We start from the raw sequence: 113,441 nt of genomic DNA on the forward strand, positions 1-113,441 counted from the left end.
GACTGGCAGTCCCGCGGTGTCCGCGTCGTCGGTCTCGATGCCGGTGGCGACACCAGCCTCGACGATTTCGACGGTACCGATCCCGTCGTCGTAGTCGTGGGGTCGGAGGGCAAGGGGCTCTCACGCCTGGTGCGGGAGACCTGCGACGCTGTTCTCTCCATTCCGATGGCCGGAGACGTCGAGTCGCTCAACGCCTCCGTCGCGGCGGGCGTGGTGCTCGCCGACATCGCGCGGCAGCGCCGCGTTTGACAAGACTGCACCGCAGTCGGGTCTGACAAGACTGCACCGCAGTCGGGCCTGATCGAGTCGGTCCGATTCGCGGTCGCGAGGGCCTAGTCTGTCCTCGTGGTCGCATCCCTGCCGTTCCGTACGAAGGTGTTCGCCTTCCTCGAACGCTTCGCCAACAAGTCCATCGCCGACGCCTCCGTCGACGAGATCCCGGCACGTCGTGCTGCACGCGCGAAGCTGCTGTCGTCCCCGGTCGGCCGGTTGATCTCGGGCCGGACGCATCCCGGCGTGCGGATCGAGGACCGATGGGTCGATCTCGAGCACGAGGTGATCGACGATCTCGCCACCGAGGGCTCCCCGGTCCGGACCCGTCTGCGGATCTACCGGCCCTCGGCGCGGACGAACGGTCCGCTGCCGATCGTGCTTCTGTTCCACGGCGGCGGGTGGGTGCTCGGCAATCCGGAGCAGAACGAGTGGTGGGCGAGCCACACCGCGGCGCGGACCCCGAGCGTCGTGGTGTCGGTGGACTACCGGCTCGCCCCCGAACACCCCTATCCGGCAGCGGTCCTGGACTGCTGGGCGGCGTTCCGGTGGGTCCTCGCACACGCTGCGGAACTCGGCGGTGATCCGTCGCGCGTCGTGGTCGCCGGCGACAGTGCCGGAGGTAACCTCGCTGCGGTCGTCGCCGATGTGGCCGGACGCTCGGGTGGTCCGTTGCCGGTCGGCCAGGTGCTGATCTATCCGGCGACGGAGATGGAGGAGGAGTTCCCGTCGGAGCGGCAGTTCGCGAACGCTCCCGTGCTCACCTCCCGCGGTATGCGGGCGTTCGTGCGTCTGTATCTGGCCGGCGCCGATCCGTATGCGCCGACCGCGGCTCCGCTGCGCGGCACGCTCGCCGGTGCCGCAGTACCGGCCCTCGTCCAGATCGCGGGGCACGACCCGTTGCGCGACAACGCCGTTCGATACGCCGAAGCATTGCGGGCCAAGGGCGGCGACGTCACGGAGATCGATTATCCCGACACCGTGCACGGCTATCTCAGCCTGCCCGGCATCTCGCCACCCGCGCCACGGGCACTCGACGAGGCGATCACCTTCGTACGGCGGGTGACGGCCGCCGACCCGACCGACGAGGACGACGCATCCGTGCGGTCGCGCGCTTGACGGTCACCCGGCTGCGGTCACCTCGCAACGATCAGCGCACCGGCACGAACCGCACCCGCTGTCCGGGACGCAGTTGCGCCGCGACCGGCTGATCGGCGGCGACCGCCACCGCGGCCACCGGATAGCCGCCCGTGACGGGATGGTCGACGAGGAACAGCACCGGATGCCCGTCCGGCGGTATCTGCAGCGAGCCGGGAACCATGCCCTCGCTGGGCATCTCCTCGTGCCGTGCCCGGTGCAGTCGGCCGGGACCGTGGAACCTGATGCCCACCCGGTCGAGTTCCGGTGTCACCGTCCATGTCTCGTGGAACAGCGCCCGCAGTGATCCGGGCGTGAACCAGTCGTCGCGCGGACCGGGTCGTACCCGGATCTCCACGGGGTCGTCCATCGGCGGCGGCGGTGGGAACTGCTCCTCGTCGGGCAGGTGACCCGACATCGCCCCGACGAGCAGACTGTCGCGGGCGCGAACGGGTGACGGTCCGGTGTGCGACAGGGTGTCGGTGGATCTGCTGCCGAGCACCTCCGGCACGTCGATGCCGCCGCGTACCGCGAGGTAGGTCCGCAGGCCTTCGTTCGGGATGCCGATCCGCAGCACGTCGTCGTTGCGGAGGGTGATGCGCGCCCAGTCGCCGACCGGCCGGTCGCACACGGTCACGTCGGCGCGGGCGCCGGTCACGGCCACGATCGTCTCGCCGACGCTGCGGACGGCGAGACCACCGCCGGTCACCTCGAGTGTCGCCGCGTCCGGTTGGTTCCCCACGAGCCGGTTCGCGGCGTCGTGTGCGCGCCGGTCGGCGGCACCGGACCGGGTGAGGCCCGAGGAGCCGTAACCGGGACGTCCGCGATCCTGGACCGTCGTGAGCATTCCGCCGGAGAGCACCTCGAACCACGCCACGATGTTCATTCTCACTCACCGGCTTCGATCGCACGGCCGGACTCCGGCCGAACGATCGCGTTAGGTTGAAGATCATCGAGGACGGAGGTGACGATCATGGATGAAGCAGACGTCCGGGCGGCGACGACGCGGCTGGTCGAGAAGGCCGTGGAGGCCGACGACCTTCCGGCAGCGCACGACGCCGTCGCGGAGCTGAGCGTCGAACAGGTCGTCGACGTGCTCGAACGGCTCGGCCGGACGGACCGCGCGGTGCTCTACCGGCTGCTGCCCAAGGACCGGGCGATCGACGTCTTCGAACAGCTCGACCCGAGCATGCAGAGCGAACTGCTCTGCGGGCTGCGCGACGACCAGGTGGCCGCGATCTTCGCCGACCTCGAACCCGACGACCGGGTGGAGCTGCTCGACGAACTGCCCGCCACGGTCGCATCGACCCTCATGCGCGGCCTGCCGCCCGCCGACCGCGAGGCGACCGCCGCGATCCTCGGCTATCCGCAGCGGGCGATCGGCCGGCGGATGAGCCCGGCCTTCGTGTCGTTGCGGCAGGACATGACCGTGGAGCAGGCGATGGACGTCGTGCGTCGTCGGCTCGACGACGCGGAGACGGTGTACACGCTGCCGGTGGTGGACGACGGTCGTGTGCTCGTCGGAGTGGTCGGTCTGCGCGAGCTGATGAGTGCGGCGCCGGGAACAGCGCTCGCCGACATCATGAGCGAGCCCTACTGGGCGCGCGTGACCGACGACGCCGAGGAGTCCGCGCGCCGCTGCGCCGAACTCAAACTGCTGGCGTTGATCGTCGTCGACAGCGAGACCAGGTTGGTGGGCATCCTGACCGTCGACGACGCCCTGCGGATCCTCGAGGCCGCCGACAGCGAGGACCAGGCGCGCATCGGCGGTACCGAGCCGCTGCGCCGCCCCTATCTCGCGACACCCGTCGGGCAGTTGGTGCGCTCGCGGGTGGTGTGGTTGCTGGTCCTGGCCCTCGGCGCGACCCTCACGGTTCAGGTCCTCGAAGTGTTCGAGTCGACCCTCGATCAGGTGGTCACCCTGGCCCTGTTCGTGCCGCTGATCATCGGCACCGGGGGCAACACCGGAAACCAGGCCGCCACCACGGTCACCCGTGCATTGGCGCTCGATGACGTGACGCCACGCGACATCGGCGGGGTGATCGCCCGCGAGCTCCGGGTGGGGCTGTCCCTCGGTGTCCTGCTGGGCTCGGTCGCGTTCGTCCTGACGTCCCTGGTCTACGACTCGTCGGTGGGTGCGGTGATCGGGCTGACGCTGGTGAGCATCTGCACTCTCGCCGCCACGGTCGGTGGTGCGATGCCGTTGGTGGCCAAATCGATTCGCGCCGACCCTGCAGTCTTCTCCAATCCGTTCATCACGACCTTCGTGGACGCGACCGGCCTGGTGATCTACTTCCTCGTCGCGAAGGCCGTGCTCGGTATCTGAGCGCAACGGCGCAGTGGATCCGAGGACGGATCAGATCGCGACGAAGCGCACCGTACACCCCGGCCGCAGCAGCGCCGCAGGGGTCCGATCCGGTTGCCACAGCGGGGCATCGGAGGTTCCGATGAGCTGCCATCCTCCGGGCGACTTCCGCGGGTAGACGCCCGAAAATTCGCCCGCCAGTCCCACGGCGCCGGACGGGACGGAGGTGCGCGGCGAACTACGGCGCGGCACGTGCAATCGCGAATCCCCGCCGGTGAGATACGCGAAGCCGGGCGCGAACCCGCCGAAGGCGACCGTCCAGAGGGTTCCGGTGTGGGCGGCGATCACGCCGTCCGCACCGAGGCCCGTCAACTCGCCGACCTCCTCGAGATCGGCCCCGTCGTACCGGACTTCGAGCGTCACCTCCTCGACGTCGACCTCGTCCCCGGACGCCGGTGGGGTGGTGGTGACCCATTTGTGCACGACCTGCAGGCCGGTCTCCGACGGATCGAAGCGCACCAGCAGTGTCCGCGCCGCCGGCACGAGATCGACGACGCCACGCGGCCGCTCGCGGTCGAGTGCCCGGAAGTGGGCGAGAACCTCGTCGAGGGAATCGAATTCGGCGAGCAGTGCGCTGTCTCCGGCACAAAGGATTCTCATCGGTGGACCCCGCGGTGTCGGGCGTTCACACGAACGCCCGGATGTCGATCTTCTCGGCGTCGAGGCGACGGCGCACGGCGACGGCCATAGTTGTGGCGTCGGGGGAGTCGCCGTGGATGCACACCGACTGCGCGTTAACGCGTACGTCGCTGCCGTCGACCGCGGTGACCACCCCCTCGGTGACCATGCGCAGGACCCGCTCGGCGACCTCGTCCGGATCGTGCAGTACCGCACCGGCTTCGCGCCGGGAGACGAGCGTGCCCTCGGGGGTGTAGGCGCGGTCGGCGAACGCCTCGGTGACCACCCTCAGCCCGGCCCGTTCGGCCTCCTCGAGGAAGACGGAGTCGGGTAGTCCGAGGACGGGCAGCGAGGCGTCGTAGGCGCGCACCGCATCCACGACCGCGCGGGCCTGTTCGCGGTGATGGGCGATCGCGTTGTACAGCGCGCCGTGGGGTTTGACGTAGCTCACCGACGAACCGGCCGCCCGGGCGAGACCGTCGAGCGCGCCGATCTGGTAGATGATCTCGGCGGTGAGATCCGCCGACGGCACCTCGATGAACCGGCGGCCGAAACCGCCGATGTCGTTGTAGCCGACCTGGGCGCCGATTCGTACCGCGCGCTTCGCTGCGCCGTGGCAGGTGCTCAGCAGTGTCGCCGGGTCGCCGGCGTGGAATCCGCACGCCACGTTGGCGCTGGTGACGATGTCGAGCATGGTCTCGTCGTCGCCGAGGCGCCACCGGCCGTAGCTCTCACCGAGGTCGCTGTTGAGGTCGATGCGGGTCACGACCCGAGTCTATGCCCGCTCAGAAGACCGTTCCGACGTCACGGACGACGATGTCGTCGAGGGCGCGTTCGACGACCGCGGCGATCGTCATCGACGGGTTGCACGCGGCGGTGTTGCCCGGCATGAGGGCGCCGTCGAGCACGTACAGCCCGCGCTGGCCGAAGACCCGGCCCTCGAGATCGCACACCGTGCCCATGCTCGCGCCGCCGAGCGGGTGCCAGGTCGACGGGACGATCGAGTTGGTGTCGGTCAGGATGCTGCGTTCGCCGGCGATGCGGCGCACTGTGGGGTCGATGTGGCCCGTCTGCAACACCGAGTCTCCTTCGTGTGGCCAGCGCAGGACGGCGTCGTCGCGAGCGGCGTCGTAGACGAAGTGCCCGCGACCCTCACTGACGCCGTAGCCCACCAGTACGGTGCTGCGCATGTCGATCCCGTAGAAGCCGGGAATGGAGGCCTGGATGACGGTGTACGCGGAGTCCGGGTCGTCCCAGTTCTTGCTGCCGTAGACGACCGGACCGCCCTGCACCGCGCCGAACTCCTCCTCGAGGTTCGTCCAGAGGTAGATGCGGTCGGCGTTCGAACCCCAGCCCTGTCCGACGCCGTCGGGCAGGTCGGAGATCAGATCCTTCGCGGCGGCCTTCATCAGCAGCCGGGTGGTGTTCATGGTGCCCGCGGACAGCACCAGCGCGTCGGTGGTGAGGATCTTGTTCTCGACGACGGCACCGGAGGTGTCGATGTGATTCACGTGCACCGTCCACCGGCCGTCCTCGGCACGTTCGATGTCGGTGACCTCGTGCTGCGTCGCGACGGTGACCAGACCGGTGGCCTCGGCCTCCGCGATGTAGGTGACGTCGACGGAGTGCTTGCCGCCGTTGTTGACACCCATCGCGCCCGAACCGTCGGTGTAGGCCGGGGCCATCTCGCCGCGGAGTTCGGCGAGCGCGTAGCCCCAGTCGATCGGCATCGGGATCTTGTCGATCGGGAAACCCGCCTTCCGCGCACGGTCGGCGAAGATGCGCGAGGTCGCGTAGTTGGGGCTGGCGACGAGTTCGTCCGGTGCCACGGCCAGGCGCAGCATCTGCGCGACGCGCGGGTAGTGGACGCGGTCCATGCGTGCCCAGTCGAGTTCGTTCGGGAAGTGGGCGTTGAACACCGCTTCGTCGGGTTGCAGCGTCATGCCCTGGTAGACGAGCGACCCGCCGCCGACACCGGCGGCGCACAGGGCCGTCATGTTCTCTCCCACGCACGCCTCGACCAGACCGGTGTAGGGCTCGAAGGCGAGGTGGCGACCGAACACCTCGGGGTTCGACCGGTGCCACAGGAACCGCTTGTCGGGGTTGTCGACGCGGGGGAAGGTGTTCGCGTTCGGCCCGGTGGGCCACCGGATGCCGCGCTCGAGCATGTGCACGCGCACGCCGGCCTGGGCCAGGCGCAGGGCGGTCACACCACCGCCGAAACCGGTGCCGATGACGACCACCCGGTGTTCCTCGTGGGTGAGCGGCACGTTGTTCACGCGGGCGGGGATGCCGGGCACCGCGTGGGCACCGGCGGTGCCGGTGAGGGCGAGTCCGGCGGCCGCGGCCGCTCCGGTCAGGAAGGAACGACGCGTGACGTGCTGCACTCTCTACCCCCGATGTCTGTGACGTCCCGTTACCGGAACAACCTCGGGAAACTAGGCGGACATCGAGGAGCGCGTCAAGATCACGTCCCGATGGGCCGTGGGTCAGGCAGTTGCGGCGACCCGCCCGGAACCACGCCGGTTGCGGGCGGTGCCGATCGCGCGGCAGATCATGTAGATGGCGAACGCGATCGTCGTGATGAACGCCGAAACCGGCACGCCCGGCGCCAGTGCGAGCAGGATGCCGCCGACCGCCGAGATCTCCGCGAAGACCACAGACAGCACTGTGGCGGCGAGCGGCCCGCTGACCACCCGGGCCGCCGCGGCGGCCGGGGTGATGAGCAGTGCCATCACCAGCAGCGCGCCGACGATCTGCACACCGAGTGCGGCGGTGACACCGACGAGCACCGCGAACACGATCGACAATGCGCGCACCGGGACGCCGCGTGCAGCCGCGACCTCCGGGTCGGTGCTGGCGAACAGCAGCGGACGGTAGATCACCAGCAGCGTGAGGATCACGACGGCAGCGCACGCGGCGAGCAGGACGATGCCGGTACCGCCGGGTGCCACGATCTGACCGGTGAGCAGCGAGAAGGCGGCACCGGTGCGTCCGTCGTAGGCCCACAGCAGCAGGACGGCGAGGCCGAGACCGAAGGCCATCACCACGCCGATGACGGAGTCGCGTTCGCGGGCACGTGTCCCCAGGACCCCGAAGAGGATCGCGGCGATCACGGCGCCCGCGACCGCACCGATTCCGACGGAGACCCCGATGATGAGCGCCGCCGCGGCACCGGTGAGCGACAGTTCGGAGGTGCCGTGGACGGAGAACGCCATCTGACGGCTGATGATCAGCGGGCCGATCACGCCGGCGAGCAGACCGAGGATCGCACCGGCGACGAGCGCCTGCTGCACGAAGTCGTACTGCAGGAGTTCGACGGTGGTCTCCACGTCGAACATCCGCCCGAGGGCGTCGGTGAACTTGCTGCTCATTCGTGATCCTCGTGATCGTGGTGGACGCCTTCCCCGGGGCGCAGTCCGCCGGCGCTGCCGAGTGCGTCGATGGCGTCGCCGGTGCCGACGACCACCAGGCGGCCGCGCATCTCGAGCACCTCGACGTCGGTGCGGTAGAGCTCGGAGAGCACCTGCGAGGTCATCACCTCGGCGGGGGTGCCGATGCGGAACTGGCCGTCGACGAGGTACAGCACGCGATCCACCAGCGGCAGGATCGGATTGATCTCGTGGGTGACGAACAGGACGGAGGTGTCGTGGTCGCGGCGGCGCCGGTCGATGAGCGCCGACACCAGGTGCTGGTTGGCGAGATCGAGACTGAGCAGAGGCTCGTCGCACAGGAGTACGCGCGGATCTCCCACGAGCGCCTGCGCGATGCGCAGCCGCTGCTGCTCACCACCGGAGAGCGTGCCGATCGGGGCTCCGGCATAGGTCTCTGCGCCGACCTGGGTGATCGCGTCGTCGACCGCGACGCGGCGCTTCCGGCGCGTGCGCAGGCCGGTGCCCCAGCGATGTCCGTCCATGCCGAGGCCCACGAGATCGCGTCCCCGCAGCGGGACGCCCTCGTCGAGGGACTTCTGCTGCGGCACGTATCCGACGTGCGAGTTCCCGGTCCGGACGGGCTGCCCGGCGATCGTCGCGGTTCCGGAGGTGAGCGGGAGTTGACCGAGCAGCACCTTGAGCAGCGACGTCTTTCCGGCACCGTTCGGTCCGAGCACCGCCAGGAACTCGCCGGGTTCGACGACGAGGTCGAGTGCGTCCCAGAGGACCCGATCGCCGAATGCCAGCCGGGCATCGCGGAGTTCGACGGTGGGCGTGCGGTCGGATGGAGGAGGTGTCACCGGGGTCCGTGTTCTCGATCGGATGGTCAGGAGGCGGTCTCGAGCGCGGCGGCGAGGGTCTCGGCGGTCCGGGCCTGCCACTGAATGTAGTCGACACCTTCGGGCAGGGTTTCGAAAACCTCGACCACGGGGACGCCCGACGACTCTGCTGCCGTGCGCATCTCGCGGCTGATCCGGTCCTCGGTCTGCGGGTTGTAGAGCAGGACGCGAACCTGCTTGTCGACCAACAACTGCCGTGTGGCTGCGATCGCCGCCGGGGACGGATCGGTGCCGTTCTCGATGGCGTCGGTGAAGTCCGGGGGAGTGACGTCGTCGAGCGTCGCGGCCGAGACGAGGTAGTGGCCGATGGTCTCGGTCTGGGCGACGGGTGCGTCGCCGTGCGTGTCGGCGAGCTTGTCGACGACATCCGCGACGTAGTGCAGGTTCTCGTGGAAGGCCGCGGCGTTGGCTTCGTAGACGGCGGCACCGTCCGGGTCGAGTTCGGCGAGCTGTTCGGCGACGGCGTGCGCGACGGCGTCGGCGGTCGCGAGGTCGTACCAGACGTGCTCGTTGATGCCGCCGTGGTCGTGACCCTCGTGCGAGTGCCCGTCGCCGGCGACATCGGCGTCGGACACCTCACCGCTCTCGTGTGAGTGGTCCTCGGAAACGGTTGTCTCCGAGCCGCTCTCGATGGCGTCGTCGGTGCCGTCCTCGTCGCCGTGATCGTGTCCGGCGTGCAGGTCCGAGTACGCGCCGGATTCGAACAGGGCGAAGGCCTCCACGACCGCAGGCTTGTCCCCGGTGGCGCCGAGGATGTCGTCGACGAAGTGGTCGTAGCCACCGCCGTTGTAGACGACGAGCGAGGCGTCGGAGATCGCCGCGGCGTCGAGGGGGCTGGCCTCGTAGGAGTGCGGGTCGGCGCTCGGTTCGGTGATGAGCGAGCGGACCTCGATGCGATCTCCGGCCACGGCCTGCGCGATCGACCCCCACACGTTCGTGGAGGCGACGACGCTGATCTCGTCGTCGTCGGCGCCGGAGGTATCGGTGCCGCACGCGGCGAGGGCGGTCGCGCAGGCTACGGCGGCGGCTGCGAGGGCCGTGCGGGAGGACAGTCGCACAGTTCTTCTCCTGAGGATCGGCGGTCTTCGACGAACGGGGTCCGGAACGACCGAGCGACCGACCCAAACGTTATTGGTAACCGTTACCGTTCCACTTTAGCGGACGACGCGGAGCCCTCCTACCATCCCTGGGTGGTCGTGACTACGGACACAGGACTACGGTCCTCTCATGTCCAGGTCTCGTCAGCCGCGCCGACAGGCGACCCTGGCGTCGATTGCCGCCGAGTTGAAGATCTCCCGCACCACGGTCTCGAACGCGTACAACCGCCCCGACCAGTTGTCCGCCGAGCTACGCGAACGTGTCCTCGAAGTCGCCAAACGACGCGGATATGCCGGCCCGGATCCGATGGCGCGGTCGCTGCGCACCCGCAAGGCAGGAGCCGTGGGGGTCCTGCTCACCGAAGCGTTGAGCTATTCCTTCCGGGATCCCGCCGCCATGAGTTTCCTGTCGGGACTGTCCGAGGCCTGCGAAGCGGCCGGACAGGGACTGCTGCTCATCCCCGCCGGACCGGGCCGGACCGACGACGAGGCCGCACAGGTCGTGCACCGCTCGTCCGTCGACGGGTTCGTCGTCTACTCGGTCCCCGCCGAGGACCCCTACCTCGCGGCCGTGCTCGAACGGCACCTCCCGGTCGTCGCGTGCGACCAGCCGCGCGGTCTCGAGAACACCCCGGTGGTGGGCATCGACGACCGGCGGGCGATGCGCGATCTCGCCGCCCACCTCATCGAACTCGGCCACCGACAGATCGGCATGTTGTCGATGCGCCTCGGCCGCGAACGGCACGACGGGGTCGTCGACCTGTCGACCCTCGAATCCGGCGCCTTCCACGTGCAGCGCGAACGCATCCGCGGCGTCCAGGACGCCATGAGCGCCGCAGGTCTGGCCCCCGGATCGCTCACCGTCGTCGAGCGCTACACCCACACCGCGGAGGACGGCCTGTCCGCCGCGGCGCAGATCATGCGCGTCAACCCGCGGATCACCGCGCTCGTGTGCACCACCGACGTGCTCGCGCTCGGCGCTCTCGCCTGGGCCAATCAGATGGGCCTCGACGTGCCCGGGCACCTGTCGATCACCGGTTTCGACGGCATCGACGAAGCGATCCGCGAAGGTCTCACGACCGTGCGGCAACCGCAGAAGGACAAGGGGCGGCGCGCCGGCGAACTGCTCCTCGCCGCCCCCTCGCACTCCGGTGTGCCCGCGCTCGAGACCCTGGGGACCCAGCTGTGGTTCGGTGCCAGCTCGGGTCGGGTCGAGAGCGAGTGGTACGCCGAGTGACCGAGCGGTCCCGGCTGGGACCGTAGCTCAGCGGTCCCGGTCGCCCATGGCCTTCGCGCCCGACAGCAGCTGCGCACAGCGCAGCAGACCGATGTGGCTGTACGCCTGCGGGTGGTTGCCCAGCGCACGCTCCGCGACAGGGTCGTACTCCTCGCTGAGCAGGCCGGTCGGTCCGGCCGCCGCGACCAGCTGCGCGAACAGTGCTTCGGCGTCGTTGCGCTGCCCGACCAGCAGGTAGGCCGCGACCAGCCACGCCGCGCACAGGTGGAAGCCACCTTCGGCGCCCGGCAGGCCGTCGTCGCTGTGGTAGCGGTAGACGGTCGCGCCGCTGCGCAACTCCCGTTCGGTGGCCTGCACGGTCGCCCGGAACCGCTCGTCCTGCGGGTCGACGAGTCCGGTGAGGCCGATGAACAGGGTGGCCGCGTCGAGATCGGTGCCGTCGTAGGCCGAGGTGAACGACTGGACCTCGTCGTTCCAGCCCTTCTCGGTGACCTCCTCGGCGATCTCGTCGCGCAGCGCCGCCCAGCCCTCGCCGGCGGTCCGGCCGAACTTCTCGGCGAGCGTCAGCGCGCGGTCGACGGTCAGCCACCCCATGACCTTCGAGTACACGTGGTGACGGGGCGCGTGGCGGATTTCCCAGATGCCGTGGTCCGGCTCGAACCAGCGCCGTTCGACCGCGGTGACCATCGAGCAGACGAGTTCCCAGTCGCGGTCCGTGAGAGCCCGGTCGTGGGGCACGCCGAGTGCCTCGCGGCTGTGCGCGAGATCGGAGATCAGGTCGACGATCGGGCCGAAGACGTCGAGCTGCACCTGCTGGTTCGCCGCGTTGCCGACCCGCACGGGCCGCGAACCGGCGTATCCGGGAAGAGAGTCGATCACGGCCTCGGGCGGGAGCGGTCCGCCGGCGAGCGTGTACAGCGGGTGCAGGCGTTCGGGGCCGGGCACCGTCTCGAGGACGCGGTGGACCCAGTCGAGATAGTTCTCGGCCTCCTCGAGCGATCCGACCCGCACGAGCGCCTGCGCCGTGAGCGCGGCGTCGCGCAGCCAGCAGTAGCGGTAGTCCCAGTTGCGGACACCGCCGATCTCCTCGGGGAGCGAGGTGGTCGCTGCGGCGAGGATCGATCCCGTCGGTCCGTGGACCAGTCCGCGCAGGGTGAGCGCCGAACGCTTCATGAGATCGGGCTTGAGCGGCGGCAGCTCGAGGCGGGACGCCCACGTGTGCCAGTAGGCCTCGGACTGTGCCCGGCGCTCGACCTCCGGCGCAGGGTGCTCGTCGAGATCATCAGTACCACAACGGAGTTCGAGGACGATGTCGTTCTCGGTGGGATCGACCACGGCGTGGGCCGTCTGGTGCACCCCGTCGGTCGTGATGTCCCACCGCACACCGGGGGAGCGAAGGACGTAGGGCTCGTTGAAGCCCATCACGCGGATGCCGTCGTCCTCGACCTCGAGGGTGACCTGGCCCTGCCCGAACTCCGGTCGCGGCGCGAAGGTCACCACCGCGCTCGCGCGCCCGGTGATCACGCGGGTCAGGTCGGTGCGACCGGCCTCGACATCGTGCGGGAGGTAGTCGATCACCGCGAGCGACGCCCACCGGGTCACCACCGTCATCGTCGAGTCGACGTAGCGCTGGCTGAGAGGCAGTGCCTGGCGGGTCGGACCGATGGTGAAATGACCCGCGGCGTCGCCGCCGAGGAGATGGGCGAACACCGCCGCGGAATCGGGTTCGGGGTGGCACAGCCAGGTGATCGTGCCGTCGGGGGTCACGAGCGCCTTCGAGCGGGGACTCGCGAGCATCGTCAGACGTTCGATCGGCGCGACATGGGCACCGGACAGCCACGTGCGACGTTCCTCGAGCAGGAACGCGAGCGCGGCGATGACCTCTTCGCTGGTGCGGACGCGGTACTCGGCGGCGGTGTCGCCGTCGCCGATCTTCACGCCGACGTCCGGGCCCTGCAGTGAGCGGAAGGCCTTCTCGTCGGTCACGTCGTCGCCGAAGAAGACCGCTGCGGTGGCAGCTTCCTGGTGCCGGATGACATCGAGTGCCTTGCCCTTGTCGGTGGGCACCACGGACAACTCGATCACGGCCTTGCCCTCGGTGACCTGCACGCCCGGCCGGAGTGCGAGGTCGTTCCGTACGAGGTCGAGGGCCTGCTCGGCATCGGCGGGAGCGGCGTTGCGCACGTGCAGCGCGGCGCTCGCGGGCTTGGCCTCCACCCGCACGCCGTCGAACCGGGATGCCACCGAGTGCAGTCCCTCGACGATCGTGGCGAGGAGGTCCCTGGCGTCGGGATCGATCTCGTGCACGAATCCGATGTCGAACTCGGAGCCGTGGCTGCCGACGAGTTTGACCTCGACCGGCAAACGCGACAGAGCGGCGAGATCCTTGAGAGCGCGTCCCGAGATGACGGCAGCGGCCGTCGACGGCAGAGCGGCGAGGCCCCGCAGCGCCCGCACCGCATCGTCGTGCGGGTAGGCCTTCTCGGGGTCGCTCACGATAGGGGAGATGGTGCCGTCGTAGTCGGTCGTCACGAGCAGACGGGGCGTCCGCGCGACAGCCACCAGAGCACGTCGAAGGTCAATCGGAAGATCGTGGGCACTCACCTGATCCACGTTAGGTCAGAGTGGGGCACGAATCCGACCCGGTGTGCATTCCGACCACGTGTTTCCGGTTACAGGACGCGGCGGATCGGACGTCAGGCTTGCGGCGCGAGCGCCGTCATGCTTGCGGCGCGAGCGCCGTCATGCTTCCGACGCGACCGTCTTCGGTGCTCGTGAGCCGTCGCCGAGCAGCAGATCCACGGTCAGTTCGAGCCGGCGGGCGACATCCGTGGCCGACGAACGGCGCGTGAGCCAGGCGACGAGATTCGACAGCCACACGTCGCTGATGACGCGCGCGATGGCGAGCTCTTCCTCGGTGGGTTCGCCGTCGTTCATGGCCCGCGCGAACAACCGGTCCATGAGGGTGCCCACCTGGTCGACCTCGGCGGCGGCGGAGGCGTCGGCAAACATGAACGCCCGCGTCATGGCCTCGGTGAGCAGGGGATCGCGCTGCATGGCCTTGGTGATCAGACTCAGGATGAGGTGCATGCGCTCGAGGGGGCTGTGGCCGGGTGGGATCCGGCCCTTGCCCTCGATGCGGGCGAATTCACGGCCGAGGGCGGAGACCAGCAGGTGGACCTTGGACGGGAAGTACCGGTAGAGGGTGCCGACCGCGACGTCCGCGCGTTCTGCCACCGCCCGCATCTGCACGGCCTCGTAACCACCCTTGGACGCGAGCGCCAGGGTGGCGTCGAGAATCCGCTTGCGCCGTTCCTTCTGGGCATTGGAACTGAGATCGTCCTCGGTGAGGGCGGTCAGAGTTCCGTGTCCGTTGGCACGGGAGCGGGACGGGGTGGCCATAGATTCGTTTCCTCACGCCTTGACTCTGAATCGGTGTCATATTAGAACACGTTCTAGCAATGATGTCATTCGGAAGGGCGGAAACCGCTGTGAGTATCGCCACGACCGAGGAGCAGCGGGCCGTCCAGGCGTCTGTCCAGGCCTGGTCACGTGCCGTAGATCCCATGTCGACGATACGTCGCGCAGGCGACGCGACGTGGCGCGACGGCTGGTCCTCCCTCGCAGAACTCGGAATCTTCGGCGTCGCCGCCCCGGAGGAGGCGGGCGGTCTCGGCGCGACCACCGTGGACCTGGCCGTCATGCTCGAGCAGGCCGCCTGCGAACTCGCGCCGGGCCCGGTCCTGACGACCGCCGTGGCGGCCCTCGTGTTCGGCCGTGCCGGTGAGACCGTCGCCAAGACGACGGAGCGGCTCGCCGAGGGCGAGGTCCCCACCGCGCTCGCTCTCGACTCGGCCGTGACCGCGGAGTCGGCGGGTGACGGATTCCTGCTGCGCGGTGAGGCCGGACCGGCCGTGGGTGCCGAAGCCGGAATCGCCGTGCTCGTGCGTGTCGACGGCGAGGGTGATCCGGCCGTCGAGAGCTGGGCGCTCGTCGAGGCCGACGATCCGGGTCTGCACATCGAACCGCTCGAGACCATCGACGCCTCCCGTGCGGTGGCCCGCGTCCGCATCGACGGCGCGACGGTCTCGACCGATCGGATCGCGACCGTCCCGGCCGGCTTCGTGCGCGACCTCACTGCCGGCCTCGCCGCCGCGGAGCTGGCCGGTCTCGCCGGTTGGGCGCTGAACACCGCCGTCGAGTATGCGAAGATCCGCGAGCAGTTCGGGAAACCGATCGGTTCGTTCCAGGCCGTCAAGCACATCTGCGCCGAAATGCTCTGCCGCACCGAGAAGATCCGGGCGGTGGCCTGGGATGCGGCGGTCACCGTCGACGCGCAGCCCGACGAACTGCCGATCGCGGCGGCCGCCGCCGCGGCGGTCGCACTCGACGCAGCGGTGCAGACCGCGAAGGATGCGATCCAGGTGCTCGGTGGCATCGGGTTCACGTGGGAACACGACGCGCACTTCTATCTTCGCCGCGCGGTCGCCACCCGCCAGGTGCTCGGCGGTTCCACCGCGTGGCGGTCGCGGCTGACGACCCTGGTCCGCGACGGCGCGCGCCGTCACCTCGGTATCGACCTGTCCGATCGCGAGGAGGAGCGCGTACGGATCCGTGCGGAGGTCGAGAAGATCACCGCTGCACCCGAATCCGAGCGCCGTGTCGCTCTCGCCGAGTCGGGTCTGCTCGCGCCGCACTGGCCGCCGCCCTACGGTCGCGGAGCCGGTGCCGCCGAACAGCTCGTCGTCCAGGAGGAGCTCGCCGCCGTCGGTATCGAACGTCCCGACCTCGTGATCGGCTGGTGGGCGGTTCCGACCGTCCTCGAACACGGAACACCCGAGCAGATCGAGCGTTTCGTCATGCCCACCCTGCGCGGCGACGTGGTCTGGTGTCAGCTGTTCTCCGAACCCGGTGCCGGCTCGGACCTGGCGGCACTGCGCACGAGTGCCGAGAAGGTCGACGGCGGATGGGTGTTGCGCGGGCAGAAGGTGTGGACCTCGCTCGCGCAGCAGGCGGACTGGGCGATCTGCCTGGCCCGCACCGACCGCGACGTCCCCAAGCACAAGGGCATCACGTACTTCCTCGTCGACATGAAGTCGGCGGGCATCACGATCTCGCCGCTGCGTGAGATCACCGGCGACGCGCTGTTCAACGAGGTCTTCCTCGATTCGGTCTTCGTGCCGGACGACTGCGTGGTCGGCAATCTCGGCGACGGCTGGAAGCTGGCCCGCACGACCCTCGCCAACGAACGCGTCGCGATGGGCGGCAAGTCGTCGCTGGGGCCGCGCATCGAGGAACTGCTGGAGCTGTCGACCCCCGGTGATCCTGTCGCCGAGGACCGCATCGCGACGCAGATCGGGGAGGCGACGGTCGGTTCGCTCCTGGATCTGCGGGCAACCCTCGCGCAGCTCGAAGGTCAGGATCCGGGCGCCGCGTCCAGCGTTCGCAAGCTCATCGGTGTGCGGCAGCGGCAGGACACCGCCGAGCTCGCCATGGATCTCGCGGGCGAGGCCGGCTGGGTGGAAGGTCCGCTCACCCGGGAGTTCCTCAACACCCGCTGTCTGACGATCGCCGGCGGAACCGAGCAGATCCTGCTCACCGTGGCGGCCGAGCGGCTCCTGGGCTTGCCGCGCGACTGAGCGGTCCTTCCGCGTGGCGCCCCGTAGTGCTACAACTAGAACACGTTCTATTCGAAGGTGGGTGACGGTGGACTTCGCACGTGACGAGACACAGGAGGAGATCGCCGGTGTGGCGGCCGGTCTCCTGAAACGCGGCCTCACCGACGACGCGTTGTGGGCCGCGCTGGCCGACGCCGACCTGCTCTCGCTCGCCCTGCCGGAGCGTCTCGGCGGATCGGGCCTCGGATTCGGAGAAGTCGCCACCGTGCTCACCGAGATCGGACGCGGAGCCGCGCAGACTCCGGCGCTCGCCACCCTCGGCCTGGGCGTCCTGCCGATCCTCGCGCTCGCCTCCGAACAGCAGCAGGACGACCTGCTCGCCGGCGTCGCCGAAGGGGCCGTGCTCACCGCCGCGCTCGGCGAACCGGGGCGTGCCTTCCCGGAGCGGCCGGCCGCCACGGCGGTCGCCACCGACGGGGGCCACGCGGTCACCGGTTCGTTCGTCGCCGTGCCCTACGCCGATCGGGCACGCGTGGTGCTGCTGCCCACCGACGCGGGGGTGGTCGCGGTGGCTCCCGACGCCGCGGGTGTGAGCCTGCGTCCGAGCCCCACCTCGACCGGCTCTCCCGAGTTCTCGGTGCGCGCCGACGGCGCCGTGGGTGTCCTGCTCGCCGGATCCGGCGCCGACGCCGTGGTGACGCTCCACCGGATCGCGCTCGCCGCCGTGGCGGCCTTCGCCGACGGACTGCTCTCCGGGGCGACCGAACTCACCGCGAAGCACGTCAGCGAGCGGCATCAGTTCGGCAAGCCGCTCGCGACCTTCCAGGCCGTCGCGCAGCAGATCGCCGACGTCTACGTCACCGCCCGCACCCTGCACGTCGCGGCGCTGTCGTCGGTCTGGCGCCTGGCCGAAGGTCTCGACGCCGCGGACGATCTCGACGTCACCGCCTACTGGATCGCCGCCGAACTGCCACCGGCGATGCGGGTGCTGCACCATCTGCACGGCGGCGTCGGGGTGGACGAGACCTATCCGCTGCACAAGTACTCGTCGACCGCCAAGGACCTCGCCCGGTTGCTCGGCGGCGCTTCGTACCGACTCGACCTCGTGGGGGCCCGGTGTTCATCGATCTGACCGACGACCAGCGCGCCCTGCAGGCCGAACTGCGGCGCTACTTCGGCAGCCTCGTCTCACCCGAGGAGGCCGCGATCATGCGCACGGAGCGGCACGGCCCCACCTACCGCGAGGTCGTGCGTCGCATGGGCAAAGACGGTTGGCTCGGCGTCGGCTGGCCCGTCGAGTTCGGCGGCCGCGGCTTCGGCGACGTGGAACAGCAGATCTTCGCCAACGAGGCCGTCCGCGCCGACGTGCCGTTGCCGAGCGTCACCCTGCAGACCGTCGGCCCGACCCTGCAGGTCTACGGCACCGACGAGCAGAAGCGGAAGTTCCTGCCTGCCATCCTCGCCGGTGAGGTGCACTTCGCGATCGGCTACTCCGAACCCGAGGCCGGTACCGACCTCGCGGCTCTGCGCACCACGGCGGTCCGCGACGGCGACCACTACATCGTCAACGGGCAGAAGATCTTCACCACCGGGGGACACGACGCCGACTACATCTGGCTCGCCGTCCGCACCGGCCCCGCCGAGTCGCGTCACCGCGGCATCTCCGTGCTCATCGTCGACACCAAGGATCCCGGCTTCAGCTGGACCCCGATCATCACGTGCGACGGTGCCCACCACGTCAACGCCACCTACTACAGCGACGTGCGCGTTCCCGTCGAGATGCTCGTCGGCGAGGAGAACAAGGGGTGGAAGCTCATCACCACCCAGCTCAACCACGAACGCGTCATGCTCGGCCCGGCCGGTCGCGTCGCCGGCATCTACGACCGGCTCGTCGAGTGGGTCCGCGCCCACGAACTCCAGGACCGTCCCGAGGTGCGACGCGCACTCGGCGAGATCCACGCGACCTGGCGACTCAACGAACTGCTCAACTGGCAGGTCGCGGCGAGCAGCAACGACGCCGTGGACATCGCCGACGCCTCGGCGACCAAGGTGTTCGCCACCGAGCGGATCCAGCGCGTCGGTCGCCTAGCCGAGGAAATCGTCGGTGCCTTCGGTGATCCGGCCGACGACGACACCGCCGATCTGCTCCGCTGGCTCGACATGATGGCCAAACGCAATGTCGTCATCACCTTCGGTGGTGGCGTCAACGAGGTGATGCGCGAACTGATCGCCACCGCCGGTCTGGGCATGCCGCGGGTACCTCGGTGACACAGGAGAATTCGGTGATGCAGGAGAATGCGGTGACACGACATTCGGGGACACGAGATGTTCCGGGGAAGACCCCCGAGGAGATCCTGCAGGCTGCCGAGAAGGTACGCGGCGACGGCCCGTCCGCGCCGCGACCCGGGCGCGATCCGGTGAACATGCCGATGATCCGCAACTGGCTCGAGGCGATCGGCGACGACAACCCGATCTACACCGACGAAACCGCGGCGATCGCGGCCGGTCACGGCGGTCTCGTGGCCCCGCCCGCGATGGCGCAGGTGTGGACGATGCGCGGCCTCGGCGCCGAACGCGAGAAGGACGACCCGCTCGGCCGGATGACGCAGATCCTCGACGACGCCGGCTACACCTCGGTGGTCGCCACCAACTGCGACCAGATCTACCACCGCTACCTGCGCCACGGCGAGCAGGTGACGATCGAATCCACCCTCGAGGACGTCGTCGGCCCGAAGCGGACCGGGCTCGGGGAGGGCTGGTTCTTCACCACCCGCAACCTGTGGAAGGTCGGCGACGAAGTCGTCGCCGAGATGCTCTTCCGCATCCTGAAGTTCGCGCCGCCGTCGAAGGACGAGAGCGCAGAGACGCCGCAGGACCGGCCCGCCTCCACGGTTCCCGACGATCTCGACCCCACCCGGATGCTCCGCCCGTCCGTCTCCCGCGACACGCAGTTCTTCTGGGACGGTGTGGCCGCCCACGAACTGCGCATCCAGCGACGCCCCGACGGCACCCTGCAGCACCCACCCGTCCCGGCGCTCTGGCTCGACAAGTCGGAGACCACCGACTACGTCGTATCCTCCGGTCGCGGAACGGTGTTCAGCTTCGTCGTCCACCACGCACCCGAGGTGCCGGGGCGGCAGGTGCCCTTCGTCGTCGCACTCGTCGAACTCGACGAGGGTGTCCGGATGCTCGGTGAACTCCGCGACGTCGAACCCGGGCAGGTACGCATCGGGATGCCGGTCGAGGTCGCCTTCCTCGATTTCCCCGGCGACGACGAGACCGGCGGGCAGCCGTGGACCCTGTACGCCTGGAAGCCGATCGAGGAGGACGTGTGAGCACCCCGACCGTCACGACGGGCGAGAGCCTGCCCTCCCTCGAGATCCACGCCGATCCCACCTTCATCGTGTCGACGGCCTTGGCCACACGCGACTTCCAGGACGTGCACCACGACCGCGACAAGGCGCAGCAGCGCGGATCGAAGGACATCTTCGTCAACATCCTCACCGACACCGGACTCGTGCAGCGCTACGTCACCGACTGGGCCGGCCCCCGCGCGGTGGTGAAGTCGATCTCGCTGAGACTGGGTGTGCCCTGGTACGCCTACGACACCCTGACCCTCTCGGGCACCGTTGCGTCCGTCGAGGGCGGACTGGTCACCGTCGACATCACCGGTACCAACAGTCTGGGCAAGCACATCACGGCCACAGCCACTTTCGTGATCGGAGGCACCGCATGAGCGGCCTGTCGGGTGCAGCGGCGATCGTCGGCATCGGCGCGACCGACTTCTCGAAGGACTCCGGCCGCAGCGAACTCCGTCTCGCGGCCGAGGCGGTGCGCGCCGCCCTCGACGACGCGGGACTGACCCCGGCCGACGTCGACGGTCTGGTCTCGTTCACGATGGACACCAACACCGAAGTGGCCGTGGCCCGTTCGATGGGGATACCTCATCTGAAGTTCTTCTCCCGCATCCACTACGGCGGCGGTGCGGCGTGCGCGACGGTGCAGCAGGCGGCGATGGCCGTCGCGACCGGCGTGGCCGACGTGGTGGTCGCGTACCGGGCATTCAACGAGCGGTCCGGCGCGCGGTACGGACAGGTCAACACCGCCCTTGCCGCGCAGGTGAATTCGTCGGGCACCGACAACGCGTTCTCCTACCCGCACGGGCTGAGCACACCGGCCTCGTTCGTCGCGATGGTCGCGCAACGCTACATGCACGTCTCCGGGGCGACGAGCGCCGACTTCGGCGCCGTGGCGGTCGCCGATCGGGCCCACGCCGCGACCAACCCGAAGGCGTTCTTCCACGGTAAGCCGATCACGCTCGAGGACCACCAGAACTCGCGATGGATCGCCGAGCCGCTGCACCTGCTCGACTGTTGCCAGGAATCGGACGGCGGCGTCGCCATCGTCGTCACCAGCGCCGAGCGGGCGAAGGACCTGAAGCAGACCCCGGCGGTGATCGCGGCCGCGGCGCAGGGGAGCGGCCCCGACCAGTACATCATGACCAGCTACTACCGCGACGGGCTCACGGGCCTGCCGGAGATGGGGATCGTCGGCGACCAACTGTGGGAGCAGGCGGGCATCGGACCGCAGGACATCGCCACGGCGGTGCTCTACGACCACTTCACCCCGTACGTGCTCATGCAGCTCGAAGAACTCGGATTCTGCGAACGCGGAGAGGCCAAGGACTTCGTCGCCGACGGCATCCAGGTGGGTGGGCGGCTGCCGATCAACACCCACGGCGGTCAGCTCGGCGAGGCCTACATCCACGGCATGAACGGCATCGCCGAGGGCGTCCGGCAGATCCGCGGCACGGCCGTCAACCAGGTCGACGACGTCGGCCACGTCCTGGTCACGGCAGGAACAGGAGTTCCGACCTCGGGTCTGGTGCTGTCGCGGTCCTGACGCCGTTTCCCTCCCACCGACGGGCGGGCGTGCCTACGATGAGGGCTCACATTCCGGTGGGACCTTGTGGGAGGACCCGTGTCGGTCACGGACGGGCATGTCGTGCATCCGACCCGCGAACAGCGGGTCCAGAACGGTCTCGCCGCTCGGAGGGTCACTCCCGTCGAGTCGCTCGCCGAACTCGGGAAGTCGTCCCGGGATCCGATCGTCCTGCTCGAGAGTCAGGCGCAGACCCGCGTTCCGCAGCTCGTCCCGGTGCGTTACGGCCGCATGGCGACATCGGCGTTCGCGTTCTACCGCGGCGCCGCGCTCGTGATGGCCGACGACCTGTCGCGCACACCGAACAGCGGTCTGCACACGCAACTGTGCGGCGACGCCCACGCGAGCAATTTCGGTCTGTTCGCTACCCCGGAACGCAGAACGGCCTTCGACGTCAACGACTTCGACGAGACCTATCCGGGACCGTTCGAATGGGACGTCAAGCGTCTGGTCGCGAGCCTCGAGATCGCCGGTCGCGACAACGGGTTCACCGCGAAGGAACGCCGGAAGATCACCCGCGCATGTGCGTCGGAGTACCGCGAGACCATCTGCAGACAGGCGCAACTCGGGAACATGGCGGTGCGCTACGCGCATCTCGATCCCACCACCGAGATGGCGGAGCTCGGCGACAAGCTGACCACCCGGATGGAGAAGCGCACCCGCAAGGCGCTCGAAAAGGCCTCACGGCGCGACAGTCTCCAGGCGCTGGAGAAACTCACCACCGTCGTCGACGGCCGCCGCCGGATCATCAGCGACCCGCCGCTCATCGTGCCCGTCGAAGAGGTCTTCGCCGACCTCGACGCCGAAGCGATCTACGACGAACTGCACGACCGTGTCCGCTCGTACCGGGCGACGCTGCAGTGGGACCGCCGGGTCCTCCTCGAACAGTTCGAACTGGTCCAGGCCGCGCGGAAGGTCGTCGGAGTGGGCAGCGTCGGCACGCGGGCGTGGATCCTCCTGCTGCGGGGTGCGGACGACGACGATCCGCTGTTCCTCCAGGCGAAGGAGGCCCAGCGGTCGGTGCTGTCGTACTACGTCGACGGTCCGACCTTCCGGAACGAGGGCGAACGCGTCGTCAACGGTCAGCGGCTGATGCAGTCCGCGAGCGACATCTTCCTCGGCTGGCAGCAGGGTGCCGGAGCCGACGGCGTGAACCGGGACTTCTACATACGCCAACTCCGCGACGGCAAGGGTTCGGCGGTGATCGAGGAGATGGTGCCCAAGGGCATGAAACTCTACGGCCGACTCTGCGGCCGGGTCCTCGCCTGTGCCCACGCCCGGGCCGGCGACCGGATCGCGCTGGCTGCCTATCTCGGTACGGACGAGGAGTTCGACGAGGCGCTCTCGTCGTTCGCGGTGTCCTACGCCGACCGCAACGAACGCGACCTGCAGGCGCTGCACGAGGCCGTCGAACAGGGACGAGTGAAGGTCCGGACCGGACTCTGATCCCCCTTCGTGTCCCGGACACGTCCGCTGTCCGGGACTCACTCACCTGTCCTCTCTCCCGGCGCGGTACAAGGGAGGCGATCACGCGCCGACGGAAGGACGTCATGATGGGTTTCGAGGGCAGGGTCGCATTCGTGACGGGAGCGGCGCGAGGCCAAGGACGCTCGCACGCCGTCGCATTCGCCGAAGCGGGGGCCGACGTGGTCGTCTGCGACCGGTGCTCCGACTCACCGGTGGTGGGATATCCGCTGGCGACCGAGGAGGACCTGGCGGAGACGGTGCGACTCGTCGAGGCGACCGGTCGCCGGGTCGTCTCGGCGACACTCGACACCGCCGACCGTCCGGCGATGGACGCTCTGGTCGCCCGTGCCCACGCCGAACTCGGGCGGATCGACATCGCGGTCGCCAATGCCGGGGTGTCGGTGGCGGCACCGGTGCACCGGATGCCGCAACAGATGTGGGACGAAGCGATCTCGTCCAATCTCACCGGGGTGTTCAACACCGTCGCCGCGGTCGCGCCCGGGATGATCGAGCGCGGCTACGGACGCATCGTCACGGTGTCGTCGATGCTCGGCCGAGCGGGCAACACCAACATGGCCGCATATGCGGCGTCGAAATGGGGCGTCATCGGCCTGACGAAGAGCGCGGCCCTGGACCTCGCGCAGAACGGCATCACCGTCAACGCCGTCGCCCCGGGCAACATCTCCACGCCGATGATCCACAACGACGCGCTCTACGGGATGTTGCGGCCCGACCTCGAAGAGCCGACCGCCGACGATGTGGCCCCGGTGTTCGCCTCCCTGCACGCACAACCGGTGCCGTGGCTCGACCCGGCCGAGATCACCCGTGCGGTCCTGTTCTTCGCCGACGAGGCGTCCGCACACATCTCCGGCACCGTGTTGCCGATCGATGCCGGCAACGCCGCCCGGGTGACGGGCTGAGCGATCCGCCTGACGGAGCGATGAGAAAACCTGTCGAACCGTGTCGGTCTCTTCGTGCACACTGTGCTCACCACCACAGTCAGGGAGAAACTCATGGCCGACGCCATAGTTGCAGAAGGACTGATCAAGACATACGGGCAGGTCAGAGCGCTCGACGGGGTCGATCTGCGGGTGCCGGAGGGGACGGTCACCGCGCTGCTCGGTCCCAACGGCGCCGGTAAGACCACCACGGTGCGGGTGCTGACGACACTGCTCGTCCCCGACGCCGGTCGCGCCGAAGTGGCGGGATACGACGTCCTCACCGAGGCGCGGGAGCTCCGTTCCCGGATCGGAGCGTCGGGGCAGTACGCGGCGGTCGACGAATATCTCACGGGGTTCGAGAACCTCGAGATGGTCGGCCGGCTGTACCACCTCGGCGTCAAACGGAGTCGCCTCCGCGCCCGCGAGCTCCTCGAACAGTTCGACCTCGAGGAAGCGGGCGATCGCCCGGTGAAGGGTTATTCGGGCGGTATGCGACGCCGCCTCGACCTCGCCGGTGCGCTCGTCGCCGATCCTCCGGTGTTGTTCCTCGACGAACCCACGACGGGTCTCGATCCGCGGGCGCGCCTCGGGTTGTGGGACGTCATCGACACCCTCGTACAGCGCGGCACGACGCTGTTGCTGACGACGCAGTACATGGACGAGGCCGAACGCCTCGCCGACGACATCGTCGTGATCGATCGGGGCGCGGTCATCGCCCGCGGCACGGCCGACGAGCTCAAGAGCCGCGTCGGTGGCGAACGTATCGAACTCGCCGTGACCGACGCCGACCAGCGAGACCGAGCGGTCCGTGAGCTCGAATCGGTGGCGGCTGGGGAGATCAGGGTCGAGCGCAGCACCGGTCGTATCACCGTGCCGGTCAGCGGCGACTCGGGCGGCGGAACCGACGGGCTCGTGGCGGCGCTGGGGAAGCTGTCGGCCGCGGGCATCCGGGTCTCCGACGTTGCTCTGCGGAAACCGACCCTCGACGACGTGTTCCTCACGCTCACCGGTCGCGGGACGGACGAGAAGGTCGAGGAGGCGGTGTCGTGAACACACTCGAGATGGTCGCATCCGACGGCCTGACCATCGCCAAGCGCAACATGATCAAGATCAAGCGTGTGCCGGATCTGTTGGTCTTCACGACGTTGTCGCCGATCATGTTCGTGCTGTTGTTCGCCTACGTCTTCGGCAGTGCGATCGACGTCCCCGGCATCTCGTACCGGGAGTTCCTCATCGCAGGTATCTTCACCCAGACGGTCATCTTCGGGTCCACCTGGACGGGCCTCGGGATGGTCGAAGATCTGCAGAAGGGCATCATCGACCGGTTCCGATCGCTGCCGATGGCCCCGTCCGCGGTACTCATCGGCCGTACCAGCACCGACGTGCTGATCAACGTGCTCAGCCTCGTGGTGATGTCGTTGACCGGTCTCCTCGTGGGGTGGCGGATCAACACCTCGCTGGGCGAGGCGCTCGCCGGCTACCTGTTGCTGCTGCTGTTCGCCTACGCTCTGTCGTGGGTGATGGCCGTGATCGGCATGTGGATCCGCACACCGGAGGTCTTCAACAACGCGAGTTTCATGGTGATCTTCCCGCTGTCGTTCATCGCCAACACGTTCGTCGACCCGTCGTCGATGCCGACGGTGCTGCGCGTCATCGCCGAGTGGAATCCCATCTCGGCGGTCACGCAGGCGGTCCGCGAACTGTTCGGCAACACCAATCCCATGGTGCCGCCGCCCGACGTGTGGCCCCTGCAGAATCCGGTCCTCGCGTCGCTGATGTGGACAGCGTTGATGCTGATCGTGTTCGTGCCGTTCGCGATCCGCAGGTACCAGAAGGCCGTCAGCCGCTGACGGTCGGCGTCCGGCCGGCGGGCGGGTTCATCCCGGGTAGGGCGCGTACTGGCGCTGACGCAACAGTGTCGCCAGGTGCACGGCGTTGCGGGCGACGGATTCGGTGGTCGAGCGCACCGCTTCGGGGATCTCGTCGAGATCCTTGAAGTCGGTGCCCGACATCGCCTCGCCGTTCCAGTAGGTCGAGCCCTGCGCGGGGATCGAGAAACCGATGTCGTTGAGACTCTGGAACAGGTCGGCGACGATCTTGTGCGCGCCGTCCTCGTTGCCGACGACTGCGGCGATCCCGACCTTGCCCACCATGCGTGGACGGTTCTCGTCATCGGTGTTCGACAGTTCGGCATCGAGCCGCTCGAGGACACGTTGGGCGACGCTCGACATGTGTCCCACCCAGGTCGGTGTGGCGACGAGCAGGATGTCGGCCGAGACGATGCGCTCGACGATCTCCGGCCACTGATCCCCGTCGCCCATGTCGGCTTCGACACCGGGCTTGACGTCGAAGTCGACGACTCGGACGGTTTCGACGCTGACGTCGTGCTTCGACAGTGCGTCGAACACGTGCGCCACCATCTTGTCGGTGCTGGACTCGGCGGGGGACGGCTTGAGCGTGCAGTTCAGGGCCACGGCGTGCAGTGCTGTCATGCGCCCGGGATACCCGAGTTACACCACGACAATCAGCTGCAGCACGACAATCAGCTGCAGCACGACAATCACCTACAGCACGACAGTCAGCGACCGCGTGCGGCCGCCCAGCCGTCGATCGCCGTCGAGAACTCGAACGAGGTGGGCAGCAGCGCCATCTGGTCGGCCGGACCGGGCTGCAACGGGCCGAGCTCCTCGAGGCTGTGGTTCGCGGTGGTGAAGTGCTCGAACTGCAGGTCGGTGTGGGTGAGGGCGTCCCGCAGCGGCTCGACCTGCGCACAGCTGATGTTCAGATCCTTGTCGGAGCAGGTGAGCAGCACCGGGGTGTCGGCTGCCAGCTCCGCGGCAAGCACGGCCGGGTCGAGCTGGTCGGACTCGAAGAGGAACTTCGCGTTCGCGGGGTTCATGCCGAACTGCGCGAGGATCGGGTGCAGATCGGTGGGGAAGGCCCCGGTCGTCCGCAGCGACTCGACGGCACGCGACAGGTCGGCCCGGACCGCCTCGCCGTCGGGGCCGAGCTGCCCGGAATCCACCACGGCATTCAGCTGGACGGTCAGCAGGTCCAGGTAGCGCATCGGCAGCGGAGCGAGAAGTGCGAAGCCGCTTCCGATACTGCGATCGGCGAGTGCGAGGGCGGTCAGTGCACCCTCGCTGTGTCCGAGGACGAGAATCTCCTCGGGGGAGACTCCGGTGCGTTCGGCGAGCAGACGCACCGCCGCCTCGGCGTGGTCGACCTGCTCGGTGAAGCCGTACTCGCCGATGGTCTCGACCGTGTAGGACCCGAGACCCGTCTCACCGGCCCCGATCTTGTCGAAGCGCAGGCTCGCGATGCCGTGGGCGGCGAGTGCGTCCGCGGTGCGCACCAGGGTGTCGGACGCGAAGCCGGGCTGGTTGCCGTTGCGATCGGTGGGGCCGCTGCCCGGGAGCAGCAGTGCGGCGGCGACCGCGGCTCCGTCCGGGTTGCGGAGGCTGCCGTGGAAGGTGGTGCCGTCGGCCTCGAAGGTCACCGGGGCGTCGGTGCCGTTCGACACGGCGACCGAACCCGTGTCGGGAAGGGCCACCGCGGTTCCCGCGAGTGTCACACCTCCCGCGAGAACCAGCACGGGCACAGCAGCAGCACCGATCCACCTTCGCATGTTCCGCATGGTGCGAACCCTAGCAAAGGACTGCGCTGTGCCCGTGGTGAGCGAGGACGCCCGTGGGAGATCAGGGGAGCAGGGTGTCGATGAAGGTGTTGCTGAACACCCGATGCGGATCGAGACGGTTGTAGACCGCGCGAGCCGAATCCCAGTTCTCGTCCGACGGAACACCTTCCCGGTAGGTGTCGGGCAGGCCTTGCGTCAGGATCTGCTCGTCGGTGTACGGCAGGTCGGGACCGAACGCCCAGCCCTTCGACCATTCCGGCCGGAAGGTCGAGTCGCTTCCGTTGTACCGCTGCCGCATCCACTGCTCCATCTCCCGGTAGAAGGCGAACATGCCGGGAGTTCCCGGGACACCGAGAACGTTGAGCCAGATGGCGGTGTCCCAGTCCGGGTGGTCGGGACGCGGACGGGTCGACGCGATCGTCGGCGGTCCGGCCGACGGGACGAGGACGTCCTCCGGCCGATCCAGTCCGCAGCAACGGATTTCGACCGGACCGTTGAGAGGGAACTGTCCCAGGCTGCGGTAGTGCTCGATGCGCTCGGAGAACCAGTGCGCGAAGTCGTGGATCACGTTGGCGATGTTGGCGCGGTTCGTGAGCACCGCACCGCCACCCTCGGTCAGTCGCAGGGTGGTCGCCTTGATGTAGAACTGCAGATCCTTCGACCAGCCCCAGATGTCGGACGATCCCGTCGCCGCGAGACCGGCCACGGTCACGCCGTAGTAGGTCTGCCCGAAAGCCGGTGCGATCGACGTGTTCCCGGCCGTGATCTGCCCCAGCAGGTCGGTGATCGGTTCGGGCACGTTGTCGGAGAACGGGTAGTTGTACGGTCCGGTCACCTCGCGCGAGGTGGGCGGTTTCTCCGGTGCGAGCGACCACACCTTCATCCACGGACGTTCCGTGAACGGATACCAGATCGCCTCGGCCCGCCCCGCCGAATCGACGAACGACTCGAAGGTCCGTCCCGGCGCGCCGGCGGGTGAGAACAGTTCCTGCCAGGTGATGTCGGTGAAGGACTGGCAGCGCATGCGGTAGTTCGGCCCGGCCTGCAGTGTGACGGACGTGATGAACGTCCGGCCGAGATGCGTGAGCAGCGGGGTGATCTCGGGATCGGCGCGGGTGAAGGTGCGCAGCGCGTAGGCACTGCCGTCCCACACGACGGCCGTCAGTTCGGTCACGAGATTGCTCAGCGAACCGAAGGTGTGCCCGGGAAGGGTGGATTCGCCGTTCGCGGGCAGCGCGGCACCGTGCGCGTTGACGGCGAGTGCTCCGGCGATCGACAACACGCCGGGCGCAGGAAGATTCGCGAGACCGAGACCGTGGTTCTGCAGTGCCGTGGTGATGGCGTCGAGTGTCGCGCCGGGACCTGCCGTGACGGTCGCGGGGGAGCCGCCGGGGTTCACCTGGACCCCGTTGAGGTGAAGCATGGTGTCGGCGAGGATCACCCGGTCGACGGGTGCACCGTTGACGATCGTCAGCGGTGTCCAGCCGTGCATGGCCCCGCGCGGGCGGATGGTGTATCCGTTCTCGTGCGCCCAGTTCACCAGGCGCACCACGTCGTCGGGGGTGCGAGGCGCGCAGGTCCAGATGGCGTCCAGCATGATCTCTTTCGACCAGTTCTGGTATGCCTGCTGGTAGAGGTCGATGCCGGCGGGGAACGCCGGAGGAGTGGGGAGCGTCGAGGCCGCGGACCCGGAAGGGACGGCGTGCACCGGGGTCCACCCACCGAGGGCGGAGACCGCCAGCGCGCCGGCGCCGGCCGCGAGGAAGCCGCGCCGCGACAGGCGCGGCGACGAATCACGAAGTGTCATATTCGAATGTCGCTCTTTCGGGAGGGCGTGGCGATCACGCCACGGTGAGTACCACGTCGGCCAGGGCAGGGGCGAGGTCGCGTTCGACGACGGAGGCGGTCACGAGCTTGCGGTCGCCGTCGTTCCACACGCGCACTCGGAGGGTCTCGCCGGGGAAGACCACGCCGGCGAACCGGGCGCGGAATCCCTTCACGCGCGAAGCGTCCGCGTCGAGCAGGCCGTCGGTCACCGCCTTGCACACGATGCCGTAGGTGCACAGCCCGTGCAGGATCGGCGCCGGGAAGCCCGCCGCGGATGCGAACTCGGGATCGGAATGGAGGGGATTGCGGTCGCCGCACAGCCGGTACAGCAGCGCCTGCTGCGGGAGGGTCGGCACGTCGAACTCGGCGTCCGGCTCACGATCGGGGTACTCCACCGACTCCGACGGACCACGCTCACCGCCGAAACCGCCCTCACCGCGGGCGAAGATCGACGACCGTGCGGTCCACAGGGGATTGCCGTCGAGATCCTCGGTCACCGATTCCTGCACGACGACCGCGGCCTTGCCCTTGTCCCACACCTCGGCGATACGGGTGATCGTGCGGCCCTTGCCCGAAGCGGGGATGGGCGCGTGCACGGTCACCTCCTGACTGCCGTGGACGACCTTGGCGAGATCGATCTCGATCCCGGGGAACGAGACCTTCGGCGGCTCGACCTGGTGGAAGGTCGCGGCGACAGTCGCGAAGGTGGGGAGTACCTGAGGGTCCTTGTCCCGGAGGTAACGCAGTTCGCCCGCGTCGGTGGGGTGGGACCCGGCGCCGATGCCGAGGTTGTAGAGCTGGACATCGGTGCTGCTCCACTCGAACTCCTGGGCGGGCAGTTCGGCTCCGACGGCAACCGAGGGATCGATGGGCACGGGCGCTTCCTTTCTACGACACGAACGCGGGTCGATCGGGTCACACGGTGTCGGCGGATTCTCGCAGTTCCTCGGCACGTTCGTCACGCGTGCGGTCCAGGATGTCGAGGGCCGCCAGATAACCGAAGGTCATCGCCGGTCCGATGGTGGCGCCGGGCCCGGCGTAGGTGTGACCCATGACCGGGGAACTGGCGTTGCCGGCCGCGTACAGGCCGTCGATCACGCTGCCGTCCTCGCGCACCACTCGGCCGTGGACGTCGGTGACGAGCCCGCCCTTGGTGCCGAGATCGCCCGGGACCACCGTGAACGCGTAGAACGGGGCCTTGTCGACCACGCCGAGGCTCGGATTCGGCTTGTTGCGCGGATCTCCGTAGTAGTGGTCGTAGTGGGATTCGCCGCGGCCGAAGTCCTCGTCCTTGCCGGCACGCGCGAAGCCGTTGAAGCGTTGCACCGTCTCGGTGAGGGCATCGGCCGGTACCCCGATCTTCTCGGCGAGTTCGGCGACGGAACCGGCCTTGACGAGCACTCCGGCCTCGAGCCACCGGCGAGGGAAGGGGGTGCGGGGGGTGATTCCGGCGAAGGTGTAGCGGTCGCGGTAGCGCTGATCGAGGATCAGCCAGCTGGGGATGTTCTCGCCCGGTCCCTCACCGCGTCCGTGCTCGCCGCCGTACATCGCGTGCGTCGCCTCGACGTAGGGCGCCGACTCGTTGACGAAGCGCTTGCCCGCCGCGTTGACCATCAGGCACCCGGGAAGGCTGCGCTCCGACAACGCGAACCACGGGCCGCCGGTGAGCGTGAAGGACGGACCCCACCAGGCGTCGTCCATGAAATCGACTGCGGCGCCGAGCTTCTGTCCGGCGCGGATGCCGTCGCCGGTGTTGGCCTTCGCACCGACGGTCCACTCGGTGCCGATCGGCTGACGCTGGTACTGTGCCCGCATCTCGGCGTTGTGCTCGAAACCGCCGCTCGCGAGGATCACGCCCTTGCGGGCACGGATGACGCGTTTCTCGCCGTTCGCGACCACCTCGACGCCGCGCACGACGCCGTCCTCGACGACGAGATCGGTGAGCGCCGTCTCCAGCAGCAGGGGTACACCGGCGTCGCGCAGACCGATCCGCAACCCGGCCATGAGAGCCTGGCCTCGGACGAGCAGGTGCTTCTTGGTGATGTTCGCCCAGACGAAACGGGCGCCGACCCGCATGGCGCGAACAGGTCCGCGCGGGTTCCGCATGAGCAGGTTCAGCCACTTGTAGTCGGCCTGGGTGATGACGAAGTTCTTGGGAGCGCGCGCGTAGTCGGGTTCGAGGAGAGCGAGATCCTCACCGAGACGGCGACCGTCGAACGGTGTCGGTTCCACCGAACGGCCACCGGGACGCCCGCCGGGCGCCTCGGGGTAGTAATCGGAATAGCCCGGCACCCACTGCAGTTCGAGTGCGCTGTTCTTCAGGACGAAGGAGAGCATCTCCGGTCCGCGATCGATGTAGGTGTCGATCTTCTCGGCGGGCACGTCGTCGCCGATGATGCTGTGGAGGTACTTCCGGGCTTCTTCGGGGGTGTCGTCCACCCCGGCGGCCTTCAGTGCCTCGTTGTTGGGGATCCACACACCGCCGCCCGATCGGGCGCTCGACCCGCCGTAGCGCGGCGCCTTCTCGATCAGGACCACGTCGGCGCCCTTGCGGGCTGCGGTGATGGCGGCGGTCATTCCGCCGGCACCGCTGCCGACGACAACGATGTCGTACTCCTGCTTCGTCATGTAGAACACGTTATAGAAATGGCGGTGCCGAGTCCATCCCCGAATGCGAAGAGTCCTGGACGTGAAGCGAAGACGCAGTGACGTCGGGACTGGAACGCGATATCGCCGGCCGACGACGAGCGACGGCACCGTCCGATGGGGACGGTGCCGTCGCGGGGTCGATCGGGGTCGGAATCGGTCAGGTGGGCGATCCGTCCGATACGGGAAGGGTGCCGTCGAGCACGGCCCGGTCGATGCTCTCCCGAAGCTGCGGACACCCCTCGCGCGGTGTGATGGACGAGCCTCGGAGCGAGGCGGTCTCGCGGAAGGTCGGGCACACGGTGTCCGGATCGTCCTGCCACTGCACGCTCGTGTGCGACAGGCTGTTCTTGCGCACCAGCACGCAGGTGCCGCACTCGCGGCACTGCACCTCGTGCTGACCCGAATCCAAATAGTTGATCTTGTCGATCGCGGTCTGGGCGGCGACGGCCTCGGCCCGCTCGGGCCATTGGGAGAAGTCCGGGGACTTCGCCCAGCTGCTCCGCCGGGTCGAGGCACTCATCGTCACACCTCCGCTTCCTGCTTGCCTTGTTCTTCCTCGCGCTTCTTGCGCTCGAGATTCTCGGCGACCTCCTTCTCCCAGGCCTCGTTGGCCTTGGCGGTGTCGACCTCGAACTCGAAGCGGCCCGTCATCTTCTCCGTCACGTCGGCGACGTCGACGTAGAACTGCTCGTACCAGCGACGGAGCTGGTAGACCGGACCGTCCTCATCGCACAGCAGGGGATTCTCGATCTTTGTCTTGTTCTTCCAGATCTCGACGTCCTGCAGGAAGCCCTCGCCGACACCCTCGGTGAGCTTGGCGGCCAGCACGTCGGACTGCTCGGGTGACATGCCCTGAGGCTTCTTGACGATGATGCCGTACTGCAGCATGAACGAATCGTGCGTGATCGGGTAGTGGCAGTTGATCAGCACGGATTCGGTCCGGTATCCGCCGTAGTCGTTCTTCAGCGGATTGATCATGTAGGAGGGGCCGTAGTAGGCCGCGTACGACTCGAGCGTCGACTCCAGTCCGTACTGCGTCGCCATGCCCTTGTCCGGCCGGCCGCGGGTGTTGAGGTACTGCTCGGCGATGTGCCCCTCGAAGACGTTCTTGAAGAACGTGGGGAAGGCGTAGTGGATGTAGAAGAAGTGCGCCATGTCGACGACGTTGTCGATGATCTCGCGACAGTTGGAACCTTCGATCCGGATCTGGTTCCAGGTCCAGTCCGTCCACTCGTCCGAGCCGTACTGCTCGATCTCGGGGATGGTGACCTCCGCAGGCGGAGTGTTTCCCTCGGGGTCGTTCCACACGAACAGTTGGCCGTGCTTCTCCATCGTGATCCACGAACGGGTGCGGGCCAGCGGGGGAACGCGCTTGGCGTACGGGATGTCCGTGCACTTGCCGTTGCCACCCCAGCGCCAGTCGTGGAACGGGCACGCAACCGAATCGCCCTTGATCTCGCCCTGTGACAGGTCGCCGCCCATGTGGCGGCAGTACGCGTCGAGCACCTTCAGGTCGCCGTTGCTGTCGGCCCACACCACGAGTTTCGTGCCGAAGGCCTCGACGGCATGAGGCTTGCCGTCCTTGAACGTGCGACTGAGGCCGAGGCAGTGCCAGCCTCGCGCGAAACGCGTCCGGACCTCTCCGACGTCGATCTCGCGAATCTGTGCCATGTCCGCTCACTTCCTTCCGGAAATCTCTTCTAGAACACGTTATAGAATTCGCGTCGCGAGGGGAAGGGTTCGGGGACTTTGGTCCCGCCATAGGGATTGTCTACCTGCGAGTGTGCCGAGTCTCGACACGAATAAGAACATGTTCTAGTCTCGGTACAAGCGATCAATTCCTGAACAGACGGGAGCGTCCAGTGGGTGACCACGACAGCCACGAGGTACTGCAGCGGATCGACGCTCTGCTGCCTACGCTGCGAGAACGTGCGCAGGAGGCCGAGAATCTGCGCCGGGTGCCCGACGACTCGATCAAGGAGCTCCAGGAGGCCGGCTTCTTCAAACTTCTGCAACCGGCCCAGTGGGGTGGATACGAGGCCGATCCCGTCACCTTCTTCACCGCGGTGCGCAACATCGCGAGCGCATGCGGCTCGACCGGATGGGTCTCCGGCATCATCGGCGTCCACAACTGGCACCTCGCACTCTTCGACCAACAGGCCCAGGAAGAGGTCTGGGGCGACGACACCGACGTCCGCATCTCGTCGTCCTACGCGCCCATGGGAGCCGGTGAGGTCGTCGACGGCGGATACAAGGTCAACGGTGCGTGGGCGTGGTCGTCCGGATGCGACCACGCGAGCTGGGTCGTCGTCGGTGGCCCGGTCATCAAGGACGGCCGCCCCGTCGACTTCGGCAGCTTCCTGATCCCTCGTTCCGAGTACGAGATCGACGACGTGTGGCACGTGGTCGGTCTGCGCGGCACCGGATCCAACACGGTCGAGGTGAAGGACGTCTTCGTCCCGCGCCACCGCTTCCTCAGCTTCAAGGCCATGAACGACCTCGCGTCGCCCGGGCTCGGGCGCAACACCGCGCCCGTCTACAAGATGCCGTGGGGCACCATCCATCCCACCACCATCTCGACGCCCATCGTCGGCATGGCCTACGGCGCGTACGAGGCCCACGTCGAGCACCAGGGCAAGCGTGTCCGTGCGGCGTACGCGGGTGAGAAGGCCAAGGACGATCCGTTCGCCAAGGTGCGCATCGCCGAGGCCTCCAGCGACATCGACGCGGCCTGGCGCCAGCTGTCGGGCAACGTCGCCGACGAGTACGCCCACCTCCTCGCCGGCGAGGAGGTTCCGATGGAACTGCGTCTGCGGGCACGTCGCGACCAGGTCCGCGCGACCGGCCGTGCCATCACGTCGATCGACCGTCTCTTCGAGAACTCGGGTGCCACCGCACTCGCGGACGGCACACCCATCCAGCGTTTCTGGCGCGACGCGCACGCCGGTCGTGTGCACGCCGCCAACGACGCCGAGCGCGCCTACGTGATGTTCGGTGCCGCCGAGTTCGGTCTGCCGATCACCGACACGATGGTCTAGGGGTGGATGTGACCGCAATCGACGAGATCACCTACGAGTCGACCTCCCGTTTCGCGCAGGTCCGCGAGGACCTGCGCCTGCACTACCACGAGGCCGGTGTCGGCAACGACACCACGATCGTCCTGCTCCACGGCGGTGGCCCGGGCGCGTCGTCGTGGTCGAATTTCGCCAGGAACATTCCGGTGCTGGCGCAACGGTTCCACGTGCTGGCCGTCGACCAGCCGGGTTACGGCAGGTCCGACAAGCCGACCGAGCATCCGCAGTACTTCGTGCACAGCGCGTCCGCGCTGAACGACCTGCTCGACACGCTCGGGATCACCGACCGCGTCCACCTCCTCGGCAACTCGCTCGGTGGGGGCGCCGCCGTGCGGTTCGCGCTCGACTATCCTGAGCGCGCCGGACGACTCGTCCTCATGGGACCGGGTGGGCTGAGCGTCAACCTGTTCGCACCCGACCCCACCGAGGGCGTCAAGAATCTCGGCCGGTTCTCGTACGAACCCACCCGTGAGAATCTCGAGGCGTTCCTGCGGATCATGGTCTTCGACCAGTCGCTGATCACGCCCGAACTCGTCGAGGAGCGGTTCGCGTCGGCGAGCACCCCCGAGTCGCTCGCCGCGGCGAAGGCGATGGGGAAGTCGTTCTCCAGCGCCGAGTTCGAGAAGGGGATGCTCTGGCGCGACGCCTACAAGCTCCGTCAGCGGGTGCTGCTGATCTGGGGTCGCGAGGACCGCGTCAACCCGCTCGACGGTGCGCTCGTCGCACTGAAGATGATCCCACGCGCACAGTTGCATGTGTTCGGTGGATGCGGTCACTGGGCACAGCTCGAGAAGTTCGACGAATTCAACCGCCTGACAGTGGATTTCCTCACGGACGGAGTCGAATAGATGAGTATCCGGTCGCTGGCATATCTCCGGATCGGCGCCACCGACGTCCCGGCCTGGCGCGAGTACGGTCTCAAGGTCCTCGGCATGATCGAGGGCAAGGGCACCCACGCCGACGCGCTGTACCTGCGGATGGACGACTTCCCGGCCCGGCTCGTCATCGAGCCGCACGAGTCCGACAAGCTGCTCGTCTCGGGCTGGGAGACCGCGAACGCCGCCGATCTCCAGTCGGTTCGCGACAGTCTCTCCGCAGCGGGTGTCCCGTTCAAGGAGGGCACCGCCGAGCAGCTCGCCGATCGTCGCGTCGACGAGCTGATCGTTTTTCAGGATCCATCGGGCAACACCCTCGAGGCGTTCCACGGTGCCGCGCTCGAACACCGTCGCGTGGTCAGCCCGTACGGGCACAAATTCGTCACCGGTGAGCAGGGCCTCGGGCACGTGGTGCTCTCGACCCGCGACGACGAGGAATCGCTGCGCTTCTACCGCGACGTGCTCGGTTTCCGCCTGCGCGACTCCATGCGGATGCCTCCGCAGATGGTCGGCCGGCCCGCCGACGGAAAACCGGCCTGGCTGAGGTTCTTCGGATGCAACCCGCGCCACCACAGCCTCGCCTTCCTGCCCATGCCCACCCCGTCGGGCATCGTGCACCTGATGATCGAGGTGGAGAACTCCGACGACGTCGGTCTCGCCCTCGACCGCGCACTGCGGAAGAAGGTCAAGATGTCTGCGACGCTCGGGCGCCACGTCAACGACAAGATGCTGTCCTTCTACATGAAGACCCCCGGCGGATTCGACGTCGAATTCGGTTGCGAGGGGCTGCAGGTCGAGGACGGCGACTGGATCGCCCGTGAATCCACGGCCGTGAGCCTGTGGGGCCACGACTTCTCGGTGGGAATGCAGTAATGACCGCGCCGGAGGCCGGAGAGAACGGTGCGATCGACCCGCGGGCCTTCCGCACCGTGCTCGGGCAGTTCTGCACCGGCGTCACCGTCATCACCACCACCGAGGACGACGGGACGCCTGTGGGATTCGCGTGCCAGTCGTTCGCGGCGTTGTCGCTCGACCCGCCGCTCGTACTGTTCTGCCCCACGAAGCAGTCACGGTCGTGGGCGGCCATCGAACGAGCGGGCCGCTTCTGCGTCAACGTCCTCGCCGAGGAACAGCAGGAGACCTGCGCGCGGTTCGGTTCCCGCGAACCCGACAAGTTCGCCGGACTCGACTGGACGCCGTCCCCGTTGGGCTCCCCCGTCCTGACGGGCTCTCTCGCGCACATCGAGTGCACGGTCGAGACGGTGCACGACGGAGGAGACCACTGGGTGGTGTTCGGTCGCGTCTCGTCGCTGAGCGAGGTGCGCGACGAGAAGGAACGCCCGCTGCTCTTCTACCGCGGGCAGTACACCGGGATCGAACCGGAGAAGACGACTCCGGCGCCCTGGCGCGACGATCTCGAAGCGTTCCTCACCTCCGTCACGGAGGACACCTGGCTGTAGATCGCAGACTGTAAGTACCGCACGACGAAGCCGGGACGACCACATCGAATGTGGTCGTCCCGGCTTCGGGTGTGGATCAGGAGCGATCGGCGTCGGTCGCGTCGTCCGGTGACTCCTCGTAGTACTCCGTGGTCACGACCCGACGCACCAGGCGCGGCTTGCGCGGCTGGTCGGTGTCCCCGCCGCCTGCCGTATCCGTCTTCGCGTCAGCCGTGCTCGTGTCGGTGCCGGCCGACTGCGGCGGCGTGAAGTGCGCCGGTCCCGTCGGTCCCGGACCGACGATCTCCTGCCCGCTGCCGCTGCCGCTGCCGCCGTCGCCGCGGGGAGCCGCGTGGCGGGCCGTGTCCGCCGCCGAGTCCGCGGTCCCGGACGGTGTCGACGGCGTCGACGCGGTATGCCCGGGCATCGAGTGTTCGAGCGGTTCGTCCCGCTGGCCCTCGCTCGGCCGGTAGTTGCCGGCGATCTCCTCACGCGCGACGTCGGGCGGTGTCGGTGAATGCCCGGTTCCCGCGGGTGTGGTGGTGCCGTACGTCTCGCCGGTGTGCGGTGTCCCGGTACCTCCCGGTCCGCCGGCCGCGCCACCGACGAGGCCTCCACCGGCTGTGCTCCGCTCGTCGAGGCCGCTCCGGTCGTCGGTGAACCCGTGTCGGTCGTCGTTGAATCCGCCCCGATCGCCGGTGGATCCACCCCCTGCAGGGGTGTCCCCGAACCGGCGGTAGTAGCGGTACAGCTCGTCCTCCTCGAGCGGGGTCAGCTCACCGTTCTCGTCGATGTTCGGGGCGCCGGTGATGGTGTCCTTGTCGAAGGGCAGGCGCACTCCGGTGCTGTCGAGTTCGGCTTCGTCGATGGGGGCGAAGTGCCGGCGCGTTCCGAACAGACCCGTGACGACCGTGATCCAGGCGGGTCGGCCCGTGTCGTTGTCCAGGTACACCTCTCCCACGCGTCCGAGCTTGTCGCCGTCCGGTCCGTACGCGGTGGCGCGAGCGAGGGTGTCGATGTCGTCGTTGCTGATCATGATGTCCTCATCCGTGGGCGATGCGGCTTCCTGCAGTGCGGATGCCCTCCGATGAGAGTGACGAAACACTGCCGTTACACCGCTCGCCGTTGCGTCGACCATCCCCGCGTGTTATCCATATTGTCAACAATCCGACAACCGGCACGAGGGTTCGCGCCCTCGGCTGTTCGGAGGGATCGTCATGACCCGTCTTTCACCCCGCCTGCTGCAGGCAACGCCCGTCACCGTCGACCACGCCGAGGGCTGTTACATCCACGGCACCGACGGACGTCGGTATCTCGACTTCACCGCCGGCATCGGCGTCACGAGTACCGGCCACTGTCACCCGCACGTCGTCGAGGCCGCCCGCCGGCAGATCGGCTCCCTCATCCACGGGCAGTACACGACCGTGATGCACCGGCCCCTGCTCGAACTCACCGAACGCCTGGGCACGGTGCTCCCCGAAGGGCTCGACTCACTGTTCTTCGCCAACTCGGGCAGCGAGGCCGTCGAGGCGGCGCTGCGTCTGGCCCGGCAGGCGACAGGACGACCCGGAATCGTCGTCTTCCACGGCGGTTTCCACGGCCGGACCGTCGCCGCCGCCACGATGACGACCTCGGGAACCCGCTTCTCCGCAGGGTTCTCGCCGCTCATGGGCGGTGTACACGTCGCTCCCTTCCCCACGGCCTATCGCTACGGTTGGTCGGAGGAGGAATCGACCGATTTCGCCCTGCAGGAACTGGATTACCTGTTCGCGACTCTCGTGGCGCCGGACGAGATCGCGGCCTTCGTCGTCGAACCGGTCCTGGGCGAGGGCGGTTACGTCCCCGGCAACACCAGGTTCTTCCAGGGATTGCGGCAGCGGGCCGACGAACACGGCATCCTGCTCGTCTTCGACGAGATCCAGACCGGATTCGGGAGGACGGGAAAGTTCTTCGGCCATCAGCACTTCGACGTGCGGCCCGACATCATCACCATCGCCAAGGGCCTCGCGAGCGGTTTCCCGCTGTCGGGTATCGCCGCCTCCGAGGAGCTCATGGAACGCGCCCGTCCGGGATCGCAGGGCGGCACGTACGGGGCGAATGCGGTCTCGTGCGCGGCGGCCGTGGCCACTCTCGACGTGATCGAGAAGGAGGGGCTCGTCGACAACGCCGCCGTGCGTGGACGTGAACTGCTCTCCGGCGCACGGGAGAACACGACCGACGCCATCGGCGACGTGCGCGGCCTCGGTCTCATGGTGGGCCTCGAGTTCACCACGGACGGAGCACCCGACCGGGAACGGGCGACCGCAGCGCAACAACTCGCCGCGCAGAAGGGGCTGCTGCTGTTGACCTGCGGTGCACACATGAACGTGGTGCGCATGATCCCGCCGTTGATCGTCACCGCCCAGCAGATCGAGGATGCGCTCGGGATCTGGTCCGAGGTCCTCGCCGAGGTCCGATAATCCGTCGAACGAGGGAGTCCGCGTGGCCCGATACATCACGATCACTCTCGACAAACGCGACATCACGTGCAGAGCACGGCTTCTCGACGACGAGGCGCCGCTCACCTGCGCGGCGGTGTGGGACGCCCTGCCGCAGAGCGGCTCGGCGTTCCATGCCAAGTACGCCCGCAACGAGCTCTACACCCTCGTCCCGAGGATCACCGCGGCACCGCACCGGGAGAACCCGACGGTGACGCCGATCCCGGGGGATGTGTGCCTGTTCGACTTCGAACCGTGGGAGATCGGTAATTCCGCATACGGTTACGAACCCGGATCGCAGGCCCACGCGCAGCAGGGAGCAACCGACCTCGCGTTGTTCTACGGCCGGAACAATCTGCTGCTCAACGGCGACGTGGGGTGGGTGCCGGGCAACGTCTTCGCGACCATCGAGGAGGGACTGCCCGAACTCGCCGTCGCGTGCAACGACCTGTGGATCCAGGGGGTCGTGGGGGAGACGTTGAGCTTCGCACGGGCATAGACGGCCACTGCACGGGAAACGGCACCGCGTACTTCGCGCGGTGCCGTTTCTCTTGGTGCTCCTCCTGTCTCAGCTCAATGCGTACTCGGCGAATCGCGCGACGGCGAGCAGCAGGTCGTCCGAGTGCCGCGGCCCGACTATCTGCAGACCCACGGGCAGACCCGCCGAAGTGGTGCCCACAGGAATGCTGATGGCCGGCTGCTGCGTGAGATTGAAGGGATAGGTGAACGGGGTCCACTGCGGCCACGAGGTCAGCGACGAACCCGACGGCACGTCGTGACCGGCCTCGAAGGCGGGGATCGGCATCGTCGGCGTGATCAGCACGTTGTACTTCTGGTGGAAGATCCCCATCGTGATGCCGACGGCCGCCGCGACCGCGCGGGCCTCGAGATAGTCCACGGCACCGAGTTGTTCGCCGTGGGACCACACGCGTCCGAGGCCGGGATCCACCTTGTCCCGCGTGCCCTCGGGGAAGGTCTTCAACATCGTGGCCGCGCCTGCCGCCCAGAGGTTCTCGAAGGCCTCGAGCGGGTCGGTGAAACCGGGATCGGCGGCGGTCACCCGCAGTCCGGCCTCGTCGAGGACGCGGACCGCCCGGTCGACGATCTTACCGACCTCGGGGTCCACGTCGACGTAGCCGAGGGTCTTGGAGTAGGCGACGTCCATCCCCACCACCTCGCGGTTGAGGCCGCCGCGGAAGGTCGTCAGGGGCGGCGCCAGGGCCGTCGGGTCCCGGGGATCGGGCAGCGCGAGGATGTCGGTGAGCAGCGCCGCGTCCTCGACCGTCCGGGTGATCGGCCCGGCGTGCGCGAGCGGCCCGAACGGGCTGGCGGGAAAGATCGGGATCCGGCCGTGGGTGGGCTTGAATCCGACGACGCCGCAGAACGATGCGGGGATGCGGATGCTGCCCCCACCGTCGGTGCCGACGGAGCACGGACCGAAGCCGGCCGCGACCGCCGCCGCGCTGCCACCGGACGAGCCACCGGCGGTCTTCGTCGTATCGGCGGGATTCGTGGTCACCCCGTACAGGGCCGAATCGGTCACCGCCTTCCACGCGATCTCCGGAGTGGTGGTCTTGCCCAGCAACACCATTCCGTCCTCGCGCAACCGGGCCGCGACCGGGCTGTCGACGTTCCAGTCCTGGTTCTCGTCGATGGCCTGCGAACCCCGCAGGGTCGGCCATCCGTCGGTGAGGAAGACGTCCTTGATCGAGATGGGGACCCCGTCGAGCAGGCCCTTCGAATAGCCGGTCCGCCACCGCTCCTCGGACCTGCGCGCCTGGTCGAGTGCCTTCTCCTCGTCGACGAGGCAGAACGAGTTGATCTCGCGATCGTGCGCCGAGATCCGATCGAGCACGGCCCGCGTCACCTCGACGGGAGACAACTCGCCCGAGGAGAACGCCGACACGAGTTCGACGGCGGTCATGTCTGTGGGCTCCATCGTGCCTCCTTCTCGTCGGACGATGCCGACTCTCACGCGCCGGGCACGTAACCCAGCTTCTTGTCCACCACGTTCCGAAGCGGTTCGCCACTGCGGTGACGGCGGAAGTTGTCGACGAAGACGTCCACCAGCGCGTCGCGCCAGCCGACGAAATCTCCCGAATTGTGCGGGGTGATCGAGACGTTCGGCATGTCCCAGAGCGGATTGCCCTCGGGGAGCGGTTCGACGTCGAGCACGTCGAGCGCGGCACCGGCGATCGTGCCCGACCGCAGAGCCTCGACCAGGTCGTCGGTGCGCACGAGTTCGCCACGCCCGACGTTGACGAAGCGTGCCTGCGGCTTCATCGCGGCGAACATCCGGGCGTCGAACAGGTGCCGGGTCTGATCCGTGAGAGGTGCGGCCACGATGACGAAATCGACGTCGGCGAGAGCGGCCGGAAGGTCGGCGGTCGCGGTGACGGTGCCGAAATCGGGGTCGTCGTCGCGAGAACGCCGGCCCGAGCCCTGGACCGTCATCCCCACGGCGGAGAGCAGGCGCGCGATCGCGCGACCGATCGGACCGGTGCCGACGACGAGCACGGAGCGACCTGCGATGCGTTCGGACTCCCGGTGCTTCCAGATGTGCTCGTGCTGGAGCCGCAGCGATTCGGGGATGTCCTTGGCGAAGGAGAGTATCTGGGCGAGCACGTATTCGGCGATCGCCCCGTCGAAGACTCCGCGGGAGTTGGTGACGACCACATCGCTGTCGCGCAGCTCGGGGAACATGAGGGCGTCGACCCCGGCCGCGGCGACATGGATCCACTTCAGGGACGCTGCGGCGTGCCAGGCTGCGGGCAGCGCGTCGGTGAGGAAGTCGTATGCGAAGAGGATGTCGGCGCCGTCGAGCGCGTCGGCCAGGCCGGAGGCGTCGGTGTAGCGCACCGTGGCGTGTTCGGCCACCGGGGCCATCCACGCACGATCCGGCACGGCTTCGGCATGAAGCACTGCAACGACCGGCTGGGCATCCACGTTGACACCGTATGAGCGCCTCGTATTATTGTCAACAATCCTCAAGGCTGAGGGAACTCTTGACGAAGCCGAGGGACCGTATGGAACTGAACATTCCCGAATTCGAAGGTCCTCTGGCTCAGCGGGGCATCGGTGTGATCGCACCTTTCGATCTCGCCCTGGAACGAGAACTGTGGCGATGGGCGCCGCTCGAGGTCACCCTGCACCTCGCTCGAACCCCCTACGAGCCGGTGCCGGTCAGCCGTGCCATGGCCGAGCTGGTGTCCGACCGACGGCACCTGATGGTCGCGACCCGCGACGTGCTGTCGGTGGAGCCGGAAGTTGTTGCCTATCTGTGTACCTCGGGCAGTTTCGTCAACGGGGTGGCCTACGAGAAGACCCTGTGCGACGCGATCTGCGAAGCGGGCGCATCGTGCGCGGTCACGACCTCCGGAGCGCTGCTCGAAGCCCTCCACACACTCGACCTCACCCGCATCTCGGTGATCACCCCCTACGACCGGGAACTCACGGACCTGCTGCACGACTTCCTGCAGGAGGCCGGAACCGAGGTCGTCCGGTCGTCACATCTCGGGCTCGGCGGCGGCATCTGGAAGGTCAACTACCGCACCATCGCCGAACACATCATCGGGGCCGATACCCCGGACGCACAGGCGATCTTCGTCAGTTGCACCAACCTGCCGACCTACGACCTGATCGCGCCACTCGAACGGGAACTCGGCAAGCCGGTCCTCACGGCCAACCAGCTCACCATCTGGGCGTGCCTGGGACGGATGAAGCTGCCCATGACCGGGCCGGGGAAGTGGTTGAGAGGAGTGTTCTGAATGCATCGTGACCGTCCGACCGTCGGGATCGTCTATCCGGATCATGCCGCCGAGGACGACTACCCGTTCGCCGCCGAACTCCTGGGGGTGAACCTGCCCGTCGCCCACATCTACGGCACCGATCTGCACGCCGTTCCCGAACTCCTCGACCTCGGCGGCCCGGCCAAGCTCGCCGGGGGAGCGGCGCAGTTCGCGGACGAGTCCCTCGACGCCCTCGTGTGGGCGTGCACGTCGGGCAGCTTCGTGTACGGGCCCGAGGGGGCACGCACCCAGGTCGAGCAGCTCTCCCGGGACGCGGGAGATGTGCCCACGACGAGCACGAGCATCGCGTTCGTCGCCGCACTGCAGGCGCTCGGCATCACCCGGGTGGCCGTGGCGGCGAGCTATCCGCGGGACGTCGCCGAACTGTTCGTCGCCTTCCTCGCGGACGCCGGTGTCGACGTCGTCTCGCTCGCCGATGCCGGCATCGACACCGCCGCCGAGGTCGGAACCCTGACCGACGAGGCCGTCCTCGAATTCGCGAGGACCAACGATCATCCCGACGCGCAAGCGGTCCTGGTCCCCGACACCGCGATGCACACGCTGCGGATCATGCGGGAGCTCGAGAAGGAGACCGGTAAGCCGGTCCTGACCGCCAACCAGGTCACCGTGTGGCACGGCCTGGAACTCGCCGGATATACAGTGGAATGCCCGGAGCTGGGCTCACTGTTCGAGGAGGATACCGATCATGGTGCTCGGTGATCTGGAAGATCTACGTCCTGTCACCCGGCCGTCCACGGCCGAGCTCATCGCCGAACAGATCCGGTCGGCCATCGTCCGGGGTGCGCTCGGTCCCGGGGAGCAGCTGGGGGAGGCCGAACTCGCGGCGCACTTCCAGGTCTCCCGGGGCCCGCTGCGAGAAGCCATGCAGCGGTTGCTGTCCGAAGGTCTGCTCTACAGCATCCGCAACCGGGGCATCTTCGTCACCGAGCTCACCTTCGACGACGTCGTCGACATCTACCGCAGCCGCTGGGTCATCGAGGGCGGTGCCCTCGACCTGGTGCTGGACGGCCGTCGCGAACAGACGTGGAAGGCCCTCGAACCGGCGATCGAGGAGATGCGCACCGCCGCCGAACGCGAGGACGCCACCGGTGTCTCGGACGGCGACCGACGTTTCCACGAGATCCTCGTGGCCAGTGCCGGCAGTCCGCGGCTCGTGCGGGCGGCCCGCACGCTGCTCGTCGAGACGCGGATGTGCCTCGGCGCGTTGCAGACCACCTATCCCGACCTGCACGTGCAGGTGGACGAGCACGTCGTGTTGCGGGAGGCGATCCGCACCGCCGACCGGGAGGAGGTGCGGCGTCTGCTCGACGAGCACCTGCACGACACGGTCACCCGGCTCCGCGAGCGTCAGAACGTCGACGGCGTGATCGCGTCCGGCTGATACCGCTCAGCCGGGCGGGGTGAACGACGACAGGGCCGTTGCGCCGATGTAGTCGGCGGCGTCCTCCACCGACAACCGTCCTGCCGCGACTTCGGTTGCGGCACAATGAACCAGGCTGTGCAGGACCGACGCCAGCCAGGACGACGACAGGTCGGTGCGGAACGTCCCTTCGGCGCGACCGCGCTCGATGAGGGCGGTCGCGCGGGCGAGCAGGCCGTCGTGTGCGGCGCGGACGTCCTCGGCGGGGAGTGCTTGTTCGGCGGCCGCGAGCAGTGCCCCCGCGTCGGCGGTCAGCGACCACGAACCCGCGATGAGGCGGTGCAGGGCGTCGCGGGGGTCGCCCGTGAGGTCGATCCGGTCCACGGTCTCCTCCGCCTCGGCGAGCGCGCGCTGCACCACGGCGGTGACGAGTTCTGCGCGAGTGGGGAAGTGGCCGTAGAGCGTGACACGCCCGACGCCGGCGGCCTTGGCGATCTCCCCGATGCTCGCGTCGGGATCACGGCTCAGTGCGACGCGCCCGGCGTCGAGGATCGCCTCGATGTTCCGCTCGGCATCCGCACGTTTCCTGGCACGGGGGGATTCCGGGCGGGGGGATTCGGGACGGGGGGATGCGTCGTGGGCGGTCACGGATCCTCCTCTTGTCGAACACTGATGTTCAGGTTACGCTGATCGCCAACTCGAACATCACTGTTCAACTTAGGCGGATCCTCATGACGAGCTCCGACATCACCACCCTCCCCGTCGATCGACCTGCGACCGGTATCGACCCGAAGGCGCTGCTACGAGGGGTGCTGTGCCGGTGGCCGAGCCTCGTCGCAGTCGCCCTCGCCGCGTTCATCCTTGCGGACGGGGGCACCGACTTCCCTGCGATCCTCACCGGCGCGGCGCTCGTCTATCTCGGTGCGGCCGTACTGGGACGTCGCAGCGCGGCCTGGCCGTTGTTCCTCGGCGCCGTCGCGCTGATCGGCATCGGCAAGGTCGCCGTCGTCGCGTTCGGAGTGGCGGTCGAGGTCGCCGTCGTGATGGTCGCTCTCGGTGCCGCCGGCGCCGTCTACGGACTCGCGCGCACCCCGGCCGGTCGGGCGATGCTCGTCGGGCCGTCGGCCGTGGCCATGCTCGGTTTCGGTGCCGTCGCGGTGGCTGCGGTGACGGTCACCCCCGTCCCGGCGGGTGTGATCGTCGGGCTCGGACTGCTCGGTCACGCCGCCTGGGACTACGTCCACTTCCGCCGGAACACCGTGGTCGCCCGCTCGCTCGCGGAGTTCTGCGGTGTGCTCGACACCCTGCTCGGTGTCGCGGTGATCGTCCTCGCCGTCTCGGGCGCGCTCTCCTGAGTCCTGGGGATCGTCAGACGACGGTCGCGTCGCCGAAGGTCATCCGCAGATCGGGGATCGACGACGAGGCCAGTGCGCGTCGCGGCAGACCGAGCGACCGCAGTTCGTCGGCGATCGGATGCGTCCCCAACCGCAGGGTCGCGCCGCCGAGCCGGGTGCGCACGCCGCTCGGATTCATCTCCCAGGTCGTGCAGCGGGTGACGTCGTCGATGTGCGAGTAGGCGGCGAGCGAGGCCGCGAGACCCTTGCCCGGAACCGGAAGTCCGGGCGCCACGGTCAGTTCGGCGATCAGCGCTCCGTCGGCGGAGACCGAACCACGTTTGGTGCTGCTGTCGTGGTCGGCGTCGAAGTCGGCGAGGGTCTTCGGGAAACCCCAGATGCCGCGTCCCGCCGCGAGAGTGAAGTCGCCGTCGACGGGCAGGTGGTGGATGAGCGCACCGGCCTGCCCGCCGACCAGGCTCCGCCAGTCGTCGACGATGCCGTCGCCGCGGTTGCGGTGGTTGCGGACGAGGAAGCACACCCCGAACTCGTTGTACGGGCCGAGATCCCCGTCGACGTAGTCCACGAAGACGATCGTGCAGATCCCGTGGCCCGGCCGGTACTGCAGGATCTCGAGCCCGGTGTGGGCGACGAGTTCCTGCGCGGGGCGCACGGGAACCGAGAACATCCCCATGAACGCCGTGGCCGTTCGGACCTGCACGGGCATCGTGACCGGTTTGCCCAGCACCAGATGCGTCGTCGTCTCGCTCATCGCTGCCTTCCGGAAGTCGGACGTGCGTACCCCGACAATGAGAACACGTTCCAGTTCCGGAGGGAAGGGATCAGGAGGGGGCGCCGATGTTCATCTCGTCGGGATGCGCGCCCACCCGCGTGCCGTCGTCGAGCGTGTCGAGTTCGCTGAGGTCGAGCTCGTCGAGCTCGAAGTCGAAGACGTCGATGTTCTGGGAGATGCGCTGCTCGTGCACCGACTTCGGGATGACGATCAGTCCGTTCTGCAGATGCCAGCGGATCAGCACCTGCGCGGCCGACTTGCTGTGACGGTCGGCGATGCGGGTGACGATCGGGTCGACGAGCAGGGTGTTCGGCTTCGAGTTCGGACCCCAGCCCGAGTTGCTCGTGCCCCCGAGCGGGCTCCACGACTCGACCGCGATGCCGTGCTCGGACGCGAATCGTCGGATCTCGGTCTGGGGGAGATGCGGGTGCAGTTCCACCTGATCCACCGCGGGCAGCAGCCCACCACGATCGACGAGCAGCTGCAGGTGATGCGGTTCGAAGTTGCACACCCCGACGGCCTTCGCGCGTCCCGACTCGGCGATCTTCTCGAGCGCATCCCAGGTCCGCAGCAGACGCTCGCGGTCCTGCAACGGCCAGTGGATCAGGTACAGGTCGACGTACTCGGTGCCCAGCTTCTTCAGGCTCGTGTCGAAGGCCTTCAGCGCCGGCTCGTAACCCTGATCGGAGTTCCACAGCTTCGTGGTGACGAAGATGTCCTCGCGCGGCACCGACGACGCGGCGAGCGCGCGGCCGACGCCTTCCTCGTTGCCGTAGGCCGCGGCCGTGTCGATGTGCCGGTAACCGGCTTCGTCGATCGCGTATCGGACCGCGTGTTCGGTCTCGTCGTTGGTGGCCTGCCAGACTCCCAGGCCCAGCTGCGGGATCGTCGTTCCGGAATTCAGCGTGATCGTGGGAGGTGTCATCTATCCGACGTTAGCGAGCCGCCGCGGCGGGCGCGAGGAATCCCGGACGATCAGGTGTCCTCCGGCCCGTGGGTATCGACCTCACCCGTCGGGGGACGGGAGGCGAGCAGCGCCGCCCACGCATCGACCTCGCGGCGGCTCGTCAGCCGCACGACCGGCAGATCGAGGCGCTCGGCGAGCGCGGTGAGGACGCGGTCGCGATACCCGCTATGGGTGCGCCACGCCCAGCGCACGATGTGGTCGCGATCGCGGAAGAAGGTGTGCAGGGGCGGTTCGACGTTGCCGTTCCACAACTCCTCCCGGCGCACTCTGCGTCGCAGCGTCCGCCACACCACTTGGCGCATCACCGTGCTCCGCGGCAGGTCGAGCCACACCATCAGGTCGGCGCGCTCGACGAGCAGCGGCCGCACCGCCGTGTACTGCCACTCCGTCACCCAGCGAGGCTGTGCCGTGAATTCCTCGACGTCCTCACGGAAGGACGGACGCGGCGTCCAATTCGGACCGTGATGGAGCCCGTCGATCTCGACGTGCGGAAGGTCGAGGATCTCCCCGATCCTCGCGGCGAGGGTCGTCTTGCCGGAACCGGACGTCCCCGCCACGAGGACGCGGCGGGGACGCACGGGGAGCGGAACCGAGGAATCGAGGAGGCGCATCACCGATCTTTCGCAGGGATCGCCGCCGACGATATTGCTCAGGCGGATACTGCGCTCAGGTATTCGCGCGGTTGCCCGAACAACTGGGCGCTGCCGTGCGCCCGCTTGAAGAACAACTGCGCGTCGTGCTCCCAGGTGATCGCGATCCCGCCGTGCAGCTGCACGGCCTCCGACGCGACCTGCTGGAAGGCCTCCGAACAGTAGATCTTCGCCGCGTACGCGTCCTGCGGATCCTGCGACAAGGCAGCCGCATACGACATCGATCGTGCCGTCTCCACGAGCGCGTACATGTCGGCCATGCGGTGCTTGAGTGCCTGGAACGACCCGATCGCGCGACCGAACTGCTTGCGGTTCTTCGCGTAGTCGACGGTCAGGTCGAGCACGGCCTGCGCGGCGCCCACCTGCTCGGCCGACAGGGCGATCGCCGCGGCCGCCCGCAACCGGTCGGCGAGATCGTCGGACGACGACAGGCGACGACCGGTCACCGCCGAGAACGAGACTTCCGCGAGGGAACGCGTGGGATCCATCGTGGGCACGCGGCGCCGCGACACCCCGTCGGTCTCCGGGTCGACCTCGAACAGGCCGACCGTGTCGCCGTCGGCGGCGAGCACGAGCAGGGTGGACGCGATGTCGCCGCCGAGCACGTAGTGCGCGGTTCCGGTCAGCACGTCGCCCTCGGCATTCACGCCGGGACGTTGCCAGCCGGCGGCCGACGCCCAGCACACCGCGACGATCTCCCCGGCGGCGATGCCGGGGAGCAGACGCGCCGCCGCGTCGGCATCACCGGACAGCAGCACGGTCTGCGCCGCGAGCACCGCCGACCCCAGGAACGGCGAGGGCGTGAGCGTGCGGCCGAGTTCCTCGAGGACCACGTGGGTCTCGACCCACGAGGCGCCCACACCGTCGTATTCCTCCGGAACGGCGAGGGCCGCGACCCCGACCTGTTCGACGAGCATCGTCCACAGTTCGTCGTCGTACCCGCTGTCGGTGGTGATCGCGCGCCGGACGGCAGCCGAATCGGAATGCTTGGCGAGCAGGGTTCGCACCGAGTCCCGCAGTGCGGCGCGCTCTTCCGTCTCGAACGTCACGACGCCTCGCTCTCGAGTGCCGCGACCACGCGGGCCCGGTGCTCGTCGGGGGTGCCCCACGCGGTGACGAGCGCACGGACCTTCGTGATCCACAGCGACAGATCGTATTCCTGGGTGTAGCCGATGGCGCCGTGCACCTGCAGGGCCGTACGTGCGGCGAGATAGGCGGCGTCGCCGCACGCGATCTTCGCGGCCGAGACGTCCCGGGACACGGTGGGCAGCCCGTCGCGGACGGCGATGGCCGCGCCGTGCAGCAGCGGACGTGCCATCTCCAGCGCGATCGCCACCTCGGCGAGGTGGTGCTTGACCGCCTGGAAGGAGCCGATCGCGCGACCGAACTGCTTGCGCTGCTGCGCGTACTCGACGGTGGTGTCGAGAAGAGTCCGGCCCAGGCCCTGGAGCTGAGCGGCCGACGCGAGGACACCGATATCGAAAGCCGCAGCGGTATCGGAGGATCCGAGCGACTCGCCGGCAGTGAGCGAGGCGAGCGTGCGCGACCGGTCGACCGACTCGCGCGTCTCACCCGGAGTGCCCACCGAGACGGTGCCGTCGGCCACGTGCAGCGCGAGGCCGGCGACATGCGCGTCGACCGCGTACGGCGCGTGGGGGAGCATCGCGACGGTGGCGAGCGAGCCGGCGGCAAGAGGACCGAGACGCTCGGGTGCCACGGTGGCGAGCAGAACCGGTGCCACCGCGACGGTTTCGACCACCGGGCCGGGTACGGCGTGGCGACCGAGCTGTTCGACAGCGACGACGAGGTCGACCGCGTCGGCCCCGAGGCCGTCGTGCTCCTCCGCGACGAGCAAACCGTTGACACCGGTCTCGGCCAGTCGCTCCCACACCTGCAGACCCGGTGCCGTGTCGCCGCTGTTCCACGCACGGATCACCTGCGGCATGTCCGACTTGGTGAGCAGGGCGTCGATACTGGACGCGAAGTCCTCATGGGACTCGTCGAGTGCGAATCTCATCGATCACCCCTCGGAAGGCCGAGCAGCCGCTCGGCGATGACGTTCTTCTGGATTTCGTTGGTACCGGCGTAGATCGGTCCCGACAGCGAGAACAGATAACCGTCGGTCCAGCCGTCGACGAGCTCGGCGTCCGCTCCCTGCAGGTCGAGCGCCGTCTCGTGCGCGGCGATGTCCCATTCGGACCAGAACACCTTGTTGATCGACGATTCGGCGCCGAGCTGCCCGCCCGCGGTCAGGCGCGTGACGGTCGCCCAGGTCGACAGTTCGTAGGCGCGGGCACCGATCCATGCGTCGGCGACGCGGTTGCGCAGCGCGGTGTCGCCGTGGAGGCCGGACTCGCCGTAGGCGCGCAGTAGCCGATCGGTGGTCGCCAGGAAGCGGCCCGGTGCGCGCAGCGACAGGCCGCGCTCGTTGGAGGCGGTGCTCATCGCGACCCGCCATCCCTCGTTCACCGCGCCGATCACACCGGACTCGCCGGGACGCTCCGGATCGTCGGGGACGAAGACGTCCTCGAGGAAGATCTCCGCGAAGCCCGGCTCACCGTCGAGCTGCGGGATCGGTCGCACGGTGACGCCCTCGGCCCTCAGGTCGAACATGAAGTAGGTGATGCCCTTGTGCCGCTGGGCCTCCGGGTCGGAGCGGAACAGGCCGAAGCCCATGTCGGCGTAGGACGCCCGCGAGCTCCACGTCTTCTGCCCGTTGAGCAGCCAGCCTCCGTCGACCTTCGTGGCGGTGGAGCGCAGCGACGCGAGGTCGGAGCCGGACTCGGGTTCCGACCAGGCCTGGGCCCAGATGTCGTCGGCCCGGGCCATGCGCGGCATGATGCGGGCGAGCTGCTCGGGATGAGCGTGCTCGAAGAGGGTGGGGGCGAGCAGGAAGATGCCGTTCTGGCTCACGCGTCCCGGGGCGCCCGCACGGTAGTACTCTTCTTCGAAGACCACCCACTGTTCGAGCGTCGCGTCGCGTCCGCCCAGTTCTTCGGGCCAGGAGACGACCGACAGTCGTGCGTCGGCCAGGCGCCGTTCCCACTCCCGGTGCTGTTCGAAGCCCTCCGCGGTGTCCATCGACTTCAGCGGTGTGCTCGGAACGTTCGCCTCGAGGAAGGCACGCACTTCGTCGCGGAACGCGACGGTGGCGTCGTCGAGTTCGAGATTCACTACTTGGACCCTTCCTGGACCGGGCGCGCGCTCGCGGCCATCGACTTGGCGTTCATGCCGCCGAGGGAGTCGGTGCCGACCTCGGCGTTGTAGGAGTGGGCGAAGTGGTGCAGGCCGAACACCGAGTCCATGCCGTTGCGCATGCCCATCTGGTCCTCGCACTGGTTGACCGCACGCTTGGTGAGCGCGAGCCCGAAGCGCGGCATCTCCGCGATGCGGGCGGCGAGGGCGAGGGTCTCGGACTCGAGCTCCTCACGCGGGACGACCCGGTTGACCATGCCCACCTCGTACGCGCGCTGCGCCGAGAACCGGTCGCCGGTGTAGAGGATCTCCTTGGCGAAACGAGTGCCGAGAACCCAGGGATGGGCGAAGTACTCGACACCGGGGATACCCATGCGCACCACGGGATCGGAGAAGAACGCGTCGTCGGAGGCGACGATGAGGTCGCACACCCACGCGAGCATCAGACCGCCGGCGATGCAGGCGCCCTGGACGGACGCGATGGTGGGCTTGGGGATCTCGCGCCAGCGACGGCACATCCCCAGGTACACCTCCATCTCACGGGCGTAACGCTGGTCGCCGCCTTCCTTGTCGACGTGGTCCCACCACATGACGGCCTTGTTGTCGTAGTGCACGTGGTGATCGCGTCCGGGGGTGCCCAGATCGTGACCGGCCGAGAAGTGCTTGCCGTTGCCGGCCAGCACGATCACCTTGACCTCGTCGTCCTCGACGGCCTTCTCGAACGCCGCGTCGAGCGCGTAGGTCATGACCGAGTTCTGGGCATTGCGATAGTCGGGGCGATTCAGGGTGACGATCGCGACGCCGTCACGCACCTCGTAGGTGACGACATCGGGCTCGAACGGGACGGTCATGACTTCTCCTCACGCAGAACGTTCTTCAGTACCTTGCCGGACGGATTTCGGGGCAGCGCGTCGACGAACCGAACCGAGCGCGGCGCCTTGAAGTTGGCGAGTTTGTCTCTGGCATACGCGATCACGTCGTCCTCGGTGAGCGGATGTCCGTCCAGCGGGACGACGAACGCCCTGCCGACCTCACCCATGCGCTCGTCGGGAACGCCGATCACGGCGACCTCGTGGACCCCCGGCAGGCGCAACAGCGCCGCCTCGACCTCGGCGGGATAGACGTTGAAACCGCCGCTGATGTACATGTCCTTGAGGCGGTCGGTGATGTCGAGATAGCCGCGGTCGTCGAGGACGCCCACGTCGCCGGTGTGGAGCCAGCCGTCCTCGTCGATCGTCTGCGCGGTGGCCTCGGGATCGTCGAGATAGCCCAGCATCACGTTGGGGCCGCGCAGCAGGATCTCGCCCTTGTCGCCGATACGCACCTCGAAGTCGGCCGTGGCGCGGCCCGACGAGTTCGACACGGTCACGGGGTCGTCGTCGATGCGGCACATCGTGGCGACCACGGCCTCGGTCTGTCCGTAGGCGGTGAGCACGGCGTCGAAGCTCAGTTCGTTCTGCATGCGTTCGACGAGCGAGACGGGAACCGGTGCGGCACCCGTGACGGCCACGCGCAGATTCGACATGTCGTAGTCGCCGCGGCGCGGGTGGTCGAGGATGCTCTGATAGATCGTCGGTGCGCCGGGCAGCACGCTGATGTTCTCCTGCGCGACGATCGCCATGACCTTCTCGGTGTCGAAGACGGCCATCGGGACGACGGTGGAGCCGGCGAGCAGTGCGGCGACGAAGCCCGCCTTGTAGCCGAAGCTGTGGAAGAACGGGTTGATGATCAGATAATTGTCGTCGGGGGTCAGCGCGGCGCAGTCGGCCCAGGCCTGTGCGACTCCGATGAGCTGGCGGTGTGCGCTCAGCACGCCTTTGCTGCGACCGGTCGTGCCGGAAGTGAAGAGGATGTCGGAGACGTCGTCGGGCTGCACCGATCGCGCACGCTCGTCCGCCTGCGCGAGCAACGGCTCGGTGGCGAGACCGAGGAAGTCGTCCCATCCGATCACGTCGTCGCTCGGGTTGTCGTTGCCGCCCAGAGGGATCCGCACCACTGTCGGAACGACGAGATCGGGCGCGGCTTCGCGCAGCGCGGCGTATCTGTCGGTGCCGAGGAAATCGCCGGCGACGACGAGCGCGGTGGCGTGGACCCGTTCGACGATGTCGGCGGCCTCGGTGCCGGTGTAGCGGGTGTTGACGGGGACGAGGACCCCGCCCGCCCAGTGCACGCCCAGGGCGGCGATCTCCCAGTGGAACGTATTGGGTGACCAGACCGCGACGCGGTCGCCGTTCTTCAGGCCTCGTGCCACGAGCGCCGCAGCGAAGACCCGGACGCGTTCGTGCAGTTCGGTGAAAGTCAGCCGGGTGTCGCCGTCGACGAGGGCGAGCCGGTCCGCGTGGTCGCGAGCGGCACGGATGAGGGCGGCCGGCGTGGTTCCGGGTGTTGTGTTCACGTAGCTCCCTACCTAGCAATTGCTTGGTAGGTTATCGTACAGACGTGCACCAGAGCGAGAGCCAGGACAATGCGGAGTTCGCGGCCACCGTACGACAGTGGCTCGAAGACAATCTGACCGGCGAATTCGCCGAGCTCAGAGGCAAGGGCGGACCCGGCAGCGAACACGAATTCTTCGAACAGCGACTCGCGTGGGATCGTCACCTGGCAGAGTCCGGATGGACCTGCATCGGATGGCCCACCGAGTACGGCGGACGCGGCGCGACGATGGATCAGCGCGTGATCTTCCACGAGGAGTACGCGAAGGCGAATGCCCCTGCGCGCGTCAACCACCTCGGTGAAGAACTGCTCGGCCCCACCCTCATCGCCTTCGGGACCGAGGAGCAGAAGAAGCGCTTCCTGCCCGGAATCCGCAACGTCACCGAACTGTGGGCGCAGGGCTACTCCGAGCCCGGAGCGGGCTCCGACCTCGCCAACGTCTCCACCACTGCCCGTCTCGAAGGCGACAAGTGGGTGATCAACGGCCAGAAGGTCTGGACGTCGCTCGCACACGTCGCGCAGTGGGCCTTCGTCGTGGCCCGCACCGAACCGGGCTCGACGCGGCATCACGGACTGAGCTTCCTGCTCGTCCCGCTCGACCAGCCCGGCGTGACGGTCCGGCCCATCCAGCAGCTCACCGGCACCTCCGAGTTCAACGAGGTCTTCTTCGACGACGCCGTCACCGACGCCGACCTCGTCGTCGGTGCCCCGGGTGACGGGTGGAAGGTCGCGATGGGACTGCTGACCTTCGAACGTGGCGTCTCGACGCTCGGCCAGCAGATCGGCTTCGCCCGCGAACTCGACGGCATCGTCGAGATCGCCCGCGAAAACGGCGCGTTCGACGACCCGCACATCCGTGAGCGGATCGCCCGGGCCCGGATCGGGTTGCGCGTCATGCGCGCTCACGCCCTGCGCACCCTGGGCGACGCCGATCCCGGCCAGGCCTCGGTGGCCAAGCTGCTGTGGGCCAACTGGCATCGCGACCTCGGTGAGCTGGCGATGGACGTGCAGGGCGCGTCCTCGCTCGTCGGACCCGACCACGACCATGCCGGGAATCCCTCCGACATCACCGATCCCGAACATCTCGAACTCGCGCAGTGGCAGCGACTGTTCCTGTTCACCCGCGCCGACACCATCTACGGCGGATCCAACGAGGTCCAGCGCAATATCATCGCCGAGCGCGTGCTCGGCCTTCCCCGGGAGGCACGTCCGTGACCGCTACACCCCAGACCACCTCGCCCCTCGCGACCCCGCCCGTCGAGACCCCTGGCCACGGCCTCCTCGCAGGCAAGAAGGTCGTCGTCACCGCCGCCGCGGGCACCGGGATCGGGTTCTCGTCCGCACGACGAGCACTGCTCGAGGGCGCCGACGTGCTGATCTCGGACTTCCACGAGCGTCGTCTCGGAGAAGCCGCGGACAAGCTCGCCGCCGAGTTCCCGGAGCAGCAGGTCGCGTCGATCGTGTGCGACGTCTCGTCCACCGAGCAGGTCGACGCGCTCATCACCGGGGCGGCCGAACAGCTCGGCCGCATCGACGTCCTCATCAACAATGCGGGCCTCGGCGGTGAGACGCCCGTCGTGGACATGACCGACGACCAGTGGGATCGCGTCCTCGACATCACCCTCACCAGCACATTTCGCGCAACCCGCGCTGCGCTGCGGTACTTCCGATCGGTCGACCACGGCGGTGTCCTCGTCAACAACGCCTCGGTCCTCGGCTGGCGCGCGCAGCACTCGCAGGCGCACTACGCCGCCGCGAAGGCCGGCGTCATGGCCCTGACCCGCTGCTCGGCGATCGAGGCCGCCGAGTACGGCGTGCGGATCAACGCGGTAGCCCCGTCCATCGCGCGTCACGCCTTCCTCGCGAAGGTCACCAGTGAGGAACTGCTCGATCGGCTCGCCTCCGACGAAGCGTTCGGGCGCGCAGCCGAGGTGTGGGAGGTCGCGGCGACGATCGCGATGCTCGCCAGCGACTACACCACCTATCTGACCGGCGAGGTCGTATCGGTCTCCTCCCAGCGCGCATGATCTCGCCCTCCTGTCGGCTTGAAAGGATGTCCGTATGACTCCTGCTCGTGACGACAACAGCGGCAAGTCCGGGCGCCGCGCGGAACTGCTCGACATCGCTGCCGAGCTGTTCGCCTCGCGAGGCGTCCGGGCGACGACCGTACGCGATATCGCCGATGCCGCCGGCATCCTTTCCGGCAGCCTCTACCACCATTTCGATTCGAAGGAGTCGATGGTCGACGAGATCCTGCGCGCGTTCCTCGGCGACCTGTTCGACAGCTACCGCAAGATCGTCGCGTCCGACCTGCCGTCGCGTGACACGCTCGCAGCGCTGGTGACGACCTCCTACGAGGCGATCGACCGGTCGCACGCCGCCGTCGCCATCTACCAGGGTGAGGCCAAGCATCTCGAAGGCGACCGCTTCGCCTACATCGGTGAACTCAACATCGAGTTCCGCGACCTGTGGGTGGGCGTGATCGAACGCGGCGTCGCCGACGGTTCCTTCCGTCCGGATCTCGACGTCGAACTCGTCTTCCGATTCCTGCGCGACACGGTCTGGGTCGCGGTCCGCTGGTACCGCCCGGGGGGTGCGCTCAGCATCGACCAGGTTGCCCAGCAATACCTTTCCATCGTTCTCGACGGACTGTCGAATCAGAACTTCCCTAAGGAGCAGCAATGACCGAGGCCTACATCGTCGACGCGGTGCGCACCCCCATCGGCAAGAAGAAGGGCGGGCTGGCGGACGTGCACCCGGCCGACCTGGGCGCGCACGTCATCAAGGCGGTCGTCGAGCGCACGGGCATCGACCCGGCCGACGTCGACGACGTGGTCTTCGGCTGCGTCGACGCCATCGGTGGGCAGGCCGGCAACATCGCTCGCACGTCGTGGCTGGCCGCCGGCTACCCGCAGCACGTGCCCGGCGTGACCGTCGACCGTCAGTGCGGGTCGAGCCAGCAGGCGCTGCACTTCGGCGCGCAGGCGATCCTGAGCAACACCGCCGATCTCATCATCGCCGGCGGTGTCCAGAACATGTCGCAGATCCCGATCTCCGCGGCCATGATCGTCGGACAGCAGTACGGCTTCGACACCCCCTTCGGCGGGTCGACCGGCTGGACCGAGCGCTACGGCAGCGACGAGGTCTCGCAGTTCAAGGGCGCCGAGATGATCGCCGAGAAGTGGGACCTCAGCCGCGAGGAACTCGAGAAGTGGGCGCTGCAGAGCCACGAGCGCGCCAAGGCTGCCATCGCCGAGGGACGCTTCGAGAACGAGATCGTGCCGCTCGGTGATGCGGCCGTCGACGAGGGCCCGCGCGAGACCAGCCTCGAGAAGATGGCGTCGCTGCAGCCGCTCGTCGAGGGTGGTCGTCTCACCGCCGCCGTCGCCAGCCAGATCTCCGACGGTGCGTCCGCGGTGCTGCTCGCCTCCGACGAGGCCGTGAAGAAGTACGGATTGAAGCCCCGCGCGCGCATCCACCACCTCAGCGCCCGCGGCGACGACCCGATCTTCATGCTCACCGCTCCCATCCCGGCGACGCAGTACGCCCTCGAGAAGACCGGTCTGACGATCGACGACATCGACCTCATCGAGATCAACGAGGCCTTCGCGCCGGTCGTCCTGGCGTGGATCAAGGAGATCGGCGCCGACCCGTCGAAGGTCAACGTCAACGGGGGCGCGATCGCCCTCGGTCACCCGCTCGGCGCGACCGGCACCAAGCTCATGTCGACGCTGCTCAACGAACTCGAGCGCACCGGTGGCCGCTACGGCCTGCTCACCATCTGCGAGGGTGGCGGCACCGCCAACGTGACCATCATCGAACGCATCTGACCTGCTCCTTCACATTCGCGCGCCCGTTCGTCATCCGCTGCAGCAATTGCCGTAGCGGATCGACAGCGGGCGCGCGAATGTTCGGTTCGGCACTCGAGTGGCGTCTACCCTCGAAGCATGTGCCGGAACATCACGGAGCTGCGCGGGCTCGAGCCGGCTGCGACCGCCGAGGAGATCGAAGCGGCCGCGCGGCAGTACGTCCGTAAGGTCAGCGGGATCCACAAACTCTCCGATGCCACGCGCGAGCCTTTCGAGCAGGCCGTCGCCGAGGTCACCGCAACGACCACGCGCCTACTCGAAGCCCTTCCCGATCGTCGGCACCCACCGCCGACGGTTCCGCCGCTGCGCCGGCCCGAAGTGCGCGCGAGGATCGCAGCGCAGAGCTGACGCGGCCGGGATCAGATAGCTGCGAGCCCGAGCGGCCGCCCGCTCGCATCCGCGCGCTGCCCACCCGCAGCGAGATACGCCTCTTCGACGATCGCCGAGCAGACGGCGAACTCGTCCTCGTCGCGCGGACCGTAGAGCATGACGACGATCGGTGGGAGGACACCACGGCCGACCAGGCTGTGGTACTCGACCCAGCCCGCGTCGATCAGTTTCTCGGCGAGACGCGTCGGGAGGTTGACATGAAGGCTGCCGTCGGAGTGCGGATGGATGTGTCCCCACTCGCCGCCCAGAATGTCGGGAATCGACGGCGGTTCCGGTGGCGTGTGAAGGAAGAACGCAACAGTGCCGGGCACGGACACCCCACTGGCGCCGCGCGTGACGCCCGGCAGTGCCAGCGCATGGTCGCGCAACCTGTTCTGCCATTCGACCGGAGCGTTCTGGTCGAGTTGCATGTGAGGATTGGTGGGAGTCGTCGTCGGCCGGTCACCGCGACGAATCGGTATGTCGAGTTCTGCGTGAGTCATTCGTGCTCCTGTCGGTGGCGCTTTTCACTCCAGTGTGGTCGATCCGATCGGGCGACAGGCGTCCGGGACCGTTCCGCACCAGGCGCCCGAACTGCCGTCGGAGAGAGGGTCCGGTCCGGTAGCGTCACGCACGTCAGCAGCGTGCACGTTGTCGAGGTCCGTCGCCGACACTCCGCGGATTCGCGACGGTCCTGGTGAGGAGCAGCCATGCCCCCGGAACCGGTGTCGGACATCGCGTCGCAGTCCCTCCCGGAGGAACGTCCGGACGTCGAATATCTTCGGACCGATCCCGATCTGCCACCCGTCGGTGTCGTCGACCGCACTCCCATCTCGCCGACCGCACGCATCGTCTTCCTCGTCCTCGCAGTTCTGGGCGCGTTCGCGTGGTCGATGATCGCGTTGGTGCGCGGCGAGGAGATCAACGCCGTCTGGTTCGTCATCGCCGCCGTCTGCACCTATCTCGTCGCCTATCGCTTCTACGCGAAGTTCATCGAACGCAAGATCGTGCAGCCGCGCGACGACCGTGCGACACCTGCGGAGGAACTCGAGAACGGCAAGGACTACATGCCGACGGACCGTCGGGTGTTGTTCGGCCACCACTTCGCCGCCATCGCCGGCGCGGGCCCACTCGTCGGCCCGGTGCTCGCCGCGCAGATGGGTTATCTGCCCGGCACGATCTGGATCATCGTCGGTGTCGTCTTCGCCGGTGCGGTCCAGGACTTCCTCGTCCTGTGGATCTCGTCGCGCCGCCGCGGGCGCAGCCTCGGCCAGATGGCCCGCGAGGAACTCGGACCGATCGGTGGCGTCGCGGCGCTCATCGCGGTCTTCGTCATCATGATCATCCTGATCGCGGTGCTGGCATTGGTGGTCGTGAACGCGCTCGCCGACAGTCCGTGGGGCCTGTTCTCCATCGCCATGACGATCCCCATCGCGCTGTTCATGGGCGTCTATCTGCGCTACCTGCGACCCGGCAAGGTCGCGGAGGTGTCACTGATCGGCGTCGTCCTGCTGCTCGTCGCGATCATCGCGGGTGGCTGGGTCGCCGAGACCGACTGGGGCGCCGATTGGTTCACCCTCTCCCCGGTGACGATCTCGTGGCTGATGATCGCCTACGGATTCGCCGCGTCGGTACTGCCGGTGTGGTTGCTGCTCGCCCCGCGCGACTATCTGTCGACCTTCATGAAGGTCGGCACCATCGTGCTGCTGGCCATCGGCATCCTCGTCGCGCGTCCGGCCCTGGAGATGCCCGACGTCACGTCGTTCGCCATCGACGGTGACGGCCCGGCCTTCGCGGGGTCGCTGTTCCCGTTCCTGTTCATCACCATCGCATGTGGCGCACTGTCGGGATTCCACGCGCTCATCTCCTCGGGCACCACCCCGAAACTGCTGGAGAAGGAGAAGCAGACGCGGCTGATCGGCTACGGCGGCATGCTCACCGAGTCGTTCGTCGCGATCATGGCCCTGGTCACCGCGTGCATCATCGACCAGCACCTGTACTTCACGCTCAACGCACCGGCCGCCCTCACCGGCGGCACCCCGGAGACCGCCGCCGCCTACGTCAACGGACTCGGCCTGGGATCGCCGGACATCACTCCCGAGCAGATCTCCGCCGCCGCGGAGGGCGTGGGGGAGGAGTCGATCATCTCCCGTACCGGTGGTGCCCCGACGCTCGCGTTCGGCATGTCGCAGGTGCTCAGCGATCTGTTCGGCGGCGACAGCCTCAAATCGTTCTGGTACCACTTCGCGATCATGTTCGAGGCGTTGTTCATCCTCACGACCGTCGACGCGGGAACGCGTGTCGCGCGGTTCATGCTCTCGGATTCGCTCGGCAACTTCGGTGGCCCGGCCCGTCGCTTCAAGGATCCGTCCTGGCGTCCCGGTGCGTGGCTGTGCTCCGCAGTGGTCGTCGGCCTGTGGGGTGCGATCCTGCTGATGGGCGTCACCGACCCGCTCGGTGGCATCAACACTCTGTTCCCGCTGTTCGGCATCGCCAACCAGTTGCTCGCCGCGATCGCCCTGACGGTCGTGCTCACCATCGTCGTGAAGAAGGGACTGGTGAAGTGGGCCTGGATCCCCGGTGTGCCGTTGGTGTGGGACCTGATCGTGACCATGACGGCGTCGTGGCAGAAGATCTTCTCCGGCGACCGCGCGGTGGGGTACTGGGCCCAGCACCGCGCTTTCGTCGACGCGAAGAACTCCGGCGCAACCACATTCGGTTCGGCGAGGACGGTCGACGAGATCGACGCCGTCATCCGCAACACGTTCATTCAGGGCACCCTGTCGATCGTGTTCGCGAGCCTCGTGCTGATCGTCGTCGCGGCCGGGGTGGTGGTGTGCATCAGATCGATCCGCGCCGGAGGTATGCCCACCACCGAGACACCTGACGTCCCGTCGAAGATCTTCGCGCCCGCCGGTTTCGTGCCCACACCGGCCGAACGGGAACTGCAGAAGGAGTGGGACGAGTTGATCGCCTCGGGCAAGGTCCGGGCCCCGGGAGCCGCGCACACCCATGCCTCGCATCACAAGGACGGAGACGGGTCGTGATCGCCGTACTGCGTCGTGCGTGGTGGTGGATCGGTGCCGTCATGGGCGACCACGACTACGCGCGGTACGTCGATCTGCACCGCCGCCAGCATCCGGATCGACCACCGCTGAGCGAACGCGACTACTGGCGTGAGCGGCACGCCGCAGCGGATGCGAACCCGGGAAGCCGATGCTGTTGAGCGGGGGAGGGCGGGCATGACGAAGTACGAATCGATCCGCGTCGAGACGCGCGATCGGGTGACGACCGTGGTCATGGCCCGTCCCGAGCGCCGGAACGCGGTCGACGGTCCGATGGCCGCCGAACTGGCCGACGTGTTCAGGGCATTCGACGCCGACCCTGCCGCCGATGTCGCTGTCCTCCACGGAGACGGTGGAAACTTCTGTGCAGGAGCGGATCTCACATCGATCGGTACCGACCGGCAGAACGTTCTCGGTGCGGACGGCGACGGCCCGATGGGACCGACGCGCCTCGTGCTTTCCAAACCGGTGATCGCGGCGGTGGAAGGCTACGCGGTTGCCGGTGGACTCGAACTGGCGATCTGGTGTGATCTGCGCGTCGTCTCCTCCGACGCGGTGTTCGGTGTCTTCTGCCGCCGGTGGGGGGTGCCGTTGATCGACGGCGGCACCGTTCGGCTGCCGCGCCTGATCGGCACGAGTCGGGCCATGGACATGATCCTGACGGGCCGGCCCGTCGGTGCGGCGGAAGCACGCGAATTCGGCCTGGCCAACCGCGTGGTCGAACCCGGAACGACGCGCGACGCCGCCGAACGCATGGCCAGGGAGATCACAGTCTTCCCACAGACCTGCATGCGCAACGACCGCCGCTCGGTCTACGAACAGTTCGGCCGCTCCGAATCCGAGGCGCTCGGATTCGAATTCGCCCTCGGCACGGAGTCCGTTGGAAGCGACACGGTCGGAGGGGCAGCGCGGTTCGCGTCCGGGGAGGGCAGACACGGTTCGTTCTCCTGACCCGATCCTCGACACCGATCACGCGATCAGGCCCCGCTCGCGCGCCGCGACCACTGCGGCGGTGCGATTATCCACGTCCAATTTGGTGAACGCGTGCACCAGATGGGATTTCACGGTTGCCTCGCTGACGAAGAGCTGTTTGGCGATCGCGCGATTGGACAACCCTTCGGCGACCAGCGACAGCACTTCGATTTCGCGGGCGCTGAGGTCGGCGCGGGGCTGCTGCATGCGGCGGTAAAGGCGCTGGGCCACGTCTGGGTCCAGGACGGTCTCCCCACGGGCCGCCGCGAACACCGATTCGATCAGCACTTTCGGGTCGGTGTCCTTGAGGAGGTAGCCCGCCGCACCGGCTTCGACCGCGCGCAGAATGTCCGCGTCCGTGTCGTAAGTGGTGAGTACGACGACCCTCGGCGGATCGGCCGCAGTCAGGATCCGGGCGGTCGCCTGCGCCCCGTCGATCCCCGATCCCAGACGCAGATCCATCAGCACCACATCGGGTTTCGCGGCCGACGCCGAAGCCACGGCTTCCTCACCCGACGATGCTTCGGCCACCACCACGATGTCATCGTGCGACGCCAGCAACGCGCGTAGTCCCGCCCGTACCACCGGGTGATCGTCGACGAGCAGTACACGTACCGCACTCATGCGACCCGCCCGATCGGAAGGGTTGCGGCAACCGCGGTTCCGTCTCCGGGTGCCGATTCCACGACGAGTGTGCCACCCAGTTCGGCCAGTCGTTCCCGCATCGACCGTAAGCCGAATCCACCGTCCTGACGTTGATCGAAGCCGATACCGTCGTCGACGATATCGAGCCGTACTTCGTCGGATGCGTAGCTCAATGTCATCCGTACCCGACGCGCCCGCGAATGCAACCGCACGTTGGCGAGAGCACTCTGGGCGACGCGGAGCAAGGCGACGTCGAAGTCCGTCACCAGCGGGATCGGATCGCTGTCGGTGAGCAGGTCACCGGTGATCCCGGTCTGCTGCTCGAGTTGGTCGAGCAGGCGCCGCAACGCGGATTCGAGCGGTGCGGACTCGAGCGCAACCGGCGCGAGCGCGTCGACCACCCGGCGGGCCTCGATCAGATTCTGCTGCGCGGTGTCCGCGATCTGCGCGAAGATCGCCGCGGAATTGTCGGGAGCGCGCTGCCCGGCTCGAGAGAGCAGCAGAATGGACGAAAATCCTTGCGCCAGAGTGTCGTGGATGTCACGCGCGAGGCGGGAACGTTCGGTCAGTGCGCCCGCTTCCCGTTGCAGCGCGACCAATTCGTCCTGCGCCCCGAGCAGCTCTCGGTGCGCCTCGGTGAGTTCGTCCACCAACTGCTGTCGCTGCGCGGACTGCCGCACCAACTGCTGGTAGACGACGGCCATTCCGGCGGCAGCTGCCGCCCCGAACACCGGTCCGAGAATCGAGGCAACCGTGTTCGTGGTGCCGTGCCACAGCGTCGCTGCGATCGCTATCGCGGTCAGCATGGTCGTCACCGTCAACGCGACCGGAGTGGAGAACAGGGGAAAGCACAGGAAAAACAGGGCGAACGCCAGCCAGACGAAGTTGACATCCGCCACCACGAGAGCCAACCAGCCCAGCCCGAGCGCCGCGAACCAGATCTGCCCCGATCGGCGCTGTACCGGCTCCCCGTTCTCGAAGCCCTCACGCCGCGCGAACCAGATCCCGAAGAGATACCACCCCGCCACCACGACAGCGAGCGCGACGATCGGAACGGGATGAGCACTGTCGGTAACCGTGCGCACGACACCCACCGCGAGGAGCAGGAAGAACAGCAGATGGGCGCCGAATTGCATGGCGCGTAGCACCGGCACGGCCCCGCCCGAGTGAGACCCATCGGAATTCCGCATTTCGCCCACTCTAATACCGCACTATGCCGTCGACCGCACCGATCGAAGATCTCCAACTTTCGATGGATCAGCGAACCCAACCAATGCGCGATGCCGGGAATGTTTCCTTGCACGACGCTGAGATGCATGTTCCTCGCTTTCCGTGATCTCCGGTTCGCCAAAGGTCGCTTTACGCTGATGACCTCGGCCCTGTTCCTCATTTCGCTGATGGTGGTCACGCTGTCGGGGCTGACCTCCGGACTGGGTAATCGGTCCATCGCTGCGATCGAGAACATCGGCGCCGACCACTTCGCATTCGGTGCTCCCCCCGATGGCCGCTCGGTCTCGTTCGCCGAGTCGACCGTGACGACGCGGCAGTATGCGGAACTTGCGGAGGCCGACGGTGTCGATGCTGCGTCGATCATCGGGGTGGCACCCGCTCGGATCAGCGTCGACGGTCGAGAAGTTGCCGCTTCTGCGTTCGGCGTCGACGGGCATTCTTTCGCCGCTCCGGTCGTGCTCGGTGCCGGCTCGGTAGCCGTGGACGCCGACCTCGCCAATGACAACGGATGGACGAACGGAACACGGATTTCGATGAGCGGAAAGGTATTCACCATCACCGCTCTGGTCGACGACTCGTTCTACAGTCATCAGCCCGTGGTCTGGATGGACCACGACGCATGGATGTCACTGCCGTCGGCCGGTGGCAGTGACGGCACCGTCGTTGCATTGCGGACCTCCGCAGGGTTCGACGCCGATTCTGTCGGTGAGGCGACCGGGACGGCCGTCACCGACGGCCGCGGCGCGCTGAACGCGATCGGGTCGTACACCTCCGAGCGTGGATCGCTGCTGTTGATGCAGACGATGCTGATGATCGTCAGCGCCTTGGTCGTCGGAGCCTTCTTCACGGTATGGACCATCCAGCGCGGCCAGGACCTCGCTGTGCTCAAGGCTGTCGGTGCCTCTACCCGCTACCTGCTCCAGGACGCACTCGGGCAGAGCTCGATCGTGTTGGTACTCGGATCCGGACTTGGAACCCTGGCCGCAGCCGGTCTCGGAACGGCAGCCTCGCAGTCGGTTCCGTTCTCGCTCACGATGTCCACCACCGTGGTTCCGTTCCTCGCCCTCGTTGCGACGGGCATGATCGGCGCGGCCGCTTCCCTGGTCCGTATCGCCAAGGTCGACCCGCTCGCTGCCCTTGCAGCCGCTCGATGAGTCATCTACCGAGAACGAAGGACTTCGACATGAGTATCTGCTTACGCAACATCGTCCTCAGCTATCCCGACGGTGACGGGCATCGACGCGTCCTCGACGACGTGGATTTCGAGGTCCGACGCGGTGAATTCGTGGCTGTGACCGGTCCGTCCGGGTCCGGCAAATCGAGCCTGCTCGCTGTCGCCGGCCTGCTCATCACCCCCGATTCGGGTCGTGTCGTTATCGACGGCAGCGACATGACGGGACTGGACCGTGACGAGCGCACGACCATGCGACGCGAGAAGCTCGGATTCGTGTTCCAGCAGTCGAACCTGCTGCCCTCGTTGACCGCAGTCGAACAACTGCAGATGATGTCCCATCTCGCCGGCGGCTCGGTCCGCGAGAGTCGTGCCCGTGCCACGGACCTGTTGTGTTCATTGGGTCTCGACGGGCACGTGGACCGGCGTCCCCACCAACTGTCGGGAGGTCAACGGCAACGGGTTGCCATCGCGCGAGGCCTGATGAACGACCCCTCGGTGTTGCTCGTCGACGAGCCCACCTCGGCCCTCGACGAGAACCGCAGCCGCGAGGTCGTGGCCCTGCTCGCCGATCTGAGCCGGGATCGGGATGTGGCGATCGTGATGGTCACTCACGACCTGAGCCGGCTGACTCTCGTCGACCGCGCCTGTGCCGTACGCAACGGGACACTGATACCCCTGCCTGGCTCCGTGCCGAGCGCAATTCGCTGAAACAGCGGCGAACTGTTGTCACGCGGTATCGGGAATCTTCCTGACCGGGCCATGGCCCGGGCTTCGGCGGAGTAGGGTCGATTTCCGGACCGCGGGAGGCATCGTGAACGACCCAGCACCTGTGTCCGGTGACGCGTGGCCGAGTCTGCGCACAGCGGAATGGACCGATACCCGGGACACCCTTCACATGTGGTTGCAGATCGTCGGCAAGATCCGCATGGCCCATACACCGATGGTCAACCACTGGTGGCAGACGACGCTGTACGTCACGCCGCGTGGGCTGGGCACCTCGTCGATTCCCTATGGGCATGCCGTCTTCGACATGGAGTTCGACTTCTTCGAGCACCGCCTGCACATCCGTGCGAGCGACGGTCGCAGCCGTTCGGTGCCTCTCATCACACAACCGGTGGCGGAGTTCTACACCCGCACTTTCGGAGCTCTGGACGAGCTGGGTATCACGACCCGGATCCAGGGCACACCCAACGAGGTGGATCCGGCGATCCCCTTCGCACAGGACCGTGAACATGATTCGTACGACTCCGAGGCGGCTCATCTCTTCTGGCGGCAACTCGTGCAGGCGCACCGTGTCCTGCTCCGGTTCCGAGCAGACTTCCTCGGCAAGGTCAGTCCGGTGCACTTCTTCTGGGGTGCGATGGACCTTGCATGCACCCGATTCTCCGGACGCGCTGCTCCGCCCCATCCCGGGGGAATCCCGAACTGCCCCGACGAAGTGATGACGGAGGCATACTCTCACGAGCTCAGCAGCTGTGGATTCTGGCCGGGCGGTGGGGACGAGGGGGCGTTCTATTCGTACGTCTACCCCGCACTCGAAGGCTTCGCCCAGTCTCCGGTGCGCCCGGACGCCGCCCTCTATGTCGCTGAGCTGGGAGAGTTCGTGCTGCCTTACGAGGCGGTGCGGACCGCGGCCGATCCCGACGCGGAACTGCTCCAGTTCCTGCGCAGCACCTACGACGCGGCCGCCCGGCTCGGTGCGTGGGATCGGGGCAATCTGGAGCGATCCGGCGCCGGCTGACGTGACACCTACCGCACCACGGGGATCGTCACGAAACTCGGTGCGGTGGAGTTGAGTTCGAGGTGCTGCGGTCTCAGTCCGCTCTCGACCAGCATCGGGCCGAGCGGCAACGAGCGCGGGACGCTCGCGGCGTAGACGTCCACCCGGATGCGGTGGCCCGGTTGCAGCACCGCCTCGGTCGGCAGCGTGCTGATGTCGAGGGCCGTCGGTTGCCCCGGGACGATCGGCTGCCGGGACTCGAGGGTCAGCACCGGATGTGCCTGCGCGTAGTCGCCGTCGGCGGTGAACGTGCTCTTCGAATCGTCGATCGCCCGCAGCGACGAGACGAGGGAACCGGTGGTGAGCACGGTGGACCGTCCGTCCGGAGCCACGTCGTTCACGGAAACCGACCAGAATCCGTCGGTGGCGTCGAGGACGGTCTCGAGGTGCACGTTGACCGGTCCCGAGAGCACGGTCGGTTCGGTGACCGGCCCGCTGGTGAAGGTGAGGCCCTCGGCCTCGTTGAACCGGGCGTCCTTCGTGCATCCCGCGCCCAGCAGCACCGCGATGCCGGCGGTGCCCTGTGCGGCCTCACGGGAACAGAAGCCGCGCAGTCCCGGGGCGACGGTGAGTCGTTGCGCGGTTTCGGGCGCCGACGTCGCGAGCGTGCCGTCGTGGAGAGCGTGCCCGGCCGTACCGCTCGGAGCCGCCGACAGGAAGAGCTTCTCGTGGTCGACGGGGCTGCGTGGGAACTCGTCGTTCGTGACCCAACCGCCGCCCTGCTGCAGCAGGGTGACCGGGCCGTACTCGTCGATGCCGTTGTCGATGTCCTTGAGCCAGCGGTCGAACCAGGCGTGCTGGAGCGCCGTGATGTTCGGCGGATGTCCCGGGGTGCCGAATCCGGTCCCGAGGATCGCGTGGTAGCCGTCGCCCATCACCAGTTGCTTGCGGCCGGGTTCGACGGGAATCCGGTTGTAGATGTCGGGCTCGCTGTTGGCGAAGATGTCGTGCCAGTTCCCGAACACGAAGGTGGGCACCTCGATCGACTCGAGCCGGGCCTGCCGTTCCTGGTAGAACGGGCCGTCCTGAGCGACCGAGAGGGCATCGGGGGAGACACCGTCGATGCTCGGCGCGGTGAGGACCTCGAAGAGTTCGGGGATCTTCGTGGCGGGGTCGGCGAGCCTGTCGCGCAACCACTGCGCGTCGAACCGGCCCTGGAGGAGGGCTTCCATATCGGGAACCCACTTGAGCCCGTTGACGAGCCCGAGCCAGGCGGGCATGAAGCCCACGCCCACGGCGCCGCCGGTGCCCACGATGTCGCGCAGCAGGTCGTTGCCGGGTTCGACGGCGAAGACCGCGTCGAGTGCCTCAGGTCGTAGGCCGGCGGCCTGGATCTGGTTGATCGCCGAATAGGACACGCCGGTCGTTCCGACGCGTCCGTTCGACCACGGTTGCTTCGCCGCCCAGTCGATGACCTCGACGGTGTCCTGCTGCTCGCGCGGACCGAGAACGTCCCACTGTCCGTGGGAGAAACCGGTGCCCCGCACGTCGACGATCACCTGCGTGTACCCGTTCTGCACGAGATCGCGGTTGAGTCCGAAGGCGCGGCCGAGTTGGGATGCCGGGGCGGCGAGTTCGGTGATGCCGTCGAAGGGGGCACCGAAGTTCAGGACGGATCCGAGTTCGTCCACGAGTGGGGCGAACTGCGGGTCCTCCATCGCCACCGACGCCAGCGTCGACAACAGTTTCGTGTACGGCGTGAGACCGAGGACGACCGGTGTGGGTTCGTCGATCGGCGTGCCGTCGGCGTGTGCGGGACGGAAGACGTTGGCGCGGAGCACCGTCCCGTCGCTCAATGTGATGGGTACGTCCCACTCGACGGCGGTGTCGGGATAGGCGTCGGGGGCATCGACGAGGCTCTGCCAGGATGCGCCGGAGGCGCCACCGCTGGGATCGGCGGTCGCCGGTGCTGTGGATGTGATGGTGCAAGCGGTCATTGCCGCCACGACGAATGCGACCGTGCGTGATCTCACCGGGCCCCCATGCCTGCGGTAAACAGTTCCGCGCACGGTAACGCGAGCTCGGCGGATCCGTCAACGACCGTAGTCAGTCGGATCGGAACCGATGTTGTTGTCGTTGATCCCGGGAAGGATCGACAACAACGTCGGTTCCGATCGTGGGAACTATCCGGACTCGGCCATCCACAGTTTCCGCCGGGAATCCATACTCTCTTTGTTTGAGAGTACTGTTCTCACCATCGAATGGGGACGCGATCACGGAGGTGTCGATGCGAATCGGGCTCACGGGCGGAGCGTCGTCCACGGACAGGATCGTGAAGCAGGCACAGCAGGCGGAGGCCGAGGGATTCACGTCCCTGTGGTTCGCGAGCACCGTCGCGGGCGACCCGCTGGCAGCTCTCGCGGTGGCCGGTCGGGAGACAGGATCGATCGAGCTCGGCACCGCCGTGCTCCAGACCTACCCGTGCCACCCGCTGCTGCAGGCGAACCGCGCCGCGGGCGTCGCCGAGGCCATGGGCCGGCCGGGATTCACGCTCGGATTGGGACCGTCGCACGAGAGCCTGGTCCGGGACGTCTACGGACTGTCGTACGACACCCCGGGGCAGAACACCGAGGAGTACATCCGGATCGTCACCGCACTCCTGCGCGGTGAGGAGGTGGACTTCCGGGGAGAGGCATGGTCCACCCGCAGCGCGGGACGGATGGTCGCCGTCGCGCACGAGGTGCCCGTCCTGCTGTCCGCCATGTCGCCGCGGATGCTGCGGGTCGCGGGGGAGTGGGCCGACGGCACGGTCCTGTGGATGGCGGCGCCGAAGGTGATCGAATCGCGGATCGCCCCCTCGATCCACACGGCCGCCGCGCGGGCGGGCCGGCCGGAGCCGCGCATCGTGGCGGGACTGCCCGTCGCGGTCCACGACGACGCGGACGCGGCGCGGGATGCGGTCGCCGCGACCGCCACGTCCTACGCGGGAATGCCCAGCTACCGGCGGGTCCTGGAGGAGGCGGGCGCGAGTACCCCGGCGGACATCGCCATAGTCGGCGACGAGGAGTCGGTGCGCCGGCAGCTGCAGGGACTGCTCGATGCGGGTGTCACCGACGTCTGGGCGGCAATCCTCCCTGTCGGCGACGATCCGCGTGCGTCGCTCCACCGCACCCGCACTCTCCTGAGTGCGCTCACCACCGAATAATGATTGCTGGAAACGAACGAAACCGGTGTTGTTGTCGATTCTTCGCGAGAAATCGACAACAACACCGGTCTCGATTCGGAGGGAACTAGGCCGACGACTCCGTCCGGCGCAGGGCCGAGAGGGCGTCGATGCGCTCGACGGCCTCGGCGACGACGCGATCGATCAGCTCCTGGCAGCTCGGCAGGTCGTCGAGCATGCCGACGACCTGACCCGAGGCGAGCACACCGGCTTCGGTGTTGCCCTCCACGAGACCGGCCTTGAGGAGCATGGGGGTGTTGGCGGCCATGATGATCTGCTGCCAGGTGCGGTCGCTCGCCTTCTTCATGGCGAGGCCGTCCTTGACGAGCGTCGACCACTTCATGCCCGTCATCGCCTTGAACTTCGTCGCGTTCCGGGCGGCCGCGAGCAGTCCCTTCGCGTAGGTGGACTTCTCGAGGCTGTTCACCAGGTCGGTGTTGAGCACCCGGTGCGGCATGCCGTCGACCTTGAGCGAGACGGTGGTGTCCTGCAGACCACGTGCGAGGTACTGCTGCTTGACCGAATCGGGAACGGCGCTGTCGCTCGTGAGCAGGAACCGCGTGCCCATCGCGACACCGGCAGCACCGTAGGACAGCGCGGCCGCGAGCCCGCGACCGTCGAAGAAGCCACCGGCCGCGATGACCGGGATGTCGACGGCGTCGAGCACGCTCGGCAGCAGCAGCGTCGTCGCGACGGGACCGGTGTGGCCACCGCCCTCGCCACCTTGCACGATCACCGCGTCGGCACCCCACGAGGCGACCTTCACGGCATGCTTGGCGGCACCGATCGACGGGATCACGACGATGCCGTGATCCTTCAGCTTGGCGATCAGCTCCTTCTTCGGAGCGAGCGCGAATGACGCGACCTTGACCTTCTCGCGGATCAGCAGGTCGATGCGCTCGCCGGCGTCCGAAGCGTCGGCGCGCATGTTCACACCGAACGGCTTGTCGGTGAGCGACTTCGTCTTTGCCACGGCCGCTTCGAGTTCGGGGTAGGTCATCGTCGCCGAGGCGAGGATGCCGAGGCCACCGGCGTTCGACGTCGCGGCGGTCAGCCGTGGGCCGGACACCCAGCCCATGCCCGTCTGGACGATGGGGTGCTCGATGCCCACGAGCTCCGTCAGTGCTGTGCGCAGGGTGCTCACAGCGCAACCTCACGGTCGCGGAGTCCCTTGGGGTCGATCACCTCTCGGATCAGACGCAGTTCCTCGGCGGTGGGTTCGCGGGTCACACCGGCCTCGTCGAGACCGGCGACCTCGAAGGACGTGTTCTCGGCGACGGTCGCGGCCTCGACACCCGGGTGCAGCGAGAGCGCCCGGAAGCTGTGGCCGGGGCCGCCGAAGTCGAAGACACCGAGATTGGTGACGACCCGCGCGATGTCCAGGAAACGGTACGCCGGGTTCTCGGGATCGACCTTGTCGTATCCGACACCCGAGACGATGTCGACCGTGTCGACGAAGACGCGCGAGGAATGCTTGCCGACCCAGTAGCTGGTCGCGTGGTTGATCGTGTTGCCGGGAGCGCCGCGCACACCGAACATCTGACGCGTCGGCTGCTGGAGCGGACCGAAGGCCGACAGGTTCTGGTTGCCGTACCGGTCGATCTGGTTGGCGCCCATCACGACGTGGCGGCGACCCGACGCCACGACGTCGAACACCTTGCGGAACGGCATCCAACCTTCGATCGGTGCCTTCGCGCCGAGGGCCGGGACCTCGGCGAGGATGAGTGCTTCACCGTCGGTGATCAACAGGTCGGGCTCGGTGGTGAGCTTGGCCAGGCGTGCGCCGATCTGCGGCAGTGTCGCCATCGGGCTCGCCATGATCTCGCCGGCACCCGAGAAGATGTCGGCGCATGCGATCGCGCAGTACTCGGCGCGGGTCACGGTCTCGGTGGTGGTCATGCCTGCTCCTGTGCGAACTTCTGGACTGCGGCCTGGTAGTCGTCCTCGCTGCCCGAGAGGAAGCGGTCGACGAATGCCTGCCACGCCTCGGGGTCCTTGGCGGACTCGGCGTAGTGGCGCTGGAACTTCTCGTCGCGGCCGTAGCTGTCGCCCGCGAGAGTGAAGTGCGCCCCGTTCGGCGCTTCGACGATCCCGTCGACCATCATGCGGTTGAGCAGGAGTTGCTGGAGCGGAACCTCTTTCACGAGCTGCTCGGTCTCGACGATCTTCTCGACCGAGACGTAGCGCCGCTCGGCGGCCATGCAGTAGAGGTCGTCGAAGTACGGGTCGACACCCTGGTAGCCGGCGTTGCCGTGCTTGTCGCCGATGTTGAGGTGCACGAACGCAGCGTCGAGGTTCAGTGCCGGCATGGCGATGAGGGTCTCGGTGCCGTCCGGGCCGGGATACGGCGAGGTGACGGTCTTCAGTTCGCCTTCCCAGAAGTCGACGACGGCCGAGCCGAGTCCTGCGCGGATGGGCAGGAACGGCAGGCGTGCCGCGGCGGCCTCGAGGCCGCACTTGATCATGCCCTCGTCCATCTCGCGGGCGACGATCTCGCCGCCCGTGCGGGCCTTGGCGAACCACGGATCGTAGAACGGTGCCGAGTCGAGCGAGACGAATCCGTAGTAGGCCTTCTTCACCTTGCCCGCCGAGCACAGCAGGCCCAGGTCGGGGCCGCCGTAGGTGACGACGGTCAGATCCTTCACGTCCGAGCGGAGGATCGCCCGCACGAGGGCCATGGGCTTGCGGCGCGACCCCCAGCCACCGAGGCCGATGGTCATTCCGCTGCGCAGCTCGCCGACCACGTCGTCGAGCGACATTCTCTTGTCACGCATGGTGTTCCGAACTCCTGGTGGTGTGAGGCGTCAGCTGTTGCTGCGCGGCTTTCCTGTTGCGACGAACTCGTCGCGGTGCTCGTCGGCGATGCCGGCGAGATTCAGCTCGAAGGTGAAACCCTGCTCGAGGCGGTAGCTCGTCTTCACGTCGACGGGGTCGATGCGGTTGATGGCTTCCTTCGCGCGGCGGATGACGCGGGTGTCCTTCGCGGCGATCGTCTCGGCGACCTCGCGTGCGGTGGCGTCCAGTTCGCTGCGCGGCACGACCTTGTACACCGAACCGAAGTGCTCGAGCTGCTGCGCGGTGACGTTCTGCGCCGTGTAGTAGAGGGTGCGCATCATGTGCTGAGGGACGAGGCGCGCGAGATGCGTTGCGGCGCCGAGCGCACCGCGGTCGACCTCGGGCAGACCGAAGACGGCGTCGTCGGAGGCGACGATGACGTCCGCGTTGCCGACGAGGCCGATGCCGCCTCCGACGCAGAAGCCGTTGACGGCGACGATCACCGGTACCTCGCAGTCGTAGACGGCGGCGAATGCGGCGGCGCACCCGTGGTTGGCGGCGATCAGGGCGTCGAACCCTTCGGTGGCCTGCATTTCCTTGATGTCCACACCCGCGTTGAAGCCTCTGCCCTCGGCGCGCAGGATCACCGCGTGGGTGTCGAGACTGCGCCCGGCCGTGGTCACGGCCTCGGCCAGGTCGAACCAGGCCTGTGAGGGAAGAGCGTTCACGGGCGGGAAGTCGACGGTGACCGTGGTGATACCGGCGCTGTCGGAGGTCGAGGTGATGCCCATGGCATGTTCCTAACGTCTGTACCGAACCAAGCGATTGCTTGGTAAGTTAGCACAGGATAGCCGCCGGACCCAGAGGGTCGAAGGGTCGTAGGGTCGAAGTACGACCGAACATCGAGGAGAGAAGATGCCCGAAGCAGTAATCGTGTCCGCAGTACGGTCGCCGATCGGCCGAGCGCGTAAGGGCTCGCTCGCGTCGATCCGTCCGGACGACCTCGCGACGCAGATGGTCGCCGCAGCGCTCGCGAAGGTTCCCGAGCTCGATCCCGCCGAGATCGACGACCTCATGCTCGGTTGCGGCCAGCCCGCAGGCCAGTCCGGCTTCAACATCGCGCGTGTCGTGGCGGTCCAGCTCGGCTACGACTTCCTGCCGGGTGTCACCGTCAACCGCTACTGCTCGTCGTCGCTGCAGACCACCCGCATGGCGCTGCACGCCATCAAGGCCGGCGAGGGCGACGTGTTCGTCTCGGCCGGCGTCGAGTCGGTGTCGAGCTTCGTCACCGGCAACGCCGACGGACTGCCGAATACGAAGAACCCGCTGTTCGACGACGCGCAGGCGCGCAGTGCGAAGCTCGCCGAGGGTGGCGTGGCGTGGACCGACCCGCGCAACGAAGGCCTGCTTCCGGACGTCTACCTCGGCATGGGGCAGACCGCCGAGAACGTCGCCTCGCACACCGGCATCTCCCGCGAGGACCAGGACCGCTGGGGCGTGCGTTCGCACAACCGGGCCGAGGAAGCCATCAAGAGCGGCTTCTTCGAGCGCGAGATCACCCCGGTGACCCTCGCCGACGGCACCGTCGTGTCCACCGACGACGGTCCGCGTCCGGGCACCACCTACGAGGCGGTCAGCCAGCTGAAGCCGGTCTTCCGCCCCGACGGCACCGTGACCGCCGGCAACGCCTGCCCGCTCAACGACGGTGCGGCCGCCCTGGTGATCATGTCCGACACCAAGGCGAAAGAACTCGGGCTGACCCCGCTCGCACGTGTCGTCTCCACCGGTGTCTCGGGCCTGTCCCCGGAGATCATGGGCCTCGGACCGATCGACGCGACCCGCAAGGCTCTGGCCAACGCGAACATGGGAATCGACGACATCGACCTGTTCGAGATCAACGAGGCCTTCGCCGTCCAGGTCCTCGGTTCCGCTCGTGAACTCGGTATCGACGAGGACAAGCTCAACGTCAACGGCGGCGCGATCGCGCTCGGTCACCCCTTCGGAATGACCGGTGCCCGCATCACCACGACACTCATCAACAACCTGCGCACCCACGACAAGCAGTTCGGTGTCGAGACGATGTGCGTCGGTGGAGGCCAGGGCATGGCGATGGTGCTCGAGCGGTTGAGCTGAGCCGACCCCGTTCGGGTGGGCCGGGCTCCGGCCCGGTCCACCCGGTGGCGCTCGTGAGGCGCAGGCGTGCGGTTACCAGGGTCCGGACGTGTCGCGCCATCCCTTGCGGATGATCTTCCCAGTAGCGTTGCGCGGCAACAGGGAGGACGTCAGCGTCCACTGCGTCGGCACCTTGAAGTATGCGAGATGCTCGGAAGCGAAAGTCGTCAATTCCTCGACGGTGACCGTGGAGCCTTCGACGAGCACGACCACCGCCGCCACCTCCTGACCCCATTCCGGGTGGGGAGCGCCGGTCACCATGCATTCGCGGACCGCCGGGTGCAGGGAGAGGACGCGTTCGACCTCCGACGGGTAGACATTTTCGCCGTTCTGGTGGATGAGGTCGGCGCGCCGGCCCACCAGACGCAGCCGGCCGTTCTCCACAACTCCGAAATCACCTGTGCGCAACCAGCGGTCGGGCGTGATCGCCTCGGCTGTCGCGGCTTCGTCGTCCCAGTAGCCGAGCATGACGAAGGGGCTGCGCACACACACCTCACCCACGCGGCCGTCGGGCAGCCATGCGCCGGTCTGATCCCGGATCTCGAGGCTCACCGTGATGATCGGCGCGCCCACCGTGCCGGGGAACTCCTCGAGTTCGGCGGCAGAGGCCACCGCGATCGACGTGCTGCACTCGGTGATGGTGTAGCTGTCGACCATGGCGTGCTTGCCGAACGGGAGCCGCTCGCGCAGACGCTGCTTGAACTCGGGTGTCGACGGTTCCGAGGACAGGGTGAAGCGTGTCAGCGAGGTCAGGTCGTATCTGTCGAGGTCTTCGTCCTCGAGCATCCGCGCCGCCATCGACGGCACGGCCATCCAATGGGTGACCTGCTCCGCTTCGATGAGTTCGAGCACGGGATGTACCCCGTACCATCCCTGATTCATCACCACGGTGCTGCCGGTGGCCAGGCGCGGCACGATCGTGTTGTGCAGGCTCGTGATGTGGAACAGCGAGGACGTCAGCAGATATCTGGAGTCCGACGGCACCGACCGGTCGTATGCAGCCCCGGTCCAGATCGTCGCGATCGCGTCGAGGTACCGGTGGTAGTCGACCACCGCCAGCAGATTCCGTTGCGAGTGCAACGCACCTTTGGGGTCGCCGCTCGTGCCCGAGGTGTACAGGAGAACGGCGGGATCGTCCTCGGCGACCCGCGGCGGCGGCGGTTGCGCGCCGTCGAACTCCGCGACCAGCCGCGGTAGATCCTCCTCGATCGACAACACCACGGTCTGCGCACGATCGATGCCGGCGACGGCCGCGGTACGCGGACCGTCGACGAACACCACCCGCGGTCGCGAATGGCGGATACCGAACTCCAGTTCCGGCTGGACCCACCAGGCGTTCAATCCCACCGAGATCGCGCCGAGGGCCTGTGTCGCCCAGAACGCGGTGACCCATTCGGGTCTGTTCGCCGACAGGATCGCCACGCGGTCGCCCGAGCGCACCCCGTACCGCTCGTGCAGGGCTGCGGCGAGGGCGTAGGACATGCGTGCGTTCTGGGCGAAGGTGATCCGGCGATCGGCGGTGACCAGGTACTCGCGGTCGCCCCAGACGAGGGACTGCGAGAGCAGATCCGCCACGGCGACGTCACGTTTACGCATGACGGGCATCGCGGTGCCCAGGACTTCCTGCACGACGATCTCGAACTCGCCGCCGGGGCCGGTGAGGCGCGATACCAGCTGATCGAGGAAATGGGAGGGATCGGACGGGATGGTCATCGCCTGTATCCCACCGGTGTCCCTGCACGCTTCACGAACGTCCCCTCCTCCATCGAGTGCGTACCGCCAGAATCTCACGACGGGTCACCCCGACCTCGAATGTACCGGTGAGTGGGACGGGCGGTGACGGTCACCACCGCTCTCCCTAGCCTGTGACCTGGGCGTCTGTGGAAAGCGAGGTCCTGTCTCCGTCGGGCCGCCGCCCGGCGCCCCCATGAGAAAGGACTGAGATCGAATGACCGCAACGACGTCGACGCCCGCGCAGTGGCGAGGCCACGACCTGGGTGCCCGCACGGTCCGATACGACGAACGGGACGCGATCCTGTACGCGCTCGCGGTGGGCGCCGGTGCGACGGACCTCGACCTCGTGTTCGAAGAGCGGCTGCGGGTACTGCCGACGTTCGCTCTGACGCTGGCCCAGTGGGCACCGGATGCGCTCGGTGCGCTCGGTGCCTTCGACACGTCCACCGCGCTCCACGGCTCCCAGAGCCTCGAGGTGCTCGCACCGTTGCCGCGTTCCGGGGAGATCGCGATGTCGGCGCGCGTCGGTGAGGTCTGGGACAAGGGCCGGGCGGCGGTGTTCGAGGTCGTCGTCGAGAGCGAGTTCTTCGTCGCGACCTGGTCGTTGTTCGCACCGGGAGCGGGAGGTTTCGGCGGCGAGCGCGGACCGTCGGCGCCGGCTGCGCCGGAGGGGGAGGCCGACCTGGTCGGCACGCTCACCACCCACGCCGACCAGGCCGCGCTCTACCGGCTGACCGGCGACCGGCACCACATCCACATCGATCCCGAGGCCGCAGCGCGAATCGGACAGCCCCGCCCGATCCTGCACGGACTGTGCACGCTCGCCGCCGCGACGCTGCCCCTGGCCGACATGCTCGGAGCGCACCCGGCTGATCTGACGATGCTGTTCGGGCGGTTCGCGGCCCCCGTCTTCCCGGGCGATGCGGCACAGGTCCGCGCCTGGGGTGACGCAGCGGATGCCCGCTTCGACGTCGTCACGGAGACCGGCGCCGTTCTGTCCGGCGGTCGCGCCGCTTTCGCTTGATCGCCACAACCGTCTGGAGGAAAGACTTGGACACGTTCGCAGAAGTAGTGCGCGCTCGTCACGGTGACCCGAAGGTGGGGTTGCGTTTCGAGGACCAGCAGTGGACCTGGGGCGAGGTGGTCCAGGAAAGTGCCGATCGTGCCGCCGCGATCGTGGCGACCGTGCCCGCCCCGGCAGATCGGCAGCGTCATATCGGGATACTTCTCGAGAACGTCCCGGATTTCGTGTTCTGGATCGGTGCGGGCGCTCTGGCCGGGGCGGCCGTGGTGGGTATCAACGCCAGCCGTAGCGGTCCGGAGATCGCCCGGGACATCCGGCACGCGGATATCGACCTCGTGGTCACCGAGTCCCGCCTCGCCCATCTCCTCGAGGGCACCGACCACGGGTTGCCCGCCGACAGGATCTACGACATCGACGACGCGCGGTACGGGCAGTTCCTCGAGCCGTTCCGCGGCGCGGACCTGCCGGGGACCATCCCGTCCGCCGACGACATCGCGCTGCTGCTGTTCAGTTCCGGGTCCACCGGTGCCCCGAAGGCCGTCATCGTCGGTCAGGGACGATTCGCCCGACTCCTCGGGCCGCTGACCGAGCGTGTGCGCATGCGCGAGGATTCGGTGGCCTATCTGTGCATGCCGCTCTTCCACGGGAACGCGCTCATGCTCAACCTCGGCACGGCCATGCATGCCGGCGCGACCGTCTGTCTGATCCGGAAGTTCTCGGCGAGCAGATTCGCCTCCGACGTCCACCGTTACGGCGCCACCTTCGTCAATTATGTCGGACGCGCCCTGTCGTACATCCTGAGTCGGCCGGAGGACCCCCGTGACCGCGCGAGCACCCTCGAACTCGCGTTCGGCACCGAGGCGTCCGAAGCCGACGTGGCCCGCTTCTCCGAACGCTTCGGCTGCACGGTCGTCGAGGGTTACGGCATGAGCGAAGGTGTCTTCCGCATCAACCGCACCCCCGACACTCCGACCGGATCGCTCGGCGTCGCCGTCGGAGGTGTCGACGTCCGGATCCTCGACGAGGACACGGGGCAGGAGTGCCCTCGCGCCCGTTTCGACGAGACCGGTCGTCTCCTCAACAGTGACGCCGTCGGTCAGATCGTCGCGTGTGGTGCCGCCCACACCTTCGAGGGCTACTACAAGAATCCCGAGGCGATGGCCGACCGGGTCAAGGGCGACGATTTCTGGTCGGGGGACCTCGGGTACCGCGACGAGAACGGCTTCTTCTACTTCGCCGGAAGATCCTCCGACTGGCTTCGCGTGGACAGCGAGAACTTCTCCGCCACCCCGGTCGAGCGCATCATCCTGCGGGTGCCGGGCGTTCTGTCCGCCCCGGTCTTCGCCGTGCCCGATCCCACGACCGGAGATCAGGTCATGTGCGCCGTCGAACTCGAGCCCGGTGCGGAGTTCGATCCGGTGGTCTTCGGGGCGACCCTCGCCGAGCAGCCCGACATGGGTGACAAGTGGTGGCCGCGATTCGTGCGCGTCACCGACCGGATCCCGCTGACGGGGAGCAACAAGGTGAACAAGGCTCCGTTGCGGGCGGTCGCGTGGAACACCTCCGACACGGTCTACGTGCGTGTCGGACGGACCTCCGAGTACGTGCTGCTCGACGACGCGGAACGCGCACGCATCGAGAAGGAGTTCGTCGCCAACGGCCGAGCGGCCCTGATGCCGACCGCCGAGCCTGCCCCGGTTGCGTGATCGCGACCCGGCGCGGTCTCAGGACGGCGGAAGGTCTCGACCAGTGAGATGTCCTCATCAGGGGTGATACCGATCACCTAGCGTTTCGGTCGTATCGCGACGGAATGCTCCAGCGGACTCCGCCGCCTGACCTCCTCAACGCTTCCCTCCCGAAAGGACGGACGACCGTGAGCATCGGCACTTCCGAACAATCCGAGATCCGCGAGATCGTCGCCGGGTCGGCTCCCGCCCGCTTCGCCCGAGGCTGGCACTGCCTCGGTCTGTCGAAGGATTTCAAGGACGGCAAGCCGCACTCGATCGAGGCCTTCGGGACCAAGCTCGTGGTGTGGGCCGACAGCAACGACGAGATCAAGATCCTCGACGCGTACTGCCGGCACATGGGTGGGGATCTCAGCCAGGGCACGGTCAAGGGCGACGAGATCGCGTGTCCGTTCCACGATTGGCGCTGGGGCGGAAACGGGCGCTGCAAGAACATCCCGTACGCGCGGCGCGTTCCTCCCATCGCCAAGACCCGTGCGTGGCACACCCTCGATCAGGACGGCATGCTCTTCGTGTGGCACGACCCTCAGGGGAACCCGCCGCCCGCCGACGTGACCATCCCGCGCATCGAAGGCGCGACGAGCGACGAGTGGACCGACTGGGTCTGGTACACCACCGAGGTCGACACCAACTGCCGGGAGATCATCGACAACATCGTCGACATGGCGCACTTCTTCTACGTGCACTACTCCTTCCCGGTCTACTTCAAGAACGTCTTCGAAGGCCAGGTGGCCAGCCAGTTCATGCGAGGCCAGGCCCGTGAGGACACCCGTCCGCACGCGGCAGGACAACCGAAGATGCTCGGAAGCCGCTCCGACGCAAGCTACTTCGGACCGTCCTTCATGATCGACGATCTCGTCTACCAGTACGAGGGTTACGACGTCGAGTCGGTCCTCATCAACTGCCACTACCCGGTCTCCCAGGACAAGTTCGTCCTGATGTACGGCATGATCGTCAAGAAGTCCGACCGCCTCGAAGGCGAGCAGGCCCTGGAGACCGCCCAGCAGTTCGGGAACTTCATCGCGAAGGGCTTCGAGCAGGACATCGAGATCTGGCGGAACAAGACCCGTATCGACAACCCGCTCCTGTGCGAGGAGGACGGCCCGGTCTACCAGCTGCGACGCTGGTACGAGCAGTTCTACGTCGACGTCGAGGACGTCGAGCCGGCGATGACCGACCGCTTCGAGTTCGAGATGGACACCACCCGCCCGGTGGCCGCCTGGATGAAGGAAGTCGAGGAGAACATCGCCCGCAAGGCCCTCGAAGAGCAGTCCACCCCTGCGGGCTAGGAGCGGAGAACATGCAGAACCGGATGGCGCCGTTGCGGTGCGGTGAATGCGCCGCGCAGGTGCTCGTGCAGAAGAACAGCTGGGAGCACACGTCCATCCAGTGGAACACCGACGCGCGCCGTCGTTGCCCCGTCGTCCGGGACGACGACGGGCGCGAGGGCCGCCCCGGCGCGCCCCGGATGTCGTGCTCGAACCTCGACGCCGCGATCGCGAAGGCGGCCGCCTCGGGTGTCATCGAGGTCTTCGACGACACCCCGATCCGAGCCCCCATCGTGCAGTGACCGTTCCCTTCCGACCTTCCGCTCCCGACTACTTCTCGAAGGACCGACGATGCCAGAATCCCTCGACCTCGATCGCTCGTACTACGGCCCGTGGGCTGTCATCGCCGGCGGCTCCGAAGGCGTCGGCGCCGCGTTCGCCGACGAATTGAGCCGCGCCGGCTTCGATCTCGTGCTCATCGCGCGTAAGCCGGAACCGCTGGAGGAGACGGCGGACAAGGCGCGGAGCAACGGCGTGCAGGTGCGCACCCTCGCGCTGGATCTGCTCGACGACGACGCCGTCGAGCAGATCCGCACGGCCACCCAGGACATCGAGGTCGGCCTGTTCATCTTCAACGCCGGCGCGAACAGTTACGGCCACGAGTTCGTCACCGGCGACCTCGACGGGTTCCGCGGCGTGATCGACCTCAACGTCCACCGGCAGATCGAGTTGTCGCACCTGTTCGGTGGGCCGATGAAGGAGCGCGGCCGCGGCGGCATCATGCTGCTCGGGTCGCTCTCCGGATACATGGGTGCCGAACACCAGAGCATCTACGCGGCATCGAAGGCGTTCAGCCGCGTCTTCGCCGAGAGCCTCTGGCTCGAACTCGCACCGCACGGTGTGCATGTGGTCGAACTCGTGCTCGGTGTCACCCGCACCCCGGCGATGGTGCGTGCGGGTCTGAACTTCGACATTCCCGGGATGCTCGTCGCCGAGCCGGAGGATGTCGCACGTGAAGGTCTCGAGCACCTGACCGACGGCCCCGTATGGGTCGCCGGCGGCAACTACGAGGCCGCGGTCAAGCGCAGCGGGTTCCCGAGGAACAAGCTCGTCGAGGGTGCAGCAGCAGCGATGCGGGCCCTGCTGAACCGCTGATCCGCGCGATCCCCACCTACTCGTCCCCGGGTGCCGTACGGCACCCGGGGACGCTCCATTTCACGACGCTGCGTCGTACGCGGAGTGCATCCGTTCCCGCACGATCTCGCCCGGACGGACGAAGGCCCCGCACCGCCAGAGGCGGTACGGGGCCTTCGGTTCGCTACGGTCGGTTCAGAAGTCGATGCGCACGTTCTTGCTCTTGGGCCTGGCCTGGCACGCGAGGACGTATCCGTTGGCGATGTCCTCCTCGTCGAGGATCGCCGACGGCGGGGTGTCCACCTCTCCTTCGACGACGGTGCACGCGCACGAGCCGCACTCGCCCTCTCGGCAGGAGTAGGGCACGTCCAGGCCCTTCGACAGCATGATGTCGACCAGGGTGGCGCTGCGCGGCCACACGAGGTCGTGTTCCTCGCCGTCGAGCTGCACCGTCACGGAGGCGGCGTCGGTGTCCGACTCGTCGATCTCCACGGCGGGCACGTCGGCGAACGGATCGCCGGACAACGAGATGAAGACCTCGGCGTGGATCCGGTCCTTCGGGACGCCGGCCAGCAGCAGGCCTTCGCGGACGGTGTCCATGAACGGCCCGGGTCCGCACATGTATGCGCGGTGATCGGCGAAGGAGGAGATCAAGGTCGCGAGCTGCTGCGGGGACGGCAGGCCCTGCACGCTCTCGAGCCAGTGGACGACGGTGAGGGCGTCGGAGTGGCGTGCGGCGAGCTCACGGAGTTCTTCGGCGAAGATGACGGATTTCTCGTCGCGATTGCCGTAGACCACCACCACATTGCGGTTTCCGCTGTGCAGTGCTGACTTGAGGATCGACATCACGGGGGTGATCCCGCTTCCGCCGGCGAACAGGACGAGCTTCTCGGTGAGGTCGACCGGGGTGAAGACTCCTGCGGGAGGCAGCACCTCGATGCTCTGACCGGCGGCGACGTTGTCGCACAGCCAGTTCGAACCGTATCCGGCCGCGGTGCGCTTGACCGTGACCTTGAGGGGTTCGTCGGCGTGCGGTGAGCTCGCCAGGGAGTAGCACCGCGCAACGGAACCCGTCATGTCGCTCGGAATGCGCAGGGTGAGGAACTGTCCCGGTTTGTAGGTGAAGTCCGCTCGGCGGTCCTCGGGTACGTCGAACACCAGTGAAACGGCGTCGGCGGTTTCCTGGACGACTGCACTGACGGTCAGCACGATGGAGCGTGAGCCGACCGGTGTCTCAACGGCTGTCATCACAGTGGGTTCCCTTCGATACGAAAACTTCTCGATCGGACCACGGTAGAACGACGCCGACGCCGACGCCCGTCTCCTCCCGGTAATCGGGACAGCCGGAGGAGACGGGCGTTCGGATCAGGCGGTGCGCGCGGTGCGCGGGATCAGCACGGTGATCCCGATGGTCACCACGGAAAGCGCGATGAGCATGCCGCCGACCATGTTGATCCCTGCGAGGGGGGTCGCAGCGAACGCGAGCAGCATTGTCGCGATCGACGTTCCGACACCCTGGCCCGCGGTGCGCAGCACGGCGTTCGTGCCGGTCGTCTCGCTGGTGTTGTGCTCGGGCACGGACTCGACGATCAGGTTCGGAATCGCCGTGTAGGCGAAGGCGGTCGCGACCGACACCACGACGACCATGGCGGTCATGGCCACCACGGAGTGGTGCGCGGTGAGCATGACGACGACGCCGACGATGAACAGGGCGGTGCCGAGCAGCATCGAGGCGCGTGAACCCACTGCGGCGGAGATCCGGCCGCTCAGCGGGGTGCAGACGAATCCGAACAAAGAACCGATGAACGAGAGCCAACCTGCGTGTGTCGCGCTCAGGCCCAGGCCGAAGTCGCCGGTGGAGGGCGTCTGCATGATGATCGGGATGATCATGGTGACCACGCCCAGCGGTCCCGCCGCGATCGCGACGGTCGCCAGCATCGTGAGCGAGAACTTGCGGTCGGCGAACAGTCGCACGTTGATGATGGGGGAAGGGGTGCGCAGTTCCCACCGCACGAGCAGGACCAGGGCGGCGGCGCCACCCAGGATGAGACCGAGGGTGCGCGGGTCCGACCAGCCCCATGCCTGGGACTTGTTGACACCGAGCAGGATCGCGGCGACCGCACCGGCGAAGGTGACCGCGCCGATGTAATCGATCTTCTCGGAGGTCCCGGTGGGCCGACGCCACGGCAGGACGAACCAGACGAGCAACAGAGCGAAGATCGCATATGCGGCTGCGACGACGAAGATCATGTGCCAGCTGGCGTTGTCGATCAGCAGACCGGCGACGAGCAGCGACGCGGAACCTGCTGCGACTGCGGAGCCGGAGATCAATGCGACGGCAACGGGGACGCGGGAGGCGGGAAGGTGCTCACGGGCCAGTCCGATGCACAGCGGCAGGATCGCGCCGGCCACACCTTGGATCGCGCGGCCGATGATGATGCTGGTGAGACTGTCGCCGACGGCGCTGACGATCGAGCCGAGCGCCGCGACGGCGAGCAGGACCATCAGGATCCGTTCCCGGCCGTACATGTCGCCGAGTCGTCCGCACACGGCGGCCGAGGCAGCCGAGACGAGGAGGAAGGCCGTCACCGCCCACCCGACCGTCGATGCGTCGCTGTCGAATTCGGTGATCAACGTCGGGATCGCGGCGAACATCATCGATGTTTCGAACGCGCTGATGATCTCGACGGCGATCAGGACCGACACGATCACCCATACCGGTTGCTGCCGGTCGAACCGGCTCCGCCCCTTCGGGGTTGCGGCTTCCGGCTGGGAGAGTTCATTGGCGTAGGAAGTCAAAGCACATTCCAGACTCTCGGCGGCCCGAGCGCGGGCCGTGTTTCCCTGCCCCACGAATGGGAGTGGCTCGGATCACTTGGTATCGCAGGTGAGAGCTGTCACGCTGTGCTATCTCGCTGAGCGAGACCGCCTTCGGGATGTCAGATCAGCGCGGCCTCGTGTACCGAGCGGTCGAACTCGGGGAGTTCCGCGCCGTTGCGGAGGGTTGTCGCGAGAGAGGGGTCGGCGAGATGCAGACGTCCGATGGCGATCAGATCGAACTCGTCGTCGCCCAGCCGTCGTTCGAGTTCGGGAACGTTGTTGCGCGCGGGCGCGCTGCCCTGGAGGCGGCTCTCCCGCAACGTCGTCGCGATTCCGACACTGCCCACGGCCATCGAATGTGCGCCGGTGACCTTCTTGGCCCAGCCCGCGAGGGTCAGGTCGCTGCCTTCGAATGCCGGAAGGTCGAAGCGGCGGATGCTCGCGTCGAACACGTCGACGCCGGCTTCCTTCAAGGGGGTGAGGACGGCCTTCAGTTCGTCGGGGGTGTGGGCGATCCGGGCCTCGTAGTTCTGCTGCTTGTGCTGCGAGAAACGGTAGAAGATCGGCAGGTCGTTGCCGATGCGCGAGCGGATGGCGGCGACCACCGTCGCGGGGAAGCGGGTGCGGCGCTCGAGGTCGCCGCCCCATTCGTCGTCGCGGAGGTTGGTGCCTTCCCAGAGGAACGCGTCGAGCAGGTAGCCGTGCCCTCCGTGGAGTGCGATGCCGTCGAACCCGGCTTCGGCGGCAGCGGCGGCTGCGTCGGCGTAGGCAGCGACGACCTGTTCGATGTCCTCGGCGGTCATGGCTCGCGTGGGTGCGGAGGCTCGGGCGATGTAGTCCTCGCCGTAGGACGTCACGCCGAGCTCGCCCCAGATCCCGGACGGTCGCATGGGGACGAGGTCGGGGTCGACATCCGCGCTCATTGCGCCCCAGAGGGGGCCGACGTGCCAGAGCTGGGGAACGATGCGTCCGCCCTCGGCGTGGACCGCATCGACGACGCGACGCCAGCCTTCGAGAGCTGCTTCGCCGTACATGTGGGGCACGCGGGGGTTGTCGACTGCCGTCGGGTGCTCGATGGCGACGCCCTCGGTGACGATCAGGGCGGTGCCGCCCGCGGCGCGTCGCCGGTAGTACTCGACCACGTCCGGTCCGGGTACGCCACCCGGGGAGTGGGAGCGGGTCATCGGGGACATCACGATGCGGTTGCGGAGCTCGAGGGAGCGCACCGTCAGGGGGCGGAAGAGGGGGGACTCGGTTTCTGACATCTCGGTCTCGACTCTTTCGGCTCGGCGGGCGACGGGTGCAGGCAGATTCCGCCCACATCCGAGGTTGTACCCATCGCTCGGCCCGGGGGACAGGGACCTCCTGCTCAGTGAGACGTGTCGGCGGACGGTCGGTGAGGAAGACGCGGATCGCGCAATCGGCCCGGTCCGCTGATCGGGAATTGTGCAACAGGTCACTCGCCGAGTACTCTGGCATCCGCTCACAAGAATCAATTTCAGTTTTTCTCTCGTGGGTGATCGGATTCCGGAGAAAGGGTGGCGATGTCCGAGGCGCAACGTACGCAGGTCTCCCAGGCACCGAAGCGCGAATTGCCTGCATCGATGGTCGAGAGAATGACCCTCATCCTCGATGCCTTCGACGATCTCTCATCGCGGCTCACCCTCGAGGAAGTCGCGTGCCGCACCCAACTTCCGCGTTCGACGGTCCACCGCATCCTCGACCAGATGGTGCGACTCGACTGGATCGACCATGCGTCGTTCGGCTACTGCCTCGGTCGCCGCGCAAAGGCCATGGGAGAGGGCGACAACGGACACATCCGTGTCCGCGAGGCCGCGGCACCGCTCCTCCACGAACTGCACATGACCACCGGGATGGTCGCGCACCTGTCCGTGCTCGACGGGCCCGACTGTGTCTACCTCGACAAGATCGGCGGCCAGCTCGCCGCGACGCTGCCGTCGCGGGTCGGTGGACGTGTACCCGCCTACTCCACGGCGGGCGGGAAGGCGCTGCTCGCCGGACTCGAGCCGGAACAGGTCGATGCTCTCTACCCCGGCCCGCACCTGCCGCGTCGCACCGAGCGGACCATCGCCGACCTGTCGACCCTGCACCTCGAACTCAATCGCATCCGCCGTCGTCACGGCCTGGCGTTCGAGACCGGCGAGGCCACCACCGGTATGTCCTGTGTGGGCGCCGCGATCCGCAGCCCCGCATCGCCGGTCGCCGCGATCTCCCTGTGCGGTCCCACCCGTCCCGGCCACCTCGAGCGCATCGCACCCCTGGTCGCCGGCGCGGTTCGCGACATCTCGCACACGCTGTACCCGGAGCTGAGCGCACCTCGTCGCAATCGTGCCGCGCGGAACACTGCAGACTCGTGGTCTCCGCAGGTCATGGAGCAGATGCTCGCCACGCAGTCGGACGGCTGGATGTAACCTGCATACGCTCACCGGCCGCCGGCACGTCCGGAACATCCCGGTGATCGGGAGCGTCCGCGCGACGTGAGGGGAATCACTGGAAGCCTCGTCGGTATGACGACGGAATTCACTTTCGAGAACACGGCGCGGGAACTCGCGACCGACCGCGGCACCCTTCGCTACCACGAAGCCGGCACGGGCGAGCCGCTTCTGCTGCTCCACGGCTCCGGACCGGGCGTCACCGGCTGGCGGAACTACCGCGGTGTGCTCGCCGACCTCGCCGAGCACTTCCGGTGCCTCGTTCTGGAGTTTCCCGGCTTCGGAGTGAGCGACCCGTGCGAAGGACACCCGATGGCCATGGCGTCGGTGGCGGTCACCGATTTCCTCGACGGTCTCGGACTCGACCGCGTCTCGATCATCGGTAACTCGATGGGCGGCATCGTCGGAACGCAGTTCGCGATCGCGCACCCCGATCGGGTCGAAAAGCTCGTCACCATCGGGGGCGCGGGACGATCGGTCTTCGCGCCGGCACCCGGCGAGGGCATCCGGTTGCTCATGGAGTTCACCGACGATCCGACCCGCGAAAAGCTCGTTCGCTGGCTGCGTTCCATGGTGTACGACCCCGCGGTCATCACCGACGAGCTCATCGAGGAGAGGTGGACGCTCGCCACCGAACCGAAGACCCTCGAGATCGCGCGGCGTATGTACAGCACTGCGGCCTTCGCTGCGGGGGCGAAGGCCGCCGCCGCGTCCGACGCCACTCCGTACTGGGCGCAGCTCCACAAGATCACGGCCCCGACCCTGCTCACCTGGGGTCGCGACGACCGGGTCAGCCCCGTCGACATGGCCATGCTGCCCATGCGCGAGCTGCGCCACGGCGAGCTGCACGTATTCCCCAATTGCGGCCACTGGACGATGATCGAGGCCCGTGAGGCATGGCTCTCGGCCGTCCTCGCGTTCCTCACCCGAGAAGACTCCTAGGCAGCGGTCGCCGGGGGTCGGTTCCTCGACCCCCGGCGACCGCCAGGGTGTTCCCGCTCAGTGGAACTCCGGCAATGGAAGTGCTGTTCTCCTGCGACTGTAGGCACCAACGGAACCGACGCTCGCCACGCCGTATCGGGGGCGTCACCCTCACAGGTGGGAGAGATCATGGGACAGGTGCTCGACTCCGTTTCGGAGTTCGCAGACGAGATCCGCGCGGACGGTGCCGAAGGCGACACACTCATGCGTCTGACCGACCGCAGCGCCAAGCGGCTTCGTGATGCCGGCGTCATCCGGCTCCTGCAACCGAAGGAATTCGGGGGTCTCGAGGCGCACCCGCGCGAGTTCGCCGAGACCGCCATGGCCATCGGCGCGATGGACGGCGCGACGGGCTGGGTCAGCGGCATCGTCGGTGTCCACCCCTGGGAGATGGCCTTCTTCGACCCGAAGGCGCAGGAGGAGGTGTGGGGCGAGAACCCGGACACCTGGATCGCCTCCCCGTACGCGCCGATGGGTGTCGCAACTCCCGTCGACGGTGGATACATCCTCAACGGCCGCTGGTCGTTCTCCTCGGGCACGGACCACTGTGACTGGGTCATGATCGGCGCTGCCGTCGGCGACAAGGACGGCAACCGGCTGAGCCCCCCGCAGAGCCTGCACGTGCTGCTGCCGCGCTCCGACTACCGCATCGACCACGAGAGCTGGAACGTGGTCGGCCTGCGCGGCACCGGCTCGAAGGATCTGATCGTGGAGAACGCCTTCCTGCCCGAATACCGCACCCTGCGCGCCGAGCGTGTCATGGGCGGGGTGGCGTGGCAGGACGCCGGACGTGACGAGACGCTCTACAAATTCCCCTTCTCGTGCATCTTCCCGCTGGGTATCACCTCGTCGCTCATCGGCATTGCCGAAGGCGCCCTGAACTGCTACATCGAGTCGCAGCGTGAGCGGGTCACGGTCTCCGGCACCGCGATCAAGCAGGATCCGTACGTGCTCTCGGCCCTCGGCGGGGCCGCTGCGGAGATCGCCGCCTCGCGCGCCGCGATCCTCGAAACCGTCGATCGGTTCTGGGACATGACGGAGAAGGGCATCGAGGTCACCTTCGAGCAGCGCGCGATCGGTCGGCGCACGCAGACCGCCGCCGCCTGGCGGGCCGTGGCCGCGGTCGACGAGATCTTCGCCCGTGCCGGCGGCGGCGCACTGCAGTTGACCAACCCGCTGCAGCGCTTCTGGCGCGACGCCCATGCGGGTCTGAGCCACGCCATCCACGTGCCCGGATCGATCTTCCATGCTTCCACGCTCTGCCAACTCGGCGAGGAGCCGCAAGGCATGATGCGGTCGATGATCTGACACCACAACCCTTACGGCGAAGGAACTTTCGGATATGACGGACATCCGGGGCCTGGGTTATCTCAGGATCCAGACCACAGACATCGCGCGGTGGCGCGAACTCGTCGTCGACGGACTCGGTATGGCGATCGGTACCGGCCCCGAACCCTACGGCCTGTACCTGCGTGTCGACGAACGCCGGGCACGTCTGATCGTGCTTCCGGGCGAGATCGACAAGGCGCTCGCCGTCGGATGGGAGGTGCGGGACGAGTTCGCCCTGAGCCGTGTGCGCGAAGCGGTCGAGAAGGCCGGTATCGCGGTGGAGGTGCTCTCCGAGGAGGAATCGACCTACCGCGACGCCGAGCAGGTCATCGCCTTCGACGATCCGGGCGGCACCCGCACCGAGGTGTTCTTCGGTCCGGTGCTCGACCACAGTCCGGTCGTGACGCCGTTCGCCGGTGTCTTCCACACCGGCGAGGAAGGTCTCGGCCATGTCGTCCTGCCCACCGCGGCGTTCGCCGAGTCGTACGAGTTCTACACCGAGGTACTCGGTTTCCTCCCGCGCGGCGCGACACGACTCGGTGGTCTGTCGGCACCGCCGCCGGTGCGGCGGGTGCGCTTCCTGGGTGTCAACCGTCGCCACCACAGCCTCGCGCTGTGCCCGGCCCCGCCCGGAACCGAGCCCGGTCTCGTCCATCTGATGCTCGAAGTCGACACGCTCGACGCGGTCGGCCAGGCCCTGGACAGGGTGAACAAGCTCGGGTTCTCGATCTCGTCGACGCTGGGCCGCCACACCAACGACAAGATGGTCTCCTTCTACGTGCGTGCCCCGGGCGGATGGGACATCGAGTTCGGGACCGAAGGGATGCTCGTCGACGAAACCTTCTACACCGCAGAAGAGATCACGGCGGACAGTTACTGGGGACACGACTGGTCCGGTTCCGAACCTCTCGCGGCGTTCTCGCCTCCCGCGGGCTGACCGCGACACTTCATGGTCGCCGACGACGTTCCGGGCGCGGTGCGGGACCTGATTCCCGCCATCGCCGACCGCGCGGCGGACACCGACCGGCTCGGCCGCATCTCCGACGAGACGGTGCGTGATCTGGTCTCCGCCGGCGTGTTCCGCATGCTGCAGCCGCGCCGATACGGCGGGTCGGAGACCGAGCCGACGCGTTTCTACGAGGTCGTACGCACCGTTTCGAAAGCCTGTGGTTCGACGGGCTGGGTCACATCCATCGTCGGCGTCCACCCCTGGCATCTCGCACTGTTCGACGATCGAGCGCAGCAGGACGTCTGGGGTGAGGACGATTCGACACTCGTCTCGTCGGCGTATGCCCCGGTCGGCCGTCTCGTCCCGGTCGACGGGGGCTACCGGCTGTCCGGGACATGGATGTTCTCGTCCGGCTGCCGATTCGCGTCGTGGGCACTCCTCGGCGCGGTGGTCGTCGGCTCGGAGGGCAGGCCGGTCGATTTCGTCACGGTGCTCGTACCGCGGAGCGACTACACGATCCGCGACGTGTGGAACGTCGTCGGAATGCGGGGGACGAGCAGCGACGAGATCGTCGTCGACGAGGTGTTCGTTCCCGCCCACCGTGTCAAGCGCAACTACGAGACCTCGCAGCTGCGCGGTCCCGGGCAGAAGGTCAATACCGGACCGCTGTACCGGATTCCGTTCGCTGCGTTGTTCACCACCGCCGTCGCCGTACCCATCGTGGGGGTGGTCGCCGGCTGCTACGACGAGTACCTGTCGTCGATGCGCGAACGAGTGCGGCTGAGCCTGGGCGGAGGCCGGTTCGTGGACGACCCGTTCGCTCAGGTCGCCGTGGGACGCGCAGCATCGGACATCGACGCCGCGACACTGCAACTCGACCGCAACATCCGCGAACTGTGGGACCTGGCGCGGGCGGGCAGGGAGATTCCGTTGGACCTGCGTCTGCGCACCCGGCGCGACCAGGTACGCGCCACCGAGCGGGCGGTGGAGGCGATCGACCTGTTGTTCAAGACGGCCGGAGGCACGTCGCTGTTCCTCGGGGGAATCATCGAACGGGCCTGGCGCGACGCGCATGCCGGGAGCGTCCACGTCGCCAACGAACCCGAGCGTGCCTATGCGTTGTACGGCCGGAACGCCTTCGGCCTGCCGGTCGAGGACAACCTGATCTGAGCATCGGCGATGCCTTTTCGTAGGTGCTCGCTCCGAATTTCTCGAACAGCGGGAACTTCCCGACGTCGATCCGGAATGCCGTTTACGGTCCGGAGGGATCACCCGACCCCCGTGCGGAACAGTCTGCCGCGCATCGCTATCGGAAGGAACTTCCTCCCATGAGCACTTCCCCGGTCCGTCCCGTCCCCGTCCGCGACATCGGAAGCTGGGACCTCGAAGCCGATGTCGTGGTCGCCGGTTTCGGTATCGCCGGTGTCTCCGCCGCGATCGGTGCGGCCGAGAGCGGAGCGGACGTGCTGGTGCTCGAACGCACCGGCGGTGGCGGGGGAGCAGCCGCCCTGTCGGGCGGGATCGTCTATCTCGGCGGCGGCACCCGGTTGCAGAAGGCCTGCGGGTTCGACGACACCCCGGAGAACATGAAGACCTTCCTCGCCGCGGCTCTCGGACCGGGTGTCGACGAGGACAAGCTCGACGTCTACTGCCAGGGCAGCGTCGACCACTTCGACTGGCTCGAAGCGTGCGGGGTGCCCTACAAGGAGAGCTTCTGGTCGCAGCCCGGCTGGGAGTGCCCTGTCGACGATTCGCTGATGTACAGCGGTGGAGAGAACGCTGCGCCGTTCCACACGCTCGTCGAACCCGCTCCGCGCGGACATCTCGCCCAGGTGACCATGCCGCGCAACGGAGAGCAGGCCGCCGGCTACGTGCTCATGACCACCCTCATCGCCAAGGCGGCCGAGGTCGGCGTCCGCGTCGAATCCGACGTCCGGGTGCAGCGACTCGTCGTCGACGAAACCGGGCGGGTCGTGGGCATCGTCGCCACGCGGTTCGGTGGGACCATCGCGGTCCGGGCGCGCGGCGGCGTCGTGCTCGCCACCGGATCGTTCGCCTACAACGACGAGATGATGCAGGCGTACGCGCCGCGGCTCTACCAGCGTCCTGCGGCGACCGTCGAGGAACACGACGGTCGCGGCATCCTGATGGCCCAGGCTCTCGGCGCACGACTGGCACACATGGACGCGTGCGAGGTCGCCTTCTTCTGCGATCCCCAGCTGATCGCACGCGGCATCCTCGTCAACGGTCGCGGTCAGCGTTACGTCGCCGAGGACACCTATCCCGGCCGCGTCGGTCAGCTCACCATGTACCAGAACGACAACCAGGCGTTCCTCGTCCTCGACGAACAGGCCTACGAGGAGGGCATGGCGGCGCCGAGTTCGAGTCCGCAGCTGCGTCACCGGCCCACCTGGGTGTGTGAGACGGTCGCCGAACTCGAATCCGAGATGGGACTGCCCGCGGGTGCACTGACCGCGACGGTGGAGTTGTACAACAAGCACGCCGAGCAGAGGACGGATCCGGTCCTCGGGAAGAAGCCCGAGTGGGTGCGGCCGATCGGTTCCCCGATCGCGGCGATCGACCTGCGGAACATGACCGGCGGTTTCACCCTGGGCGGCCTGCAGACCTCGGTCGACTCGGAGGTCCTGCACGTGGACGGCGATCCGATCCCCGGCCTGTATGCGGCGGGTCGCTGCACGTCCGGTCTGTCGGCCTGGGGTTACTGCAGCGGTATCTCGCTCGGCGACGGCAGCTTCTTCGGGCGGCGGGCCGGCATCCGCGCAGCCGCCTCGTAGACGACGGGATGTGCGTGCGGTGCTCGTCCATCGCACGCACACCTTCCCCGTCAGCGGCCGAGGTCGAACCCGCCGCGGTAGAACACCATCGGGCTCTCGTCGCCGAGGCATTCGAGTTCGGCGACGCGGCCGATGACGACATCGTGATCACCTGCTACGTGCACGTCCTCGATCGAGGCGTGCACCCGCATGAGCACACCCGGTAGGGACGGGGTGCCCCAGCGGGAGAGCTCCCAGTCGAGGCCGTCGAACTTGAGACCGCGGCTCGAACCGAACCGGGAGCACAGATCGGTCTGGTTCGCACCGAGCACGTTGACGGTGAACCGGCCGGTGCGGCGAAGTCGCGGCCAAGCTCGTCCGCGGTGATCGGCGCAGAACAGCACGAGGGGCGGCTCGAGCGAGACCGACGCGAACGACTGGCACGCGAAGCCGGTGGGGCCGTCCTCGTCGAGGCCGGTCACGACGGTGACGCCGCTCGCGAAGCGCCCCATGGCGCGGCGCATCTCGTCCGGGCCGGGCCGGGCACGTCGACGTCGAACTCGGCTTCGTAGGTCGGTATCCGGGTCTGCATGTGACTCACTCCGATTCGCTCTGGTCGCTGCCTCCGGCGACGTCCTTCGAATCGAGCGTATGGGTGACGCGTGACACCTCGGAACGGCTTCTCGCTGAGTGGACTTCCTGCCGGAACGACCCGGGTCGGCGAGGCCCCGAGCTCCCACCGTTCGGGACCGCAGAAAAACCGCGATGCGACAATCTGCCCGACGGCGCGGGACAGAAACGACGGGCCGTCATCGTGGAAAGGGGAACCGGTGCCCAGAATCGGTAAGGCGCGGGACGGAGCCGAGCCGACCTCGGCCGAGCAGCGGCGACGGCAGGTGCGGATCCTCGAGGCCGCAGCACGGCTGGGATCCGAACACGAACTGGCCCGCGTGCAGATGACCGAGGTCGCGAAGAGTGCCGGGGTGGCGATCGGGACCCTCTACCGGTACTTCCCGTCGAAGACGCACCTGTTCGTGGCGGTGCTGCTCCACCGGCTCGAACTCGGCGCGGATCGGTTGCCGGCGCGGAAACCGGGTATGAGTGCCCGGGATGCGATCACCGAGGTGCTGATCGAGATGACCAGGCGGTTCGTCGACCGGCCTCTCCTGGCCTCCGCGATGTTGCTGTCCAACAGCACCGCCCCCGCGGCGGTGGTGCCGGATTCCGAAGAGGTGAGGCGGACGTTCCACCGCATCCTGTTCGACAAGGCGGGCCTCGACGACCCGACCGAACAGGATCGGAACGCCGTGCGGCTGCTGTCGATGATGTGGTCCGGTCTGCTGGTCGCGTATCTCAACGGTGCAGCGACGCTCGAGGAGACCGAGGCGGACGTGCGGAGCAGCTGCGAGCTGTTGCTCGTCCATCTGACGGAATAGCGACAGGTCCGGATACGACGCGAGTCCCTCTCCCGTGTGGAAAAGGGACTCGCGTCGTGAGTGCGGGCCGGCTATCCGGCGGCGCCGATCGAGGGTGCGGTGTCGAGGACGTCCCCGAGCGCAGCGGCGGTCGCGTCCGCCCCGCCGAAGGTGAACGCCAACTGCCGTCCCCACAGGAAGTAGCGGTGGATCGGGTAGTCGATGTCGGCGCCGATACCACCGTGCAGGTGCTGGCCGGTCAGACCGACCCGCACACCGCCGCGGGATGCCCACCACTTGGCGACCAGGGCCGCGGACTCGGCTTCGTCCTCGCGTCCGACGTCGATCAACCATGCCGCCTTGCGCACCGTGAGCCGGATCGCTTCGGTGTCGAGGTAGGCGTCGGCCGCGCGCACCGCGACAGCCTGATTCGTGGACAACGGGCGGCCGAACTGCACGCGTTCGGAGGTGTACTTGGCCGTCGCCCGCAGCGTCTCCTCGCACACCCCGAGCTGAACGGCAGCAAGAGCGATGCGGATACGACGACGGGTCCAGGCCGCGATCTCCTCACCGTCACCGGGCAGGACGTCCTCGGCTCCGATGTGCACGTCCGTGAAGCGCACCGCCGCTTCGGCGCCACGTCCGGTCACGGCGACCGGGACAGCCTCGACGCCGGTCGCGTCCACCGGCGCCACCACCACGGCGACCGAGTCGTCGTCACAGCGGACCGGGACGACGACGCCGGCGATGATGGGAGCCCACGGAACGGACGGAATCTCACCGCTGATGACGAGGTCGTCGCCCTTGCGGATCGCGGTCACGGTGGGGCTCGCGCCCGGAGTGTCGTCGAACGCGCCGGTCAGGACGACCGACCCGTCGATGAGCTTCGGAACGTAACGCTCGACCTGGGTTTCCGTGCCGAACTGTGCGAGCGGAAGAGCCGCACCGGCCACAGTGGACCACACGGGAACGGGGGCGACGCGACGGCCCTGCTGCTGCAGGATCGTCGTGAGCCCGAGCATGCCCATGCCGGCGCCGCCGACGGACTCGGGTAGAGCGAGTCCGAGGAGCCCGGCGTCGGCGAGTGCCTGCCACAGGGTGGCGTCGAAGCCGCCTTCCTTGCGCTCCACCTCGACCACACGCTCGACCTTGGCCAGCGAACCGAAGACCTGCGACGCGAGGTCCTCGACCGCGATCAGGTCGTCATCGAGTTCGAATTCCATGTCAGCTCCTCGTCTCGGCCGGCGTCTTCACCGCAGCCTGTGCCGTCGCGTCGGGGCGCCTACGGGCGCCCAGGGTCATTCCGAGGGTCTTCGCCGCCACGATCTCGCGCATCACCTCGTTGCTGCCACCACCGAAGGTGTTGTTCTGCGCGCGTCGGCCGAGCGCTTCGACGCGGCCTTCGATCACGGCGCCGTGGCTACCGGGACGCAGCAGACCGCGGGCGCCGAGCACCTCCTGCAACATGCCGTAGGCCGCGACCACGCCCTCGGTTCCGAACACCTTCGCCGCGGCGGAGTCGCCACCGTCGAGGGTGTTGGCCGCGATGTCCGACACCAGACGCAGGTTCACCAGGTCGGCGGCCGACAACAGCGCGTAGACCTCGGCCAGAGTCGAACGGACCCACGGGACGTCGAACAGCACGCCGGGGCCGAAGGGCTCCTGCTTCGCCCAGGCGAGCACCTCGTCGTACATCTCGTTGGCGATGCCACCGCGGGCGGCCAGCGCGACACGCTCGTGGTTGAGCTGGCTCGTGATCAGGGTCCAGCCGCCGTTGAGCTCGCCGACGACGTTGCTCAGCGGAACGCGGATGTTCTCGTAGTACGTGACCGCCGTGCTGATTCCGCCGACGGTCTGGATCTCGGTGGCGGAGAAGCCCGGCGACGAGGTCGGCACGAGCACGACCGAGATCCCCTTGTGGCGGGGCGCGTCCGGATCGGTGCGCACGGCGAGCCAGATCCAGTCGGCGAAGATGGCCGAACTCGTGAACAGCTTGTTGCCGTCGATGACGAGTTCGTCACCGTCGATGCGGGCCCGCGTCTGGAGCGCGGCGAGGTCGGTGCCGGCGCCGGGCTCGGTGTACCCGATCGCGAACTTCAGTTCACCCGTGAGGATCTTGGGAAGGAAGAAGTCCTTCTGCTCCTGCGTGCCGTACTTCATCAGTGCCGGGGCGACGGTGTTGAGCGTGACCAACGAGACCGGCGCGCCGGCGCGGATCGTCTCGTCGTAGAAGACGTAGAGCGCCTCAGGGTCCTCACCACGTCCGCCGTACTCCTCGGGCCATCCCAGGCCGAGCCAGCCGTCGGCGCCCATCTGCCGGTAGATCTTGTCGAAGACCGGTCCACCCTCGGTCTGATCGACCAGGGCGCGTCGATCGTCGTCGTCGATGATGCGGGCGAAGTACTCCCGCAGTTCGGTGCGCAGCCGCCGTGACTTGTCGGACAGCTCGGGATGCATGTGGTCTCCTGAGAGGTGGTCGGGGCCCGGGTTGCGGGCCTAACGGTCGGCCGAGAGGACGATCGCGCTGTGCGGCACCGGCGATCCGCCTGTGACGAGCACGTTGTCGAGTGTCTTCGCCGGCTGGTTCACGGAGGTGCCGCGGATGAGCCGGACGCCTTCGGCGATGCCGTTGACGCCGTGGATGTAGCCTTCACCGAGCTGACCGCCGTGGGTGTTGATCGGCAGTCGCCCGTCCACCTCGAGGTTGCCGTCGGCGATGAAGTCCTTCGCCTCACCGCGACCGCAGAAGCCGTACTCCTCGAGCTGGAGCAGGACCATGGGGGTGAACGCGTCGTACAGGATCGCGGCGTCGATACCTTCGGGGCCGAAACCGGCCTGTGCCCACATCTGCCGGGCGACGAGCTCCACCTCGGGCATCGCGTCGATGTCCTTGCGGTAGTAGCTGCTCATCGAGATCTGCTGAGGGCCGACACCCTGCGCTGCAGCGGTGATGATCGCCGGCGGGTGCGGAAGATCCCGTGCGCGTTCGGCACTCACGATGACCAGTGCCTGGCCGCCGTCGCTCTCCTGGCAGCAGTCCAGCAGACGCAGCGGGTCGGCGAGCATCCGCGAGTTCTGGTGGTCGTCGAGGGTGATGGGCCGCTCGTAGAACCAGGCCTTGGGATTGTTCGCCGCGTGCTTGCGCGAGAGCACCGAGATCTGCCCGAAGTCCGCGCTGGTCGCCCCGTACTTGTGCATGTAGGTGCGGGCCAGGAAGGCTTCCTGCTGAGCGGGAGTGAGCAGACCGTACGGGTTGATCCAGTTCCGGTATTCCTGGTCGGTGCTGGAGTTGTACGCGAAGGGCGGCGGCCCGGCGCCGAAACGATGGCCCGAGCGCTCGTTGAAGGCGCGATAGACGACCACGACGTCGGCGACACCGCTCGAGACGGCGAGGGCGGCCTGCTGCACGGGCGCGCAGGCGCCGCCACCGCCGTGCGGGATCCGGCTGAAGAACTTCAGTTCCGGGATGCCGAGCGCGCGGGCGACGGCGATCTCGGGGTTGGTCTCCATGGTGAACAGCGCGAAGCCGTCGACCTCTTCGACGCCGATCTGCGCGTCCTCGAGAGCGGCGAGGACCGACTCGCACGCGAGTTGCCATTCGCTGCGGCCGGAGTTCTTGGAGAATTCGGTGGCTCCGATACCGGCGATAGCGGCGGCTCCGGAGAAGCCCTTGACGGTCATCGGCTCTTCCTCTCGTAGGGCTCCACCACGACCTCGGCGGTGACGTGGACGCCTCTGCTGTTGCGGCCCTGCACCTTCAGGGTGACGGCCGCGCCGTCGACTGCGGTCACCTCACCGTTCATGTGCATGGGGTCGCCGGGGAAGCAGGGCACGCCCAGGCGCAGCGACGCGCGGCGTACACGCGCCGACGGCCCGGTCCAGTCGGTGACGTACCGGTCGACGAAACCGTTGGTGGCGTTGATGCTCATGAACACGTCCGGGGTGCCGCGTCCGAGTGCGGCAGCCGGGTCGTGATGCACGTCCTCGAAATCCTGTGACGCGATCGCGGTGGCCACGATGGTCGTGCGATCCATCGGCAGGACGAGCTCGGGAAGCGACTGTCCGACAGTGCATTCGGTGAGATTCATGCTTCTCCTCCGGGCTTGCGCAGCTGGGGCAGGATCTCGCCGTGCGCGTGCTCGGAGAATCCCACCTCGAGTTCCATGCCGATCTCGAGGGTGTCGTGGTCGACGCCCGCGATGTCGGCGACGATGCGGATTCCTTCGTCGAGGTCGATCAGCCCGACGGCGAGCGGGTACTCGAAGGCCGGATCCTGCGGGTGGTGGATGATCGTCCAGCTGTGAAGCGTTCCGCGCCGCGAGGATTCGACGGTCTTCCACTCGAACGAGCGGCACGCGGGGCAGGCCGGGCCCGGGGGATGGCGCAGAGTGCCGCAGTCGCTGCACTGCTGGATCTCGAGTCGGCCCTCACGGACGGCGTCGAACCAGAACTGGTTGTCCTGGGTGATGGTGAGCCGGGGGACGGCGGTCATCGCGTCTCCTTGTCGGTGTTCGGGTTGAACCGGAGCATCCGGAAGCGTTCCTCAGCGACGACTTCGCCGTTCTGGTCCTCGTAGCGCTTGTACAGCGTGAAGAATCGGCCGTCGCCGAGACCCGTTCGCTTGATCTCCGATACGGACTCGATCGTGTAGTGGGCGGTGATGTGATCGCCCGGGACGAGTTCGCGGTGGTAGTCCTGCTCGACGTTCGTCGCCACGACGGAGGTGAAACCCTCGCGATCGAGGTCGGCGAGCATCCGGGAGTACGCGAAATCCTCCACGACGCCCTCGGCCCGCTTGCGCTGCACATCACGCCAGCGGCGGTAGCCGGCCATGATCCAGGTGGAGATCATGGCGGGCGGGCAGACGATGGAGTCGCGCCCGGTTTCGCGGGCGGCCTCGGCGTCGACGTAGATCGGGTTGAAGTCGTCGTGGGCCTCGACCCAGTTGCGGATCATGGCGTCGTTGACGGCGTACCGGGCCACGCGGGGTGGTTCGGCCACCTGCCCGACGTATTTCTCGTAATCCTGCTCGACGGTCTGCATGGCCCAGTCACTCCTCTTCGACACGCGCGTTCGTCGTCACGCTAAGTGGGGCCGACAAGCAAGTTCCCGTGATTCCCACTGAGCAGGAGCAGTGGCGGAGGACGAGGGGGAGCAGTACCGAACCAAGCGATTGCTTGGTAAGTTGTCGGCGTGAGACCCGCGCATTCTGCGGGGTGAACGACGTGGAGGCAGCGAATGGATCTGGGACTCGGCGGTGCGGTCGTGCTCGTCACCGGGGGGATACGAGGAGTCGGTGCGGGCATCACCAGGGTGTTCCTGCGCGCCGGAGCGACCGTCGTGACATGCGCACGCAACGAACCCGAACAGCCTGTCGAAGTGGACGGGCGGACCGCGGAGTTCCTGAAGTGCGACGTTCGCGACGCCGATCAGGTCGGCACGTTGATCGAGACCATCGTGGAGCGTCACGGTCGGCTCGACGCCGTGGTGAACAACGCCGGCGGGTCGCCGTACGCACTGGCGGCCGATGCCAGCCCGAAGTTCCACGCCAAGATCGTGGAACTGAACCTGCTGTCCCCGCTGCTGGTCGCGCAGGCTGCCAACGCGGTGATGCAGAAGCAGGACACCGGCGGCTCGATCGTCAACATCTCGAGCGTGAGCGGATCGCGCCCCTCGCCGGGAACCGCGGCTTACGGTGCGGCCAAGGCGGGCGTCGACAGTCTCGCACAGTCGCTCGCCGTCGAGTGGGCACCGAAGGTACGGGTGAACTCGGTGGTGGTCGGGCTCGTCGAAACCGAACAGTCGCATCTGTTCTACGGCGACAAGGCAGGCGTCGCCGCAGTCGGCGAGACCGTTCCGCTGGGGCGGCTGGCCCAACCCGAGGACATCGGCCACTGCGCCGCATTCCTGGCCTCTCCGCTGTCGGCCTACGTCAGCGGATCGACATTGACCGTCCACGGCGGCGGTGAACGCCCTGCCTACATGGCAGCGGCCGAAACGAAGGAGACGAAGTGAGTGGACTGCTGGACGGGCGCGTCGTCATCGTGACCGGCGCCGGGCGAGGACTGGGCCGTGCCCACGCCCTCGCCTTCGCCGCGGAGGGTGCGAAGGTCGTCGTCAACGACATCGGTGTCGGCAGTGACGGAACGGCGACGGGGGAGAGCCCCGGCGAACTGGTGGTCGAGGAGATCCGGGCTGCCGGCGGCGAAGCCGTCGTCAACGGTGACGACGTCGCCGACTGGGCCGGTGCCGAGAACCTCGTGAAGACGGCGCTGGACAACTTCGGCCGCCTCGACGTGCTCGTCAACAACGCGGGTTTCCTGCGCGACCGCATGCTCGCCAACATGAGCGAAGAGGAATGGGACGCGGTCATCCGTGTGCACCTCAAGGGACACTTCGCGCCGATGCGTCACGCCATGACCTACTGGCGCGCCGAGTCCAAGGCCGGCAACCCCGTCGACGCCCGCATCATCAACACCAGCTCGGGCGCCGGACTGATGGGCAGCATCGGTCAGGGCAACTACGCCGCCGCCAAGGCCGGCATCGCGACGCTCACGATCCAGGCCGCAGCCGAATTCGGCCGCTACGGCGTGACCGTCAACGCGATCGCACCCTCGGCGCGCACCCGCATGACCGTCGGTGCCGGTGGCGCGATGGCCGAGATGATGGCCGCGCCCGAAGAGGGTTTCGACGCCATGGCGCCGGAGAACGTCTCGCCGCTCGTCGTATGGCTCGGCAGTGCCGAAGCGAAGGACGTGACCGGGCGCGTGTTCGAGGCCGAAGGTGGCAAGGTGTCGCTGGCCGACGGATGGCGCCACGGTGAGGCGATCGACAAGGGCGACCGCTGGGATCCGAAGGAACTCGGTCCCGTCGTCGAGAAGCTGATCGCAGCGTCGCAGCCGCCGACGCCGGTCTACGGAGCGTGATGTCCCCGTGCGCGTTTCCGGTGATCGTCACCGGAAACGCGCACGGACGGCGTCGTCGATCTAGGCGGGCGTACGGACGATGAGGGTGGAGCCGGGGAAGTAGGCGGCGAGTTCGGAACGCGCCTGCTTGAGCGTGGCGGTGCCGTAACCCTGCTTGCGGAACTCGGGATGCACCCAGATCCGCACGTCGACCTCGTTGCCGGTCAGCTCGCCGAACGCGAACCCGATGGCCTTCGGCTCGTCGCCTGAAAGGTCTTCGGCCACAAGCCACATCCCGGATTCGTCGTCCATCAGCTCGGTGCCGCGTTGCCGCTCGGACTCGACCCGCTCGTCGCTGTCGTCACCCAACTGGTCGGCGCAGCGCTGCTTGAACAGCGCGGTGTCGGCGGCGCTGTGGGAGATGGGCCGCAACCGGAAATGCGCGCCGGTCGCGTACGGACGCGCCGCCGTCGTCCACTGCAGCACCGCATCGAGATCGTCGAGTTCTTCACGGATCTTCTTCCGCTCCGCCTGCGTCAGGCGGCGGAACGGAAGGTTCAGCACGGCCTCCGCGCAGAACTCGTCGGTGTCGAGCAGCGAGGCGAGCTTCGCGACCGCGTCGCCCCGATCCTTGCTCTCGACGATCACGTCGAGCACCTCGTGGCGTCGTTCGAGCGCCCGGAGCAGCGCGGCCGCGATCTCCCGCCGGTCGAGCACCTTGTCGTGATTGGTGGTTGCCATCGTGCGACATCCCTTCGTCGAGAACCTGGACGTACGAGACTCAGTATTCCCGCACGGGACCGTCCCGGCGAACCGTGCCGGCCGGGACGCTCACTCGCACACCACGACGGGAATCACACGGTCGGTCCACGACTGGTAGTTGTCGAAGTCCGGGTACATCGCCGTCAGACGCGGCCAGTAGGCCGCTCGTTCCTCGTCGCTCGCGACCCGGGCCCGCATGGTCCGGATGCGCGACTTGATCTGCACCGTGACCTCCGGGTTCGCCTGGATGTTGCGGAACCACAAGGGGTGCTTGGGCAGTCCTCCCTGGGAGGCGACGAGGACCACCTTGTCGCCGTCCTCGAGGAACAGCAGCGGTGCCGTCCGCGGCTGCCCGGTCTTCCGCCCGATCGTGGTCACCAGGCACACCGGGATGCCCCACGGGAAGGCGCTTCCCACGCGCCACTTCCCGCCGATGCGACCGCCGGTCGCCCGGTACGCCGCGACGTTGAACCGCGACATCCACTTGATGATCGAGACCGTGGCCTTCGAATCGAGGCCCTTCGGTGCCGCTTCGGTGCCCATGTCAGATGCGCTCGATGATGGTGCCCGTCGCCAGCGCGCCGCCGGCGCACATCGAGATCAGAGCGGTCGATGCGTCGCGGCGCTCGAGTTCGTGCAGCGCGGTGGTGATGAGACGGGAACCGGTCGATCCGACGGGGTGGCCGAGCGCGATCGCGCCGCCGTTGACGTTGACCTTGTCCATGTCGGGTCCGTGCACCTGGGCCCAGGACAGCAGCACCGATGCGAACGCCTCGTTGACCTCGAACAGGTCGAGATCGCCGATGTTCATGCCCGCCTTCTCGAGAACCTTCGTCGTGGCCTGGACGGGGCCGTCGAGGTGGAACTCGGGTTCGGCGCCGACGAGTGCCTGCGCGACGATCCGCGCCCGCGGCTTCAGTCCGAGCGCCTTCGCGCGGTCGGAGTCCATGAGCAGCACGGCTGCGGCTCCGTCGGAGATCTGCGAGGAGGTGCCGGCCGTGTGGATGCCCCCCTCGAGTACGGGCTTCAGCTTCGCCAGCGACTCGGCCGACGTCTCGCGCAGACCCTGGTCGCGGGTGACGGTCGCCTTCTCGCCGGTGCGGTTGCCCTCCTTGTCGACGACGGGAGCGACGACCGGCAGCACCTCGCGGTCGAACCGGCCCTCGTCCCAGGCATGCTTCGCGAGTTGCTGCGACCGCACGCCGAGCGCGTCGACGTCCTCACGGGTGATACCGCGGCGCCGCGCGATGCGCTCGGCGGCCTCGAACTGGTTGGGCATGTCGATGTTCCACGACTCGGGGCGACGCGGGCCGGCCTGATCGCCGACGTTGGCGCCGAGGGGCACCTGGGTCATCGCCTCGATGCCGCACGCGATGCCCACGTCGATGGCGCCGGTGGCGATGAGACCCGCGATGAGGTGGTTGGCCTGCTGCGCCGATCCGCACTGGGCGTCGATGGTGGTCGCGCCGACCTGCCAGGGCAGGCCGGCGTTGAGCCACGCGGTGCGGGTGATGTTGTTGGACTGGGCGCCCGCCTGGGTGACGCAGCCACCGATGACCTGTTCGACGAGCTCGGCGTCGATGCCGGCACGTTCGACGAGTCCGGCCTGGACGGCGCCCAGGATCTCGGCAGCGTGCAGGCCCGCGAGCCATCCACCCCGCTTGCCGATCGGGGTCCGTGCGGCCTCGACGATGACTGGTGTGCCCACTTCGGGCTCCTTTCTCCTACGTTCTTCGCAAAATAGAACAGGTTTCTCCGAGAGGCAACAGAACTTGATTATCCCACGGACGTGCGGATCTCTTGGTCGCACGGCGCACCTGTGTTTGAATGGTTCTAGAACGTGTTCCAAATCACGCGAGCGGTACTCGCCAGGGCAGGAGAGATATCAGTGGCGCAGCCGAACATCCCCGAAGACATCGACTTCACCGATCCCGATCTGTACGCAGACCGTATGCCGTTCGAAGAGTTCGCGGAACTGCGCAAGACGGCACCGGTGTGGTGGAACAAGAAGTCTCCCGACGTCGGTGGTTTCCACGACGAGGGTTTCTGGGTTGTCTCCCGGCACGAGGAGGTCCGTGAGGTCTCCCGCCGGAGCGACGTGTTCTCCAATTGGGAGAACACTGCGATTCCGCGGTTCAACGACGACATTCCGCGCGAGGCCATCGAACTGCAGCGTCACGTCCTGCTCAACAAGGACGCCCCCGAGCACACCAAGCTGCGCAAACTCGTCGCCCGCGGTTTCACGCCCCGTGCGATCAACGGCCTGCGCGACGAGCTCGACCGTCGCTCCAAGATGATCGTCCAGGAGGCCTGCCAGGCCGGTCAGGGTGACTTCGTCACGCAGATCGCCGCGGAACTGCCGCTGCAGGCGATCGCCGATCTCATCGGCGTCCCGCAGGAGGACCGCGCGAAGATCTTCGAGTGGTCCAACCAGATGACGGGCTACGACGATCCGGACAACACCGCCGATCCGGCGGCCGCCTCCATGGAGGTGCTGGGCTACGCCTACCAGATGGCCGCCGCCCGCAAGGAGAACCCGGCCGACGACATCGTCACCACCCTCATCGAGGCCGACATCGACGGCGACGAGCTCGCTCCCGAGGAGTTCGGCTTCTTCTTCATCGTCCTCGCGGTGGCCGGCAACGAGACCACCCGCAACGCCATCACCCATGGCATGGCGGCCTTCCTCGACAACCCCGAGCAGTGGGAGATCTTCAAGCGCGACCGGCCGAAGACCGCCGCCGACGAGATCATCCGCTGGGCCACTCCGGTCACCTCGTTCCAGCGCACGGCGCTCGAGGACACCGAACTCGGCGGACAGACGATCCGCAAGGGCGAGCGTGTCGTCATGCTGTACGCCTCGGCCAACAACGACGAAGAGGTGTTCGAGAACCCCCGCGAGTTCGATATTCTCCGGGATCCCAACCCGCACCTCGCCTTCGGTGGCACCGGTGCGCACTACTGCCTCGGCGCGAACCTCGCCCGCATGGAGATCGACCTGATCTTCAACGCCATCGCCGACCACATCCCCGACATCACCAAGATCGGCGACCCGCACCGTCTGCGGTCGGGCTGGCTCAACGGCATCAAGGAGTTCCAGGTCGACTACAAGACCTCGGGAGGATGCCCGGTCAAGCACTGATCGGACCACAGCGCAGGTTCCCGGACGCCGTCAGGTGTCCGGGAACCTCGTCGTTTTCGTACCCCACTGCCGGGAGGGAGATCTACGCCAGGAGGCGGTACTCCTGGTGATGCCCCCGGTCGCGTACGACGACGCCGAGTTCCTGCAGTTGCTCGTGCAGTGCGGTGGCAAGATGTGTGTTCTTGCCGGACAGCGCTTCCCGTCGCTCCCGCAACAGGGTGTGGGTCTGCTCGTCCAGGCCGGGGTGCCCCTCGATCCACCGGGTGAACGATTCCTCGTGGGTGTTCTTCTCGCTCCACGGATAACCGTGCGCCGTGAATGCGTCGGCGACGGCTCGGTCGTTCAGGTCGTCGGCCTTGCGTCGCGCGAGTTCTCGCTCCGCAGAATCGAGCAGGACGAGATCGCGGCCTTCGCGGAACACCGACCCGACCTTCGCGCGCGGCACGTACAAATCGCGCTCGTCCTGGGTCAGCAGCACTCCTTCGGAATCCACGGTCAGTGCCAGGGACTCGTGGATCGCCGTCGAGGCGAGGAAGAGTCCTGCGCCGATGCCGACGACGGTGAGGAGCGGGATCGTCCACGCCGTGGTGAGACCGGCCAAGAGTTCGAGCGGGCCGGGAACCGCCGGAAGGGTGTCGACCGCCCACGTCGACACGGCCGGCGCGACGAAGCCGAGTCCGAGACCGGCGAGAGCGCACAGGATCCCCAGCGCCCCCGGAACGACGGGGGAGACGGTTACGCGAGTGGCATCGTCGTGCATCCTCATGATCGTGGTCCTTTCGAGTGTCCGGTGAGATAGCGCTGCACGATCGTCCGGATCGTCCCGACCGGATCGACGGCCGCGGGATTGTCCGCGTACAGGAACGCCGAATCCTTGATCGCGCTGATCCAGGTCGCGGCGGCCACCGGATCGAGCGACGGGTCGATCCGGTCGCCCGCTCTGCGCAGGAGGTGGGTGAGCCCCTCGATCACGATGCCGTCGTCCTCGTCGAGGATCTCGGCGAGGACGGGGTCGTGGCCGACCTGGCGGATCACCTCGACCACGAGTCCTCCGGCTGCAGGATCCGTGGCCTGCCCGACGAGTTCGGCGACCATGTCGAGGAGGGCCTCCAGGGGATCGTCGGCGTCGCGATGACGCTCCACGAGGGCCCGGGTCTCGGGTAGGCCCTGCTCGAAGATCGCGCGGAACACTCCGCGCTTGTCGCCGAAGTAGTGGAAGACCGTGCCGGAACTGACACCTGCCGCCTCGGCGATCGCCGTCACCGGGGTGGCGTCGAAGCCGCGCTCGGCGAACAGGGTGGCGGCGGAGTCGATGATCGCGGTGCGGCGGCGGGCTCGGAGTTCTGGGTCGACGGTGCGTGCCATGACTCCAATGTATTAATTGATCAACTCGTCAGTCAATTAATTGGCCAAAGCCGAGCGGGCTCGGTGTCGCGAGGCGGCCTCAGCGCAGGCGCCGAAGATCCTCGGGCGTATCCACGTCGCCGGCCTCGGCGAGGTCGCTGCAGTCCACCCGGCGTACCCGATCCCGGTTGCGGGCGAGGAACGACCGCGCACCTTCGTCGCCGGTGGCCTCGTCGGCCGCAGTCAGCGCGTCGGCGTGGTCGAACACCACCGGGTGACCGGGACGATCCTCGAAGACGGGGAGCGTGACCGTGCCCGGCCGGTGCTCTGCCAGGACGTGACGCACCAGATCGGCCGTGATGCCGGGAAAGTCGACGACGGTGAGCGCGACCCGGTCGTGGGTGCGCGCAGCGTCGACCCCACGGCGCAGGGAGGTCGACATGCCGTCGGGCCAGTCGGGATTGTGCACTGCGGTGACGCCGGCCGGGCAGGCTGCGGCCACCTCGTCGCCGAACGCACCGACCACCACCACGACCTCGTCGCAACCACCGCCGAGCAGCGCATCGACGACGGTATGCAGCAGGGGACGGCCACGGTGGGGGAGCAACGCCTTCGCGCGTCCACCCATCCGCGAGCCGTCCCCTGCTGCGAGAACGATTCCGGCGGTCGGCATACCGCCGATGCTACGAGACCGGTCGCACAGTCTTCATCGCGCGATCCACTTCCCAGAACGCACGCAGCGACACGATCTTCCCGTCGTCGTCGACCCGGTAGACGAACACGCCCTCCGCGTCGATGAGATTGCCCGCCATCGTGGTGCGGATCGTGCCGATGTTGACGCACTCGCTGCCGCATACCAGCACGTCGTCGACGAGGAACTCGAGCTTGTCGGTGTTCGCGATGGTCATGTCGTAGAACTTCGCGATCGCCTCGTGGCCGTGGTGTCCCTTGCCCTCGGGGTCGAAACCGGACGGGCCGACGGGATCTTCGACGCACGCATCCTCGGCGAACAGCGCGAGCCACTCGTCCTTGCATTTCCCGCTCGCCGCCGTCTGCGACGCCCGGGCCGCCACGCGCGCCGGATGTTCCTCGCTCATGCCGCGTCCTTTCCGTGGATGTACTTGTCGGCGAACTTCCGCAGCGATTCCTGCTTCGCCTCGAGCGGCGAGTCGAATCCGTGCCCGTCGAAGATCCACGGCACCACGATGATGTCGGTGACCCCGGCGTCGGCGAGTTCGGCATAACCGGAGCTGCCGAACCTGTCGACGCACACGGCCTGGATCTCGAACGGCTCGTCGCTGCGGCCGTACTCGGCACGCAACTCGCGCAGGCGCGTGATGACCTCGACGAGATCGTCGTACTTGATCATCGCCGACGTCCAACCATCCCCGACCCGGGCCGCGCGCCGCAGCGCCACATCGGTGTGCCCACCGACGTAGAACGGCACCGGCTCGGTGGGGGCGGGGCTCATCTGGAGCCGGTCGAAATCGTAGAACTCGCCGTGGTGCTCGACCATGCCACCGCCGAGGATCAGCTTCAGCACGTCGATCATCTCGTCCACGCGCTTGCCGCGCTTGGCGTACGGGACGCCGCACCACTCGAATTCCTCCGGCGCCCATCCGATCCCGACACCGAGACCGAACCGGTTGCCGGTGAGATTGGCGACCGAACCGACCTGCCGGGCCAGCAACACCGGATTGCGCGAGCCGAGTTTGAGCACCTGCGTGTAGAACCGGATCGTCGACGTGGCGGCCGCCATGGACGCCGCGGCGATGAGCGGATCGACCCACGGGGTGTCGGGTGTCCACATCCGCGAACCGTCGGGGGTGTACGGATAGTCGACCGTCTGCTTCTCCATGTAGAACAGGGAGTCGGGCAGGGCGATCGACGTGTATCCGCACTCCTCGGCGGTCTGCGCGATGCCGGTGAGCTGGTCGAGCGGGGTCATCGCGACCCCGACGGTGAACGAGACCATGCCCGCCTCCTAGTTCGTGGGCCGGTCGGAGCCCACGACCCACATCGAGAAGTACTGCGAGCCACCACCGTAGGCGTGGCCGAGCGCCTTGCGGGCACCGTCCACCTGGTGGTCTCCCGCCTTGCCCATCACCTGGATCGCGGCCTCGGCGAAGCGGATCATGCCCGACGCACCGATCGGGTTGGAGCAGAGCACGCCGCCGGACATGTTGATCGGCAACTGGCCGCCGATGGCCGTCTCGCCGGCCTCGGTGAGCTTCCAGCCCGAACCCTCGGGGGTGAAGCCGAGATTCTCGAGCCACATCGGCTCGAACCACGAGAACGGCACGTAGATCTCGGCGCAGTCGATCTCGGTGAGCGGATCGGTGATACCGGCCTGCTTCCACAGCGCCGCGGCGGCGACCCGGCCGGCCTCCGGATTGACCTGGTCGCGACCGGCATAGGTGGTCGGTTCGGTGCGCATCGCGGTGGCGTGGATCCAGGCCACCTTGCGGCCCGACTGCTCGGCGGCCTTCGCGGTGTCCTCGTCGCCGAGCACGACTGCGCACGCACCGTCGGACGACGGGCACGTCTCGTCGTACCGGATCGGGTCCCACAGCATCTGCGAGGCCTGCACCTTCTCCAGGGTGATCTCGGGCTGCTTCAGATGGGCGTACGGATTCTTGGCGCCGTTGAGACGGTCCTTGACCGCGACCATCGCTCCGATGTGCTCGGGCGCGCCGGACCGGCGGATGTACGAACGGACGTGCGGCGCGAAGTAGCCGCCCGCACCGGCACCGACCGGCATGGTGAACGGGACCGGTGTGGACAGCGCCCACATCGCGTTCGACTCGGACTGCTTCTCCCAGGCCACCGCGAGCACCCGGCGGTGCACACCGGCCTGTACGAGGCTTGCCGCGACGTTCGCCGTCGAGCCCCCGACGGACCCGGCGGTGTGCACGCGCAGCATCGGCTTGCCCGTGGCGCCGATGGCGTCGACCATCGACAGTTCGGGCATCATGACGCCCTCGAACAGGTCGGGGGCCTTGCCGATCACGACGGCGTCGATGTCGTCCCAGCCCACCTGGGCGTCTGCCATGGCTCGGTCGATCGCCTCGCGGACGAGGCCGGACATCGACACGTCGTGCCGCTTGGCGACGTAGTGGGTCTGCCCGGTTCCGAGGACAGCTGCGGGTTGCTTCGCCATCAGTTGCGTCCCTCCAGAACGGCTACCAGATTCTGTTGCAGCACAGCACCGCTCGTCGCATGCGCGAGTGCACGTCCGGCCGTGCCGTCCATGATCGCCTGCGCTGCGTAACCGATGCGCTCGAGACCGCCGGAGAACATCGGGTTGCCCGTCAGCGGTCCGCCGGACGGGTTGATCGTCGTCGAATCGTCCAAGCCGATCGCCTCGCGGAGGATGAGCTCCTGATGCGTGAACGGCGCGTGCAGTTCGGCGACGTCGAAGGCGGTGTCGCCACCGGTGACCGCCTGCGCGGCAGCCCGTGCGGAGGCCGACACCGTGAGGTCGAGCGAGCCGAAGTTCGGTGAGTCGGTGCGATGTTCGATCCCGGTGATCCACGCGGGGTTCTCGCACAGCTCGCGGGCCCGGTCGCCGCTCGCGAGGACGATCGCGGCGGCACCGTCGGTGACCGGAGCGCAGTCGTGCTTGCGCAGCGGATCGGCGATGTACGGCTGCGAGAGCAGGTCCTCGATGTCGAGATCACCCGAGAGCTGGGCCTTCGGGTTGTTCTTCGCGGCCGCGCGGCTGCGCACCGCGACCTCGGCCATCTCGCGGTCGGTCCACTTGCCGGAGTCGAGACCCATGCGGGCCTGCAGGCCGGCGAGTGAGACGGAGTCGACGCCGAGCGGTGCCACGAGGTACGGATCGAGCTGCAGGGAGAGGGTGCGCCGCAGGGTGCCGGCCGAGGACTTGCCGAAGCCGTAGACGAGGGCGGTGTCGACCTCACCGGTGATGAGCTTGACCCACGCCTCGTAGAGCGCCCAGGCCGCGTCCATCTCGACATGCGACTCGTTGATGGGCGGGACCGCACCGATCGCGTCGATCGCCGAGATGAACGAGAACGCGCGTCCGGCAAGGTAATCGGAGGAACCCGAGCACCAGAATCCGATGTCGGACTTGGTGATGCCGAGCTTGTCGTACAGCTCCTGGAAGCACGGGACGAGCATCTCGACGCCGTTGGTGGTGCCGAACGTCTCGCGCACGTGCGGAGCATGCGCGAAGCCGACGACTGCAATGTCTGTCATGGTGTCCGCTGCTCCTAGAGGTGGTGTTTGAAGGTGTCGTAGTCGGCGTCGGGTTCACCGGTGGGCCGGAAGTACTCGATGTTGCGCAGCGTGTGGTCCCACTCCTCGCGCGGACGCCACTTGGCCTCGACGCGCATGCCCATCCGCACCTCGGAGGCGTCGCACTCGAGGATCAGGTGCAGGAACGGGATGTCGGCGCCGTCGAGCAGCACGTAGGCGGCGACGTAGGGCGGCTTGATCTGCTGGCCCATGAACGGGACGTTGACGATGCAGAAGGTGGTGACGATGCCCTTGTCGGAGACCTCCACCGGTTCCTTGGTGGGCACGCCGTCGGTCGGGCTCGCGCCGCGCGGCGGCACGTAGACCTTCCCGCCGGGGCCGGTGCGACCGCCGATGATCTTCCCCTCCGCGAGCCCGCGCAGGTACCAGGACTCCTCGGGGGAGGCCGAATGGCGGTAGTGCAGGTCGACGGGAGTGGTGATCATGGTGACCGGTTCACCGTCGGCCGCTTCCACGGTGAGGGTCGACTCGCCGGGTTCGAAGGCCTCGATGTCGTGGATCACGCCCGTGCGCTCGGCCGCCCAGCGCACGCGCACACGCAGACCCGTCCCGATCTCGTCCGGGGACGCGACGTCGACGGCGTGCAGCAGCGTCGTGTCGGCTCCGTCGAGACGGATCAGCGCCCACGCGAACGGCCGGTCGAACGGCTGTCCGGGCAACGGCTCGGCGTTCCACGTCCAGCTCACCACGGTGCCGGTCTGCCCGACCTCGACGAACTCGGTGAGCGGTTCATGGGTGACCGCGTCGAATTCGGGGGGCGGGACGAGGACCCGTCCGTCGGATCCGCGCGCGCCGAGAATGCGGCCGTCGCGCAGTCCGGTGACGAAGGCTCCGACGGTCGGCCCGGTGGATCGTGTGTAGTCGAACTTCAGATTCAGCGGTGCGCTCAGCGGTGGCTCGGCAACCGCGCTCTTTCCCAGGCTCACAATTTCGAGTAGAACAGGTTCTAGTGTTGCTGGCAAGAGCGGCGCGCGAACTGCACCTCGCCGCGATTCGTCCGACAGGAAAGGCGTCCAATGAAACTGGGACTGCAACTCGGTTACTGGGGTGCCCAGCCGCCCCCGAACGCACCGGAACTCGTTGCTGCGGCCGAGGCCGAAGGATTCGACGCCGTCTTCGCCGCTGAATCGTGGGGATCCGACGCGTTCACTCCGCTCGCCTGGTGGGGTTCGTCCACCGAACGGGTGCGACTCGGCACGTCCGTCGTGCAGATCTCCGCGCGCACACCGACGAGTTGCGCGATGCACGCGCTCACGCTCGATCACCTCTCGGGTGGCCGGCACATCCTCGGCCTCGGCGTCTCGGGGCCGCAGGTGGTGGAGGGGTGGTACGGGCAGCCGTTCGCGAAGCCGCTCGCGCGCACCCGCGAGTACGTCGACGTGATCCGCAAGGTGCTCGCGCGCGAAGAGCCGGTGACCAGCGACGGACCGCACTTCCCGCTGCCCTATGCGGGCGCCGGCTCCACCGGGCTCGGCAAACCGCTCAAGCCCATCACGCATCCGTTGCGGTCGGACATCCCGATCTGGATCGGCGCCGAAGGCCCGAAGAACGTCGCACTCACCGCCGAGATCGCCGACGGCTGGCTCGCGATCTACTACACCCCGCGGCTGGCGTCGATGTACGACGAGTGGCTCGACGAAGGGTTCGCCCGGCCGGGTGCCCGGCGCACCCGCGAGGACTTCGA

The 113,441-nt window shown here is 67.8% G+C and carries 111 protein-coding genes (2 of these 111 running past the window's edge); 53 read left to right on the forward strand and 58 right to left on the reverse strand.

All coding sequences use genetic code 11. The features are described 5' to 3' along the window. Nucleotides 1–249: the 3' portion of a 23S rRNA (guanosine(2251)-2'-O)-methyltransferase RlmB gene (gene rlmB, locus C6Y44_RS02615; protein ID WP_120281283.1), read on the forward strand. Its footprint begins 720 nt before the window's first position; the window shows 249 of its 969 coding nt (coding positions 721–969); the start codon falls outside the window, past its left edge; the stop codon is at nt 247–249. A 96-nt stretch (nt 250–345) separates the two neighbouring features. Then, the gene (locus tag C6Y44_RS02620; protein WP_159416825.1) at nt 346–1,389 is read left to right on the forward strand and encodes an alpha/beta hydrolase; all 1,044 of its coding nucleotides are present in this window, start codon (nt 346–348) and stop codon (nt 1,387–1,389) included. Between the two features lie 31 nt (nt 1,390–1,420). Here the strand turns inward: C6Y44_RS02620 and C6Y44_RS02625 are convergent, their stop codons facing one another. Then, entirely contained in the window at nt 1,421–2,293 is an 873-nt protein-coding gene (locus C6Y44_RS02625) for a 5-oxoprolinase subunit C family protein (RefSeq protein ID WP_192378622.1), read from the reverse strand. An 87-nt stretch (nt 2,294–2,380) separates the two neighbouring features. Here C6Y44_RS02625 and mgtE point away from each other — a divergent pair, with 87 nt between their 5' ends. Then, nucleotides 2,381–3,733, forward strand: a complete 1,353-nt coding sequence (gene mgtE / locus C6Y44_RS02630; protein ID WP_159416823.1) for a magnesium transporter — start codon at nt 2,381–2,383, stop codon at nt 3,731–3,733. Between the two features lie 30 nt (nt 3,734–3,763). Here the strand turns inward: mgtE and C6Y44_RS02635 are convergent, their stop codons facing one another. The 6 genes from C6Y44_RS02635 to C6Y44_RS02660 form a co-directional block, all read right to left on the reverse strand. Next, nucleotides 3,764–4,372 carry a 5-oxoprolinase subunit B family protein gene (locus C6Y44_RS02635; protein ID WP_159416822.1) on the reverse strand — a complete coding sequence of 203 codons (609 nt, stop codon included), beginning with the start codon at nt 4,370–4,372 and terminating at the stop codon, nt 3,764–3,766. Nucleotides 4,373–4,397: 25 nt separating this feature from the next. Next, nucleotides 4,398–5,156, reverse strand: a complete 759-nt coding sequence (locus C6Y44_RS02640; protein ID WP_159416821.1) for a LamB/YcsF family protein — start codon at nt 5,154–5,156, stop codon at nt 4,398–4,400. Between the two features lie 19 nt (nt 5,157–5,175). Continuing rightward, nucleotides 5,176–6,777, reverse strand: a complete 1,602-nt coding sequence (locus tag C6Y44_RS02645) for a GMC oxidoreductase (protein WP_159416820.1) — start codon at nt 6,775–6,777, stop codon at nt 5,176–5,178. Nucleotides 6,778–6,879: 102 nt separating this feature from the next. After that, the gene (locus C6Y44_RS02650) at nt 6,880–7,764 is read right to left on the reverse strand and encodes a metal ABC transporter permease (RefSeq protein WP_159416819.1); all 885 of its coding nucleotides are present in this window, start codon (nt 7,762–7,764) and stop codon (nt 6,880–6,882) included. Then, nucleotides 7,761–8,624 (reverse strand): metal ABC transporter ATP-binding protein, encoded by an 864-nt coding sequence (locus C6Y44_RS02655; protein WP_159416818.1) that lies wholly within the window; start codon nt 8,622–8,624, stop codon nt 7,761–7,763. Before C6Y44_RS02655 ends, C6Y44_RS02650 begins: the two co-directional genes overlap by 4 nt. A gap of 26 nt (nt 8,625–8,650) precedes the next feature. Continuing rightward, nucleotides 8,651–9,721, reverse strand: coding sequence for a metal ABC transporter solute-binding protein, Zn/Mn family (locus tag C6Y44_RS02660; protein WP_159416817.1), 1,071 nt, complete (start codon nt 9,719–9,721; stop codon nt 8,651–8,653). Nucleotides 9,722–9,890: 169 nt separating this feature from the next. On the opposite strand from C6Y44_RS02660, the gene C6Y44_RS02665 reads away from it, so the two are divergent. After that, nucleotides 9,891–10,997 carry a LacI family DNA-binding transcriptional regulator gene (locus C6Y44_RS02665; protein ID WP_120281292.1) on the forward strand — a complete coding sequence of 369 codons (1,107 nt, stop codon included), beginning with the start codon at nt 9,891–9,893 and terminating at the stop codon, nt 10,995–10,997. 27 nt (nt 10,998–11,024) lie between these two features. Here C6Y44_RS02665 and otsB read toward each other — a convergent pair whose 3' ends face one another. Next, nucleotides 11,025–13,601 (reverse strand): trehalose-phosphatase, encoded by a 2,577-nt coding sequence (gene otsB / locus C6Y44_RS02670; RefSeq protein WP_159416816.1) that lies wholly within the window; start codon nt 13,599–13,601, stop codon nt 11,025–11,027. Nucleotides 13,602–13,739: 138 nt separating this feature from the next. Further along, nucleotides 13,740–14,399 carry a cholesterol catabolism transcriptional regulator KstR gene (kstR, locus tag C6Y44_RS02675; RefSeq protein WP_145692932.1) on the reverse strand — a complete coding sequence of 220 codons (660 nt, stop codon included), beginning with the start codon at nt 14,397–14,399 and terminating at the stop codon, nt 13,740–13,742. Between the two features lie 89 nt (nt 14,400–14,488). Between kstR and C6Y44_RS02680 the strand changes: the two genes are divergently transcribed. The 10 genes from C6Y44_RS02680 (at nt 14,489) to C6Y44_RS02725 (ending at nt 25,814) form a co-directional block, all read left to right on the forward strand. Continuing rightward, nucleotides 14,489–16,636: an acyl-CoA dehydrogenase gene (locus C6Y44_RS02680; protein ID WP_159416815.1), complete on the forward strand. Its 2,148-nt coding sequence runs from the start codon at nt 14,489–14,491 to the stop codon at nt 16,634–16,636. Between the two features lie 67 nt (nt 16,637–16,703). After that, nucleotides 16,704–17,747 carry an acyl-CoA dehydrogenase family protein gene (locus C6Y44_RS02685; RefSeq protein WP_159416814.1) on the forward strand — a complete coding sequence of 348 codons (1,044 nt, stop codon included), beginning with the start codon at nt 16,704–16,706 and terminating at the stop codon, nt 17,745–17,747. Beyond that, the gene (locus tag C6Y44_RS02690; RefSeq protein WP_159416813.1) at nt 17,732–18,883 is read left to right on the forward strand and encodes an acyl-CoA dehydrogenase family protein; all 1,152 of its coding nucleotides are present in this window, start codon (nt 17,732–17,734) and stop codon (nt 18,881–18,883) included. Before C6Y44_RS02685 ends, C6Y44_RS02690 begins: the two co-directional genes overlap by 16 nt. A 17-nt stretch (nt 18,884–18,900) precedes the next feature. Further along, nucleotides 18,901–19,950: a bifunctional MaoC family dehydratase N-terminal/OB-fold nucleic acid binding domain-containing protein gene (locus C6Y44_RS02695; RefSeq protein ID WP_225623804.1), complete on the forward strand. Its 1,050-nt coding sequence runs from the start codon at nt 18,901–18,903 to the stop codon at nt 19,948–19,950. Then, nucleotides 19,947–20,351 (forward strand): MaoC family dehydratase, encoded by a 405-nt coding sequence (locus C6Y44_RS02700; protein WP_159416811.1) that lies wholly within the window; start codon nt 19,947–19,949, stop codon nt 20,349–20,351. The genes C6Y44_RS02695 and C6Y44_RS02700 overlap by 4 nt, the downstream gene beginning before the upstream one ends. After that, nucleotides 20,348–21,517 carry a lipid-transfer protein gene (locus C6Y44_RS02705; protein ID WP_159416810.1) on the forward strand — a complete coding sequence of 390 codons (1,170 nt, stop codon included), beginning with the start codon at nt 20,348–20,350 and terminating at the stop codon, nt 21,515–21,517. The genes C6Y44_RS02700 and C6Y44_RS02705 overlap by 4 nt, the downstream gene beginning before the upstream one ends. A 78-nt stretch (nt 21,518–21,595) precedes the next feature. Beyond that, the gene (locus C6Y44_RS02710; protein ID WP_159416809.1) at nt 21,596–23,002 is read left to right on the forward strand and encodes a DUF2252 domain-containing protein; all 1,407 of its coding nucleotides are present in this window, start codon (nt 21,596–21,598) and stop codon (nt 23,000–23,002) included. Between the two features lie 104 nt (nt 23,003–23,106). Further along, nucleotides 23,107–23,943, forward strand: a complete 837-nt coding sequence (locus C6Y44_RS02715) for a mycofactocin-coupled SDR family oxidoreductase (RefSeq protein ID WP_174246943.1) — start codon at nt 23,107–23,109, stop codon at nt 23,941–23,943. A gap of 93 nt (nt 23,944–24,036) precedes the next feature. Next, nucleotides 24,037–25,014 (forward strand): ATP-binding cassette domain-containing protein, encoded by a 978-nt coding sequence (locus tag C6Y44_RS02720; protein WP_145692935.1) that lies wholly within the window; start codon nt 24,037–24,039, stop codon nt 25,012–25,014. Between the two features lie 11 nt (nt 25,015–25,025). Beyond that, nucleotides 25,026–25,814, forward strand: a complete 789-nt coding sequence (locus C6Y44_RS02725) for an ABC transporter permease (protein ID WP_172415019.1) — start codon at nt 25,026–25,028, stop codon at nt 25,812–25,814. A gap of 27 nt (nt 25,815–25,841) precedes the next feature. Here the strand turns inward: C6Y44_RS02725 and C6Y44_RS02730 are convergent, their stop codons facing one another. The 7 genes from C6Y44_RS02730 to C6Y44_RS02760 all read right to left on the reverse strand — a co-directional run bounded on the left by C6Y44_RS02730 (nt 25,842) and on the right by C6Y44_RS02760 (nt 33,748). Next, entirely contained in the window at nt 25,842–26,456 is a 615-nt protein-coding gene (locus C6Y44_RS02730; RefSeq protein WP_019290163.1) for a flavodoxin family protein, read from the reverse strand. Between the two features lie 86 nt (nt 26,457–26,542). Further along, nucleotides 26,543–27,592, reverse strand: coding sequence for an alpha/beta hydrolase family protein (locus C6Y44_RS02735; RefSeq protein ID WP_225623705.1), 1,050 nt, complete (start codon nt 27,590–27,592; stop codon nt 26,543–26,545). 70 nt (nt 27,593–27,662) lie between these two features. Next, on the reverse strand, nt 27,663–29,408 hold the full coding sequence (locus C6Y44_RS02740; RefSeq protein WP_120281302.1) for a cholesterol oxidase substrate-binding domain-containing protein: 1,746 nt from the start codon (nt 29,406–29,408) through the stop codon (nt 27,663–27,665). Between the two features lie 34 nt (nt 29,409–29,442). After that, on the reverse strand, nt 29,443–30,303 hold the full coding sequence (locus C6Y44_RS02745) for a MaoC/PaaZ C-terminal domain-containing protein (RefSeq protein WP_120281303.1): 861 nt from the start codon (nt 30,301–30,303) through the stop codon (nt 29,443–29,445). 40 nt (nt 30,304–30,343) lie between these two features. Then, the gene (kstD, locus tag C6Y44_RS02750; protein ID WP_174246942.1) at nt 30,344–32,056 is read right to left on the reverse strand and encodes a 3-oxosteroid 1-dehydrogenase; all 1,713 of its coding nucleotides are present in this window, start codon (nt 32,054–32,056) and stop codon (nt 30,344–30,346) included. Between the two features lie 178 nt (nt 32,057–32,234). After that, a complete protein-coding gene (locus C6Y44_RS02755; protein ID WP_174246941.1) occupies nt 32,235–32,597 on the reverse strand; it encodes a hypothetical protein in 363 nt (120 codons plus the stop codon). A 2-nt stretch (nt 32,598–32,599) separates the two neighbouring features. Further along, nucleotides 32,600–33,748: a Rieske 2Fe-2S domain-containing protein gene (locus tag C6Y44_RS02760; RefSeq protein ID WP_159416807.1), complete on the reverse strand. Its 1,149-nt coding sequence runs from the start codon at nt 33,746–33,748 to the stop codon at nt 32,600–32,602. A 191-nt stretch (nt 33,749–33,939) separates the two neighbouring features. Here C6Y44_RS02760 and hsaA (C6Y44_RS02765) point away from each other — a divergent pair, with 191 nt between their 5' ends. Genes hsaA (C6Y44_RS02765) through hsaB form a run of 4 tightly spaced genes read left to right on the forward strand, consistent with a single transcriptional unit; the run spans nt 33,940 to nt 37,486 of the window. Further along, nucleotides 33,940–35,115: a 3-hydroxy-9,10-secoandrosta-1,3,5(10)-triene-9,17-dione monooxygenase oxygenase subunit gene (gene hsaA / locus C6Y44_RS02765; protein ID WP_159416806.1), complete on the forward strand. Its 1,176-nt coding sequence runs from the start codon at nt 33,940–33,942 to the stop codon at nt 35,113–35,115. Between the two features lie 8 nt (nt 35,116–35,123). Next, complete coding sequence (gene hsaD, locus C6Y44_RS02770; RefSeq protein ID WP_159419052.1) at nt 35,124–35,999, forward strand: 4,5:9,10-diseco-3-hydroxy-5,9,17-trioxoandrosta-1(10),2-diene-4-oate hydrolase; 876 nt, start codon at nt 35,124–35,126, stop codon at nt 35,997–35,999. After that, entirely contained in the window at nt 36,000–36,899 is a 900-nt protein-coding gene (gene hsaC, locus C6Y44_RS02775) for an iron-dependent extradiol dioxygenase HsaC (RefSeq protein ID WP_159416805.1), read from the forward strand. Beyond that, nucleotides 36,899–37,486, forward strand: coding sequence for a 3-hydroxy-9,10-secoandrosta-1,3,5(10)-triene-9,17-dione monooxygenase reductase subunit (gene hsaB, locus C6Y44_RS02780; protein WP_159416804.1), 588 nt, complete (start codon nt 36,899–36,901; stop codon nt 37,484–37,486). Before hsaC ends, hsaB begins: the two co-directional genes overlap by 1 nt. A gap of 76 nt (nt 37,487–37,562) precedes the next feature. Here hsaB and C6Y44_RS02785 read toward each other — a convergent pair whose 3' ends face one another. Next, on the reverse strand, nt 37,563–38,501 hold the full coding sequence (locus C6Y44_RS02785; RefSeq protein WP_159416803.1) for a PRC-barrel domain-containing protein: 939 nt from the start codon (nt 38,499–38,501) through the stop codon (nt 37,563–37,565). A 181-nt stretch (nt 38,502–38,682) separates the two neighbouring features. Between C6Y44_RS02785 and C6Y44_RS02790 the strand changes: the two genes are divergently transcribed. Next, entirely contained in the window at nt 38,683–39,924 is a 1,242-nt protein-coding gene (locus C6Y44_RS02790) for an aspartate aminotransferase family protein (protein WP_120281311.1), read from the forward strand. Nucleotides 39,925–39,946: 22 nt separating this feature from the next. Beyond that, nucleotides 39,947–40,441, forward strand: a complete 495-nt coding sequence (locus C6Y44_RS02795; RefSeq protein WP_159416802.1) for a DUF3830 family protein — start codon at nt 39,947–39,949, stop codon at nt 40,439–40,441. A gap of 69 nt (nt 40,442–40,510) precedes the next feature. Here C6Y44_RS02795 and C6Y44_RS02800 read toward each other — a convergent pair whose 3' ends face one another. Beyond that, nucleotides 40,511–41,881 (reverse strand): amidase, encoded by a 1,371-nt coding sequence (locus C6Y44_RS02800; RefSeq protein WP_174246940.1) that lies wholly within the window; start codon nt 41,879–41,881, stop codon nt 40,511–40,513. Between the two features lie 32 nt (nt 41,882–41,913). Further along, nucleotides 41,914–42,828, reverse strand: a complete 915-nt coding sequence (locus C6Y44_RS02805; RefSeq protein WP_269072426.1) for a D-2-hydroxyacid dehydrogenase — start codon at nt 42,826–42,828, stop codon at nt 41,914–41,916. A 140-nt stretch (nt 42,829–42,968) separates the two neighbouring features. On the opposite strand from C6Y44_RS02805, the gene C6Y44_RS02810 reads away from it, so the two are divergent. The 3 genes from C6Y44_RS02810 to C6Y44_RS02820 are packed head-to-tail and all read left to right on the forward strand — an operon-like array spanning nt 42,969 to nt 45,132. Continuing rightward, nucleotides 42,969–43,709: a maleate cis-trans isomerase family protein gene (locus C6Y44_RS02810; RefSeq protein WP_159416800.1), complete on the forward strand. Its 741-nt coding sequence runs from the start codon at nt 42,969–42,971 to the stop codon at nt 43,707–43,709. Beyond that, nucleotides 43,710–44,450 (forward strand): maleate cis-trans isomerase family protein, encoded by a 741-nt coding sequence (locus C6Y44_RS02815; protein WP_159416799.1) that lies wholly within the window; start codon nt 43,710–43,712, stop codon nt 44,448–44,450. Beyond that, on the forward strand, nt 44,437–45,132 hold the full coding sequence (locus C6Y44_RS02820; RefSeq protein WP_159416798.1) for a GntR family transcriptional regulator: 696 nt from the start codon (nt 44,437–44,439) through the stop codon (nt 45,130–45,132). The genes C6Y44_RS02815 and C6Y44_RS02820 overlap by 14 nt, the downstream gene beginning before the upstream one ends. 6 nt (nt 45,133–45,138) lie before the next feature. Here the strand turns inward: C6Y44_RS02820 and C6Y44_RS02825 are convergent, their stop codons facing one another. Then, a complete protein-coding gene (locus C6Y44_RS02825; RefSeq protein ID WP_192378623.1) occupies nt 45,139–45,759 on the reverse strand; it encodes a TetR/AcrR family transcriptional regulator in 621 nt (206 codons plus the stop codon). An 83-nt stretch (nt 45,760–45,842) separates the two neighbouring features. Here C6Y44_RS02825 and C6Y44_RS02830 point away from each other — a divergent pair, with 83 nt between their 5' ends. Beyond that, a complete protein-coding gene (locus C6Y44_RS02830) occupies nt 45,843–46,466 on the forward strand; it encodes a hypothetical protein (RefSeq protein ID WP_159416796.1) in 624 nt (207 codons plus the stop codon). 13 nt (nt 46,467–46,479) lie between these two features. Here the strand turns inward: C6Y44_RS02830 and C6Y44_RS02835 are convergent, their stop codons facing one another. From C6Y44_RS02835 to C6Y44_RS02870, 8 genes are all read right to left on the reverse strand, one after another. Next, a complete protein-coding gene (locus tag C6Y44_RS02835; protein ID WP_159416795.1) occupies nt 46,480–47,217 on the reverse strand; it encodes an acetoacetate decarboxylase family protein in 738 nt (245 codons plus the stop codon). Nucleotides 47,218–47,287: 70 nt separating this feature from the next. Then, complete coding sequence (locus C6Y44_RS02840) at nt 47,288–48,163, reverse strand: aldo/keto reductase (protein WP_159416794.1); 876 nt, start codon at nt 48,161–48,163, stop codon at nt 47,288–47,290. A gap of 50 nt (nt 48,164–48,213) precedes the next feature. Continuing rightward, the gene (locus C6Y44_RS02845; protein ID WP_159416793.1) at nt 48,214–48,816 is read right to left on the reverse strand and encodes a P-loop NTPase family protein; all 603 of its coding nucleotides are present in this window, start codon (nt 48,814–48,816) and stop codon (nt 48,214–48,216) included. Nucleotides 48,817–48,854: 38 nt separating this feature from the next. After that, nucleotides 48,855–49,904 carry an acyl-CoA dehydrogenase family protein gene (locus C6Y44_RS02850; protein ID WP_159416792.1) on the reverse strand — a complete coding sequence of 350 codons (1,050 nt, stop codon included), beginning with the start codon at nt 49,902–49,904 and terminating at the stop codon, nt 48,855–48,857. Then, nucleotides 49,901–50,872 (reverse strand): acyl-CoA dehydrogenase family protein, encoded by a 972-nt coding sequence (locus C6Y44_RS02855; RefSeq protein ID WP_159416791.1) that lies wholly within the window; start codon nt 50,870–50,872, stop codon nt 49,901–49,903. The genes C6Y44_RS02850 and C6Y44_RS02855 overlap by 4 nt, the downstream gene beginning before the upstream one ends. Beyond that, nucleotides 50,869–52,029: an acyl-CoA dehydrogenase family protein gene (locus C6Y44_RS02860; protein ID WP_159416790.1), complete on the reverse strand. Its 1,161-nt coding sequence runs from the start codon at nt 52,027–52,029 to the stop codon at nt 50,869–50,871. The genes C6Y44_RS02855 and C6Y44_RS02860 overlap by 4 nt, the downstream gene beginning before the upstream one ends. Then, nucleotides 52,029–52,901: an enoyl-CoA hydratase gene (locus C6Y44_RS02865; protein ID WP_120281323.1), complete on the reverse strand. Its 873-nt coding sequence runs from the start codon at nt 52,899–52,901 to the stop codon at nt 52,029–52,031. The genes C6Y44_RS02860 and C6Y44_RS02865 overlap by 1 nt, the downstream gene beginning before the upstream one ends. Further along, nucleotides 52,898–54,445: a FadD3 family acyl-CoA ligase gene (locus tag C6Y44_RS02870; protein ID WP_159416789.1), complete on the reverse strand. Its 1,548-nt coding sequence runs from the start codon at nt 54,443–54,445 to the stop codon at nt 52,898–52,900. The genes C6Y44_RS02865 and C6Y44_RS02870 overlap by 4 nt, the downstream gene beginning before the upstream one ends. A 44-nt stretch (nt 54,446–54,489) precedes the next feature. Between C6Y44_RS02870 and C6Y44_RS02875 the strand changes: the two genes are divergently transcribed. From C6Y44_RS02875 to C6Y44_RS02895, 5 genes are all read left to right on the forward strand, one after another. Continuing rightward, nucleotides 54,490–55,698 carry an acyl-CoA dehydrogenase family protein gene (locus C6Y44_RS02875; RefSeq protein ID WP_159416788.1) on the forward strand — a complete coding sequence of 403 codons (1,209 nt, stop codon included), beginning with the start codon at nt 54,490–54,492 and terminating at the stop codon, nt 55,696–55,698. Then, nucleotides 55,695–56,510: an SDR family oxidoreductase gene (locus tag C6Y44_RS02880; RefSeq protein ID WP_120281326.1), complete on the forward strand. Its 816-nt coding sequence runs from the start codon at nt 55,695–55,697 to the stop codon at nt 56,508–56,510. The genes C6Y44_RS02875 and C6Y44_RS02880 overlap by 4 nt, the downstream gene beginning before the upstream one ends. Before the next feature lie 34 nt (nt 56,511–56,544). After that, nucleotides 56,545–57,168, forward strand: a complete 624-nt coding sequence (locus tag C6Y44_RS02885; RefSeq protein WP_159416787.1) for a TetR/AcrR family transcriptional regulator — start codon at nt 56,545–56,547, stop codon at nt 57,166–57,168. After that, entirely contained in the window at nt 57,165–58,313 is a 1,149-nt protein-coding gene (locus C6Y44_RS02890) for an acetyl-CoA C-acetyltransferase (RefSeq protein ID WP_159416786.1), read from the forward strand. Before C6Y44_RS02885 ends, C6Y44_RS02890 begins: the two co-directional genes overlap by 4 nt. A 117-nt stretch (nt 58,314–58,430) precedes the next feature. Further along, nucleotides 58,431–58,700: a DUF2277 domain-containing protein gene (locus C6Y44_RS02895; protein ID WP_192378624.1), complete on the forward strand. Its 270-nt coding sequence runs from the start codon at nt 58,431–58,433 to the stop codon at nt 58,698–58,700. An 11-nt stretch (nt 58,701–58,711) separates the two neighbouring features. Here C6Y44_RS02895 and C6Y44_RS02900 read toward each other — a convergent pair whose 3' ends face one another. After that, nucleotides 58,712–59,224 carry a luciferase domain-containing protein gene (locus C6Y44_RS02900; RefSeq protein ID WP_159416784.1) on the reverse strand — a complete coding sequence of 171 codons (513 nt, stop codon included), beginning with the start codon at nt 59,222–59,224 and terminating at the stop codon, nt 58,712–58,714. 207 nt (nt 59,225–59,431) lie between these two features. Here C6Y44_RS02900 and C6Y44_RS02905 point away from each other — a divergent pair, with 207 nt between their 5' ends. Genes C6Y44_RS02905 through C6Y44_RS02915 form a run of 3 tightly spaced genes read left to right on the forward strand, consistent with a single transcriptional unit; the run spans nt 59,432 to nt 62,737 of the window. After that, on the forward strand, nt 59,432–61,768 hold the full coding sequence (locus C6Y44_RS02905) for a carbon starvation CstA family protein (RefSeq protein WP_404817783.1): 2,337 nt from the start codon (nt 59,432–59,434) through the stop codon (nt 61,766–61,768). After that, a complete protein-coding gene (locus C6Y44_RS02910; protein ID WP_174246939.1) occupies nt 61,765–61,947 on the forward strand; it encodes a YbdD/YjiX family protein in 183 nt (60 codons plus the stop codon). Before C6Y44_RS02905 ends, C6Y44_RS02910 begins: the two co-directional genes overlap by 4 nt. Nucleotides 61,948–61,963: 16 nt before the next feature. Then, complete coding sequence (locus C6Y44_RS02915) at nt 61,964–62,737, forward strand: crotonase/enoyl-CoA hydratase family protein (protein ID WP_159416783.1); 774 nt, start codon at nt 61,964–61,966, stop codon at nt 62,735–62,737. A gap of 18 nt (nt 62,738–62,755) precedes the next feature. On the opposite strand, the gene C6Y44_RS02920 is transcribed toward C6Y44_RS02915, so the two are convergent. Together C6Y44_RS02920 and C6Y44_RS02925 are read right to left on the reverse strand one after the other, a co-directional pair. Further along, a complete protein-coding gene (locus C6Y44_RS02920; RefSeq protein ID WP_159416782.1) occupies nt 62,756–63,382 on the reverse strand; it encodes a response regulator in 627 nt (208 codons plus the stop codon). Then, on the reverse strand, nt 63,379–64,539 hold the full coding sequence (locus tag C6Y44_RS02925; RefSeq protein WP_225623706.1) for a sensor histidine kinase: 1,161 nt from the start codon (nt 64,537–64,539) through the stop codon (nt 63,379–63,381). Before C6Y44_RS02925 ends, C6Y44_RS02920 begins: the two co-directional genes overlap by 4 nt. A gap of 180 nt (nt 64,540–64,719) precedes the next feature. On the opposite strand from C6Y44_RS02925, the gene C6Y44_RS02930 reads away from it, so the two are divergent. From C6Y44_RS02930 to C6Y44_RS02940, 3 genes are all read left to right on the forward strand, one after another. Further along, on the forward strand, nt 64,720–65,787 hold the full coding sequence (locus C6Y44_RS02930; RefSeq protein WP_024102903.1) for an ABC transporter permease: 1,068 nt from the start codon (nt 64,720–64,722) through the stop codon (nt 65,785–65,787). Nucleotides 65,788–65,816: 29 nt separating this feature from the next. Then, entirely contained in the window at nt 65,817–66,515 is a 699-nt protein-coding gene (locus C6Y44_RS02935) for an ABC transporter ATP-binding protein (RefSeq protein WP_159416781.1), read from the forward strand. A gap of 100 nt (nt 66,516–66,615) precedes the next feature. Beyond that, nucleotides 66,616–67,548, forward strand: a complete 933-nt coding sequence (locus C6Y44_RS02940) for a DUF5996 family protein (protein WP_159419047.1) — start codon at nt 66,616–66,618, stop codon at nt 67,546–67,548. Nucleotides 67,549–67,556: 8 nt separating this feature from the next. On the opposite strand, the gene C6Y44_RS02945 is transcribed toward C6Y44_RS02940, so the two are convergent. Further along, nucleotides 67,557–69,524 carry a CocE/NonD family hydrolase gene (locus tag C6Y44_RS02945; RefSeq protein ID WP_225623707.1) on the reverse strand — a complete coding sequence of 656 codons (1,968 nt, stop codon included), beginning with the start codon at nt 69,522–69,524 and terminating at the stop codon, nt 67,557–67,559. A gap of 290 nt (nt 69,525–69,814) precedes the next feature. On the opposite strand from C6Y44_RS02945, the gene C6Y44_RS02950 reads away from it, so the two are divergent. Next, a complete protein-coding gene (locus tag C6Y44_RS02950; protein ID WP_159416780.1) occupies nt 69,815–70,732 on the forward strand; it encodes a TIGR03564 family F420-dependent LLM class oxidoreductase in 918 nt (305 codons plus the stop codon). An 85-nt stretch (nt 70,733–70,817) separates the two neighbouring features. On the opposite strand, the gene ipdC is transcribed toward C6Y44_RS02950, so the two are convergent. From ipdC to echA20, 4 genes are read right to left on the reverse strand one after another with little or no spacing between them, the layout of a single operon-like run. Beyond that, entirely contained in the window at nt 70,818–71,894 is a 1,077-nt protein-coding gene (ipdC, locus tag C6Y44_RS02955; protein ID WP_159416779.1) for a (3aS,4S,5R,7aS)-5-hydroxy-7a-methyl-1-oxo-octahydro-1H-indene-4-carboxyl-CoA dehydrogenase, read from the reverse strand. Further along, a complete protein-coding gene (gene ipdB, locus C6Y44_RS02960) occupies nt 71,891–72,649 on the reverse strand; it encodes a cholesterol ring-cleaving hydrolase subunit IpdB (protein WP_159416778.1) in 759 nt (252 codons plus the stop codon). Before ipdB ends, ipdC begins: the two co-directional genes overlap by 4 nt. Beyond that, complete coding sequence (ipdA, locus tag C6Y44_RS02965; RefSeq protein ID WP_183070638.1) at nt 72,646–73,524, reverse strand: cholesterol ring-cleaving hydrolase subunit IpdA; 879 nt, start codon at nt 73,522–73,524, stop codon at nt 72,646–72,648. The genes ipdB and ipdA overlap by 4 nt, the downstream gene beginning before the upstream one ends. Nucleotides 73,525–73,554: 30 nt before the next feature. After that, nucleotides 73,555–74,316: a (7aS)-7a-methyl-1,5-dioxo-2,3,5,6,7,7a-hexahydro-1H-indene-carboxyl-CoA hydrolase gene (gene echA20, locus C6Y44_RS02970; protein ID WP_120281339.1), complete on the reverse strand. Its 762-nt coding sequence runs from the start codon at nt 74,314–74,316 to the stop codon at nt 73,555–73,557. Nucleotides 74,317–74,440: 124 nt separating this feature from the next. Here echA20 and C6Y44_RS02975 point away from each other — a divergent pair, with 124 nt between their 5' ends. Beyond that, nucleotides 74,441–75,658: an acetyl-CoA C-acetyltransferase gene (locus C6Y44_RS02975; protein WP_120281340.1), complete on the forward strand. Its 1,218-nt coding sequence runs from the start codon at nt 74,441–74,443 to the stop codon at nt 75,656–75,658. Nucleotides 75,659–75,730: 72 nt separating this feature from the next. On the opposite strand, the gene C6Y44_RS02980 is transcribed toward C6Y44_RS02975, so the two are convergent. After that, the gene (locus C6Y44_RS02980) at nt 75,731–77,410 is read right to left on the reverse strand and encodes a class I adenylate-forming enzyme family protein (RefSeq protein WP_159416777.1); all 1,680 of its coding nucleotides are present in this window, start codon (nt 77,408–77,410) and stop codon (nt 75,731–75,733) included. 235 nt (nt 77,411–77,645) lie between these two features. On the opposite strand from C6Y44_RS02980, the gene C6Y44_RS02985 reads away from it, so the two are divergent. The 5 genes from C6Y44_RS02985 (at nt 77,646) to C6Y44_RS03005 (ending at nt 82,623) form a co-directional block, all read left to right on the forward strand. Then, entirely contained in the window at nt 77,646–78,455 is an 810-nt protein-coding gene (locus C6Y44_RS02985) for a MaoC/PaaZ C-terminal domain-containing protein (protein WP_120281342.1), read from the forward strand. Nucleotides 78,456–78,481: 26 nt separating this feature from the next. After that, nucleotides 78,482–80,161: an AMP-binding protein gene (locus C6Y44_RS02990; protein ID WP_159416776.1), complete on the forward strand. Its 1,680-nt coding sequence runs from the start codon at nt 78,482–78,484 to the stop codon at nt 80,159–80,161. Nucleotides 80,162–80,328: 167 nt separating this feature from the next. Beyond that, nucleotides 80,329–81,489 carry a Rieske 2Fe-2S domain-containing protein gene (locus C6Y44_RS02995; RefSeq protein WP_120281344.1) on the forward strand — a complete coding sequence of 387 codons (1,161 nt, stop codon included), beginning with the start codon at nt 80,329–80,331 and terminating at the stop codon, nt 81,487–81,489. Between the two features lie 11 nt (nt 81,490–81,500). After that, on the forward strand, nt 81,501–81,770 hold the full coding sequence (locus tag C6Y44_RS03000; RefSeq protein ID WP_120281345.1) for a hypothetical protein: 270 nt from the start codon (nt 81,501–81,503) through the stop codon (nt 81,768–81,770). Between the two features lie 49 nt (nt 81,771–81,819). Next, nucleotides 81,820–82,623 carry an SDR family NAD(P)-dependent oxidoreductase gene (locus C6Y44_RS03005; protein ID WP_120281346.1) on the forward strand — a complete coding sequence of 268 codons (804 nt, stop codon included), beginning with the start codon at nt 81,820–81,822 and terminating at the stop codon, nt 82,621–82,623. A gap of 174 nt (nt 82,624–82,797) precedes the next feature. Here the strand turns inward: C6Y44_RS03005 and C6Y44_RS03010 are convergent, their stop codons facing one another. The 3 genes from C6Y44_RS03010 to C6Y44_RS03020 form a co-directional block, all read right to left on the reverse strand. After that, the gene (locus C6Y44_RS03010) at nt 82,798–83,850 is read right to left on the reverse strand and encodes a ferredoxin--NADP reductase (RefSeq protein ID WP_159416775.1); all 1,053 of its coding nucleotides are present in this window, start codon (nt 83,848–83,850) and stop codon (nt 82,798–82,800) included. A 117-nt stretch (nt 83,851–83,967) separates the two neighbouring features. Further along, the gene (locus C6Y44_RS03015; protein ID WP_120281348.1) at nt 83,968–85,314 is read right to left on the reverse strand and encodes an MFS transporter; all 1,347 of its coding nucleotides are present in this window, start codon (nt 85,312–85,314) and stop codon (nt 83,968–83,970) included. 227 nt (nt 85,315–85,541) lie between these two features. Beyond that, on the reverse strand, nt 85,542–86,687 hold the full coding sequence (locus C6Y44_RS03020) for an oxidoreductase (protein ID WP_159416774.1): 1,146 nt from the start codon (nt 86,685–86,687) through the stop codon (nt 85,542–85,544). A gap of 279 nt (nt 86,688–86,966) precedes the next feature. Here C6Y44_RS03020 and C6Y44_RS03025 point away from each other — a divergent pair, with 279 nt between their 5' ends. The 6 genes from C6Y44_RS03025 to C6Y44_RS03050 all read left to right on the forward strand — a co-directional run bounded on the left by C6Y44_RS03025 (nt 86,967) and on the right by C6Y44_RS03050 (nt 93,929). Beyond that, entirely contained in the window at nt 86,967–87,854 is an 888-nt protein-coding gene (locus C6Y44_RS03025; RefSeq protein ID WP_159419045.1) for an IclR family transcriptional regulator, read from the forward strand. A 96-nt stretch (nt 87,855–87,950) separates the two neighbouring features. After that, on the forward strand, nt 87,951–88,817 hold the full coding sequence (locus tag C6Y44_RS03030) for an alpha/beta fold hydrolase (protein ID WP_159416773.1): 867 nt from the start codon (nt 87,951–87,953) through the stop codon (nt 88,815–88,817). Between the two features lie 168 nt (nt 88,818–88,985). Next, nucleotides 88,986–90,164, forward strand: a complete 1,179-nt coding sequence (locus C6Y44_RS03035) for an acyl-CoA dehydrogenase family protein (protein WP_159416772.1) — start codon at nt 88,986–88,988, stop codon at nt 90,162–90,164. Nucleotides 90,165–90,198: 34 nt separating this feature from the next. Continuing rightward, nucleotides 90,199–91,122, forward strand: coding sequence for a VOC family protein (locus tag C6Y44_RS03040; protein ID WP_159416771.1), 924 nt, complete (start codon nt 90,199–90,201; stop codon nt 91,120–91,122). A 12-nt stretch (nt 91,123–91,134) separates the two neighbouring features. Beyond that, nucleotides 91,135–92,304, forward strand: coding sequence for a 3-hydroxy-9,10-secoandrosta-1,3,5(10)-triene-9,17-dione monooxygenase oxygenase subunit (gene hsaA / locus C6Y44_RS03045; RefSeq protein ID WP_159416770.1), 1,170 nt, complete (start codon nt 91,135–91,137; stop codon nt 92,302–92,304). 158 nt (nt 92,305–92,462) lie between these two features. Next, complete coding sequence (locus tag C6Y44_RS03050; protein WP_159416769.1) at nt 92,463–93,929, forward strand: FAD-dependent oxidoreductase; 1,467 nt, start codon at nt 92,463–92,465, stop codon at nt 93,927–93,929. A 50-nt stretch (nt 93,930–93,979) separates the two neighbouring features. Here C6Y44_RS03050 and C6Y44_RS03055 read toward each other — a convergent pair whose 3' ends face one another. Then, nucleotides 93,980–94,420, reverse strand: a complete 441-nt coding sequence (locus tag C6Y44_RS03055; protein WP_225623708.1) for a flavin reductase family protein — start codon at nt 94,418–94,420, stop codon at nt 93,980–93,982. Nucleotides 94,421–94,738: 318 nt separating this feature from the next. On the opposite strand from C6Y44_RS03055, the gene C6Y44_RS03060 reads away from it, so the two are divergent. Further along, nucleotides 94,739–95,344, forward strand: a complete 606-nt coding sequence (locus C6Y44_RS03060; protein ID WP_225623709.1) for a TetR family transcriptional regulator — start codon at nt 94,739–94,741, stop codon at nt 95,342–95,344. Nucleotides 95,345–95,415: 71 nt separating this feature from the next. Here C6Y44_RS03060 and C6Y44_RS03065 read toward each other — a convergent pair whose 3' ends face one another. From C6Y44_RS03065 to C6Y44_RS03090, 6 genes are read right to left on the reverse strand one after another with little or no spacing between them, the layout of a single operon-like run. After that, entirely contained in the window at nt 95,416–96,546 is a 1,131-nt protein-coding gene (locus C6Y44_RS03065; RefSeq protein WP_159416768.1) for an acyl-CoA dehydrogenase family protein, read from the reverse strand. Between the two features lies 1 nt (nt 96,547). Continuing rightward, nucleotides 96,548–97,780 (reverse strand): acyl-CoA dehydrogenase family protein, encoded by a 1,233-nt coding sequence (locus C6Y44_RS03070; protein WP_016694679.1) that lies wholly within the window; start codon nt 97,778–97,780, stop codon nt 96,548–96,550. Between the two features lie 39 nt (nt 97,781–97,819). Beyond that, the gene (locus C6Y44_RS03075; RefSeq protein ID WP_006551928.1) at nt 97,820–99,004 is read right to left on the reverse strand and encodes a lipid-transfer protein; all 1,185 of its coding nucleotides are present in this window, start codon (nt 99,002–99,004) and stop codon (nt 97,820–97,822) included. Further along, nucleotides 99,001–99,411, reverse strand: coding sequence for a hotdog family protein (locus tag C6Y44_RS03080; protein WP_006551927.1), 411 nt, complete (start codon nt 99,409–99,411; stop codon nt 99,001–99,003). The genes C6Y44_RS03075 and C6Y44_RS03080 overlap by 4 nt, the downstream gene beginning before the upstream one ends. Next, on the reverse strand, nt 99,408–99,815 hold the full coding sequence (locus C6Y44_RS03085; RefSeq protein WP_016694677.1) for a Zn-ribbon domain-containing OB-fold protein: 408 nt from the start codon (nt 99,813–99,815) through the stop codon (nt 99,408–99,410). Before C6Y44_RS03085 ends, C6Y44_RS03080 begins: the two co-directional genes overlap by 4 nt. Next, on the reverse strand, nt 99,812–100,366 hold the full coding sequence (locus C6Y44_RS03090) for an FAS1-like dehydratase domain-containing protein (protein WP_016694676.1): 555 nt from the start codon (nt 100,364–100,366) through the stop codon (nt 99,812–99,814). Before C6Y44_RS03090 ends, C6Y44_RS03085 begins: the two co-directional genes overlap by 4 nt. Nucleotides 100,367–100,561: 195 nt before the next feature. Here C6Y44_RS03090 and C6Y44_RS03095 point away from each other — a divergent pair, with 195 nt between their 5' ends. Further along, entirely contained in the window at nt 100,562–101,338 is a 777-nt protein-coding gene (locus C6Y44_RS03095) for an SDR family oxidoreductase (protein WP_016694675.1), read from the forward strand. Next, nucleotides 101,335–102,249 carry an SDR family oxidoreductase gene (locus tag C6Y44_RS03100; RefSeq protein ID WP_016694674.1) on the forward strand — a complete coding sequence of 305 codons (915 nt, stop codon included), beginning with the start codon at nt 101,335–101,337 and terminating at the stop codon, nt 102,247–102,249. The genes C6Y44_RS03095 and C6Y44_RS03100 overlap by 4 nt, the downstream gene beginning before the upstream one ends. Nucleotides 102,250–102,309: 60 nt before the next feature. Here the strand turns inward: C6Y44_RS03100 and C6Y44_RS03105 are convergent, their stop codons facing one another. From C6Y44_RS03105 to C6Y44_RS03115, 3 genes are all read right to left on the reverse strand, one after another. After that, on the reverse strand, nt 102,310–102,969 hold the full coding sequence (locus C6Y44_RS03105; protein WP_120281360.1) for a GNAT family N-acetyltransferase: 660 nt from the start codon (nt 102,967–102,969) through the stop codon (nt 102,310–102,312). A gap of 90 nt (nt 102,970–103,059) precedes the next feature. Beyond that, a complete protein-coding gene (locus C6Y44_RS03110) occupies nt 103,060–103,533 on the reverse strand; it encodes a nitroreductase family deazaflavin-dependent oxidoreductase (RefSeq protein WP_016694672.1) in 474 nt (157 codons plus the stop codon). A 1-nt stretch (nt 103,534) separates the two neighbouring features. Further along, nucleotides 103,535–104,698, reverse strand: a complete 1,164-nt coding sequence (locus C6Y44_RS03115) for a steroid 3-ketoacyl-CoA thiolase (RefSeq protein ID WP_159416767.1) — start codon at nt 104,696–104,698, stop codon at nt 103,535–103,537. Between the two features lie 180 nt (nt 104,699–104,878). On the opposite strand from C6Y44_RS03115, the gene C6Y44_RS03120 reads away from it, so the two are divergent. Continuing rightward, a complete protein-coding gene (locus C6Y44_RS03120; protein WP_088897557.1) occupies nt 104,879–106,132 on the forward strand; it encodes a cytochrome P450 in 1,254 nt (417 codons plus the stop codon). 82 nt (nt 106,133–106,214) lie between these two features. Here C6Y44_RS03120 and C6Y44_RS03125 read toward each other — a convergent pair whose 3' ends face one another. The 8 genes from C6Y44_RS03125 to C6Y44_RS03160 form a co-directional block, all read right to left on the reverse strand. Continuing rightward, a complete protein-coding gene (locus C6Y44_RS03125) occupies nt 106,215–106,898 on the reverse strand; it encodes a YqeB family protein (RefSeq protein WP_159416766.1) in 684 nt (227 codons plus the stop codon). Then, on the reverse strand, nt 106,895–107,497 hold the full coding sequence (locus C6Y44_RS03130) for a TetR/AcrR family transcriptional regulator (RefSeq protein ID WP_159416765.1): 603 nt from the start codon (nt 107,495–107,497) through the stop codon (nt 106,895–106,897). The genes C6Y44_RS03125 and C6Y44_RS03130 overlap by 4 nt, the downstream gene beginning before the upstream one ends. 79 nt (nt 107,498–107,576) lie before the next feature. Beyond that, nucleotides 107,577–108,149 carry a nucleotidyltransferase family protein gene (locus C6Y44_RS03135; protein ID WP_159416764.1) on the reverse strand — a complete coding sequence of 191 codons (573 nt, stop codon included), beginning with the start codon at nt 108,147–108,149 and terminating at the stop codon, nt 107,577–107,579. A 10-nt stretch (nt 108,150–108,159) separates the two neighbouring features. Beyond that, nucleotides 108,160–108,573 (reverse strand): nuclear transport factor 2 family protein, encoded by a 414-nt coding sequence (locus tag C6Y44_RS03140; RefSeq protein WP_120281365.1) that lies wholly within the window; start codon nt 108,571–108,573, stop codon nt 108,160–108,162. Next, on the reverse strand, nt 108,570–109,451 hold the full coding sequence (locus tag C6Y44_RS03145) for a TIGR03619 family F420-dependent LLM class oxidoreductase (RefSeq protein WP_120281366.1): 882 nt from the start codon (nt 109,449–109,451) through the stop codon (nt 108,570–108,572). The genes C6Y44_RS03140 and C6Y44_RS03145 overlap by 4 nt, the downstream gene beginning before the upstream one ends. A 9-nt stretch (nt 109,452–109,460) precedes the next feature. Further along, nucleotides 109,461–110,636 carry a thiolase domain-containing protein gene (locus C6Y44_RS03150; protein WP_120281367.1) on the reverse strand — a complete coding sequence of 392 codons (1,176 nt, stop codon included), beginning with the start codon at nt 110,634–110,636 and terminating at the stop codon, nt 109,461–109,463. After that, nucleotides 110,636–111,697, reverse strand: coding sequence for a thiolase domain-containing protein (locus C6Y44_RS03155; RefSeq protein WP_060653743.1), 1,062 nt, complete (start codon nt 111,695–111,697; stop codon nt 110,636–110,638). The genes C6Y44_RS03150 and C6Y44_RS03155 overlap by 1 nt, the downstream gene beginning before the upstream one ends. A gap of 14 nt (nt 111,698–111,711) precedes the next feature. Further along, complete coding sequence (locus C6Y44_RS03160; protein ID WP_159416763.1) at nt 111,712–112,683, reverse strand: Zn-ribbon domain-containing OB-fold protein; 972 nt, start codon at nt 112,681–112,683, stop codon at nt 111,712–111,714. Between the two features lie 90 nt (nt 112,684–112,773). On the opposite strand from C6Y44_RS03160, the gene C6Y44_RS03165 reads away from it, so the two are divergent. Further along, nucleotides 112,774–113,441 carry the 5' portion of an LLM class F420-dependent oxidoreductase gene (locus tag C6Y44_RS03165; RefSeq protein ID WP_159416762.1) on the forward strand. It continues 370 nt past the right edge of the window, so only the first 668 of its 1,038 coding nucleotides appear in the window; the start codon lies at nt 112,774–112,776; its stop codon lies off the right edge, out of view.

The sequence above is a fragment of the Rhodococcus rhodochrous genome, from assembly GCF_014854695.1.
Lineage (GTDB): Bacteria > Actinomycetota > Actinomycetes > Mycobacteriales > Mycobacteriaceae > Rhodococcus.

Bases quoted from the DNA above. Each gene is read 5' to 3' on its own strand.
- C6Y44_RS02625 (WP_192378622.1), bottom strand. From the start codon at position 2,293: ATGAACATCGTGGCGTGGTTCGAGGTGCTCTCCGGCGGAATGCTCACG.
- mgtE (WP_159416823.1), top strand. From the start codon at position 2,381: ATGGATGAAGCAGACGTCCGGGCGGCGACGACGCGGCTGGTCGAGAAG.
- C6Y44_RS02635 (WP_159416822.1), bottom strand. From the start codon at position 4,372: ATGAGAATCCTTTGTGCCGGAGACAGCGCACTGCTCGCCGAATTCGAT.
- C6Y44_RS02650 (WP_159416819.1), bottom strand. From the start codon at position 7,764: ATGAGCAGCAAGTTCACCGACGCCCTCGGGCGGATGTTCGACGTGGAG.
- C6Y44_RS02665 (WP_120281292.1), top strand. From the start codon at position 9,891: ATGTCCAGGTCTCGTCAGCCGCGCCGACAGGCGACCCTGGCGTCGATT.
- kstR (WP_145692932.1), bottom strand. From the start codon at position 14,399: ATGGCCACCCCGTCCCGCTCCCGTGCCAACGGACACGGAACTCTGACC.
- C6Y44_RS02695 (WP_225623804.1), top strand. From the start codon at position 18,901: ATGCAGGAGAATGCGGTGACACGACATTCGGGGACACGAGATGTTCCG.
- C6Y44_RS02705 (WP_159416810.1), top strand. From the start codon at position 20,348: ATGAGCGGCCTGTCGGGTGCAGCGGCGATCGTCGGCATCGGCGCGACC.
- C6Y44_RS02715 (WP_174246943.1), top strand. From the start codon at position 23,107: ATGATGGGTTTCGAGGGCAGGGTCGCATTCGTGACGGGAGCGGCGCGA.
- C6Y44_RS02720 (WP_145692935.1), top strand. From the start codon at position 24,037: ATGGCCGACGCCATAGTTGCAGAAGGACTGATCAAGACATACGGGCAG.
- C6Y44_RS02725 (WP_172415019.1), top strand. From the start codon at position 25,026: ATGGTCGCATCCGACGGCCTGACCATCGCCAAGCGCAACATGATCAAG.
- C6Y44_RS02730 (WP_019290163.1), bottom strand. From the start codon at position 26,456: ATGACAGCACTGCACGCCGTGGCCCTGAACTGCACGCTCAAGCCGTCC.
- C6Y44_RS02735 (WP_225623705.1), bottom strand. From the start codon at position 27,592: ATGCGAAGGTGGATCGGTGCTGCTGCTGTGCCCGTGCTGGTTCTCGCG.
- C6Y44_RS02740 (WP_120281302.1), bottom strand. From the start codon at position 29,408: ATGACACTTCGTGATTCGTCGCCGCGCCTGTCGCGGCGCGGCTTCCTC.
- kstD (WP_174246942.1), bottom strand. From the start codon at position 32,056: ATGACGAAGCAGGAGTACGACATCGTTGTCGTCGGCAGCGGTGCCGGC.
- C6Y44_RS02755 (WP_174246941.1), bottom strand. From the start codon at position 32,597: ATGAGTGCCTCGACCCGGCGGAGCAGCTGGGCGAAGTCCCCGGACTTC.
- C6Y44_RS02760 (WP_159416807.1), bottom strand. From the start codon at position 33,748: ATGGCACAGATTCGCGAGATCGACGTCGGAGAGGTCCGGACGCGTTTC.
- hsaC (WP_159416805.1), top strand. From the start codon at position 36,000: ATGAGTATCCGGTCGCTGGCATATCTCCGGATCGGCGCCACCGACGTC.
- hsaB (WP_159416804.1), top strand. From the start codon at position 36,899: ATGACCGCGCCGGAGGCCGGAGAGAACGGTGCGATCGACCCGCGGGCC.
- C6Y44_RS02785 (WP_159416803.1), bottom strand. From the start codon at position 38,501: ATGATCAGCAACGACGACATCGACACCCTCGCTCGCGCCACCGCGTAC.
- C6Y44_RS02790 (WP_120281311.1), top strand. From the start codon at position 38,683: ATGACCCGTCTTTCACCCCGCCTGCTGCAGGCAACGCCCGTCACCGTC.
- C6Y44_RS02800 (WP_174246940.1), bottom strand. From the start codon at position 41,881: ATGGAGCCCACAGACATGACCGCCGTCGAACTCGTGTCGGCGTTCTCC.
- C6Y44_RS02805 (WP_269072426.1), bottom strand. From the start codon at position 42,828: ATGGCCCCGGTGGCCGAACACGCCACGGTGCGCTACACCGACGCCTCC.
- C6Y44_RS02810 (WP_159416800.1), top strand. From the start codon at position 42,969: ATGGAACTGAACATTCCCGAATTCGAAGGTCCTCTGGCTCAGCGGGGC.
- C6Y44_RS02815 (WP_159416799.1), top strand. From the start codon at position 43,710: ATGCATCGTGACCGTCCGACCGTCGGGATCGTCTATCCGGATCATGCC.
- C6Y44_RS02820 (WP_159416798.1), top strand. From the start codon at position 44,437: ATGGTGCTCGGTGATCTGGAAGATCTACGTCCTGTCACCCGGCCGTCC.
- C6Y44_RS02830 (WP_159416796.1), top strand. From the start codon at position 45,843: ATGACGAGCTCCGACATCACCACCCTCCCCGTCGATCGACCTGCGACC.
- C6Y44_RS02835 (WP_159416795.1), bottom strand. From the start codon at position 47,217: ATGAGCGAGACGACGACGCATCTGGTGCTGGGCAAACCGGTCACGATG.
- C6Y44_RS02840 (WP_159416794.1), bottom strand. From the start codon at position 48,163: ATGACACCTCCCACGATCACGCTGAATTCCGGAACGACGATCCCGCAG.
- C6Y44_RS02845 (WP_159416793.1), bottom strand. From the start codon at position 48,816: ATGCGCCTCCTCGATTCCTCGGTTCCGCTCCCCGTGCGTCCCCGCCGC.
- C6Y44_RS02855 (WP_159416791.1), bottom strand. From the start codon at position 50,872: ATGAGATTCGCACTCGACGAGTCCCATGAGGACTTCGCGTCCAGTATC.
- C6Y44_RS02865 (WP_120281323.1), bottom strand. From the start codon at position 52,901: ATGACCGTCCCGTTCGAGCCCGATGTCGTCACCTACGAGGTGCGTGAC.
- C6Y44_RS02885 (WP_159416787.1), top strand. From the start codon at position 56,545: ATGACTCCTGCTCGTGACGACAACAGCGGCAAGTCCGGGCGCCGCGCG.
- C6Y44_RS02890 (WP_159416786.1), top strand. From the start codon at position 57,165: ATGACCGAGGCCTACATCGTCGACGCGGTGCGCACCCCCATCGGCAAG.
- C6Y44_RS02895 (WP_192378624.1), top strand. From the start codon at position 58,431: ATGTGCCGGAACATCACGGAGCTGCGCGGGCTCGAGCCGGCTGCGACC.
- C6Y44_RS02900 (WP_159416784.1), bottom strand. From the start codon at position 59,224: ATGACTCACGCAGAACTCGACATACCGATTCGTCGCGGTGACCGGCCG.
- C6Y44_RS02905 (WP_404817783.1), top strand. From the start codon at position 59,432: ATGCCCCCGGAACCGGTGTCGGACATCGCGTCGCAGTCCCTCCCGGAG.
- C6Y44_RS02915 (WP_159416783.1), top strand. From the start codon at position 61,964: ATGACGAAGTACGAATCGATCCGCGTCGAGACGCGCGATCGGGTGACG.
- C6Y44_RS02920 (WP_159416782.1), bottom strand. From the start codon at position 63,382: ATGAGTGCGGTACGTGTACTGCTCGTCGACGATCACCCGGTGGTACGG.
- C6Y44_RS02925 (WP_225623706.1), bottom strand. From the start codon at position 64,539: ATGCAATTCGGCGCCCATCTGCTGTTCTTCCTGCTCCTCGCGGTGGGT.
- C6Y44_RS02930 (WP_024102903.1), top strand. From the start codon at position 64,720: ATGTTCCTCGCTTTCCGTGATCTCCGGTTCGCCAAAGGTCGCTTTACG.
- C6Y44_RS02935 (WP_159416781.1), top strand. From the start codon at position 65,817: ATGAGTATCTGCTTACGCAACATCGTCCTCAGCTATCCCGACGGTGAC.
- C6Y44_RS02945 (WP_225623707.1), bottom strand. From the start codon at position 69,524: ATGACCGCTTGCACCATCACATCCACAGCACCGGCGACCGCCGATCCC.
- C6Y44_RS02950 (WP_159416780.1), top strand. From the start codon at position 69,815: ATGCGAATCGGGCTCACGGGCGGAGCGTCGTCCACGGACAGGATCGTG.
- ipdB (WP_159416778.1), bottom strand. From the start codon at position 72,649: ATGACCACCACCGAGACCGTGACCCGCGCCGAGTACTGCGCGATCGCA.
- ipdA (WP_183070638.1), bottom strand. From the start codon at position 73,524: ATGCGTGACAAGAGAATGTCGCTCGACGACGTGGTCGGCGAGCTGCGC.
- echA20 (WP_120281339.1), bottom strand. From the start codon at position 74,316: ATGGGCATCACCTCGACCTCCGACAGCGCCGGTATCACCACGGTCACC.
- C6Y44_RS02975 (WP_120281340.1), top strand. From the start codon at position 74,441: ATGCCCGAAGCAGTAATCGTGTCCGCAGTACGGTCGCCGATCGGCCGA.
- C6Y44_RS02980 (WP_159416777.1), bottom strand. From the start codon at position 77,410: ATGACCATCCCGTCCGATCCCTCCCATTTCCTCGATCAGCTGGTATCG.
- C6Y44_RS02985 (WP_120281342.1), top strand. From the start codon at position 77,646: ATGACCGCAACGACGTCGACGCCCGCGCAGTGGCGAGGCCACGACCTG.
- C6Y44_RS03000 (WP_120281345.1), top strand. From the start codon at position 81,501: ATGCAGAACCGGATGGCGCCGTTGCGGTGCGGTGAATGCGCCGCGCAG.
- C6Y44_RS03005 (WP_120281346.1), top strand. From the start codon at position 81,820: ATGCCAGAATCCCTCGACCTCGATCGCTCGTACTACGGCCCGTGGGCT.
- C6Y44_RS03010 (WP_159416775.1), bottom strand. From the start codon at position 83,850: ATGACAGCCGTTGAGACACCGGTCGGCTCACGCTCCATCGTGCTGACC.
- C6Y44_RS03020 (WP_159416774.1), bottom strand. From the start codon at position 86,687: ATGTCAGAAACCGAGTCCCCCCTCTTCCGCCCCCTGACGGTGCGCTCC.
- C6Y44_RS03025 (WP_159419045.1), top strand. From the start codon at position 86,967: ATGTCCGAGGCGCAACGTACGCAGGTCTCCCAGGCACCGAAGCGCGAA.
- C6Y44_RS03030 (WP_159416773.1), top strand. From the start codon at position 87,951: ATGACGACGGAATTCACTTTCGAGAACACGGCGCGGGAACTCGCGACC.
- C6Y44_RS03035 (WP_159416772.1), top strand. From the start codon at position 88,986: ATGGGACAGGTGCTCGACTCCGTTTCGGAGTTCGCAGACGAGATCCGC.
- C6Y44_RS03040 (WP_159416771.1), top strand. From the start codon at position 90,199: ATGACGGACATCCGGGGCCTGGGTTATCTCAGGATCCAGACCACAGAC.
- hsaA (WP_159416770.1), top strand. From the start codon at position 91,135: ATGGTCGCCGACGACGTTCCGGGCGCGGTGCGGGACCTGATTCCCGCC.
- C6Y44_RS03050 (WP_159416769.1), top strand. From the start codon at position 92,463: ATGAGCACTTCCCCGGTCCGTCCCGTCCCCGTCCGCGACATCGGAAGC.
- C6Y44_RS03055 (WP_225623708.1), bottom strand. From the start codon at position 94,420: ATGGGGCGCTTCGCGAGCGGCGTCACCGTCGTGACCGGCCTCGACGAG.
- C6Y44_RS03065 (WP_159416768.1), bottom strand. From the start codon at position 96,546: ATGGAATTCGAACTCGATGACGACCTGATCGCGGTCGAGGACCTCGCG.
- C6Y44_RS03070 (WP_016694679.1), bottom strand. From the start codon at position 97,780: ATGCATCCCGAGCTGTCCGACAAGTCACGGCGGCTGCGCACCGAACTG.
- C6Y44_RS03075 (WP_006551928.1), bottom strand. From the start codon at position 99,004: ATGACCGTCAAGGGCTTCTCCGGAGCCGCCGCTATCGCCGGTATCGGA.
- C6Y44_RS03080 (WP_006551927.1), bottom strand. From the start codon at position 99,411: ATGAATCTCACCGAATGCACTGTCGGACAGTCGCTTCCCGAGCTCGTC.
- C6Y44_RS03085 (WP_016694677.1), bottom strand. From the start codon at position 99,815: ATGACCGCCGTCCCCCGGCTCACCATCACCCAGGACAACCAGTTCTGG.
- C6Y44_RS03090 (WP_016694676.1), bottom strand. From the start codon at position 100,366: ATGCAGACCGTCGAGCAGGATTACGAGAAATACGTCGGGCAGGTGGCC.
- C6Y44_RS03095 (WP_016694675.1), top strand. From the start codon at position 100,562: ATGGATCTGGGACTCGGCGGTGCGGTCGTGCTCGTCACCGGGGGGATA.
- C6Y44_RS03105 (WP_120281360.1), bottom strand. From the start codon at position 102,969: ATGGCAACCACCAATCACGACAAGGTGCTCGACCGGCGGGAGATCGCG.
- C6Y44_RS03110 (WP_016694672.1), bottom strand. From the start codon at position 103,533: ATGGGCACCGAAGCGGCACCGAAGGGCCTCGATTCGAAGGCCACGGTC.
- C6Y44_RS03125 (WP_159416766.1), bottom strand. From the start codon at position 106,898: ATGAGGATGCACGACGATGCCACTCGCGTAACCGTCTCCCCCGTCGTT.
- C6Y44_RS03130 (WP_159416765.1), bottom strand. From the start codon at position 107,497: ATGGCACGCACCGTCGACCCAGAACTCCGAGCCCGCCGCCGCACCGCG.
- C6Y44_RS03135 (WP_159416764.1), bottom strand. From the start codon at position 108,149: ATGCCGACCGCCGGAATCGTTCTCGCAGCAGGGGACGGCTCGCGGATG.
- C6Y44_RS03140 (WP_120281365.1), bottom strand. From the start codon at position 108,573: ATGAGCGAGGAACATCCGGCGCGCGTGGCGGCCCGGGCGTCGCAGACG.
- C6Y44_RS03145 (WP_120281366.1), bottom strand. From the start codon at position 109,451: ATGGTCTCGTTCACCGTCGGGGTCGCGATGACCCCGCTCGACCAGCTC.
- C6Y44_RS03150 (WP_120281367.1), bottom strand. From the start codon at position 110,636: ATGGCGAAGCAACCCGCAGCTGTCCTCGGAACCGGGCAGACCCACTAC.
- C6Y44_RS03155 (WP_060653743.1), bottom strand. From the start codon at position 111,697: ATGACAGACATTGCAGTCGTCGGCTTCGCGCATGCTCCGCACGTGCGC.